The organism is Enterococcus sp. LJL99 (assembly GCF_054871725.1).
The window spans coordinates 288,358-403,166 of the sequence record NZ_JBTXLT010000003.1 but is presented as its reverse complement, the minus strand read 5'-3'; the positions used below and the strand labels follow the sequence as shown (position 1 = coordinate 403,166).

The 114,809-nt window shown below is 34.7% G+C and carries 99 protein-coding genes, 8 tRNA genes, 1 rRNA gene, 1 pseudogene and 1 other annotated feature (1 of these 110 running past the window's edge); of the genes and pseudogenes, 73 read left to right on the top strand and 36 right to left on the bottom strand.

Going from position 1 to position 114,809, the window contains the following annotated elements; all coding sequences use genetic code 11:
- Positions 1 to 8 precede the first annotated feature (8 nt).
- From rrf to ACYSNW_RS07175, 9 genes are all read left to right on the top strand, one after another.
- Positions 9 to 124, top strand: a 5S ribosomal RNA gene (gene rrf, locus ACYSNW_RS07215).
- 14 nt (positions 125 to 138) lie between these two features.
- Positions 139 to 211, top strand: a tRNA-Val gene (locus ACYSNW_RS07210).
- A 6-nt stretch (positions 212 to 217) separates the two neighbouring features.
- Positions 218 to 290 (top strand) — tRNA-Lys (locus ACYSNW_RS07205).
- 13 nt (positions 291 to 303) lie between these two features.
- Positions 304 to 385: transfer RNA gene (locus ACYSNW_RS07200), tRNA-Leu, on the top strand.
- A gap of 9 nt (positions 386 to 394) precedes the next feature.
- A tRNA-Thr gene (locus ACYSNW_RS07195) sits at positions 395 to 467 on the top strand.
- 10 nt (positions 468 to 477) lie between these two features.
- Positions 478 to 549, top strand: a tRNA-Gly gene (locus ACYSNW_RS07190).
- 12 nt (positions 550 to 561) lie between these two features.
- Positions 562 to 647 (top strand) — tRNA-Leu (locus ACYSNW_RS07185).
- Positions 648 to 723: 76 nt separating this feature from the next.
- Positions 724 to 797: transfer RNA gene (locus tag ACYSNW_RS07180), tRNA-Arg, on the top strand.
- Positions 798 to 887: 90 nt separating this feature from the next.
- Positions 888 to 961: transfer RNA gene (locus ACYSNW_RS07175), tRNA-Pro, on the top strand.
- A gap of 112 nt (positions 962 to 1,073) precedes the next feature.
- On the opposite strand, the pseudogene ACYSNW_RS07170 reads toward ACYSNW_RS07175, so the two are convergent.
- Positions 1,074 to 1,442, bottom strand: a pseudogene (locus tag ACYSNW_RS07170) (transposase); the annotation flags it as partial.
- 371 nt (positions 1,443 to 1,813) lie between these two features.
- Between ACYSNW_RS07170 and ACYSNW_RS07165 the strand changes: the two are divergent.
- The 5 genes from ACYSNW_RS07165 to gor all read left to right on the top strand — a co-directional run bounded on the left by ACYSNW_RS07165 (position 1,814) and on the right by gor (position 8,724).
- A complete protein-coding gene (locus ACYSNW_RS07165; protein WP_461743802.1) occupies positions 1,814 to 2,281 on the top strand; it encodes a CtsR family transcriptional regulator in 468 nt (155 codons plus the stop codon).
- Between the two features lie 4 nt (positions 2,282 to 2,285).
- The gene (locus tag ACYSNW_RS07160) at positions 2,286 to 4,778 is read left to right on the top strand and encodes an ATP-dependent Clp protease ATP-binding subunit (RefSeq protein WP_461743801.1); all 2,493 of its coding nucleotides are present in this window, start codon (positions 2,286 to 2,288) and stop codon (positions 4,776 to 4,778) included.
- A gap of 330 nt (positions 4,779 to 5,108) precedes the next feature.
- Positions 5,109 to 6,029, top strand: coding sequence for a peptidase U32 family protein (locus tag ACYSNW_RS07155; RefSeq protein ID WP_461743800.1), 921 nt, complete (start codon positions 5,109 to 5,111; stop codon positions 6,027 to 6,029).
- A gap of 12 nt (positions 6,030 to 6,041) precedes the next feature.
- Positions 6,042 to 7,283, top strand: coding sequence for a peptidase U32 family protein (locus ACYSNW_RS07150; protein WP_461743799.1), 1,242 nt, complete (start codon positions 6,042 to 6,044; stop codon positions 7,281 to 7,283).
- An 88-nt stretch (positions 7,284 to 7,371) separates the two neighbouring features.
- The gene (gene gor / locus ACYSNW_RS07145) at positions 7,372 to 8,724 is read left to right on the top strand and encodes a glutathione-disulfide reductase (protein ID WP_461743798.1); all 1,353 of its coding nucleotides are present in this window, start codon (positions 7,372 to 7,374) and stop codon (positions 8,722 to 8,724) included.
- 66 nt (positions 8,725 to 8,790) lie between these two features.
- On the opposite strand, the gene ACYSNW_RS07140 is transcribed toward gor, so the two are convergent.
- The 4 genes from ACYSNW_RS07140 to ACYSNW_RS07125 all read right to left on the bottom strand — a co-directional run bounded on the left by ACYSNW_RS07140 (position 8,791) and on the right by ACYSNW_RS07125 (position 12,916).
- Positions 8,791 to 9,777, bottom strand: a complete 987-nt coding sequence (locus tag ACYSNW_RS07140; RefSeq protein ID WP_461743797.1) for a polyprenyl synthetase family protein — start codon at positions 9,775 to 9,777, stop codon at positions 8,791 to 8,793.
- Between the two features lie 36 nt (positions 9,778 to 9,813).
- Positions 9,814 to 10,380, bottom strand: coding sequence for a Gx transporter family protein (locus ACYSNW_RS07135; protein ID WP_461743796.1), 567 nt, complete (start codon positions 10,378 to 10,380; stop codon positions 9,814 to 9,816).
- A gap of 13 nt (positions 10,381 to 10,393) precedes the next feature.
- Positions 10,394 to 10,819 carry a NusG domain II-containing protein gene (locus ACYSNW_RS07130; RefSeq protein WP_461743795.1) on the bottom strand — a complete coding sequence of 142 codons (426 nt, stop codon included), beginning with the start codon at positions 10,817 to 10,819 and terminating at the stop codon, positions 10,394 to 10,396.
- Between the two features lie 195 nt (positions 10,820 to 11,014).
- On the bottom strand, positions 11,015 to 12,916 hold the full coding sequence (locus ACYSNW_RS07125; RefSeq protein WP_461743794.1) for an FAD-dependent oxidoreductase: 1,902 nt from the start codon (positions 12,914 to 12,916) through the stop codon (positions 11,015 to 11,017).
- 270 nt (positions 12,917 to 13,186) lie between these two features.
- On the opposite strand from ACYSNW_RS07125, the gene pplA reads away from it, so the two are divergent.
- The 3 genes from pplA to menA all read left to right on the top strand — a co-directional run bounded on the left by pplA (position 13,187) and on the right by menA (position 16,416).
- On the top strand, positions 13,187 to 14,119 hold the full coding sequence (pplA, locus tag ACYSNW_RS07120) for an extracellular electron transfer flavoprotein PplA (RefSeq protein WP_461743793.1): 933 nt from the start codon (positions 13,187 to 13,189) through the stop codon (positions 14,117 to 14,119).
- 225 nt (positions 14,120 to 14,344) lie between these two features.
- Entirely contained in the window at positions 14,345 to 15,427 is a 1,083-nt protein-coding gene (locus tag ACYSNW_RS07115; protein ID WP_461743792.1) for an FAD:protein FMN transferase, read from the top strand.
- A gap of 44 nt (positions 15,428 to 15,471) precedes the next feature.
- A complete protein-coding gene (gene menA, locus ACYSNW_RS07110; protein ID WP_461743791.1) occupies positions 15,472 to 16,416 on the top strand; it encodes a 1,4-dihydroxy-2-naphthoate polyprenyltransferase in 945 nt (314 codons plus the stop codon).
- 72 nt (positions 16,417 to 16,488) lie between these two features.
- On the opposite strand, the gene ACYSNW_RS07105 is transcribed toward menA, so the two are convergent.
- The 5 genes from ACYSNW_RS07105 to ACYSNW_RS07085 all read right to left on the bottom strand — a co-directional run bounded on the left by ACYSNW_RS07105 (position 16,489) and on the right by ACYSNW_RS07085 (position 22,015).
- Entirely contained in the window at positions 16,489 to 17,460 is a 972-nt protein-coding gene (locus tag ACYSNW_RS07105) for an LPXTG cell wall anchor domain-containing protein (RefSeq protein ID WP_461743790.1), read from the bottom strand.
- Between the two features lie 273 nt (positions 17,461 to 17,733).
- Positions 17,734 to 18,723: a biotin--[acetyl-CoA-carboxylase] ligase gene (locus ACYSNW_RS07100; RefSeq protein WP_461743789.1), complete on the bottom strand. Its 990-nt coding sequence runs from the start codon at positions 18,721 to 18,723 to the stop codon at positions 17,734 to 17,736.
- Positions 18,724 to 19,124: 401 nt separating this feature from the next.
- On the bottom strand, positions 19,125 to 19,934 hold the full coding sequence (locus ACYSNW_RS07095; protein ID WP_461743788.1) for an ABC transporter ATP-binding protein: 810 nt from the start codon (positions 19,932 to 19,934) through the stop codon (positions 19,125 to 19,127).
- A complete protein-coding gene (locus ACYSNW_RS07090; protein WP_461743810.1) occupies positions 19,934 to 20,884 on the bottom strand; it encodes an ABC transporter permease in 951 nt (316 codons plus the stop codon). Before ACYSNW_RS07090 ends, ACYSNW_RS07095 begins: the two co-directional genes overlap by 1 nt.
- A gap of 153 nt (positions 20,885 to 21,037) precedes the next feature.
- On the bottom strand, positions 21,038 to 22,015 hold the full coding sequence (locus ACYSNW_RS07085) for an ABC transporter substrate-binding protein (protein WP_461743787.1): 978 nt from the start codon (positions 22,013 to 22,015) through the stop codon (positions 21,038 to 21,040).
- A 575-nt stretch (positions 22,016 to 22,590) separates the two neighbouring features.
- Here ACYSNW_RS07085 and ACYSNW_RS07080 point away from each other — a divergent pair.
- The 4 genes from ACYSNW_RS07080 to ACYSNW_RS07065 all read left to right on the top strand — a co-directional run bounded on the left by ACYSNW_RS07080 (position 22,591) and on the right by ACYSNW_RS07065 (position 31,937).
- Positions 22,591 to 23,169, top strand: a complete 579-nt coding sequence (locus ACYSNW_RS07080) for a polymer-forming cytoskeletal protein (RefSeq protein WP_461743786.1) — start codon at positions 22,591 to 22,593, stop codon at positions 23,167 to 23,169.
- Between the two features lie 390 nt (positions 23,170 to 23,559).
- Positions 23,560 to 27,177: a DNA-directed RNA polymerase subunit beta gene (rpoB, locus tag ACYSNW_RS07075; RefSeq protein ID WP_461743785.1), complete on the top strand. Its 3,618-nt coding sequence runs from the start codon at positions 23,560 to 23,562 to the stop codon at positions 27,175 to 27,177.
- Positions 27,178 to 27,509: 332 nt separating this feature from the next.
- A complete protein-coding gene (gene rpoC, locus ACYSNW_RS07070) occupies positions 27,510 to 31,163 on the top strand; it encodes a DNA-directed RNA polymerase subunit beta' (protein WP_461743784.1) in 3,654 nt (1,217 codons plus the stop codon).
- A 120-nt stretch (positions 31,164 to 31,283) separates the two neighbouring features.
- Entirely contained in the window at positions 31,284 to 31,937 is a 654-nt protein-coding gene (locus ACYSNW_RS07065) for a GNAT family N-acetyltransferase (protein ID WP_461743783.1), read from the top strand.
- Between the two features lie 150 nt (positions 31,938 to 32,087).
- Here the strand turns inward: ACYSNW_RS07065 and ACYSNW_RS07060 are convergent, their stop codons facing one another.
- Entirely contained in the window at positions 32,088 to 32,810 is a 723-nt protein-coding gene (locus tag ACYSNW_RS07060; protein ID WP_461743782.1) for a glucosamine-6-phosphate deaminase, read from the bottom strand.
- Between the two features lie 142 nt (positions 32,811 to 32,952).
- Here ACYSNW_RS07060 and msrA point away from each other — a divergent pair, with 142 nt between their 5' ends.
- The gene (msrA, locus tag ACYSNW_RS07055; protein ID WP_461743781.1) at positions 32,953 to 33,483 is read left to right on the top strand and encodes a peptide-methionine (S)-S-oxide reductase MsrA; all 531 of its coding nucleotides are present in this window, start codon (positions 32,953 to 32,955) and stop codon (positions 33,481 to 33,483) included.
- 255 nt (positions 33,484 to 33,738) lie between these two features.
- Positions 33,739 to 34,140 (top strand): hypothetical protein, encoded by a 402-nt coding sequence (locus tag ACYSNW_RS07050; RefSeq protein ID WP_461743780.1) that lies wholly within the window; start codon positions 33,739 to 33,741, stop codon positions 34,138 to 34,140.
- A 112-nt stretch (positions 34,141 to 34,252) separates the two neighbouring features.
- Here ACYSNW_RS07050 and ACYSNW_RS07045 read toward each other — a convergent pair whose 3' ends face one another.
- Positions 34,253 to 34,951, bottom strand: a complete 699-nt coding sequence (locus tag ACYSNW_RS07045; RefSeq protein WP_461743779.1) for a prepilin peptidase — start codon at positions 34,949 to 34,951, stop codon at positions 34,253 to 34,255.
- Between the two features lie 207 nt (positions 34,952 to 35,158).
- Between ACYSNW_RS07045 and ACYSNW_RS07040 the strand changes: the two genes are divergently transcribed.
- From ACYSNW_RS07040 to ACYSNW_RS07030, 3 genes are all read left to right on the top strand, one after another.
- Entirely contained in the window at positions 35,159 to 36,694 is a 1,536-nt protein-coding gene (locus tag ACYSNW_RS07040) for a gluconokinase (RefSeq protein WP_461743778.1), read from the top strand.
- 34 nt (positions 36,695 to 36,728) lie between these two features.
- Positions 36,729 to 37,475 (top strand): DUF5105 domain-containing protein, encoded by a 747-nt coding sequence (locus tag ACYSNW_RS07035; protein ID WP_461743777.1) that lies wholly within the window; start codon positions 36,729 to 36,731, stop codon positions 37,473 to 37,475.
- Positions 37,476 to 37,597: 122 nt separating this feature from the next.
- Entirely contained in the window at positions 37,598 to 38,086 is a 489-nt protein-coding gene (locus tag ACYSNW_RS07030) for a Dps family protein (RefSeq protein ID WP_461743776.1), read from the top strand.
- A 97-nt stretch (positions 38,087 to 38,183) separates the two neighbouring features.
- Here ACYSNW_RS07030 and argH read toward each other — a convergent pair whose 3' ends face one another.
- A complete protein-coding gene (gene argH, locus ACYSNW_RS07025) occupies positions 38,184 to 39,563 on the bottom strand; it encodes an argininosuccinate lyase (protein ID WP_461743775.1) in 1,380 nt (459 codons plus the stop codon).
- Positions 39,564 to 39,918: 355 nt separating this feature from the next.
- Complete coding sequence (locus ACYSNW_RS07020) at positions 39,919 to 41,133, bottom strand: argininosuccinate synthase (RefSeq protein WP_461743774.1); 1,215 nt, start codon at positions 41,131 to 41,133, stop codon at positions 39,919 to 39,921.
- A 553-nt stretch (positions 41,134 to 41,686) separates the two neighbouring features.
- Between ACYSNW_RS07020 and rplM the strand changes: the two genes are divergently transcribed.
- Positions 41,687 to 42,115, top strand: a complete 429-nt coding sequence (gene rplM, locus ACYSNW_RS07015; RefSeq protein ID WP_461743809.1) for a 50S ribosomal protein L13 — start codon at positions 41,687 to 41,689, stop codon at positions 42,113 to 42,115.
- Between the two features lie 13 nt (positions 42,116 to 42,128).
- Positions 42,129 to 42,521, top strand: a complete 393-nt coding sequence (gene rpsI / locus ACYSNW_RS07010) for a 30S ribosomal protein S9 (protein ID WP_069662643.1) — start codon at positions 42,129 to 42,131, stop codon at positions 42,519 to 42,521.
- Between the two features lie 107 nt (positions 42,522 to 42,628).
- On the opposite strand, the gene ACYSNW_RS07005 is transcribed toward rpsI, so the two are convergent.
- The 5 genes from ACYSNW_RS07005 to ACYSNW_RS06985 form a co-directional block, all read right to left on the bottom strand.
- The gene (locus tag ACYSNW_RS07005; protein ID WP_461743773.1) at positions 42,629 to 43,822 is read right to left on the bottom strand and encodes a tyrosine-type recombinase/integrase; all 1,194 of its coding nucleotides are present in this window, start codon (positions 43,820 to 43,822) and stop codon (positions 42,629 to 42,631) included.
- A 65-nt stretch (positions 43,823 to 43,887) separates the two neighbouring features.
- The gene (locus ACYSNW_RS07000) at positions 43,888 to 44,169 is read right to left on the bottom strand and encodes a DNA-binding protein (protein ID WP_461743772.1); all 282 of its coding nucleotides are present in this window, start codon (positions 44,167 to 44,169) and stop codon (positions 43,888 to 43,890) included.
- A complete protein-coding gene (locus tag ACYSNW_RS06995) occupies positions 44,166 to 44,999 on the bottom strand; it encodes a rolling circle replication-associated protein (protein WP_461743771.1) in 834 nt (277 codons plus the stop codon). The genes ACYSNW_RS07000 and ACYSNW_RS06995 overlap by 4 nt, the downstream gene beginning before the upstream one ends.
- A 203-nt stretch (positions 45,000 to 45,202) precedes the next feature.
- Entirely contained in the window at positions 45,203 to 45,514 is a 312-nt protein-coding gene (locus ACYSNW_RS06990; RefSeq protein ID WP_461743770.1) for a hypothetical protein, read from the bottom strand.
- A 188-nt stretch (positions 45,515 to 45,702) separates the two neighbouring features.
- Entirely contained in the window at positions 45,703 to 46,038 is a 336-nt protein-coding gene (locus ACYSNW_RS06985) for a hypothetical protein (protein WP_461743769.1), read from the bottom strand.
- Positions 46,039 to 46,253: 215 nt separating this feature from the next.
- Here ACYSNW_RS06985 and ACYSNW_RS06980 point away from each other — a divergent pair, with 215 nt between their 5' ends.
- Positions 46,254 to 47,108, top strand: a complete 855-nt coding sequence (locus tag ACYSNW_RS06980; RefSeq protein WP_461743768.1) for a helix-turn-helix domain-containing protein — start codon at positions 46,254 to 46,256, stop codon at positions 47,106 to 47,108.
- Positions 47,109 to 47,302: 194 nt separating this feature from the next.
- Here the strand turns inward: ACYSNW_RS06980 and ACYSNW_RS06975 are convergent, their stop codons facing one another.
- Positions 47,303 to 47,671 (bottom strand): hypothetical protein, encoded by a 369-nt coding sequence (locus ACYSNW_RS06975; protein ID WP_461743767.1) that lies wholly within the window; start codon positions 47,669 to 47,671, stop codon positions 47,303 to 47,305.
- 105 nt (positions 47,672 to 47,776) lie between these two features.
- On the opposite strand from ACYSNW_RS06975, the gene ACYSNW_RS06970 reads away from it, so the two are divergent.
- From ACYSNW_RS06970 to ACYSNW_RS06915, 12 genes are all read left to right on the top strand, one after another.
- The gene (locus ACYSNW_RS06970; protein ID WP_461743766.1) at positions 47,777 to 47,992 is read left to right on the top strand and encodes a helix-turn-helix domain-containing protein; all 216 of its coding nucleotides are present in this window, start codon (positions 47,777 to 47,779) and stop codon (positions 47,990 to 47,992) included.
- Between the two features lie 70 nt (positions 47,993 to 48,062).
- A complete protein-coding gene (locus ACYSNW_RS06965; protein WP_461743765.1) occupies positions 48,063 to 49,301 on the top strand; it encodes a DNA cytosine methyltransferase in 1,239 nt (412 codons plus the stop codon).
- A gap of 36 nt (positions 49,302 to 49,337) precedes the next feature.
- Positions 49,338 to 51,269 carry an ATP-binding protein gene (locus tag ACYSNW_RS06960; RefSeq protein WP_461743764.1) on the top strand — a complete coding sequence of 644 codons (1,932 nt, stop codon included), beginning with the start codon at positions 49,338 to 49,340 and terminating at the stop codon, positions 51,267 to 51,269.
- 111 nt (positions 51,270 to 51,380) lie between these two features.
- Positions 51,381 to 52,193: an HNH endonuclease gene (locus ACYSNW_RS06955; RefSeq protein ID WP_461743763.1), complete on the top strand. Its 813-nt coding sequence runs from the start codon at positions 51,381 to 51,383 to the stop codon at positions 52,191 to 52,193.
- A 230-nt stretch (positions 52,194 to 52,423) separates the two neighbouring features.
- Entirely contained in the window at positions 52,424 to 53,842 is a 1,419-nt protein-coding gene (locus tag ACYSNW_RS06950) for an FRG domain-containing protein (protein ID WP_461743762.1), read from the top strand.
- Between the two features lie 326 nt (positions 53,843 to 54,168).
- The gene (locus tag ACYSNW_RS06945; protein ID WP_461743761.1) at positions 54,169 to 54,300 is read left to right on the top strand and encodes a hypothetical protein; all 132 of its coding nucleotides are present in this window, start codon (positions 54,169 to 54,171) and stop codon (positions 54,298 to 54,300) included.
- Positions 54,301 to 54,699, top strand: a complete 399-nt coding sequence (locus ACYSNW_RS06940; RefSeq protein WP_461743760.1) for a VOC family protein — start codon at positions 54,301 to 54,303, stop codon at positions 54,697 to 54,699.
- Positions 54,700 to 54,946: 247 nt separating this feature from the next.
- Entirely contained in the window at positions 54,947 to 55,882 is a 936-nt protein-coding gene (locus ACYSNW_RS06935; RefSeq protein ID WP_461743759.1) for a bacteriophage abortive infection AbiH family protein, read from the top strand.
- Positions 55,883 to 55,899: 17 nt separating this feature from the next.
- Positions 55,900 to 56,274: a hypothetical protein gene (locus tag ACYSNW_RS06930; RefSeq protein ID WP_461743758.1), complete on the top strand. Its 375-nt coding sequence runs from the start codon at positions 55,900 to 55,902 to the stop codon at positions 56,272 to 56,274.
- Positions 56,275 to 56,403: 129 nt separating this feature from the next.
- Entirely contained in the window at positions 56,404 to 56,901 is a 498-nt protein-coding gene (locus tag ACYSNW_RS06925; protein WP_461743757.1) for a hypothetical protein, read from the top strand.
- A gap of 248 nt (positions 56,902 to 57,149) precedes the next feature.
- On the top strand, positions 57,150 to 58,637 hold the full coding sequence (locus ACYSNW_RS06920; protein WP_461743756.1) for a hypothetical protein: 1,488 nt from the start codon (positions 57,150 to 57,152) through the stop codon (positions 58,635 to 58,637).
- 215 nt (positions 58,638 to 58,852) lie between these two features.
- Positions 58,853 to 61,030: an ATP-binding protein gene (locus ACYSNW_RS06915; protein ID WP_461743755.1), complete on the top strand. Its 2,178-nt coding sequence runs from the start codon at positions 58,853 to 58,855 to the stop codon at positions 61,028 to 61,030.
- Between the two features lie 481 nt (positions 61,031 to 61,511).
- Here ACYSNW_RS06915 and ACYSNW_RS06910 read toward each other — a convergent pair whose 3' ends face one another.
- The gene (locus ACYSNW_RS06910) at positions 61,512 to 61,817 is read right to left on the bottom strand and encodes a hypothetical protein (protein WP_461743754.1); all 306 of its coding nucleotides are present in this window, start codon (positions 61,815 to 61,817) and stop codon (positions 61,512 to 61,514) included.
- A gap of 98 nt (positions 61,818 to 61,915) precedes the next feature.
- On the opposite strand from ACYSNW_RS06910, the gene ACYSNW_RS06905 reads away from it, so the two are divergent.
- Together ACYSNW_RS06905 and ACYSNW_RS06900 are read left to right on the top strand one after the other, a co-directional pair.
- Positions 61,916 to 62,137, top strand: coding sequence for a helix-turn-helix domain-containing protein (locus ACYSNW_RS06905; protein WP_461743753.1), 222 nt, complete (start codon positions 61,916 to 61,918; stop codon positions 62,135 to 62,137).
- 75 nt (positions 62,138 to 62,212) lie between these two features.
- Complete coding sequence (locus ACYSNW_RS06900; RefSeq protein WP_461743752.1) at positions 62,213 to 62,527, top strand: hypothetical protein; 315 nt, start codon at positions 62,213 to 62,215, stop codon at positions 62,525 to 62,527.
- Between the two features lie 171 nt (positions 62,528 to 62,698).
- On the opposite strand, the gene ACYSNW_RS06895 is transcribed toward ACYSNW_RS06900, so the two are convergent.
- Genes ACYSNW_RS06895 through rsxC form a run of 3 tightly spaced genes read right to left on the bottom strand, consistent with a single transcriptional unit; the run spans position 62,699 to position 65,707 of the window.
- A complete protein-coding gene (locus tag ACYSNW_RS06895) occupies positions 62,699 to 63,280 on the bottom strand; it encodes a hypothetical protein (RefSeq protein WP_461743751.1) in 582 nt (193 codons plus the stop codon).
- A 14-nt stretch (positions 63,281 to 63,294) separates the two neighbouring features.
- A complete protein-coding gene (locus ACYSNW_RS06890) occupies positions 63,295 to 64,359 on the bottom strand; it encodes an RnfABCDGE type electron transport complex subunit D (RefSeq protein WP_461743750.1) in 1,065 nt (354 codons plus the stop codon).
- Positions 64,352 to 65,707: an electron transport complex subunit RsxC gene (gene rsxC, locus ACYSNW_RS06885; protein ID WP_461743749.1), complete on the bottom strand. Its 1,356-nt coding sequence runs from the start codon at positions 65,705 to 65,707 to the stop codon at positions 64,352 to 64,354. Before rsxC ends, ACYSNW_RS06890 begins: the two co-directional genes overlap by 8 nt.
- Positions 65,708 to 66,081: 374 nt before the next feature.
- Between rsxC and ACYSNW_RS06880 the strand changes: the two genes are divergently transcribed.
- The 7 genes from ACYSNW_RS06880 to ACYSNW_RS06850 all read left to right on the top strand — a co-directional run bounded on the left by ACYSNW_RS06880 (position 66,082) and on the right by ACYSNW_RS06850 (position 72,071).
- Complete coding sequence (locus ACYSNW_RS06880) at positions 66,082 to 66,414, top strand: PadR family transcriptional regulator (protein ID WP_461743748.1); 333 nt, start codon at positions 66,082 to 66,084, stop codon at positions 66,412 to 66,414.
- 1 nt (position 66,415) lies between these two features.
- Positions 66,416 to 67,231 carry a DUF1129 domain-containing protein gene (locus ACYSNW_RS06875; protein WP_461743747.1) on the top strand — a complete coding sequence of 272 codons (816 nt, stop codon included), beginning with the start codon at positions 66,416 to 66,418 and terminating at the stop codon, positions 67,229 to 67,231.
- A 227-nt stretch (positions 67,232 to 67,458) separates the two neighbouring features.
- Positions 67,459 to 69,201 carry a hypothetical protein gene (locus ACYSNW_RS06870; RefSeq protein ID WP_461743746.1) on the top strand — a complete coding sequence of 581 codons (1,743 nt, stop codon included), beginning with the start codon at positions 67,459 to 67,461 and terminating at the stop codon, positions 69,199 to 69,201.
- A gap of 2 nt (positions 69,202 to 69,203) precedes the next feature.
- The gene (locus tag ACYSNW_RS06865) at positions 69,204 to 69,545 is read left to right on the top strand and encodes a zinc ribbon domain-containing protein (protein ID WP_461743745.1); all 342 of its coding nucleotides are present in this window, start codon (positions 69,204 to 69,206) and stop codon (positions 69,543 to 69,545) included.
- Entirely contained in the window at positions 69,542 to 69,997 is a 456-nt protein-coding gene (locus tag ACYSNW_RS06860; protein WP_461743744.1) for a hypothetical protein, read from the top strand. Before ACYSNW_RS06865 ends, ACYSNW_RS06860 begins: the two co-directional genes overlap by 4 nt.
- Positions 69,998 to 70,006: 9 nt before the next feature.
- Positions 70,007 to 71,581: an AAA family ATPase gene (locus ACYSNW_RS06855; RefSeq protein WP_461743743.1), complete on the top strand. Its 1,575-nt coding sequence runs from the start codon at positions 70,007 to 70,009 to the stop codon at positions 71,579 to 71,581.
- A gap of 10 nt (positions 71,582 to 71,591) precedes the next feature.
- Positions 71,592 to 72,071, top strand: coding sequence for a hypothetical protein (locus tag ACYSNW_RS06850; protein WP_461743742.1), 480 nt, complete (start codon positions 71,592 to 71,594; stop codon positions 72,069 to 72,071).
- A 354-nt stretch (positions 72,072 to 72,425) separates the two neighbouring features.
- Here the strand turns inward: ACYSNW_RS06850 and ACYSNW_RS06845 are convergent, their stop codons facing one another.
- The 4 genes from ACYSNW_RS06845 to ACYSNW_RS06830 all read right to left on the bottom strand — a co-directional run bounded on the left by ACYSNW_RS06845 (position 72,426) and on the right by ACYSNW_RS06830 (position 77,330).
- Entirely contained in the window at positions 72,426 to 73,451 is a 1,026-nt protein-coding gene (locus ACYSNW_RS06845) for an NAD(P)-binding domain-containing protein (protein WP_461743741.1), read from the bottom strand.
- Between the two features lie 49 nt (positions 73,452 to 73,500).
- A complete protein-coding gene (locus ACYSNW_RS06840; protein ID WP_461743740.1) occupies positions 73,501 to 74,316 on the bottom strand; it encodes a sulfite exporter TauE/SafE family protein in 816 nt (271 codons plus the stop codon).
- Positions 74,317 to 74,400: 84 nt separating this feature from the next.
- Positions 74,401 to 74,817 (bottom strand): Rrf2 family transcriptional regulator, encoded by a 417-nt coding sequence (locus tag ACYSNW_RS06835; protein ID WP_461743739.1) that lies wholly within the window; start codon positions 74,815 to 74,817, stop codon positions 74,401 to 74,403.
- 374 nt (positions 74,818 to 75,191) lie between these two features.
- On the bottom strand, positions 75,192 to 77,330 hold the full coding sequence (locus tag ACYSNW_RS06830) for a helix-turn-helix domain-containing protein (protein ID WP_461743738.1): 2,139 nt from the start codon (positions 77,328 to 77,330) through the stop codon (positions 75,192 to 75,194).
- Between the two features lie 301 nt (positions 77,331 to 77,631).
- Here ACYSNW_RS06830 and ACYSNW_RS06825 point away from each other — a divergent pair, with 301 nt between their 5' ends.
- From ACYSNW_RS06825 to ACYSNW_RS06770, 12 genes are all read left to right on the top strand, one after another.
- Positions 77,632 to 78,987, top strand: coding sequence for an extracellular solute-binding protein (locus ACYSNW_RS06825; protein ID WP_461743737.1), 1,356 nt, complete (start codon positions 77,632 to 77,634; stop codon positions 78,985 to 78,987).
- A 283-nt stretch (positions 78,988 to 79,270) separates the two neighbouring features.
- Positions 79,271 to 80,173 (top strand): carbohydrate ABC transporter permease, encoded by a 903-nt coding sequence (locus tag ACYSNW_RS06820; protein WP_461743736.1) that lies wholly within the window; start codon positions 79,271 to 79,273, stop codon positions 80,171 to 80,173.
- 9 nt (positions 80,174 to 80,182) lie between these two features.
- Positions 80,183 to 81,013 (top strand): carbohydrate ABC transporter permease, encoded by an 831-nt coding sequence (locus ACYSNW_RS06815; protein WP_461743735.1) that lies wholly within the window; start codon positions 80,183 to 80,185, stop codon positions 81,011 to 81,013.
- Positions 81,010 to 84,099, top strand: a complete 3,090-nt coding sequence (locus tag ACYSNW_RS06810) for an alpha-mannosidase (RefSeq protein WP_461743734.1) — start codon at positions 81,010 to 81,012, stop codon at positions 84,097 to 84,099. The genes ACYSNW_RS06815 and ACYSNW_RS06810 overlap by 4 nt, the downstream gene beginning before the upstream one ends.
- A 355-nt stretch (positions 84,100 to 84,454) precedes the next feature.
- Positions 84,455 to 84,684: a binding site (T-box leader), on the top strand.
- Between the two features lie 214 nt (positions 84,685 to 84,898).
- The gene (trpE, locus tag ACYSNW_RS06805) at positions 84,899 to 86,263 is read left to right on the top strand and encodes an anthranilate synthase component I (RefSeq protein ID WP_461743733.1); all 1,365 of its coding nucleotides are present in this window, start codon (positions 84,899 to 84,901) and stop codon (positions 86,261 to 86,263) included.
- The gene (locus tag ACYSNW_RS06800; RefSeq protein ID WP_461743732.1) at positions 86,260 to 86,850 is read left to right on the top strand and encodes an anthranilate synthase component II; all 591 of its coding nucleotides are present in this window, start codon (positions 86,260 to 86,262) and stop codon (positions 86,848 to 86,850) included. Before trpE ends, ACYSNW_RS06800 begins: the two co-directional genes overlap by 4 nt.
- The gene (gene trpD / locus ACYSNW_RS06795) at positions 86,834 to 87,847 is read left to right on the top strand and encodes an anthranilate phosphoribosyltransferase (protein WP_461743731.1); all 1,014 of its coding nucleotides are present in this window, start codon (positions 86,834 to 86,836) and stop codon (positions 87,845 to 87,847) included. Before ACYSNW_RS06800 ends, trpD begins: the two co-directional genes overlap by 17 nt.
- Positions 87,847 to 88,605: an indole-3-glycerol phosphate synthase TrpC gene (gene trpC / locus ACYSNW_RS06790; RefSeq protein WP_461743730.1), complete on the top strand. Its 759-nt coding sequence runs from the start codon at positions 87,847 to 87,849 to the stop codon at positions 88,603 to 88,605. Before trpD ends, trpC begins: the two co-directional genes overlap by 1 nt.
- The gene (locus ACYSNW_RS06785) at positions 88,602 to 89,201 is read left to right on the top strand and encodes a phosphoribosylanthranilate isomerase (protein ID WP_461743729.1); all 600 of its coding nucleotides are present in this window, start codon (positions 88,602 to 88,604) and stop codon (positions 89,199 to 89,201) included. The genes trpC and ACYSNW_RS06785 overlap by 4 nt, the downstream gene beginning before the upstream one ends.
- Positions 89,201 to 90,397, top strand: a complete 1,197-nt coding sequence (gene trpB, locus ACYSNW_RS06780; RefSeq protein WP_461743728.1) for a tryptophan synthase subunit beta — start codon at positions 89,201 to 89,203, stop codon at positions 90,395 to 90,397. Before ACYSNW_RS06785 ends, trpB begins: the two co-directional genes overlap by 1 nt.
- The gene (gene trpA / locus ACYSNW_RS06775; protein ID WP_461743727.1) at positions 90,394 to 91,158 is read left to right on the top strand and encodes a tryptophan synthase subunit alpha; all 765 of its coding nucleotides are present in this window, start codon (positions 90,394 to 90,396) and stop codon (positions 91,156 to 91,158) included. Before trpB ends, trpA begins: the two co-directional genes overlap by 4 nt.
- 157 nt (positions 91,159 to 91,315) lie before the next feature.
- Positions 91,316 to 91,930: a DUF1054 domain-containing protein gene (locus ACYSNW_RS06770; protein WP_461743726.1), complete on the top strand. Its 615-nt coding sequence runs from the start codon at positions 91,316 to 91,318 to the stop codon at positions 91,928 to 91,930.
- Positions 91,931 to 92,085: 155 nt separating this feature from the next.
- Here the strand turns inward: ACYSNW_RS06770 and lepB are convergent, their stop codons facing one another.
- Entirely contained in the window at positions 92,086 to 92,631 is a 546-nt protein-coding gene (lepB, locus tag ACYSNW_RS06765) for a signal peptidase I (protein ID WP_461743725.1), read from the bottom strand.
- 330 nt (positions 92,632 to 92,961) lie between these two features.
- Between lepB and ACYSNW_RS06760 the strand changes: the two genes are divergently transcribed.
- Together ACYSNW_RS06760 and ACYSNW_RS06755 are read left to right on the top strand one after the other, a co-directional pair.
- Positions 92,962 to 94,047 carry an ABC transporter permease gene (locus tag ACYSNW_RS06760; protein ID WP_461743724.1) on the top strand — a complete coding sequence of 362 codons (1,086 nt, stop codon included), beginning with the start codon at positions 92,962 to 92,964 and terminating at the stop codon, positions 94,045 to 94,047.
- Positions 94,048 to 94,059: 12 nt separating this feature from the next.
- Positions 94,060 to 94,731, top strand: a complete 672-nt coding sequence (locus ACYSNW_RS06755; protein ID WP_461743723.1) for an ABC transporter ATP-binding protein — start codon at positions 94,060 to 94,062, stop codon at positions 94,729 to 94,731.
- A gap of 635 nt (positions 94,732 to 95,366) precedes the next feature.
- Here ACYSNW_RS06755 and ACYSNW_RS06750 read toward each other — a convergent pair.
- The 5 genes from ACYSNW_RS06750 to ACYSNW_RS06730 form a co-directional block, all read right to left on the bottom strand.
- Positions 95,367 to 96,224 (bottom strand): PRD domain-containing protein, encoded by an 858-nt coding sequence (locus tag ACYSNW_RS06750; protein ID WP_461743722.1) that lies wholly within the window; start codon positions 96,222 to 96,224, stop codon positions 95,367 to 95,369.
- An 11-nt stretch (positions 96,225 to 96,235) separates the two neighbouring features.
- Positions 96,236 to 97,690, bottom strand: coding sequence for a glycoside hydrolase family 1 protein (locus tag ACYSNW_RS06745; protein ID WP_461743721.1), 1,455 nt, complete (start codon positions 97,688 to 97,690; stop codon positions 96,236 to 96,238).
- Complete coding sequence (locus ACYSNW_RS06740; RefSeq protein ID WP_461743720.1) at positions 97,690 to 99,534, bottom strand: beta-glucoside-specific PTS transporter subunit IIABC; 1,845 nt, start codon at positions 99,532 to 99,534, stop codon at positions 97,690 to 97,692. The genes ACYSNW_RS06745 and ACYSNW_RS06740 overlap by 1 nt, the downstream gene beginning before the upstream one ends.
- A gap of 326 nt (positions 99,535 to 99,860) precedes the next feature.
- Positions 99,861 to 100,472 (bottom strand): 30S ribosomal protein S4, encoded by a 612-nt coding sequence (rpsD, locus tag ACYSNW_RS06735; protein WP_461743719.1) that lies wholly within the window; start codon positions 100,470 to 100,472, stop codon positions 99,861 to 99,863.
- 249 nt (positions 100,473 to 100,721) lie between these two features.
- Complete coding sequence (locus ACYSNW_RS06730; RefSeq protein ID WP_461743718.1) at positions 100,722 to 102,032, bottom strand: TPM domain-containing protein; 1,311 nt, start codon at positions 102,030 to 102,032, stop codon at positions 100,722 to 100,724.
- 297 nt (positions 102,033 to 102,329) lie between these two features.
- Between ACYSNW_RS06730 and ACYSNW_RS06725 the strand changes: the two genes are divergently transcribed.
- The 3 genes from ACYSNW_RS06725 to ACYSNW_RS06715 all read left to right on the top strand — a co-directional run bounded on the left by ACYSNW_RS06725 (position 102,330) and on the right by ACYSNW_RS06715 (position 105,984).
- Positions 102,330 to 103,673, top strand: coding sequence for a DUF2142 domain-containing protein (locus ACYSNW_RS06725; protein WP_461743717.1), 1,344 nt, complete (start codon positions 102,330 to 102,332; stop codon positions 103,671 to 103,673).
- A 525-nt stretch (positions 103,674 to 104,198) separates the two neighbouring features.
- On the top strand, positions 104,199 to 104,996 hold the full coding sequence (locus tag ACYSNW_RS06720; RefSeq protein ID WP_461743716.1) for a formate/nitrite transporter family protein: 798 nt from the start codon (positions 104,199 to 104,201) through the stop codon (positions 104,994 to 104,996).
- Positions 104,997 to 105,207: 211 nt separating this feature from the next.
- The gene (locus ACYSNW_RS06715) at positions 105,208 to 105,984 is read left to right on the top strand and encodes an HAD family hydrolase (RefSeq protein ID WP_461743715.1); all 777 of its coding nucleotides are present in this window, start codon (positions 105,208 to 105,210) and stop codon (positions 105,982 to 105,984) included.
- 72 nt (positions 105,985 to 106,056) lie between these two features.
- On the opposite strand, the gene def is transcribed toward ACYSNW_RS06715, so the two are convergent.
- Positions 106,057 to 106,620, bottom strand: a complete 564-nt coding sequence (gene def / locus ACYSNW_RS06710) for a peptide deformylase (RefSeq protein WP_461743714.1) — start codon at positions 106,618 to 106,620, stop codon at positions 106,057 to 106,059.
- A 329-nt stretch (positions 106,621 to 106,949) separates the two neighbouring features.
- On the opposite strand from def, the gene rpsO reads away from it, so the two are divergent.
- The 6 genes from rpsO (at position 106,950) to ACYSNW_RS06680 (ending at position 114,438) form a co-directional block, all read left to right on the top strand.
- Positions 106,950 to 107,219 carry a 30S ribosomal protein S15 gene (gene rpsO, locus ACYSNW_RS06705; protein ID WP_069663025.1) on the top strand — a complete coding sequence of 90 codons (270 nt, stop codon included), beginning with the start codon at positions 106,950 to 106,952 and terminating at the stop codon, positions 107,217 to 107,219.
- A 331-nt stretch (positions 107,220 to 107,550) separates the two neighbouring features.
- Positions 107,551 to 109,665 carry a polyribonucleotide nucleotidyltransferase gene (pnp, locus tag ACYSNW_RS06700; protein ID WP_461743713.1) on the top strand — a complete coding sequence of 705 codons (2,115 nt, stop codon included), beginning with the start codon at positions 107,551 to 107,553 and terminating at the stop codon, positions 109,663 to 109,665.
- Positions 109,666 to 109,887: 222 nt separating this feature from the next.
- On the top strand, positions 109,888 to 110,748 hold the full coding sequence (gene mreC, locus ACYSNW_RS06695; RefSeq protein ID WP_461743712.1) for a rod shape-determining protein MreC: 861 nt from the start codon (positions 109,888 to 109,890) through the stop codon (positions 110,746 to 110,748).
- 6 nt (positions 110,749 to 110,754) lie between these two features.
- Positions 110,755 to 111,261, top strand: coding sequence for a rod shape-determining protein MreD (gene mreD, locus ACYSNW_RS06690; RefSeq protein ID WP_461743711.1), 507 nt, complete (start codon positions 110,755 to 110,757; stop codon positions 111,259 to 111,261).
- A gap of 227 nt (positions 111,262 to 111,488) precedes the next feature.
- Positions 111,489 to 112,781 (top strand): coiled-coil domain-containing protein, encoded by a 1,293-nt coding sequence (locus ACYSNW_RS06685; protein ID WP_461743710.1) that lies wholly within the window; start codon positions 111,489 to 111,491, stop codon positions 112,779 to 112,781.
- Between the two features lie 397 nt (positions 112,782 to 113,178).
- Positions 113,179 to 114,438: a C40 family peptidase gene (locus tag ACYSNW_RS06680; protein ID WP_461743709.1), complete on the top strand. Its 1,260-nt coding sequence runs from the start codon at positions 113,179 to 113,181 to the stop codon at positions 114,436 to 114,438.
- 130 nt (positions 114,439 to 114,568) lie between these two features.
- On the opposite strand, the gene ACYSNW_RS06675 is transcribed toward ACYSNW_RS06680, so the two are convergent.
- Positions 114,569 to 114,809 carry the 3' end of a M3 family oligoendopeptidase gene (locus tag ACYSNW_RS06675; protein WP_461743708.1) on the bottom strand. The gene runs 1,571 nt beyond the window's last position, so only the last 241 of its 1,812 coding nucleotides appear in the window; the start codon falls outside the window, past its right edge — the gene reads right to left on this strand; its stop codon occupies positions 114,569 to 114,571.

Here is a 114,809-nt window from a genome sequence, read left to right as displayed (position 1 = left end):
ACACCCAGTGTGGTGGCGATAGCGAGAAGGATACACCTGTTCCCATGCCGAACACAGAAGTTAAGCTTCTTAGCGCCGATTGTAGTGAAGGGTTTCCCTTTGTGAGAGTAGGACGTCGCCACGCTAAATGTGTTGTCTGGAGGTTTAGCTCAGCTGGGAGAGCACCTGCCTTACAAGCAGGGGGTCAGCGGTTCGAACCCGTTAACCTCCATTTTTTGAGCCGTTAGCTCAGTTGGTAGAGCATCTGACTTTTAATCAGAGGGTCGCAGGTTCGAACCCTGCACGGCTCATAGAAATATTTTTGCGGGTGTGGCGGAATTGGCAGACGCACTAGATTTAGGATCTAGCGCCTTACGGCGTGGGGGTTCAAGTCCCTTCACCCGCATTTTGATAAGCCGGCTTAGCTCAGTTGGTAGAGCATCTGATTTGTAATCAGAGGGTCGAGGGTTCAAGTCCTTTAGCCGGCATCTAAGCAACGCGGAAATAGCTCAGTGGTAGAGCACCACCTTGCCAAGGTGGGGGTCGCGGGTTCGAACCCCGTTTTCCGCTTAGCCATTCAACGCCGGGGTGGCGGAACTGGCAGACGCACAGGACTTAAAATCCTGCGGTGAGTGATCACCGTACCGGTTCGATTCCGGTCCTCGGCATAGCATGAAAACACAGCGAAAGTTGTTGTTGAAATGTTTCAATAATTGTTTTTCAATTGTTGTTTTTATATATGTAGCACCCATAGCTCAACTGGATAGAGTGTTTGACTACGAATCAAAAGGTTAGGGGTTCGACTCCCTTTGGGTGCATAGTTAGAGATATTGACTTCGACTAAAAGATGTTGTGGATGTTTTCTTTTGGCGATTGGTCTTTTTTTATTGTAAATGTAATGTTTATTACGGGAAGTAGCTCAGCTTGGTAGAGCACTTGGTTTGGGACCAAGGGGTCGCAGGTTCGAATCCTGTCTTCCCGATTTTGAAGAAGCAGTGATGCTTCTTTTTTTGGCTCTTTGTCAAATAGGACTGATAAGCAAGATTAATTAAAAATCAGAATGGAGGAGTGACTCTTTCATTCTGATTTTTTTGTTATGTTACCTTAATTAAACCGTTGATCAGAAAAATTCGTATTTTCATGTTCTCAAATGATTTAAATCCATAAGAAATGCGCTTAAGGGTTTTAATATGTGTATTTTTTGCTTCTATTTTACCGTTAGAGTACGGATAAATCATGGCATTTCGAATCCCTTCTTCAAACTTAAAAAGGGTCTGTAGTTTCTTTCGAAACTCCTCATCTAAAGTAGCTGGAAGCTCGTTAAGTAATGCAAAAAATTCATCAGGATTTTTCGTTCTAAACGCATCAGTCAAGTCGTGAAAGCTACCGTAGGCTTCTTTTAAAGGTTTAGAGTAGTCTACTAAGCGATCAATCATCATAGCTTCAGTTAAGTAAGGATATTTATCTGTAATTCTTAGCATTTTTTTGATATCATCTGACATAGACATATCGTCCTCTCTGTTTGTTTTTTTGTGGTAAATTAATCATACATGAGAACGATATGTTTTTTTATACTTAAAATGAAAAATGGGGCTGAAGAATCATTTCTGATTCATCAGTCCCATAAATTATAGAGCCATTTTTTAGAGAGCTACTATATACGCATAATTTTTAAAATGTAAGAGCTTTAGTTCATATCCTTGATACTTATTAAATGATATTTGATTAATTAACTCTTTTTTATTTTTTATATTTAATCAAGCATTCTTCTTTATTTACGCATCAAACTTCTGTATAATTATGGTCAGTAATAGTCAAGGAAAAGGTGAATATCATGAGTAATCAAAATACTTCAGACTTAATTGAAGCCTATCTAAAGAAAATTTTGGAAGAAAGTAACAAGATTGAAATTCGTAGAGCAGAAATGGCTAGTTTATTTAATTGTGTTCCTTCCCAAATCAATTATGTAATAAATACTCGTTTTACTATACAAAGAGGCTATTCTGTGGAAAGTAAACGTGGCGGTGGCGGTTATATTCGGATTGCTAAAGTACAAATTTCTGATAGCCATCATTTATTGAAACAAATTCAACAACTTATTGGAAATTCGTTGTCTGAAAAAGATGCTTTGATTTTTGTTCAAAAGTTATATGAAGAAGGTGTTGTTACAAAAAAAGAAGGAAATATTATTCTTTCTGCACTTGCTAAACAAACTTTAACTAAAATTGAAGCAAACGAAGAATATTTACGAGCGCAATTAATGCACTCGTTTCTAGAACGTTTGAGTTATGAGGAGGAATGAGAATATGGATGAATTATTTACAGAAAGTGCCAAAGCAGTTCTAGCTATTGCACAAGAAGAAGCGAAATATTTTAAACATCAATCTGTTGGTTCAGAACATTTACTGTTAGCATTAGTACTGGAACCCAATGGCATTGCTGGGAAAACATTACGTCAACTGAATACAGATAAAAATGATATTCGCGAAGAAATTGAGCATTTGACAGGATATGGAACCGTGAAAAGTTATCCTAAAGGTGCTTACTTGCCATATTCTCCTAGAGCGAAGCAAATATTTGCTTATGCAGGTGATGAAGCAAAACGTTTAGGTGCTTCAAAAATCGGAACGGAACATATTTTACTCGGTTTACTAAGAGACGAAGACATTTTGGCTTCTCGTATTTTGTTAAACCTTGGTTTAAGTTTATCTAAAATGCGCCAATTGTTAATGAAAAAAATGGGCGTCACAGATCCACAATTAGCTAGTGGGATGAATGGTCGTCGTAGAAATAATCAAACACAAAAAAATGCAGTCAAGGGAACTCCGACTCTCGATTCTTTAGCGCGTGATTTAACGAAGTTAGCAAGAGAAAACAATTTAGATCCGGTTGTTGGTCGTTCGAAAGAAGTCCGTCGCTTGATTCAAATTTTAAGTCGTCGTACGAAAAATAATCCTGTCTTAGTTGGAGAACCTGGTGTAGGTAAAACGGCTATAGCGGAAGGATTGGCACAAAAAATTGTTCATGGTGAAGTACCGGAAGATATGTTGGAGAAACGTTTGATGATGCTTGATATGGGCGCTTTAGTTGCTGGGACAAAATATCGCGGAGAATTTGAAGACCGATTGAAAAAGGTGATTGATGAAATCTATCAAGATGGACAAGTTATTTTATTTATAGATGAGCTTCATACCTTGATTGGTGCTGGGGGAGCAGAAGGTGCAATAGATGCTTCGAATATTTTAAAACCAGCTCTGGCTAGAGGAGAGTTACAAACAATCGGTGCTACTACTTTAGATGAGTATCAAAAATATATTGAAAAAGATTCAGCTTTAGAACGGCGCTTTGCTCGTGTACAAGTGGATGAACCAACACCAGAAGAAGCGGAAGAAATTCTGAAAGGCTTACGTTCTCGCTATGAAAAACACCATGGCGTAGAAATTACAGATGATGCATTGCATGCAGCCGTTCAATTATCTGTTCGGTATATCAATTCTCGTCAATTACCAGACAAAGCAATTGATTTAATGGATGAATCAGCCGCAAAAGTTCGTTTAGATTTAGCTGATGAACCATCTAAGATTAATGATTTACGTTTAGAAATTTCTGAATTAGTGGAAGAAAAGGAACAAGCGATTCAAGATCAATCGTTTGAAAGTGCCGCTCGTTTAAGACAAAAAGAAAAGAAATTGGTTAATAAGTTAGAAGCTATTTTATTAGTTGAAGAAAAAGAAGCTTCTGGTTATGCAAATAAAGTGACTGAAGAAGATGTGGCTGGCGTTGTTTCACAATGGACGGGGGTTCCTTTACAACAATTAGAGAAAAAGGAAAGTGATCGTTTACTAGAGTTAGAATCGATTCTTCATCAACGAGTTGTCGGACAAGATGATGCAGTCAAGGCTGTTTCTAGAGCAATCCGTCGAGCAAGAAGTGGTCTAAAGGATCCAAATAGACCAATTGGTTCATTTATGTTCTTAGGACCAACTGGTGTAGGGAAAACAGAATTGGCTAAAGCATTAGCTGAAACCATGTTTGGCAGTGAAGATGCGCTTGTACGTGTGGACATGTCTGAATTTATGGAGAAATATACTACAAGTCGATTGATTGGTTCACCTCCTGGCTATGTCGGTTATGATGAAGGCGGTCAATTAACAGAAAAAATTCGCCAAAAACCTTATTCAGTGATTTTACTAGATGAAGTTGAAAAAGCGCATCCTGATGTGTTCAACATTCTTTTACAAGTTTTGGATGATGGACATTTGACTGATTCTAAGGGGCGTAAAGTCGATTTCAGAAATACGATTTTGATTATGACGTCGAATATTGGTGCAACAGCTATTCGCGAAGAGAAAAATGTTGGTTTTAATGTGACGGATGTATCTAAGGATTATAATGCGATGCAAAAACGTATTTTGGAAGAATTGAAAAAAGCTTTCCGACCAGAATTTTTAAATCGCGTGGATGAGACAGTTGTCTTCCGTTCATTAGATCAAGAAGAAATTCAAGAGATTGTAAAAATTATGAGTAAGTCGATTATTGAACGTTTGAAAGAGCAAGATGTATTATTAAAAATCACTCCAGCTGCTAATGAAGTAATCGGTAAGGTTGGATTTGATCCAGAATATGGTGCTAGACCTATCCGTAGAGCGTTGCAAAAAGAAGTGGAAGATCGATTGAGTGAAGCTTTATTATCAGGACAAGTTCATTTAGGAGATAAGGTGACGATTGGTGCTAGTAAAGGAAAGATAACATTGACAGTCAAATCACCTGAAACAGAAAAATCGTTACAAATGGTTTAACTATTTTGAATTGTAAAAGATTTAAGTATTGATAATACTGACTATTTTATATTAAAGAACAAGCGTACATTCACAGAAATTGCTTTTCAAATTTTTGTGAATGTACGCTTGTTTAAAAGGAATCCATTTTTTACCTAAATTAAGTAAGAATTCACAAAAAACAAGCTAGTTATTTATTTGTGATAGTCTGTTTTAGAATGAGTAAAGTGTTGATAAAATCAGGAGAATAAGCGCAAAAAAGGGAAATTCCTATTGAAGAAACAGGAAATTCTATTGGAAACTTTGTGAAATTGTGTTACCATGAAACAGTTGTTAAGAGGGGGCAAAGAAATGATTGAACTAATTGCAACGGCAGAGTCTGTAGCACAAGCAGAAGCTTTGTTAGCAATCGGAGTAGATACATTATACATAGGAGAAGAAGAATTTGGGCTGCGTTTACCTAATTCATTCACAAGAGAAGAACAACGTGAAATTATCAATATGGCACATGCTGCAGGAAAAAAAGTGATTGTAGCCTTGAATGGTATTATGCATCCAAATAAAATGAAAAAGATACCTGAATATTTAGCTTTTCTACAGGAAATGGCTGTGGATCAATTAACAGTAGGTGATCCAGGAGTTGTTTTTGTGATGCAACGTGAAAAAATTACGATTCCTTATATTTATGATGGTGAAACGTTAGTGACCAGTTCCCGTCAAATTAATTTTTGGGCAAAACGTGGGGCTTCAGGTGCTGTTTTGGCTCGAGAGGTTCCGTTTAAGGAAATGGTTGCTATTGCTGAAAACTTAGTAGTCCCAGCAGAAGTATTAGTCTATGGCGCTACTTGTATTCACCAGTCCAAGCGACCTTTATTACAAAATTACTATAACTACACAAAAAATGAGGAATCTGTTTCTAAAGAGCGAGGATTATTTATTTCTGAACCTAAAAAGGAAGAGACACACTATTCCATCTATGAAGATAGTCATGGAACCCATATTTTTGCAGATAATGATGTATTATTGATCGAAGAGTTAAATGACTTATATGAGAATGAATATAAAAAATGGAAATTGGATGGAATCTATGCTCCAGGTAAAAATTTTGTATCTGTCGCACGACTTTTTGTTGAAGCGAAAGAACAAATAGTAACTGGCAGTTGGACACCAGAAAAAAGTAAAGAACTAGCAAACCAAATTGAACAATTACATCCAGCTAATCGAGGTTTGGATAAAGGCTTTTTTGATTTGGAACCAGATGATATAAAATAAGGAGTAATAGAAATGACAAACGAGCGAACATTGAAGCGTCCTGAGGTCTTAGCACCAGCAGGGACGCTAGAAAAATTAAAAACAGCCATCCATTATGGTGCAGATGCTGTTTATATTGGTGGAAATGCCTATGGATTACGTAGTCGTGCTGGAAATTTTACGAAAGACCAGATGATTGAAGGAATTGAGTTTGCAAGAGAACATGATGCAAAAGTTTATGTTGCAGCAAATATGGTCACTCATGAGGGAAATCAAGAAGGTGCAGGAGAATTTTTCCGTGAATTGCGTGATATCGGAATTTCAGCTGTAATCGTTTCTGACCCTGCTTTGATTGAGATTTGTGCGACAGAGGCACCAGGGTTACCAATCCATTTATCAACTCAAGCTTCTGCGACTAATTATGAAACGTTAGAATTCTGGAAAAATGAAGGATTAGAGCGTGTGGTATTAGCAAGGGAAGTTTCGATGGAAGAAGTGGCTGAAATTCGTAAAAATACGGATGTAGAAATTGAAGCTTTTATTCATGGTGCAATGTGTATTTCTTATTCGGGTAGATGTACATTGTCAAACCATATGTCAATGAGAGATGCGAATCGTGGTGGTTGTTCTCAATCTTGTCGTTGGAAATATGAACTTTATGATATGCCTTTTGGTGGCGAGCGAACCAGTTTGACAGATAAAGGGGAAGTCGAAGAAGAATTTTCAATGAGTGCAGTTGATATGGCGATGATTGAACATATTCCTGAGTTGATTGAAAATGGTGTCGATAGTTTTAAAATAGAGGGACGCATGAAATCAATCCACTATGTTTCGACTGTAGCAAATGTGTACAAAAAAGCGGTCGATACGTATATGGAAGATCCTGAAAATTATGAGTGTAAGCAAGAATGGATTGATGAATTATGGAAGGTAGCGCAACGAGAGTTATCTAGTGGTTTTTATTATGCGACGCCTTCTGATAAGGAACAATTATTTGGTGCTCGTCGTAAAATCCCTGAGTACAAATTTATCGGTGAAGTAATGGCTTATGATTCAGAAACAAAAGTAGCGACTATTCGTCAAAGAAACCATTTTAGTGTTGGCGATGAAATTGAATTTTATGGACCAGGATTCAATCATTTCTATCAAACAGTCGAAGTGATGTATAATGAAGAGGGTGAGTCAATCGACCGAGCACCGAATCCAATGATGATTTTAACTATGCCTGTTTTACAAGAGGTTCATGTCGGCGATATGATTCGTAAAAAGAAATAGAAAGAAAGCTAAAGTTTATCAGAAAAATGTACTGATTATTTTATTAGAATTAATAGTTAAACGTTGATTTTGATGAAGGAGGATGGATATGGTAGAGCAATATGATTATATTGTTATCGGTGGCGGTAGTGGTGGAATCGCATCCGCTAATCGTGCTGGAATGCATGGGGCGAAAGTTCTATTGTTAGAAGGTGGAGCAATCGGCGGAACGTGTGTAAATGTTGGTTGTGTACCGAAAAAAGTAATGTGGCAAGCGAGTGCTTTGATGGAAATGATGACGCGAGATGCTAAAGGATATGGTTTTGACGTAGAAATAAAATCTTTTGATTTCAAGAAATTAGTTCAAAATCGTGAAGCTTATATCGATTTTTTGCATGAAGCTTATCATCGAGGCTTAAGCAGTAATCGAGTAGATGTAGTCTCAGAGTATGCAACCTTTGTCGATAAACAAACAGTCAAAGCTGGTTCTAATACATATACGGCTCCTCATATCTTGATTGCAACAGGTGGGAGACCGAAAAAATTAGGTATTTCTGGTGAAGAGTATGCAATCGATTCTAATGGCTTTTTTGCTTTAGAAGAGCTACCAAAGCGTGTTGTTTTAGTTGGAGCAGGATATATTGCCGCTGAATTAGCTGGAACAGTTAATGGACTCGGAGCTGAAACACACTGGGCATTTAGAAAAGAGCGTCCTTTGCGTTCTTTTGATTCATTATTAGCTGAAAAAGTAATGGAACATTATCAACAAGATGGAATGCAGCTACATCCAAATTCAGTTCCACAATCCATTGAAAAACTGGCTTCAGATGAATTAGTCATTACGTTTGATAATGGAACTAAAATTACGGCTGATTGTATTATTTTTGGTGCTGGTCGTCAACCAAATACTGAGAAACTTGGCTTAGAAAATACTTCAGTAGAGTTAAGTGAGCATGGATACATCAAAGTAGATAAATTTCAAAATACAACGCAAAAAGGGATTTATTCTGTGGGTGATGTGATTGGTAAAATTGATTTAACACCAGTGGCTATCGAAGCGGGTAGAAGATTATCCGAACGCTTATTTAATGGAAAAAGCCAGGAGCATCTTGATTACGACACGATTCCAACGGTAGTTTTCACGCATCCTCCGATTGCCACAGTGGGCTTGTCTGAAGAAGAAGCAATTGAAAAATATGGCAAAGAAACACTTAAAATTTATCGTTCGACGTTTACTCCAATGTACTTTGCTTTAGATGAGTATCGCCAAAAATGTGATATGAAACTAGTTTGTGTAGGAGAAGAAGAAAAAATTGTCGGTTTGCATGCAATTGGTCTTGGCGTAGATGAAATGCTTCAAGGATTTGCAGTAGCGGTAAAAATGGGCGCGACAAAGAAAGATTTTGATCAAACGGTGGCAATTCATCCAACAGGTTCAGAAGAATTTGTGACAATGAGATAATTAGTTGAGATTTATAAAAAAATAAGCCTCCTCAAAAATGAGTAATCCATTTTTGAGGAGGCTTTTTTAAGTTGTTCGTAATAAAATCATTTCGGTTATTTCTTGCAGTGTTTCTCTCGCTTGAGTCGGTGTATCAGGTAATTTTTTGATTTCCTTTAAGGCCTTTCTGGTATAATCTGCTGCCAATTTTTGCGCTTGGGTAACGCCATCTAACTTGTGGATTAAGTGATAAAGTTCGTTAATTTCATCGGTAGAGATTAATTCTTTTTTCTTAAGATACGGCAAAACAGCTTTTCGATCTGTTTTTAAAGCATAAAGAAGTGGTAAGGAATAGATTCCTTGACGGACATCTTCTAAAACTGGTTTACCAATGTGCTCTGAACTTTGGGAATAATCCAAAATATCATCAATGATTTGAAACGCAATCCCGATATTTGTCCCGATATCACCACATTTTTTAGCAAAGCGCTCAGAGGTATTGCTTTCTAACGCACCAATAAAACAGCTTAAAGCAAATAATTCGGCTGTTTTTCCAGAAATATTTTCTAAGTATTGATTAATTGTCATATCCAAATTATAACGTTGATCCATTTGGCCAAGTTCGCCACTAAGTATTTTTTCCATACTACGAGAATTTAATTGAATGCTTTTCAATGAAGAAGAATAATCTGATAAGAGCTTAAAACAGCAGACAAATAAGTAGTCGCCTGCATAAACGGCAGTATTATTACCAAATTCTGAACGAATGGTCGGTAAGTTTCGGCGTATATCAGCTTCGTCAACAATATCGTCGTGAATTAAAGTTGCTGTATGCAATAACTCAATAGAAGCAGCCAATGCGACAACCTTCTTTTCTTCTTTTTCTTTTCCAAATTGCGCAAAGAGTAGTTGGTAAGCGGGTCGTAATAGTTTTCCGCCAGAGTGAATCATTGTTAAGATAGCCGTCTCTACATCTTTGTTTTTCAACTGTACGCTTTTTTCCATGATGGCAACAGTTTGGTTTAATTCTTTGGCTAATAGTGGATAGTTATTCCACATAGGGTGAATATTCATAAGATGACTCCTTTAATTATACTGGTTGAAACGAATTTAATGGCTACTGAAGTAATTGCTCCATTTTTGTTTTGATGTTTTTTCATAATCTAATTGAAATTGATGCATCGTTCGGACGTGTCTTAATAGATAATTTGCACTAATTCCAATCGCGATTCCAGAGAGAATACCAAAGATTGCTAGAAATGGTAAATAGAGCATCGTTGTCCAAGTACCATATAGAAACGAGGCAGTTAATAATTGGCCTACATTAAACATGAACCCACCTACCGCACTAATTCCAATAATACTGACACGTTTTGGTCCAAGTTGTTTAACTAGTAACATTCCAAAATAGCTTAATAAGGCTCCGCTAGCACTGAAGAGTAGTGTTGAAATGGTTCCACCAAGTAAGGTTGTAAGTAATAATCGTAAAATAACAAGTAAAAAACTTTCTCTTTTTTTCATCGTAAAAATAGCGATGATTGTGATTAAATTCGCGAGTCCAAGCTTAGCACCTGGCGCAAAAGCAAAGGGATAAGGAATCATATTTTCTAATAAACCAATAATTACACCTTGTGCAACAAGCATTGAGATATAAATTTGTTTTTGTAGTTTACTCATATAGGTTCACAGTTTAATAAATTAAACTGCCATCTTCACTCCCGTCAGAGGCTTGTATAGAAATCGATAATTTATGCGGTAGGTAAACAATGGGAGATTCTCCAGCTTTAGAAATCCAACCTCTTCGTACACATAATAAATCGCCACAATTAGTTTTAGTGATACGAATCCGATCACCATCTACTTCAATAAGATTATAATCTCCATCAGGATCTTCATATCTATAAGTATAATTTTGTCCGCCTTCTTTTAAATCAAAGACTTTGATGATTTCGCCGTCCACTTTTAAAACAGCTTGTTTGGTAACGGAACTGTCTTGATTTCCGTTTTGAACTGCAAAAACAACAAGGGGCAAAAAAGAACTGAGTATAAGTAAAATGATAATCGCAAAATCCCACGGACGCAAATAACTTTTTTTAATAAAATTTTTAATTTGCAACTCTTTTCTCTCCTTTGTTGTTTTCATTGAAATTAAGTGATTTAAATAGACGGCGAGACAGAAGCAGCTTTTTAAGGATAAGAAAAAATTTATCAAAAGGAAGTTTCCTCTTTTAAATTTTACTTATGTCTCAGTGCAAGTTACTTCTGTCTCGACCTTCTTATTATCTAATAGGATGAAATCAATAAAGCTAAATTACTTTTTGTCGCCGTATCTAGCTTTAGGTGTTCCATACCACCATTTTCCTAGTTTTTCTTGAATCCATGGCACTACCCAACGGTCTAAACCAATCGCACGTCCAGAACCATTCATCAAGGCGAATGCTACAAAGATAAACCAAATATTTACCCAATAGAACATTCCAGATAAGCAGAATGCAGCTGTTAATGCAATAGTAGAAGCACTAGCCAACCATGTAAATAATCCAGCGATCAATGCTAAAGCAATCAAGATTTCAACGATTGTCATGAATTTTTGGAAGAATAGAGCGACTTCTTGATTTGGCATCATGACTTTCATCACACTCTCAAACCATTTTGGCATATGTTCAAATACAAGCATTGGTTCTTCACCATAAGCATAGCTTAAGCCAAAGTGAGCCGCTTGTGTTGCTGTTTCAGTTGTACCTTCAGCAGCAGAAGCACCAGTTGTTACTTGTTCTTGCAACCAAGGGAATGGGAAGGCAACGTTATTGGTAAACCATGAGCCATCACCAAACCAAGTGCTAGGTTTTAAGTAATCGCCATTTCCGACTACTTTTTTCATTGCTTCTACTAGCCATACAGAACCATAGAAGACACGCAGAGGAACACTCCATAGAACATTACCATAACGAGAAGAATGTCCACGAGTCACATTACGATCATCTTTGATGTGGAAGAATTCGTGCATTAGGTATTGGAACATGTAATAGCCAGAACGGATATCAAAGAAATATTTCAAGTTAACGATATGTTTCATGATAATAGCTAAGAATCCACTAAGATGGATTTTGTCGAATAAGTTAGCTACGCCCCATTTTGAGCCAATAGAAACCATAAATCCTTGATAATTTCCTTTAAACTTATGTTTTTCGCCACCTTTGATCGAAGCAACTATATTTGCAGCAGCTGTATGCCCAGTTTGTTCTGCAGCTTGAACGATTTGAGGTGTTGGTGTTTCTGGAAACTCTTCATAGTAAACTAGGTCACCAATGATATAAATATCTTTGTCTTCGTAACCTTTAGCTTGCATATATTCATTTGCAACTAAGCGATTACCGCGTGCTGCTTCCAAACCAAAGTCAGCAGCATCAGAGGTTGCTTTAACACCAGCTGTCCAAATTAATGTATGAGTTGGTACTTGTGAACCATCCTTCAATTTAATATGGTCTTCCGCTACTTCAACGATTGGTGCATTTTTAAGCAATTTTACGTTTTTCTTTTCTAAGTAACGTTCAGCTTTCGCTGCATCATTACGAGTTAACATATTTAGAATCGTTGGCATTGCTTCAACGACCATCAAAGTAAATTCGTTTGGATCTAGTTTCGCATTTTTAGCTAAACGATCTTTCCAATCAATTAATTCTCCAATCATTTCGATTCCAGTAAAACCAGAACCACAAACAACAAAAGTAAGCATTGATTTACGAATTTCAGGATCGGGTTCAATTGCTGCCTTTGCAACAGTTTCTTCAATGTGCTCACGAATTTTTAAAGCATCATCGAATGACCAAAGAGTAAAACCATTTTCCTTAACACCAGGAGTACCAAAATCATTTGGTTCACCACCCATACCAATAATCAATTGATCGAAAGGATAAGAACCTAATTTTGTTTTAACGATTTTATTTTCTTTGTCAATACCAGTAACTGTATCGGTAACTAGGTTGACGTTTTTCTTGCGAGAGAATAAACGCTGTAAATCATACTGAATTGCTTCAGGTTCAACACGTCCTCCAGCTACTTCGTGTAATTCAGTCATCATGGTGTGATAGGAATGACGGTCAATTAAAGTAATTTCTACGTCACTATTTTTTTTCAGTTTTTTTGCTAAAAATTTCGTTGCTGAAACCCCAGCATAGCCTGCACCCACAACGACAATATTTTGCTTTGCCATTGATAATCCGCTCCTTAAAATATATAAATAAATGATAATAATACAATCCTTTATATTATAAAGGGTCAATTGCTTTTTGTCTAATAACAAAACTCCAAAAACAGATAAAATATTAGTTAGATTAAAAATACGTTAAAAACTGTTAATTTCAGGTAGGTTTCGCATGAGATTGATTGACATAAACCAAAAAATTGTTAGAATGTATATTGAATCACAAAGAATGATGATTTAAATAAAAAATTATATAAAGAAAAGGAACAGGTGAATAAAATGAAAGTTAATAAATTTGTTAAAGGGTTCACTACAATCGCTCTTGCAACTGTATTATTAGCCGCTTGTGGCGCGGATGACAAGAAAGAGACAGCTAAATCTTCTGACTCAAGTACAGCAACAAGTGAATCTTCAAAAACAGAAGAATCAACAGCTGCTGAAAAAGTTGCTGGCGGAGATTTAAAAGATGGTACGTATAAATTAGAAGAAAAAAATGAATCAAATGGTTACCGTGCAGTATTTGAAATGACTGTTAAAGATGGTAAAATTACAAAATCTGACTATGATTACATCAATGCAGATGGCAAATCTAAAAAAGATGATGCTGACTACAACAAGAGCATGAAAGAAAAATCTGGTACTAGCCCAGATATGTATATTCCTGAACTTAACGAAGCGTTCCTTAAATCTCAAACTGCTGATGGTGTAGAAGTTGTAACAGGTGCGACTCACTCAAGTCATGCATTCCAAAACTACGCACAACAATTGATTCAAGCTGCTCAAATGGGAGATACAGATACAATTGAAATCGATAATGGTGCTGCTTTGAAAGATGGCACATATACATTGAAAGAAAAAAATGATTCTAATGGTTACCATACACAATTCTCAATTGTTGTAAAAGATGGTAAAGTCACTGAATCAAACTATGATAGTGTTAATGCAGATGGCAAATCTAAAAAAGATGATGCTGACTACAACAAGAGCATGAAAGAAAAATCTGGTACAGATCCAGAAACTTATATTCCAGAATTAAATGCAGAATTAGTTAAAGTAATGAATGAAAAAGATGGTACAGCTGGCGATGTAGAAGTAGTGACTGGTGCAACACACAGTACACATTCATTTGTTATCTATGCAGAACAATTAATCAATGCTGCTCAAAAAGGTGATACAGCTGAAATCGTTGTAGACAATATTGTAACAAAATAATTTAGAACAAATGTAGATTGCTCTTAATGATAATTGATTCGCAAGGGTAATTTAATTATTCAAATCTAGGGTGGGTCTAAGGTATTGCGTTCGGTAAAAACCGATCATTATGCTAAAGACTCACTCTTTTTATGTGTTTCAAGTTAAAATTTCACTTAAAAGACTGTTCATTCTACACAAAACGCGCTACTATAGTTAAGTAATTTTCTTAGAAAGAGGGATAATATGAAAAAAAGAACAATAATGATTGTCGGATGTATGGTTCTATTTTTATTTATGATAGCGGGATGTAGTACTAAGAAAGCCGCAACAGACGTACCAAAAATCAATAAGGAGCCATATTCTGATCAACAAACATTGATTGGGACGTATGTTCAAATCCGAATTTATGATGATGGAAAAGAAGAAGTTTTGGAAAAAGCGTTTGATAAAGTAAAAGATTTGGGCGATCGAATTACAGTGAATGAAAAAGGCTCTGAAATCGATGAAATCAATGACCAAGCGGGAATTAAACCAGTAAAAGTATCGGATGATGTTTATGAATTGGTCAAACGAGCGTATGAGTATAGCGCTGATTCTGATGGTGGTTTTGATATGGCGATTGGACCAGTAACTCAACTGTGGCACATTGGGTTCCCAGATGCTAGAAAACCGTCGCAAGAGGAAATCGATGAAGCGTTAAAATTAGTGGATTATACAAAAGTAAAACTAGATGATAAAGAAAAAACGGTTTATTTAGAAGAAAAAGGAATGGCTCTTGATTTAGGTGCGATTGCTAAAGGCTTTATTACGGATGAGGTAGTAAAAGTTTTAGAAGAAAATGATGTGACCACGGCGATTGTGGATTTAGGTGGAAACATCTATGTGCTAGGAAATAGCCCTCGAGAAGAAGGGGCAGATTGGAATGTTGGGATTCAAGATCCTAATCAAGCGCGTAATACAGTAATTGGAAAAATCAAAGAAAGTAATAAAACATTAGTGACTTCTGGAATCTATGAACGTTATTTAGAAGTAGACGGACAAAAGTATCATCATTTATTTGATCCAGATACGGGCTATCCTTTTGATAATGATATTGCGGGAGTCACTGTAATTACGGATAAATCAATCGATGGTGATGGTTTATCAACGGCTGTCTTTTCAATGGGTGTTAAAAAAGGCTTAGAGTATGCGGAAAGCTTAGATAATGTTGATGTAATTTTTGTGACAAAAGACGACAAAGTTTATGTGAGCAAGGGAATCGAAAAAACATTTGAAATAGATAAAGATTCTGGTTACACGATGGGAAATCGTGACGAGTTAAAGTAAGGGAATAGGTTACAAGATTAATTCAAAACTAGAGGAGAATACGTATGTCGTGGAAAGTGTTTTTACAAGTGGTAGAAATTCAAACAAAATTGGCTAGTTTGTTTCCTTTTATCATGGGGTTCTTATTTTCAATCGCTTATTTTCATCAGTTCAATTTATTTTATACGATTGTCTTTTTTATTGGAATGGTCGTTTTTGATATGGCTACAACAGCGATTAATAACTATATGGATTTTAAAAAAGCTAAATCAGAAGTGTATAAATTTCAGGAAAATATTATCGGACAATCGGGTGTTTCGCCCGTTTTAGTCCGGAATATGATTTTTGGAATGGTCGCTTTCACTGCGTTGATTGGATTATTTTTAACGTTGAAGACAGGTTGGCTATTTCTGATCATGGGTGGAATCTGCTGTTTTATCGGAATTTTTTATACTTTTGGACCGATTCCGCTGTCTAGAATGCCTCTAGGAGAAGTTTTTAGTGGGTTTACGATGGGCTTGGGCATCTTCACGATGACAATTTATTTAAATGTTACTGAAAATCGTCCATTTTTCTTAGCAATCGATTTTTCTAAAGGAACGTTTGCTTTAACAGGTCATCTATGGAGCTTACTGGCGATTGTACTAGCTGCTATGCCATTGGTATTTACGATTGCAGATATTATGTTAGCGAATAATTTGCGAGATTTGGATACAGATATTGAAAATCATCGGTATACACTTGTTTATTATATTGGTCGTAAGCAAGGGATTGTTTTATTTCAATTATTAATGTTTGCTTGCTATCTTATAATTTTATTAGGCTTATTATTTGGTGTTTATCGTTGGCCAATCTTAATTGTTTTTCTATCATTACCTATTGTTTGGAAGAACCTGCAAACATTTAAACAAGAATTGCCTGCGCCAAAAAGTTTCCGTCATTCAATTAAAAATTTATTAGCGTTTAATAGCAGTTATATTTTGGGCCTGTTGTTAATGATTCTATTTTAGAATAAAAAAAGCAAACTAAATCACTGGAACGAAGATTATTTCGTCCTTGTGTGAGCTAGCTTGCTTTTTTTGTTACACTTTCTTCTTTTTATTTTTGATGAAAATTAGCAAAACAACGACTAAAATGATTCCGATGCCTAAAATTGAGAACCATACTTTTTGTTGTTCTCCTGTATTTGGGAAAATACCAGTTCCTTTTTTACTATCATCTTCTTTTTTGTCTACTCTTTTTGACGTATCGCTAGTTGTCGTTTTAATTGGTTCTTGACTTGAATTAACTGTTTCCTCTCCATAGAAGGATTGGTTTTTTAATGTATAAACAGGAGAATAAATGCCAAGTTCACTATTGAACGCACATAAATTAAAATCTTCTTGATTTGGAAGTGTAAAATAGCCGTCGCTGTCAGTTTGAGTAACAACTGTTGCAAATGGATAGATTTCTTGAATAGTTAATGGATTTCCTTCAGTAGAGTTAGCTGTATCTAGACCAAAAATAGAAACGCCGCTGACTGGAGAGTCGTCGGTAGATTGAACGCGTCCTTTTACTTCATTGGTCTTTGCGTCATATGAAATAAACGAAATAACGTATGTTGTTTTAGGATTTACCGCTGTATCTTCTATTTTTCGCTTTATTTCTTGGCGTGTTTTTTCATCAGCTGGAGCTGAAAAGTAAGATATAGAAACGGCATTTTTTCCTAATTTTTCTGTATTTGCTTTTTCTAAAAGTTTTAAATCGTAGAAGGTTACGCCGTGGTGGCTAGCATCCGTTTTAATCATCTCTAGGGTCAGTGTCTCCCCCTGTGAAACAAGTATTGTAGACGAGATAATACTTTCATCGACAGATTCGGTGGAGGTTGACGTTGGTTTTTGTGTATCGTTAGATTGAATTGCTTGCGACGTAGTACTTGTAGTTTCCTCGGTAGAACTAGTAGATAAAGAGTTGGTTTCTACTGTTGATTGAGAAATAGTTGGTGCTTCTTCTGCAAAGGCAGTTGTTGGAATTAAAAATAGCAGAGGGATCATAGAACAAACCAATTTTTTCATAAATAAGCTCCTTTTTGTTACTTTTTTATTTTTTGTAACTATATTGTAACATATATGAAATCAAAGAAATATTTTTTATGAAAAAGTTACAATCTTAAAGTTTTCTTAATAATACCTGATAAGATAAGAATACAAGCACTTATCATTTTGTTTTCTAAAATTGAACGTACAGAAATCCAGATGGAAATAAGCCGTAAATTACAAAAATTAAAAATAATTTTTGTAATTTACGGCTTATTTCTTAGATTTCGATGCGCGTGATACGCTTTTGTTTTAATTGTTAGTTTTATCTTCGATCTTACTTAAACTTATCTCGCCAGAAGAAAGTTTTTTTTCTGTGTTATCGGATAGTTTTACAATTAATTCACCGTAATCATCAATAGCTACAGCAATACCCTCATAATCTTTTCCTGCTTGAGTGAAAGCGACTGTTTTGCCTAAAACGAATGATTTTTCACGGTAGGCATCCAAATAGGTTTCAGATGGAGCATCAACTAATTGATAAAAATGATTCCAAATACTGGCAATTAACTGATTACGAGTGATTGTTGGCTTTCCAGTTGGGAATAAAGAAGAAGCTTTTTGTTGTAATTCTTTCGGGAAATCTTTTTGTTTTAACGAAAAATTAATCCCCATGCCAATGACAACGTTAGCAACCTGTCCAGATTCAAAACCTGCCATTGCTTCGGATAATATACCACAGACTTTTTTTCCGTTGATATAAATATCGTTGACCCATTTTATTTCTGTTGCGACATTTGCTAATTCATCCATGGCTTTAGATACCGCAACAGCCATAATCACAGTGTATTGAGCCATTTCTGCGAAATTTTTATTTGGTCTTAAAAGCATACTCATATAGATACCGCAGCCTGGTTTTGAGAAAAAAGGACGCCCAAATCTTCCGCGAGGAGCTTCTTGCATATCGGCAATAATCAAGCTATTGCTTGGCTGTCCATCAAGTGCAGCTATTTTTGCATCTTTCATTGTTGATTCAGATTGTTCTAAAACAGTGATTGAAAGCTCAGGTGTGGTCTCCGCTAAATCTAATTTAATTCCTTCCGCACATAGTACATCGCTCGCTTCATAGCAGTATCCTTTATGTTTCATACTAATGATTACATGTCCTTCTTTGCGTAATTCATTGATAGCTTTCCAGATTGCATTTCGAGAAAGTGAAAGTTGTTGCGCCATTTCCTCGCCAGAAATATAATGACCCATTTCTTGTATAAGTAATGTTAGAACTTGACTCTTTGTAGTCATTTTTTTCACTCCTTCGGTCGTAGACTTATTGTAGCTGAAAACGGATGAGATGGTCAACCGTTGGAAGGAAATATAACAAAAGCTTTATACTTATTTTTTTATACAAAATAAGTATAAAATAGTGAATAAAATAAAAGTAAAAAACAACTAAAATTTTGAAAAATAGAAGGAATGATTTTTACATCAGATTAGTGATTAGCTCTGAAAACCAATTAAATATGATGTATCTTATGAAGGAGGAATTTGCAAAATAACAAAAAAGGTGAAAGTTTGTTCTTAGAGGAAAAATGCATTTATTTTTAGAGGAGTTTTTTTATGAAAAAAATAAAAAGCTAAAGAACTGGGATGTAATAAAACATCTGTTCTTTAGTCTATTTATATTTTAAATTAAATGATCTATTTCAGACACTTCCTAAAAGCAATTGATCATCTTTCATTTCTGTTCCACTATTTTGATGGAACATTTCCATTAATTGATTAACGGTCAATTCTTTTTTCTTTTCAGCAGGAACGTCTACTACGACTTGCCCTTGATGAAGCATGATTAGGCGATTACCATAACGAATCGCATCTTCCATATCATGTGTGACCATAAAAGCTGTTAAATTTTGTTCTTTGATTAATTTATCTGTTAGCTCCATAACAGTCAGTGATGTTTTTGGATCTAGTGCAGCAGTATGTTCATCGAGCAAAATCAATTCAGGTCGAATGAGTGTTGCCATTAGTAAAGTGATGGCTTGACGTTGACCGCCAGAAAGTAACCCAATTTCAGCTGTTAAGCGATTTTCTAAGCCTAAATTTAAACTAGCTAATTGTTCTTTGAAAAAAGAGCGGTCATTTTTTTTCACACCATTACTTAAGCCGCGTTTTTTACCACGCTTCATTGCTAGAGCCATGTTTTCTTCGACTGTTAAACGAACGGCAGTCCCCATTTTTGGATCTTGGAAAACGCGACTGATTTGTTTTGAGCGAGCTACGACTTTTTGTTTAGTAATCTCTTTATCATTTAGAAAAATTTGTCCTTCTTCAATGGGTAACGTACCAGCAATGCTATTAAGAAGCGTTGATTTACCCGCTCCGTTCCCACCGATAATCGTGATGAATTCACCTTGATTGATTGTTAAATCGATTCCTTTTAGCACATGATTTTCATTAACAGTGCCACGTTCAAAATATTGGTGTAGATTTTTAATCGTTAATACAGGTTGCATTAGTTGGCTCCTCCTTTTTTCTTTTTGAGTTTAGAAAAGCCCAATTTTTTTTGAATTAATGGTGAAGACAAACAAATGACAAGAATAATAGCTGAGAATAATTTCAAATCTGCTGGATCGACGTTTAATTCTAGGACACAAGCTAAAATAAAACGGTAAAGGATTGCACCAATCACGATAGTAACAAGACGGATACCCAATGATTTATTTCTAAATAAAACTTCTGCAATAATGATTGAGGCTAAACCAATAACGATGGTTCCGATACCTGAATTTAAGTCGGCAAAGCTGTTGTTTTGTACTAACAATGCGCCAGCTAAAGCGATACAGCCATTTGAGAGCATATAGCCAATGATTTTCATATTATCTGTTTTGATACCATTTGCTTCACTCATATCAATATTGTCTCCAGTTGCACGAGTCGCTAAACCGATTTCGGTTCTGAAGAATAAAACCAATAAGACAATAACCAATAAAACAATCAGTAAACCGACGAAAATGACACTATTTGTTTTTGAAAGACCTAGTGCTTGAGCAGGACTAAAAATAGTCTTTGTTCCAGTTAATGAAATGTTTGGTGCCTTCATAATTCGGTTGTTGATACTGTATAATCCGGTCATAGTAATAATTCCGGCAAGTAAAGCAGGTATTTTTAACTTGGTATGTAATAATCCCGAAACTAGTCCAGCAATCATTCCCGCTAAAAATGCAATAATTAAAGCGAAAATTGGTGTCATGATTGGATGGAGACCTAAAATAGATTGAATCGGAGCTGGCCATGTACTTGGCTCTTTAACCAAAGTGACAGCTGCCACCGCCCCACCTAAAGGGAAACTTCCTTCTGTCGTCAAATCGGCAATGTCTAAAATGCGATAAGTTAAATAAACACCGATAGCTAAGAGAGACCATAATAGGCCCTGAGAAGTAGAAGAAAGTAAAATCGTAAATATGTCGGTCAAAAAAATCAACTTCTTTCAATAGAATTAGTTAGTAAGTAGACAGAATAAACGTAAGAAGTGAACTGAAATTTTAAAAAGATGATGTTGTCATTTCAGTTCAACTTCAAAGTTTTTTCGCTTCCGTTTACTTGTTAGATTACTAGATTATGGTGCTTTGATTGTATCAGGGTCGATTCCAATCGCTTCAGCCATTTCTTTATTTACAAATAATTCAAGATTTTTCGCTTTTTCTACAGGCATCGTTGCGGGTTCTGCTTCACCTTTAAGGATTTTAGCGGCCATTACACCTGTTTGTTTACCTAAATCTGTGTAGTTAATTCCAATAGTTGCTAAAGCACCGTTTTCTACTTGTTCAATAGAACCAGCTACAATCGGAATTTTTTTCTCTTTTGCTACATCCCCAATTACGGCAGCAGCGGAAGCGAAAGTATTATCTGTAGGAATGTAAATTCCATCGACATCTTTAGCTAAACTAGTTGTCACCTGTTGTACATCATTCGTTGAGTTTGCGGTTAAGACTTTTGTTTTTACGCCAGCATCTTTTAATGCTTTTTCTGCTAAGTCAGCTTGGATTTTTGAATTTGATTCGCCAGCGTTGTACATGATTCCAATGGTTTTAGCATCAGGAACGATATTTAAAAGTAGTTCGATTTGTTTGTCGATAGCGACCATATCAGTTGTACCAGTAACATTACCACCAGGTTTTTCGTCTGAGTCAACAAGTTTAGCATCGACTAAATCAGTGACGGCAGTTACTGTGATAGGAATTTCTGTTGTTTCGTTTAGTAAAGATTGAGCTGCTGGTGTACCGATTCCTAATAACAAATCGGGTTTATCTTTGACTAATTTTTCACTCATACTTTTTAATTGAGCTTGATCATTTTGAGCATTGCTGTATTCAATAGTTAGATTTTCGCCTTCTGTAAAACCATTTTCAGCAAGACCTTCTTTAAACCCTTTGAACGCAGCATCTAAAGAAGCATGCTCAACCGGTTGTAATACGCCGATTTTTTTGTTGTCCGAATTGTTCTCGCCATCTGCTTTTTTTTCGTTGCCGCAAGCGCTAATAGTTAATAGTGCTAAGGCAGATAAAATACTGAAACCTAATACTCTTTTCTTCATCTTTATTTCCTCCAAATTTTATAGTTGTGAAACAAAAAATCCATTTAGACAGCACGCCTAAATGGATGATAAAAGTCATAGTATACTTTGTCATAGGCCACTTAGAGGTCGTCTACGTGGCTGCTTGTTCAATGCAAAATGCCCTAGCCATCATAGATACAAAAACAGGTTTTTGTCATTTGCACCCATGAGTTCACGAATACAAATCTATCTAAAATAGCTAAAGTAAGTGGGATTCAATTGTACGTTTGTTGAGCATGTCATAAGAATCTCCTCCGCCAAATGAATTGTATCTATTATAAGGGAGAAAATAGATGCCTGTCAATCATTTAAACTAAATTTTCTGATAATTCTTATTATAACGTAGTTGCTAATTGATTTAAAAAAAATGAATAGATATATGTAAATGGAAAACTGCATGAAAAAAATACAAATAGTAGTTAAAATAAATAAAATGTAAAAATAAAATGGACTAAAAAATAAAAAAATGAGAAATAAAGGTTATGATTATGCAATTTATTCGTTTCATGATAAAATCCAATTGATTTTAAATAACTATTTTAGGAGGATGCATTATGCGTTCAAAAAAATTAATGACACTGATTGTAACAGGAGCAGCCGCAGTATTTCTACTAGCCGCATGTGGCAGTGATCAAGACAAGTCTAAAGATAGTTCTTCTGATAGTAAAACAGAAGAAACAGCATCTAGTTCTACTACAGATGTTGTCACCACAGCATCCATTAGTGATAAACCTGAAGTACTTGAAAAAGCTTTAGGAAAAGATGGAAATTGGATCGTTGCTGCAACAGCAGACGTTACTTTTGATAAAGATGTGACTGCTTCTGGAGAGTTCCACGATAAAGGAAAATCTTCTGAAGATATCTACAGAAAATTAGCATTGTACTCACAAGATGATGATCGTAAAGTAACTGCTGAATACACGATGACAGTACCTGAATTAGTGGTTGAATCTGAAAACTTCAACATCGTTCACGGAACAGTCAAAGGGGACATCTTGGTTAAAGCAAATGGCTTTGTTTTAGATGGAACTAAAGTTGATGGTAAAGTGACTTTTGAAAAAGAAGAGTACAAAACATCTGCTACTTTAGATAAAGATGGTGCTGAAGTAACTGGTGAAGTAACAGTTCAATAAGCAGTTTTTCATTTAAAAAAATAAATGTTCTAAGCAAACACATTTTGAGTGATTTTTACTCAGTTTGTGTTTGCTTTTTTGTCTAGTTTTTATGAAAATACCATCTGAAAATTGCTTGACTTTTACTATAGAAAGAAGTAAAATGTATAGATGCAAAAACTATCTGAAAAATGCTGAAGCAGGAGCGAAATATTGTCCGTTCCGGTTTTAAATAGGGAAACAAAAATAGAGACGCAGGAGAAAATTTTCAAGAGCATAGTCTATTTTTGGTTTTTTTTTGCCTAAAAAGCCGCAAAAAATGCTTGTTGTTACTGATATTTAATATTTGTAACAATAAAGAAATAATTCGGTTAGTGTTTTGAATAAACTTTATTTAGAGGGGTGAAGAGCTTGGCTGGACACGTAGTAAAATACGGAAAGCACCGCGAACGTAGAAGTTTCGCACGGATCAGTGAAGTGTTGGAATTACCAAACTTAATTGAAATTCAAACAGACTCTTATCAATGGTTTTTAGATGAGGGACTTAGAGAAATGTTTGAGGACATTTTACCAATTGACGATTTTCAAGGCAATTTATCGCTGGAATTTGTAGATTATGAATTGAAAGAACCAAAATACACGGTTGAAGAAGCGCGTTCACATGATGCAAACTACTCTGCACCATTACACGTAACGTTACGTTTAACAAATCGTGAGTCAGGTGAAATCAAATCACAAGAAGTATTCTTTGGCGATTTCCCACTAATGACTGAAATGGGAACATTCATTATCAATGGAGCAGAACGAGTAATCGTTTCTCAATTGGTTCGTTCGCCAGGTGTTTATTTCCATGGGAAAGTAGACAAAAACGGAAAAGAAGGCTTTGGTTCAACTGTGATTCCTAACCGTGGCGCATGGTTAGAAATGGAAACAGATGCAAAAGATATTTCTTATGTACGTATTGACCGTACTCGTAAAATTCCGTTGACTGTATTGGTTCGTGCGCTTGGTTTTGGTTCAGACGATACAATTTTTGAAATTTTCGGTGAATCTCTAAGTTTACGTAATACAATCGAAAAAGATTTACACAAGAATGCAAGTGATACTCGTACAGAGGAAGGCTTGAAAGATATTTATGAGCGTCTTCGCCCAGGCGAGCCTAAAACAGCAGATAGTTCTCGTAACTTATTAAATGCTCGTTTCTTTGATCCAAAACGTTATGACTTAGCAAATGTAGGTCGCTATAAAGTAAATAAAAAATTAGATTTAAAAACACGCTTATTGAACTTGACGTTAGGTGAAACATTAGTTGATCCTGAAACAGGTGAAATTTTAGTTGAAAAAGATACTGTTTTAACACACCAAGTGATGGAAACATTAGGTGAACATATTGATAATGGGTTAAATAGTGTGACATTCTATCCTTCAGAAGATGGCGTAGTCACAGAACCTATGACCGTTCAAGTGATCAAAGTGCTTTCACCAAAAGATCCAGAGCGTATTGTTAACGTAATCGGTAATGGTTACCCAGATACAAGTGTGAAAACAGTTCGTCCAGCGGATATTATTGCATCAATGAGTTATTTCTTTAATTTGATGGAAGATATCGGTAATGTGGATGACATCGATCACTTAGGAAATCGTCGTATCCGTTCAGTTGGTGAATTATTACAAAATCAATTCCGTATTGGTTTAGCCCGTATGGAACGTGTGGTTCGTGAAAGAATGTCAATCCAAGATACAGAAACATTGACACCACAACAATTAATTAATATTCGCCCAGTTGTTGCAAGTATCAAAGAATTCTTTGGTTCTTCTCAATTGTCTCAGTTCATGGATCAAACCAATCCATTAGGAGAATTGACACACAAACGTCGTCTTTCTGCTTTAGGACCTGGTGGTTTGACTCGTGACCGTGCCGGCTATGAAGTTCGAGACGTTCACTATTCCCACTATGGTCGTATGTGTCCAATCGAAACGCCTGAGGGTCCGAATATTGGATTGATCAATAGTTTATCTAGTTATGCGAAAGTGAATAAATTTGGGTTTATTGAAACGCCTTATCGTCGTGTTGATCGTGCAACTGGAAAAGTAACGGACCAAGTGGATTATTTGACTGCTGACACAGAAGACCATTACATCGTAGCGCAAGCGAACTCACGATTAAATGAAGATGGTACGTTTGCAGAAGATGTCGTTATGGCTCGTCTACAAAGTGAAAACTTGGAAGTTGATATCGATAAAGTCGATTACATGGATGTGTCACCAAAACAGGTAGTTGCAGTCGCAACAGCATGTATTCCTTTCTTGGAAAACGATGACTCCAACCGTGCCTTGATGGGTGCCAACATGCAACGTCAAGCCGTGCCATTGGTTCAACCTCGTTCGCCTCTAGTAGGAACTGGGATGGAATACAAATCAGCCCATGACTCGGGTGCTGCATTACTATGTAAACATGATGGAGTCGTTGAATATGTGGATGCTGCAGAAGTGCGTGTTCGTCGTGATAACGGTGCATTAGATAAATATATGGTCACAAAATTCCGTCGTTCAAATTCTGGAACAAGTTATAACCAACGTCCAATCGTTCTTTTAGGCGAAAAAGTGGAAAAAGGCGATACTTTAGCTGATGGTCCTTCAATGGAAGAAGGAGAAATGGCTTTAGGTCAAAACGTTTTAGTTGGATTCATGACTTGGGAAGGGTACAACTATGAAGATGCGATCATCATGAGCCGTCGCTTGGTGAAAGATGATGTTTATACATCTATTCATATTGAAGAGTATGAATCAGAAGCTCGTGATACAAAATTAGGACCTGAAGAAATCACTCGTGAAATTCCAAACGTTGGGGAAGATGCATTGAAAGACCTTGACGAAATGGGAATCATCCGAATTGGTGCTGAAGTAAAAGACAATGATTTATTAGTAGGTAAAGTCACTCCTAAAGGGGTAACTGAGTTATCTGCAGAAGAACGTCTATTACATGCAATTTTTGGTGAAAAAGCGCGTGAAGTACGTGATACTTCTTTACGTGTTCCTCATGGTGGTGGCGGAATCGTTCACGATGTGAAGATCTTTACCCGTGAAGCAGGCGATGAACTTTCTCCAGGCGTGAATATGTTGGTTCGTGTCTATATCGTTCAAAAACGTAAGATTAACGAAGGAGATAAGATGGCCGGTCGTCATGGTAATAAAGGGGTTGTATCCCGTATCATGCCGGAAGAAGATATGCCATTTTTACCGGATGGAACACCAATCGATATCATGTTAAACCCACTAGGGGTACCATCACGTATGAATATCGGACAAGTATTAGAGTTACACTTAGGGATGGCTGCTCGTCAATTAGGCATTCACATCGCTACACCAGTATTTGATGGTGCAAATGATGATGATGTTTGGGAAACTGTTCGTGAAGCTGGTATGGCTAGTGATGCGAAAACAGTTCTTTACGATGGACGTACAGGGGAACCATTTGATAACCGTATTTCTGTCGGTGTGATGTATATGATTAAATTGGCCCACATGGTTGATGATAAATTACATGCTCGTTCTATCGGACCTTACTCACTAGTTACGCAACAACCACTTGGTGGTAAAGCGCAATTTGGTGGACAACGTTTTGGTGAGATGGAAGTATGGGCACTGGAAGCTTACGGTGCTGCTTATACCTTACAAGAAATTTTAACATACAAATCTGATGACGTAGTTGGTCGTGTGAAAACATACGAAGCAATCGTCAAGGGTGAGCCAATTCCAAAACCAGGCGTACCAGAATCATTCCGCGTATTGGTAAAAGAATTACAATCACTTGGATTAGACATGCGTGTATTGGACATTGAAGAGCAAGAAATCGAATTACGTGATATGGATGACGATGATGATGACTTGATTACTGTTGATGCCCTAACAAAATTTGCAGAACAACAATCAGCGAAACAACTAGAAAAAGAAGCGGAAGCTGCTAAAGTTTCTGCAGAAGAAGATTTAACGCAAGAAATTGAAACAGCAGAAGATGTTCAAGACTAATTCTTTGTTGCCTGATTAAAGTTTGCTCGTTTAAAGTAAGTCCAAATGGAAGAGGTGGGACAAAAGCGATAAGCTTTGCGAACCGATTAGCTGCTTTTGTCTCACCTACATTATTGGATTTACAGAAATAGTGAGAGCAGAAAAGAGTTAGGAGGCGTTGGAATTCTTAAGTAATTCCACTGTATCCAACTGATTTCTACAAAAAATCTATCTTGCTGAAAAGTACAAGTCGTCTGGCAATAGTTGAACGGTCAAGAAGTGATTTTAGATTACGACATGCTGTTTAATCAATTGTGCTAGTTCTACCTATCAAGAAATGGAGGGAATCCCTTTTGATCGATGTAAATAAATTCGAAAGTATGCAAATTGGTTTGGCTTCTCCAGAGAAGATCAGAAGTTGGTCTTACGGTGAAGTAAAAAAACCAGAAACGATTAACTATCGTACATTAAAACCTGAACGTGAAGGGTTGTTCTGTGAGCGTATTTTTGGTCCTACTAAAGACTGGGAATGTGCTTGTGGAAAATATAAACGTATTCGTTATAAAGGTATTGTTTGTGACCGTTGTGGAGTGGAAGTGACTCGTTCTAAAGTTCGTCGTGAACGTATGGGACACATCGAGTTAGCAGCTCCAGTTTCACACATCTGGTACTTTAAAGGTATTCCGTCTCGTATGGGTCTTGTGTTAGACATGAGTCCTCGTGCCTTAGAAGAAATTATTTATTTTGCTTCTTATGTGGTAATCGATGCTGGTGATACGTCATTAGAGAAAAAACAATTATTAACAGAACGTGAATATCGTGATAAACGTGATCAATATGGTCAAGGTTTTTCTGCAGCAATGGGTGCGGAAGCTGTTAAACAATTATTAGATAACGTTGATTTAGATGGCGAAGTCGCTTCTTTGAAAGAAGAATTGAAAACGGCACAAGGTCAAAAAAGAACACGTGCAATTCGTCGCTTGGATATTTTAGAAGCTTTTCGTGCTTCTGGAAATGAACCAAGCTGGATGGTTATGGATGTTATTCCAGTTATTCCACCAGATTTACGTCCAATGGTTCAATTAGAAGGTGGTCGTTTTGCGACAAGTGATTTGAATGATTTGTATCGTCGTGTAATTAACCGTAACAATCGTTTGAAACGTTTGTTAGACTTAAATGCACCAAATATCATTGTTCAAAATGAAAAACGTATGTTACAAGAAGCGGTAGATGCGTTAATCGATAATGGTCGTCGTGGTCGTCCAGTAACAGGACCAGGAAATCGTCCGTTAAAATCTCTTTCACATATGCTAAAAGGGAAACAAGGTCGTTTCCGTCAAAACTTATTGGGTAAACGTGTCGATTACTCTGGCCGTTCAGTTATCGTAGTTGGACCGAACTTGAAGATGTATCAATGTGGTTTACCAAAAGAAATGGCGATCGAGTTGTTCAAACCATTCGTTATGCGTGAATTGGTTCAACGTGAAATCGCAACAAACATCAAAAACGCAAAGAGAAAAATCGAGCGTGGAGAAGATGAAGTTTGGGATATCTTGGAAGAAGTAATCCAAGAGCATCCAGTTTTACTAAACCGAGCACCTACGTTGCATAGATTGGGTATCCAAGCATTTGAACCTGTCTTAGTTGAAGGACGCGCAATCAGACTTCACCCATTAGTATGTGAAGCGTATAATGCCGATTTCGATGGAGACCAAATGGCGGTACACGTACCGTTGAATGAAGAAGCACAGGCAGAAGCACGTATGTTAATGCTTGCGGCTCAAAACATCTTGAATCCTAAAGATGGAAAACCAGTGGTTACACCTTCTCAGGATATGGTATTAGGAAACTATTACTTAACGATGGAAGAAGAAGGTCGTGAAGGTGAAGGAATGATCTTCCGTGACATGAATGAAGCAGTATTGGCATGGCGTAATGGCTATGTTCACTTGCATTCACGTATCGGTGTTCAAACAACTTTACTTGGAGACAAACCATTTACAGATTGGCAAAAGGAACGTATTTTAGTTACAACTGTAGGTAAAATCATCTTTAACGAAATTATGCCAATCGAGTTCCCTTACTTGAATGAACCAACAGATTATAACTTAACAGTTCAAACACCTGATAAGTATTTCGTTGAAGCAGGGACTGATATTCCAGCTCATATTAAAGAGCAAGAATTAGTGTTGCCATTCAAGAAGAAAAATCTAGGAAATATCATTGCAGAAGTCTTCAAACGATTCCATATCACTGAAACTTCTAAGATGTTAGATAGAATGAAAGACTTAGGTTATAAACATTCTACACATGCTGGGATGACTGTTGGTATTGCGGATATCATGGTTTTACATGAAAAACAAGCGATTATTGATGATGCCCACAAACAAGTAGAAAATATTACAAAACAATTCCGTCGTGGTTTGATTACTGATGACGAGCGTTATGAACGTGTTATTGGCGTGTGGAATGCAGCTAAAGATGAAATCCAACAAAAACTGATCGAAAGTATGGATGCAAAAAATCCAATCTTCATGATGTCAGATTCTGGAGCCCGTGGTAACATCTCCAACTTTACTCAGCTTGCTGGGATGCGTGGATTGATGGCCGCTCCAAATGGACGTATCATGGAATTGCCAATCATCTCAAACTTCCGTGAAGGACTTTCTGTCTTAGAGATGTTTATCTCAACTCATGGAGCGCGTAAAGGGATGACCGATACCGCCTTGAAGACAGCCGATTCTGGATACTTGACACGTCGTTTAGTTGACGTAGCGCAAGATGTAATTATTCGTGAAGATGATTGTGGAACGGATCGTGGTTTAGATATCGAAGCAATCCGTGAAGGAAATGAAATCATCGAACCATTAGAAGAACGTCTATTGGGTCGTTATACACGTAAATCAATTACAAATCCTGAAACAGGTAAGATGATTATTGATGAAAATCAACTGATTACAGAAGATATTTCAAAAGAAATCGTTGATGCTGGGATTGAAAAAGTAACCATCCGTTCAGTCTTTACATGTAATACGAAACATGGTGTATGTAAACATTGTTACGGCCGTAACTTAGCGACTGGTTCTGGTGTTGAAGTTGGGGAAGCAGTTGGAACAATTGCCGCTCAATCAATTGGAGAACCTGGTACTCAGTTGACGATGCGTACGTTCCATACAGGTGGGGTTGCCGGTGATGATATCACACAAGGTCTCCCTCGTGTCCAAGAAATCTTTGAAGCACGTAATCCTAAAGGACAAGCAGTTATCACTGAAGTTACTGGTGAAGTCATCGATATTTCTGAAGATCCTGCAACACGTCAAAAAGAAGTAACCATCAAAGGAAAAACAGATACACGTACGTATACAGTACCGTATACTGCACGTATGAAAGTAGTAGAAGGAGATATTATCCACCGTGGTGCACCACTGACAGAAGGTTCGATTGATCCAAAACAATTACTACAAGTACGTGATGTGCTTTCTGTTGAAAACTACCTATTGCGTGAAGTACAACGTGTTTACCGTATGCAAGGGGTAGAAATCGGCGATAAACATATCGAAGTAATGGTTCGTCAAATGCTTCGTAAAGTTCGTGTCATGGATCCAGGTGATACAGATATCTTGCCAGGAACATTACTTGATATTGCTGAATTTAAAGATCGTAACTACGATACATTGGTCGCTGGTGGCGTACCTGCAACAAGCCGTCCAGTTTTACTAGGAATCACAAAAGCATCATTAGAAACAAACAGTTTCTTATCTGCTGCGTCATTCCAAGAAACGACTCGTGTGTTAACAGATGCAGCGATTCGTGGCAAAAAAGATCCATTACTTGGATTGAAAGAAAATGTTATCATCGGTAAGATCATTCCAGCTGGTACTGGTATGGCTCGTTACCGTAACATGGAACCAAAAGAAGTCGGCGTAGCGAGCGAAAATGTGTACAGTATCTCTGATATTGAAGCACAAATGGCAGCTGAAGATGCGTTGAATGAATTAAATAGTTAATAAAATTAAGGTTGGAACACAGACGATGGTTTCGTTTTGTTCCAACCTATATTTTTATTATTATTCATTTAACAAAAAAATCATTTAAAAAATTTTTAATTATTAAATAGGAGGTATGTGATGAGCAATAATTTAAAGCGGCAAAAAGATACTATAGATTTTCGTTTAGCTCAAAAAGAAGAGCTACCATTCGTTATCAACTTGTTTGCGGAGTCTTTTAAAAATGATCCATTAATCAATTTTTTCAATCCAACAGGGAAAAACCAACCTAAATTTGTACATGATTTATTTTCGGTAAATACTATATCTTATTTTCGAAAACATCTTTGTTTTGTAGCGACGATTCAAAATCAAATCGTTGCAGCGGCATTAGTCAAAAAGAAAGCTGCTGGTGAGGTTGATTTTTTAGATTATACATTAGCTGGCGGATGGAAATTAATCAATGATTTAGGATTGCGTAGCTTCTTAAAATTTATGCAGATTTATGAGAAAGCGCAGGAAGCGTGTAAAAAGCTTGGTTCGGATGTATGGTATGTAGACACATTGGCTGTTAGTAAACAACGACAAGGGGAAGGGATTGGAGGACGCGTATTACAAGAGTGTGTGCTTTCTTATATAAAGAAACATGGTGGTGGAACAGTCGCATTAATGACCCAAAATAGAAATAATCTTAAGTTTTATAGCAGTAATGGTTTTGCTAATTTTTCAAATGATACATTAACTAATGAAGACGATACAATTGAAAATTTTAGCTTTAAGCAACAAATAAACTGATTAAAAAAAGTGAGTGGGACAAAAACGGTTAGCTTCGAGAAACAAGTAGGTACAATGCATCATCGACTCACTAAGTTCTTTGTGATTTATCACAATAAGAAGGAATTTCCGAAAGAACTGTTTTTGTTCTACTCACCACTTTCTTCGTTATTATTTTTTTATTTCAGAAGCTGCTTCTTGATCCAAAACGATAGTCAAATTTGGATGAAGTTGCAATAATGAAGCGGGAACGTCATTTGTGATTGGTCCGAAAAAGGCTTTTTTAATGATTTCAGCTTTTGATTTTCCTGTTGCAAACAAAACGATTTCTTTGGCGCGCATGACACTTTTTGGCCCCATAGTGACATAAAAGTCTGGACATTCCTCCTCATCACCGCCAACTTCATGTAGTAACACTTCTCTCATTCCTGGTACAGCACTTTCGTCGACACGAGTCGTTAAATCTTCAAAGGTAGTCGTTCCAGGTAAATTTCCGCAATAATGTCCATCAGATCCAATTCCCAATAAAATTAAATCTAGTCCACCATCTTGCTCGATCCTTGTATCCTGACTAGTATAATTTTTTTCGTCGAGTACATGAATTTTTGCAGGATCGATTTTAGCGGGTTCGAAAAAAAGTTTATTTAAATTCGACATCGTGATCCCATAACCTTTTTTCTTTTTAAAAGGAACTTCATCAAAGTTATAGTAATGAACATTGTCTAAGTAAGTTTTTTCTTTAACATCCTTGATCAAATATTCATACATTTTTACAGGAGTTGAACCAGCAGTGATTGATAAATTTACGCGCTTATTTTGATACATTTTTCCTAAAAGAATATTTGCTGTCACACGGCTCATTTCGTCATAATTTTTTTCAATAATAATTTTCATTTCATCCACCTCGTTTTAATTAGTTGACTAAACTGTAACATGTGGGAAGCATCCCATGTCAAGTGAAATTTGCAAAAAAGCAAATCAATGTCATTATTTGTCTTTCGGGTTTATGATAGATAAAAGAAGAGGTGAGGCATTGATGGAACAACGTATAGAAAAAGCTATTTTTGCGGGTGGCTGTTTTTGGTGTATGGTCAAACCATTTACTAGTCAGGCTGGTATTCTTTCGGTTGTGTCAGGATACACTGGTGGACATGTAGTTGATCCAACTTATGATTTAGTAACGACTGGAACAACAGGACATACAGAAGCAGTAGAAATTACTTATGATCCTGACATAATCTCTTATCAAGAATTAGTGGAAATCTATTGGCAACAAACGGATCCTACTGATGCATTAGGACAATTTGCAGACCGAGGGGATTCTTATAGACCCGTGATATTTTATGCAAATGAAGAACAAAAAGAGATTGCGGAAAAATCAAAAGCGGCGTTACAAGCAAGTGGTCGTTTTAGTCAGCCAATTGTAACTAAAATAGAACCAGCACAAATTTTTTACCCAGCAGAAGATTACCATCAAGATTATTATAAGAAAAATGCTGTTCATTATAATTTATATCGCGAAGGTTCAGGAAGAGCGGGTTTTATTCGTAAAAATTGGAAGAAATAGCCAAAATAAGTTTACGAAAATATAGTTAATGAAAGAAGCTGAGATACTTGTCAAACGTGATAATATTTCAGCTTCTTTTTTTCGTTGAAACAAAATCAATAGCGCGAATTTGTTAAATATAATTAAGGTCTTAATAAGCTAGATTGTCCTTACAAATTCAGTATTATATAATTTATTATAATAAGTTGTTTGATTGGGTTTCTTTTTAAGGATTAAATTTTCAAATCAATATAATGATAAAAAAGGAGTTTTTGTATGAAATCTATCAAGGTGTTTGTTGTGGTTCTTTTTTTGCTGGTTTTATCTTCTTGCTCTAGGAAGACAACGGAAAGTATCGGTCAAACAGATCAATATTCTGAACGTGAGATTCAGTCAGCGATGACGACAGTTGAAAATCAATATAAAGAATATGTTCCTGGAGTTTTCGGTGGCAAACTGAGTTCGTTAACGTTTGATGAAAAAGAGTCTGATGGAGTGCTTAAAAGTTTTCAAGGTGTTTTAGATAGTAAGGAAGACGCCGAGAAGATTGCTTTTAGCTCAGAAATCAGGACCGGTATAAGTGCAGGAACATTATCCGATTTTACTACGTATTCTTTTTATTGGATACTAGAAAAAAAGGAAGAATGGGAGATAGTTTATGGCGGTTTTTTAAATTAACACGTGCTTGAAAAATAGCTAGATGTTCGAATTTGGTGGAAATCAAGAATGGAAAGTCAAATACTGAGAGCGAGTTCCACCAAATTTTTAAAATTTTCAGATAATCGTAAAGCTAAATCAAGAAAAAATGGAAGACAATAAACAAACCAATACTTAAAAAAGGTACAAAAGGTAATTCAATAATGGAATTGCCTAATACATACTTAAAAATCAGAATAAACAGAAGCCCACTCACACTAGCAACTAATAGCAAAATAGTCAATGGAAAGCTACCTAAAAATAATCCCCAAATACTAATCAATAAAATATCTCCACCTCCAAGTTGTTCTTTTTTATTTAAATTAAAAAGAGAAAGTCCAATAAATAAAGCTCCTGCAGTGAAAAAGTGGATGGGGAAACTTAAATAAAGATGAAAGAAACATAAAAGAGCCGTTGAAATAAAGAGAATTTTTGGTTCCACAATCAAATAAAGAAGATCGGTCAATGAAAGAACATACGCCATCAGTAAAAATAGCAATCGATAGCAGGTATAAAAATTAAAACCACCTATAAAAGAATAACAAAAAAGTAATCCACAAAGAAACTCACTAAAAAAATAAAGAGTAGAGATTTTTCTTTTACAATAACGACAACGGAATTTTTGTAGTATGATAGAGAAGAGCGGAATCAGTTCAAAAAATTGTAATGGTTGTTTACAGTAAGTACAATGAGATCGTGGTGTAAGGATTGATTTTCCTAAGGGCAGTCGTTCTGCTACTAGAGAAAAAAAGGAACCCATTACACAACCCGTAATGAAAATAAAACTAAGCATAGTATTCTCCTTTCTACTAGAGGAAGCCCGAAAATGATTAAAGCCGGTAACCTCTGCTGGATTTTTTTGAAATAAAAAAGTAAGTAAGACACGTTTAAAGCGTTGTTTATGTGATTTTAGTTTTTAGTCAGGATATAATTATATACGCAAAAAAAGGCGTATATTATTTTTGAAAGCAGAAAATTTAGTATGAAATGAGGCAGAAAAATGACGCGATTATCAGTTGGGATTGATATGGGGACAACGCAAACAAAAGCAGTTGTTTTTGATGAGCAAGGAAAAGTGAAGACAACTTGCTATCAACGCTATCCGTTAATTCAAGAAACGGTAGGAATGGCAGAACAAGAGCCAGAAGCAATTTTTCAAGCGGTGATTTATTGTTTATCCAGTGTTGTAGAAGCTGTTTATCCGCAACAAATTGATATCGTTTCTTTTTCGACAGCAATGCATAGTTTGATTGTTATGAATCAAAAAAATGTGCCTCTAACACGTGTCATTACTTGGGCAGATCAACGAGCGGAGGATTATTCGGATGAACTGAAAGGAACAACCCTAGGACAAACGATATATGAAAATACCGGTGTTCCGATGCACCCAATGTCTCCGTTGCATAAGATTCGTTGGTTAAAGCATGAATTTCCAGATATTTTTCAAGAAGCTGCTGTTTTTATCGGTATCAAAGAATATATTTTTTATCGTCTTTTTGGCGAATATGTGATTGATTTTAGTACAGCCTCAGGAACTGGTTTATTTAATATCCATCAGTTAAGTTGGGATCAAGAAGCACTTATGTTGGCCGATATATCAGAACATGAACTTCCGCAGATAGCGGCACCTACCAAGCAATTTTCAAAATTATTACCTCCTTGGTCAGAAGAACTAGGATTAACTTCAGAGACTATTTTTGTTTTAGGTGGTGCAGATGGTCCGCTGTCTAATTTAGGGTTAGGTGCTATTGGAAAAAATTCGGCAACCTTAACAGTAGGCACTAGTGGCGCATTCCGCGTTATTGCAAACCAACCGTACCTACATCCTCAAGCCGAAACTTTTTGCTATGTCTTGGATGAGGAACATTGGGTAATTGGTGGCGCCACGAGTAATGGCGCTGGAATTTTTGATTGGGCTTGTGGAAATCTGATGAGAGAAATACAACAACGAGCGAAAGACCTTGGAAAAAATACTTATGCAGCAGTTTTAAAGAGAATAGCTGAAGTACCAGTTGGTGCTCAAGGCTTGCTTTTTCATCCGTATTTATTAGGAGAACGAGCGCCATTATGGGATGCGGAAGCAACAGGAGCCTTTATTGGGCTGAAACGATACCACACAGAAGAAACGATGATGCGCTCAGTGATTGAAGGGATTTGTTTAAACCTTAAACGAATCGTTGTAGATTTGGAAACAATTGCTGGTTCGATGGTAGAAGTGCGTGCGACGGGTGGTTTTGCGGATTCGAAGGAATTCAAACAAATTATGGCAGATGTTCTAGGACATTCATTGGCGTTTACTCAAAGTACTGAAGCTTCGGCATTTGGAGCGGTATTTATTGGTTGGAAAAGTATAGGGAAAATAAATAGACTTGAAGAAGTTACCAATTATACTCAGATTGTCGAAGTCGTTGAAGCAGAAAAAATGGCTCAAGAACGATATCAATTGATTTATCCTTTATATTTAGCTACACAACAACAATTATCAGCGAGCTACCATTCGTTAGCTAAACTGAGGACACAATTAGAATTTGAATAAACTAATGAATAAGTAGGAGTGTGAAGAAATAGATATGAAGAAAATAATCATGGTTTCCGTTGTAATGGTTGGATTTTTATTAACTGGTTGTGGAAGTAAAGGAATTTCTGCTGAAGACGCAGGAGAATTATTAGTCGATCGGTTGATTTATCAAAAAGATGAGGATAAATTTGCAAAAGATTTCAAAGATGGTGAAGCCGTTGGCGAAGAATTAGATAACAACCGCAAACAGTTTGAAGGCAATTTTAAAGCTGGATTGACAGGTACTGGAGCAGAAATCTCTCAAAAACAAGTGGATCAATTAACTGAGGAATTATTAAAACAAGTACAAGAAAAGACAACGTATCGGATTGCGGGACTTGATGAAAAGAAAAATAAAGTGACGATTACGTACTTTATTACCGGTTTAGATTTAGTTAGTGCCATGCAAGAAATGACGCGCCAATTAATTAAAGATGCACTAGAAGATCCGGAAGTGACGGAAGATGAAGAAAAAACATTGAATATGACGATTGATATTTTGGAAGAACGAGTGAAAGCAATCAAAATCATGACGGACCCAGTTGAGCTAGATATTGTGTTAGAAAAGGAAAAAGGTAAATGGGTTATTCCGAATAATCAAAAAGACCAAATATTTAACTTATTTATGGCCTTTTTATCAGGAACAAAAGATGAAAAAACGATGGAAGCAGATTTGGAAGAAGCCTTCAATGAAGTGGCCAAAGAAATTATTGAGAATTTGGATAATCAACCAATAGGAAATAAAAAAGAGGACGATTGATTTTTATTTATAATAATTATTATTTAATATAAATTTTAAAAATGAGTAGTTTTTGGTGTACATTTCAATTCGTTCGTATTACAATAGTTAATGTAGATAAAAACTTTAGGAGGTTTTGTATAATGAAATTTGAACAAACAAAAGAAGTATTGAATCAACTAGTTGCAGACTTAAGCCAATTCTCAGTCGTGATTCACCAAACACACTGGTATATGCGTGGACCAGAATTCTTAACGTTGCATCCAAAAATGGATGAGTTTATGGATCAAATCAACGATCAATTAGATGTAATTTCAGAACGTTTGATTACTTTAGATGGTGCGCCATATTCTACTTTACAAGAATTTGCTGATCATACTGGCATTGAAGATGAAATCGGTACGTATGAACGTACAATTCCTGAACGTATGGAAAAATTAGTTGAAGGTTACCGTTATCTAGCAGACCTTTACCAAAAAGGAATTGACGTTTCTGGTGATGAAGGCGATGACTCAACACAAGATATCTTTATCGCAAATAAAACTGATATCGAAAAAAATATCTGGATGTTACAAGCAAAACTTGGTAAAGCACCTGGTATCGATGCAGGTACACGTGCAAAAACTCGTTAATTATTCGCACTAATGTGCTTGATTAAGCCAAAATTTGAGTTAGTTAAAAGCCTAAGCAAAACGATTTATTCGTTTTGTCTAGGCTTTTTTTGCTGTTTTATTCTGCTACTAAAGCTTTTTTACTGCGTTCAATTGCAGCTTTGACTTGATCAAACCCAGTTCCTCCGTAAGAATGACGACGCTCAATTGCAGTTTTAGAAGCAAGTGTTTGATAAATATCTTCCTCAATCAAAGGCGTCATTGCTTGATACTCATCTAAAGGTACATCTTGTAGATAAATCCCTTTTTTTGTACAATCCAAGACTAGTTTACCGACGATTTCGTGCGCTTGTCTGAAAGGAATTCCTTTATTTGCTAAATAATCGGCTAACTCGGTAGCATTTGAGAAATCTTTTTCGGTTGATTTCTCCATAACTTCTTTATTGAGCTTCATCGTTTCAATCATTCCCGCCATAATATCCAAACTTGTCAAAATAGTATGAGCAGTATCAAACATGCCTTCTTTGTCTTCTTGTAAGTCTTTATTATACGCCAAAGGTAATCCTTTTAAGACTGTTAATAAGCCAAACAAATCGCCATATACTCGACCTGTTTTACCACGAATCAACTCAGCCATGTCTGGGTTTTTCTTCTGTGGCATTATTGAACTACCTGTCGAAAACGTATCAGTCAATTCCACAAATTGAAATTCATGACTACACCATAAAATCAATTCTTCACAAAAACGCGAAAGATGCATCATCATGATTGAACTATTGCTTAGAAATTCTAAAATAAAATCACGATCACTAACACCATCTAAGCTATTTTCATAAATCGCTGAAAAACCTAATAATTTGGCACTATACGCGCGATCAATCGGAAAGGTTGTTCCGGCTAAAGCCGCACAACCTAGTGGAGAGATATCAATACGCTTCAAACTTTCGCTAAAACGCTCCTGATCACGTGTTAACATGCCATAATAAGCCATCATATGGTGTGCAAACGAAATAGGCTGAGCATGCTGTAAATGCGTATAACCAGGCATAATTGTTTCGATATTTTCTTCTGCTTTATGGACAAGAACTTGGCGAAATAGTTGAATTTTTTCAATCACTTCTTGCACAATGTCTTTCAAGTACAGATGCATATCCGTTGCTACTTGGTCATTTCGACTTCTACCCGTATGTAATTTTCCTGCAACAGGACCAATTTCTTCGTGTAAGTATTTTTCAATGTTTAAATGAATATCTTCATTTTCAATGGTAAAAGTTAATTCGCCAGCCGCTAATTTTTTCTGTAATACTTGTAAACCATTTTTTATTTGAGTTGCTTCCTCAGTCGTCAAGATTCCTGTTTTTTCAAGCATACTAACATGAGCTAGGCTGCCTTGAATATCTTGTTTGGCTAATTTTTGATCAAAAGGAATTGATGCACCGAATTCGTCAATCCATGCTTCACTTTTTCCTTCAAAACGTCCGCCCCATAATTTTTTCATCGTGTTCACCTCGTTGATTTGCTTTTCAGTTCTAATGGAAAAACAGCTGAGTAGTTATTATCGTCTCAGCTGTCAGTTTTGTTGTTTACGTAAAAATTTAAATTTTAGATATTAGTAATAGATTTCGCTGACAGGGGTTAATTACTCTGCAAGTAATCTCCTGTTCACCACCGTAGTGAGCATACTATCAAAATAAAATTGTTGGTTTCTTTATTTCAATCTGCCGAGAGAAAAGAAACTCACCAAGAACAAACAAAGGGGAAGTCTATGCATTAGACGAAATCGAAATAAAATCAGCGTGATTTCACATTAAATTAATTGTTTTATGACGATTTCGTTTGATACCGAATAGTGTTTAAACTGTTTCAGGCTTTTTCGCTAATTCTGCTTGTACTTCAGCATTTACTTTTGTTGGTAAGCCCCACAATTTAATGAAACCAACAGCTGCTTCTTGATCGAAGGTATCTGCAGAAGTATACGTTGCTAGATTTTCATTGTATAAACTATTTGCTGATTTACGTCCTTCAACGATTGCGTGACCTTTGAATAATTTCACACGAACCACGCCATTGACATATTTTTGCGTTGATTTCAAGAAAGCAATCAATGCATCTGTCAGTGGGTTAAACCATAATCCATCATAGATTACTTGTGATAATTGATTTTCAATTGTTGGTTTAAAATGAGCCAATTCACGAACGAAGGTTAAATCTTCTAATTCTTTGTGAGCAGTCATCAAAGTGATGGCTGCAGGACATTCGTAAACCTCACGGGATTTAATTCCTACTAAACGATTTTCTACATGATCAATTCGACCGATTCCGTGTTTTCCAGCAACATCATTCAAATGTAAAATTAAATCAGAAAGCAACATTTCTTCACCGTTGATGGCTGTTGGGACACCTTCCACAAAAGTCAATTCAATGATATCTGCTTCATTTGGCGCATCTTCTAAGCTAGAAGTTAATTCGTAAGCACCTTCTGGTGGCGTTGCCCAAGGATCTTCTAAAATTCCACATTCATTGGCACGTCCCCATAAGTTTTGATCGACTGAATAAGGACTGTCCAAATCCGCTGGAATCGGAACACCTTTTTCTTTTGCATAGTTGATTTCTTCTTCACGCGACCACTTCCATTCACGAACGGGGGCGATAATCTTTAAGTTTGGATCTAAAGAATTAATTGCTACTTCAAAACGAACTTGATCATTCCCTTTTCCTGTACACCCATGTGCAATCGTCGTTGCTCCTGTTTGATGGGCTAATTCAACTAATTTCTTTGCAATCAACGGACGTGAAAGGGCTGAAACTAGCGGGTAAGACTGTTCGTAAAACGTGTGACCTTGTAAAGCAATCAAGGCAAAGTCGTGAGCAAATTCTTCTTTTGCATCAACAGTATATGATTCAATAGCGCCCATCTGTAATGCTTTATTTTTAATGAAGTCTAAGTCTTTACGTTCGCCTACGTCTAAACAGTAAGCAATCACGTCATATCCTTCATCTACTAACCATTTTACTGCAACTGATGTATCTAAACCGCCTGAGTAGGCTAAAACAACTTTTTCTTTCATTCAAAAACGCTCCTTATCCTGTGAATATCTTTCTTGAACCCATCATAGCACCCTGAAAATTAAAAAGCAAGCATTTTTTAAATAAATATGCAAAAATATGTTGTTTATTAGAATAATATGCATTAAATAGAACGAGATATTCAATTTTATAAGATGGATTTTATAAACTAGAATTGCTTTAAATCAATGATTTAGACATTTTTTTGTTTATCACTATGAGTAATAGATCATTTTATTGCTGACTAAAATATTCAATGAATAAAATCATTCAATTTTTGAAGTAGAAGTAATAGCTGATTAAGAAATATAGGCTGCGCTAGGTGAACATTCAAATAAAGAGCTATAACTTTTTTATCGTTAAATTAAGGTACGCATTTTTTTAGCGAATAAATGAAAAAATATTGTGAAAAGACTCAGAAATTCATTGACTTTACGAGGATAAGAAGGTATCATGTTAAATGGTATTGTTTGCCCCACAATGAGCCCCGGAAACTCAAGTGTATGTCAAACATCGAAACGAAAATTGGAGGAAGAAAACGTGCGTACAACATATATGGCCAAAACTGGCGAAGTAGAACGTAAATGGTATGTAGTCGATGCAACTGATGTCCCAATGGGTCGTCTATCAACAGTTGTTGCTTCTATCTTACGTGGTAAAAATAAACCAACATTCACACCACATGTGGATACTGGAGATTTCGTAATTGTAATTAATGCTGAAAAAGTTAAATTAACTGGAAACAAAGCTTCTGATAAAATTTATTACCGTCACAGCCAATATCCTGGTGGATTAAAATCTGTTACAGCTGGCGAATTACGTGATAAAAATTCTCGTCGCTTGATCGAAACTTCTGTAAAAGGCATGCTACCTAAAAACACTTTAGGTCGTAAGCAACTTACTAAGTTGAACGTATACGCTGGTGCTGAGCATCCACATGCGGCACAACAACCAGAAGTACTAGATATCACAAACTTAATCTAAGGAGGGAATTTCATTGGCTCAAGTACAATATAGCGGCACTGGCCGTCGTAAAAAATCTGTAGCTCGCGTACGTTTAGTACCAGGTACTGGTAAAATTACTGTAAATAAAAAAGACGTTGAAGAATATATTCCACACGCAGACTTGCGTGAAGTTATCAACCAACCATTTGGTGTAACTGAAACAAAAGGCGCTTACGATGTCATCGTAAACGTAAACGGTGGAGGCTACTCTGGTCAATCAGGTGCGATTCGTCACGGAATCGCTCGTGCATTATTAGAAGTAGATCCTGACTTCCGCGGAGCTTTAAAACGCGCTGGACTTCTTACTCGTGATGCCCGTATGGTTGAACGTAAAAAACCAGGTCTTAAAAAAGCTCGTAAAGCTTCACAATTTAGTAAACGTTAATCCTTGTTATACCAAGGGTTTCAGGACACTTTTCATTCATTTGGAAAGTGTCTTTTTTTGATTTGGTAACGAGTTTGGTGACGACTTTTTTCGTATCTCGTAACCAGCTATTCATTTTGATTGGCATTTCTGTATTCCTCTAAGAGTTTAAGTGTGTCTATTTTTTTCTGGTCGTTCGTGTGTCCGTAAACATCTCGAATCATGTTTGAAGTTTCTGCATGACCTACGAGAGATTTGATAATTAAGCCATCAATTCCTTGATTCAGTAAATCTGATACAAAGGTATGTCTTAAACCGTGAGGAATAATATGTGGAAGGCTATATTTTTTCTCTAACTGATTCAATTTGTTGTTTAACCAATCTGTATGAAGCGGTTGATTAACGTCACCTTTTTGATTTACATAAGTGAATAAAAATTGCTGTTGTGTTTGTTTGATATTTAATTGTTTCAACTCAACAGCTTGTTTTTGTTTCCATTCCTTCAATAAAGTCACAATGGTTTCGTTAATAGGAACGTCACGAAAACGATAGCCATTTTTCATACCTCTCACACGCTCATATCTCTTAGTTTCTGGATTCTTTACTAGCTTATGAGACAAAGAGACTAGCTGTTTCTTAAAGTCGATATCTGCCCAAACAAGAGGATAAATTTCACCTTTCGTTGCGCCAAGATAGTAAGTTAGTGCCAGAAGAACATAATTTTGGAAGCCATGTTCTTTTTTCATTAACTCTAGTGACTGCTGGACAGTCTCAACAGAATAGTATTTTTGCTGTCTCTTGTTTTCTTTTTTTCGTTTGAGGGTTTCATTTACTGGCATTTCAAGTAGTTCGTAAGGATTGTTAGAAATATAGCCTTTCAATAGTGCATACTTCATTACCTGCTTTGTGTAAGAAACACAAAATTTGAAATTGGTATAAGGCTTAATTTTCTTCTCTTTATCGCCAAAAGCCCACAAAATTTGAAGGCTTTCTAAAGTATCGAAAGATACAGCTTTAATTTTCTTGCTTCCTAAGTGTGGAAGGATATGAAGGCGAAAAATGCTTTCTGTTCGATCTAGTGTACTTTGTTCATGGTGTTTTGTTACAGTATATTTTTTCTTCCACCAAATCTTATAAACCTCTTCAAACGTGTAATCACCTTTTTTCTTTTTCACTTCTCCTTTCAATTTTTGAAGTTTGGCTTCCTGTTCCATAATTAAAGCTTCATTTTTAGTGTCTGCATAGGAGACAAACCTTGAAAAGCCTGCTCCCATGTAGACATTAACTTTATATTTTCCGTTATCCATTTCCTGTATAGCCATGTTATCTTCTCACTTTCTTTTGCACATCAGAATATGAGAACATTATTTTTTGAGTGTAGCATGGTTTAAGCTGATTGAACATAATTTTTTAACCAGCTATCAATTTCTAGTTTATCGTAAAGGACTACACCGCTAATATTAATTCTGGGAAGTCCTTCTGTGATTAATTTATCAAGGGTGTTGTTGGAGAGATTAAGATATTGACACAGCTGACATTTTTTGATGTAACGTTTGTTTAGTCCCAGCTCGTCTTCAAAGTGTGTAATTTCAGTCTTCAATAACTGATAAATCGTTTCCTGTAACCCTCGTTTTTGAGTATCAGATAATAAAATAGTGAGTTCGTTCATTTATGTGTTCCTCCATTTTTCTTGATTTTCGTGTAGCGAACATTTTGTTCTTCAAAGCCTATTTCTTTGCTGGGAGTACCTTGTTCATCCCATTCTTGAAAGAAGATAGGTCGTTTGCTTACATAGGTGTTGGTTAATAAAACTTCTTGGTCTGTTACATCATAAGGCTGGTTCGTCAGTCTCTTTATTTCGAGTGGTTGCTTTAGATTTTGTGATTTAAAGAAGGCTTTTTTCTTATGCTCCTTTAGCTCTAAATCCTTATCGAAATACTTACTGACATACCGCCCTCTATTTTCAGCGCTATCCACGTCAATCTTGTTGATTTTGATTAATCCATGCCTCCATATCGCTGTTAGTTCTGCATGGGGTAAATATGGAAAGCCGAATAAAATAACGTGATAATGAATAGCGCCACGTTTTTGTTTCTCCCACGTAGCTAGATATTTAATTTGGGATTTCTTTGTGTGATATAAATGGTAGTTTAGTCGTTTCATAAATTTTTTGAACTCACTATTTGTATAAGCTATATCTTCTATATTTTCTTTAAAGGTTAAGGTTAAAAATTTTGTCTGGTTATCAAAGTTCGTATCAATCAGTCGAGCAACGACAAAGCGTTGATTTTTATAATGTGTTTGTTTTCGTTTTAAGCTGTCATATTGACCTTGTGCATTTAGGTTATCAAATGTTTGTTTTGTACTTTTTAGCCAATCAGGTTTTTCTTTCTTTTCATCAGTATCCGTTTTTCTTTTTACTCGTATTGGTTGTTCGTAGTCCCAAATTTCAATGTACGCAGGAGTTTCAATGATTTTTTGATTGTATCCATATGGCAATCGTAATCACTCCTACTACAGAAATTGAGCGTTCTTACTGATTATTCAGTTGTCAAAGAACGAGGTTAAAAACATTTGGCTTTTCGCCAGTTAGTGTTCTATAAATCAAGTTAAGTAGGAAGAAAGTCTACGCCTTTCTTCCAGAGCAATCATCCATCGTGTGCTTGATTTTCGAGCGGAAAGCGGTGTGAGCTTTTAGGGCTCTACCGCTTCCGTCGAAACCACCCGCTGGAAGTTTGCTCTTGTGTGGCGAGTGTTTCTTCAAGTTGAATGAAGCGTTGTTCCAATGTCTGATTATGTCTTTCTAAGTGTTGAACCTTTTGTGTTAAGACTTGGAATGATTTTTCTCTAGTTTTCAACATTACTTCAACTTGCTTGATAATTTCAGTCATTAGGTCACTATGCTTCATAGTATCTAGATGATGTTTCTTGTCGAAAAACTTTCGCAAAGAAGCATCTCTGCCAAGTGTTGGAATCAGTTCAACTACTTTTTGAAACTTTTGGATTTCTTCCATTGAAAACATTCTGGTTTTGCGGTGGTTGATGGTTCTTTTAGTTCTGGTGTGACTGGCGAAACGGACATAATCATAGTGAAATTGGTAATCGCACTCTTTTTGGATAAAATTTGCCCACTTGTTTAAAGTAGAGAGGGAATTTAACCCCTCTACTTTTTCAAGCACTTCATGTGCAGTGAAGTAATCGGTCATTTGCTTTGGTTTTGAACAAGAGCTGCTTTGTTGGCAATCGCAGCTAAGCCATAGCTAACAAATTGACCGTTAACACGACCCCACGGCGTAATCACAAGATTGTCAAAGCGAATAATTGCCATTCCTTGTTCATCCAGTGTTTCTTTAGTGATTACAGGAGTGTCACTTTTCACTTTGACGCTGATTTTTTCAAATCGGAGCTTTGGAAGGACGCATTCATATGTCCAACCCAACACTTCACCATCTTTTTGCCACCGTGAGACTTGGACAACTTGATACTCTGTTTCTAGTTTTTCTTTTGGTAAGGTTAAATCATTAATTTTTACTGCCATGTTGGCTCCTTCTTTCTTTACACGTTTTTATATACGATTTGGTTAAAAAAATTTTGTAGGGTACCTCTACGAATTTATCATATACGACTTTATACACGAAGTCAACACTTTTTTAAGAAAAATATATACGAAAATATAAACGATGTGCTATAATCAATCATGAGCTACTACAAAATAGCGTTGGATACCATGATATGATATGGGAGGAACTGGAAATGTTTGGACTATTAAAACCGAATAAAGAACAAGTTGGAAGCCGTTTGAGAGAAGTGAAGGATGAACTAGGTCTTTCTTTTAGTGAATATGGCAATCGTTTGGGGTTAATTAAGACAACGATTAACTCCTATGTTAGAGGGTATTCTCTAGCGCCATTAGAAGTCGTTGAGAAGGTTTCAGCGCTTAGTGGTAAACCAGCTGGCTGGTTTTATTTTGGTGAAATAGAAGAGTATATTCAAGACTATTTATTGGTACGAGGACAAGAAGCCTTGTTAAAGGATTATCCCGATATACCAATAAAAATAAAAGAAGACTTTTTAACTGGAGACTTTAAAAATCCGGGATGGGAAACAGATTTTGGTTATCCAGTGGAAAGTTTTATTGATGATTGCTATGCGGAAATTCATGCTAAGTTATTGCGAGAACATATTCAAGAATTGGCATTAACTTATCTTAAAGAACATACTCCTTTAGAAGAGAATCAGAGAGAGGATGCGACTATTTTCCTTAGCTCAGAAGTAATGGGTTACTACGAAGCAACCAGAGATTTTGACTATGGCGATACAGAAAAGATTATGGCTGCTATAGAAAGTTATTATGAGGGAACATTAAAAGAGAAAGAACTTTCTTTTGATGATGGGTATCTTGTTGGGAAGTTAATTAATATTCTTGCAGATGATGATGAAACAGAACAACTTATTTCTGGTTTGTCTAAAGAATTGACAGGAAAACGTTTCTCGAATTTCTTTGGAGGAAATGAATTAATACAAGTGTTTCAGTCACTACGTCCAGAGTTATTGAAGCTGTATGCAGAAACAACCTTTGATGATTATTATGATTGGTTTGAAAAATAAGAAAAGAAGTCTAATCAAGTAACACTATAAAAGAAGTCAACAGCCACTACGTTCTCCCAACGTCGCTGTTGACTTCTTTTATTGGGTATGTATATTTTGTTTATGCCCCGAGGAACTCACAAAATAGCAAGCACCTAGACTTGTTCTCGGAGCGTTTTAGCGTAACATACCCACCGTTCGCAGAAACCAATGAACTAGTCGTTGTAAAAATACAATTCTCGCCCCTCAGAATCTAGCAAAATAGCAAAGGATTTTTCAACCTTAGCTTTAGGTCTGGTTTTTAAGTCTTCAATTTGTTTTTCTAAAGTGGTTGTGCTTTCTAAGAAATCCTGATAGAAGGCATTGAAAACATAGGAGCTAGCATGAAACTCTCGAATAATTTTTTTTTTGTTGAGCGGAACTCCTCTATTACCAAAAAAGTCATTTATCACAGATAAAGACTGTACCCATGATTGAATTAGGTCGAATGTATCATTTAAAAGATACATATCTTGATAACAGATTTCTTTAATTGGTTGATTGTTTTTTGTTAAGACGATTTCTTTCTTTTGTTCTTCTGCCATGTTCATCTCTCCTTTTTTATTTCTGAACACCTTTATTTTATCTGTATTACAGATAAAAAGCAATATCTTTATTACAGATATCTATAATAAGTATAGGTGATGAAGATGAGATATAAGAATATTCGTTCAATAAGAGAAGATAATGATGTGACACAACAGCAAATGGCGGAGTTATTAAACGTTTCACAAAATACTTATTCGCAGTATGAGACTGGAAAAATTGAGTGGACGGCTAGTACATTGATTAAGATAGCTGATTATTTTGATGTTAGTGTGGATTATTTGTTGGATAGGACAAAAGCGAAAAAGTGTGATAAGTAAAAAATTAATAGATAAGGCTGTATTTTAAGATTGATAAATTTATATATGACTATATTTAGGAGAGATAGAGATGAATATAATAGACCTCTTTTCAGGTTGTGGTGGCTTAACGGAAGGGTTTAGAACAAAGCAATTTAATATGGTATGTCATATAGAGATGGATAAAGATGCATGTAATTCTCTGCGTACACGTGAGGCTTATCAGTATATGAAAGAAAAAAAAGACTTATCTATGTACAATTCCTATTTATTAGGGGAAATAAAGCGCGATGAATTATATCAAAGCATACCAGTTAATTTGATGAATAAAATTATTAACTGCGAGATTTCATATAGTACAATTAATAATTTAATTGAACAAATAATTGATTTATCTGATGGGGAAACAATAGATGGTATTATTGGAGGGCCGCCATGCCAAGCGTACTCAACAATCGGTAGAGCTAGAAATGAAAAGAAAAAAACAGAAGATGAGCGAATATACTTATATAAATACTATTCTCAGTTTTTAGAACAGTTTAATCCGAAGTTTTTTATTTTTGAAAATGTAAAAGGGTTACTTTCTTATAAGGATCAATATAATGAAAAATTACTACCTAAAATTATTCAAGAATTTGAATCAACCGGCTATGATATATCTTACAAAATAATTAATTCTGCTGAGTACGAAGTTCCGCAAAAAAGAGAGAGGTTATTTATTTTTGGAATTAGAAAAGATCTGAAAATTTCTTCAGATAGTCTTTTTCAAAAACTAGAGACAGAAAAAGGTATAGGTATAGAGATAAAAGATTTATTTAATGATTTACCAGAAATGAAACATGGGGAGGAAAAAAATTATTATTCAAAAAATAGGGCACCTTCAAAATTTGTAAGAGAAAACTTGAAGAATACTGATACAGCTTTAACCTACAATGTATCTCGATTTAATAATGAAAGAGACAGAGAGATATATAGGTTAGTGGCAATAGCAAAGAAAAATGGTACGAACTTAAAATATAATGAATTGCCTAAACATCTAAAATCTCATAAAAATGAAACCAATTTTTTAGATAGATACAAAAGTCTGTCAGATAATGATGTATCACATACAATGGTAGCTCATATATCTAAAGATGGTCATTATTATATTCACCCAGATATAGAACAAAATAGATCTATAACAGTAAGAGAAGCCGCTAGAATACAAACATTTCCGGATGATTTCTATTTTGAAAGTAGTAGAACTGCAGCGTATAGACAAATTGGAAATGCGGTTCCTGTTGTATTGTCAAAAAAAATTGCTAAGTCTATCTGTAAAATATTTGAATAAAAAGGTTTATTTATATTGAAGGGAGTAATGTTGGAAATGAATGAACAAGTAGTGGTTGATGAAGGTAGATTTGGTATTAATCCTAGACTAATTCCAGGTATATTAGGAAGTGAAATAATAGAAAGTTACGGTATAGCTATTGCAGAACAAATAAAGAATTCTGCTGATGCAGGAAGTAAGTCAGCTAGAGTAGATTTATCTAAAATAAATGAAGATATTATTGTTATTACTGATAACGGAGAGGGGATGACAAAAAAAGCTATTCTGGAAGATTGGCTTATGATTGCTACTGAAAATAAGTCGGACGAATATTCTTTATCAGGTGGAAAAGGAATAGGAAGATTTAGTTTATTCAAGCTAGGGAAAGAATTAACTATTGAAACATTTTGTAGTGAAGGGAAGTATTCTTTTTCTATAACTGAGGATGAGATATTGAAATCTGATTTTAATGACTTAATCATACCGATTGTTAATAGAAGCTCTTTAAATGAGAAAGGGACAAAGATTACTATTAGTAAATTAGATGAACAAATTGATCTGAATGAAATTGAACTGGATTTGGAAAATTTAATAGAAGTTAACAATAACTTTGAACTGGAAGTTATATACCCTGAAAATTTTTCAACTAAGACTTTCCTGAAGCCGGAAGAGGTTATCCCATATGCACCATTTAAGGCTGAAATCACAATTAATTTTGATTCGATTGATTATAACTTTGAGACAAAAGTGGATAACTCAGTTATATATTCCAATGGTGAGATATCTTCCAATTTTTATAAAAAAATTCAAAGTTTGTTTGAGAGCAGTAAAGACTTTCTTAAATTAGGAACAATTAATTTTTACTTATATAACTTTTATTTTGAAAATAAAAAACCTATAAAAGACTATTTGTATGATAATGATATGGAGAGACGTATTCCAAAACTTTTCCTATCTGCTTATCAAGGAATAAATATATATAGAAATGGGTTTAAAATCTATGGTCATGGAATGAATGATTGGCTAAAATTAGCAGAGTTAAGGTTATCTCGTTCGTCAGAAAATATAGACAATAAACAATCATATGGTGTTATAATATTGGATAATGAAGAGAGTAACCAACTTGTCGAAAAGTCTAGTAGAGAAGGGTTTCTAAAGAAAGATAGTAGTAAGGCTTTTAGTCAATTGATTACTTTGTTAGTAAGGCAATTTGGACTTGATAGAAAAAATTCAGTTGGGATAATTAAGGATTATGTTGAAAAGGCAAACTCACCAGTTGTTATTCCAGAAGAAAATGTACCAGAAAATAATCATGTATCTGAGTCAGAACAAACATCTATTCCTTCTGAAAAGGCTCAAGATGATAACAGTGATAGGAATAATACTGGCATTAAAGAAGATGTTGAACCAGTCTCAACAGAAGAGAGCAAAAGTCCAGTTATTCCTGATTCCACACCAAAATCGGTCTCAACAGAAGAGGTGCCTAGGTACAGGATTACAAGAAAAAATAAACTCACTCAAATAGAACAAAGTGTATTCAATACACTACCTGTAGGGAAAATTAGAGATTTAATTTGTGAACTAACACAAATTGATATTTTGAAATATCCTTATTCAACAGCATATGTTTTTAGAGCATTGTTAGAAAATTTGATGAATGAATATATCATTGCTAATTTTTCTGAGATTAAAAATGATTTTAAAAATTATTCAATAACATCAAATAATAAAGTCGTTTTTTCATATACTAAGGGTGGAAAAGTTGAAACTAAAGATGTAACAAATAGGAAAAAAATCCTCGATTTCAAAAAATATTTACAGAATACAGTTGACGCGAGAGAGTTAAAAACACTAGACAGTTTAGCAACGTTTATTGATGATTTAAACTTAGCAATGCATTGGAACGATAAAATCGTAGCCTCTAGTGATTTATATGCGCAATGGAATAATTCTAAATTTTTTGTTGAGCTATTATGCCAAGGACTGTAACTATTTATTGTTAAATATATACAAATTTTAAAGCTTTGAATGAACATGTTTAAATATGCGATGAATGATTAGTAAAAGCGATTTTAAAAATTTGATGGCAGGGTGACATTGATGCGAGATTTAAAGCTTGAAATGAAAGACTATGGGGTATATTATTTTGCAAACATTATAGACGGAGTTTTGGAAGATAGTTTTCCTTATTTAAGGAATTTAAATGATATTTTTGGAGAAGGAAATATTCAATATTTTTTGAACCCATTTCCAAGAATATCAGCGTTTCATAGTTTTATTATTTTCATAGTTGATTCAGTTTTCAATGAAGAGAAAGATGAGTTTGAATATTTTAAAAAGTATGGAACTTTGTCAATCTCCCATTGGTTTGAACAATATTCTGTTGATATAGAACCATTCGATAAATGGCTATTGAATAACAATAGACTTGTCGAAAAAGTTACATTGGAGGATGTTGAAGAGTATTTGGAAGAAATTTTTTTAAGCCAGGCTTATGAGGAGGTACTTGAAAAAATTTCTGAAGAGGTATTTTTTCTAATGTTTTCAAATAGAAAAATATTACAAAGATTCAATATTTTAGTTTCAGACTATGTAGAGATGCTTGAATTATCAGAAGTAGAAGAAGAGAACACCTTATTTTTAAAAAGTAATGGGAAAGTCAAGCGAGTGAATATTCCTAAGTGGGTTAAGGATGCAGTGTTTTTTAGAGATAGAGGACGATGTGTCTTGTGTAATCGAGACCTATCAAATTTACTTTCTAGACAGAATAAGAATAACTATGATCATATAGTTCCGTTAAATTTGTTTGGATTAAATGATGTAACGAATATTCAATTGTTGTGTGAGGAATGCAACATGAAAAAACTTGATAAAAATTATTCAACTAGTCAATTCTATGAAAAGTGGTATTGAAATGTTTCATATTCTGATGTGCAATTAATTTATTTTGGTTACGAATGTTGGTAACGAGTATCTAAAATTTAATGAAATATAGTGAAACTATCTCTCTTAAAAGTTGCTGTAAATCCCGATAATACAGTGTTTTTCAACTCTACAAAGTTCAGGAACAGCCAACCAGGTCTTAAAAAAGCCCGTAAAGCTTCACAATCTTCATAAATTTGAAAAATAGAAAGGATGATTCGATGTTTTTTTTCTTTTTTGATCCATTAAAAACCGACTTAGAACTAAATAGTAACATACTAAAAAAGTGCTATTTAGATATTTTTTTTGAAAAGCTATATAGGGATAAATATGTCAATATTAAACAAGTTACTGACAACATGATAAAGAGCAGATTGAGAGGGAAATATCCTGATTTAACTTATGAGAACTCAAAAAGAGAATCTATTTCAATAATACTGCGAAAACTATTAAAGGCTAAAAGTGAAGATATTCCATCGTTATTGGTTTCACTGGATAATGATTTTGAGAAAAGTGAGATCAGTTTTGAAGATTTAAATGATGATGACAAAAAATCATTAATATTGACACATTTGTTATATGTTAATAAAGAAAAGGATCAGGAATCAAAGTCTAGATATGTTTTTTCAGTACTCAAGCATGAAGAGAATCACAGGATACTCATTGATGATTACATTAGGAAACAACGCAAAAAACATGGATGTTCTAATTTGAATTCAGAGAATCCACTAAAATTTTCTGATTTAGACAAAATAGAGTATAATGATGGCTATTTGTATTACCCAAAATATATTCAAATTCAAGAGTGCACCACAGTTAATGATATAGAAAATGTTTTAAATCAGTTAAAATTGAATGATAGTAATAAATTTTTTTTTAGAGGACATTCAGATATTAATTATCAACTAATTCCGTCTATTTATAGGACTGAAAAAGGTTATTCTAATGAGAATATTTTTTGTGAGGAGTCGTTAATCAGAAATCCCGAAGAATATCAACTATGTGGAAATGAACATTTGAATATTTTAAAAAAAATGCAACATTACGGATTACCAACAAGATTAATAGATATATCAGATAGTTTACTAGTTGCGCTTTATTTTGCTGTGGAAACAAATTTTGATTCTGATGGAGAATTAATAGTATTCAATACGGATTCTATCAAATACACCCGTAGTGATAGTATATCGGTCTTATGTTCGTTGGCTTTTTTTAGTTTATCTGATAAAGAAAAAATTATTGAGGCTGCAAATGATGAAACTAAGAGCATAGATGAATTCAACAATGTAAAAGAAGTAAAAAGGCTAAAACATGAAGTTTGTTTGGAAAAACCAGCATTTTTACCAGAAATTCAACAAGATACATTTAAATCAGATTATGTGGTGATCTCCACGAGAGATAACCGGCGGATTTCACAGCAATCTGGAGCCTTTATAGTACCATCCCTAAATATTCATCATAAGAATAGTGTTGATAATTTCAGAATTCTAAATAAAAACGAAAAAAAAATCGTGCTTAAAATTCCAAAAAAGAACAAGATTAAATTATTGAAAGAGTTAGAACTTTTTGGAATTACTAAAAGTTTTATATATCCAGAAATTGAAGAAGTTGCAAAATTTTTAAAAAGTAAATATTACTAAGTTGTTAATATTTTTACTTTTTGTTTGAAATTTTGATTTAAAGTGATTTGTGTTAAACTAAGAGATACTAGATACTTATGAATCACAGAATATGGTCTCAAAGAAATAAAAGGAATTTGAAATAACTCTCAAAAATAGACTGATAAACTAGTAAGAAAATTGTATTCAACTAACGTCTATTTTGGTTCAAGTATCATCAATAAACATCCAATTTTGTTCACTTCAATCTATACTATACGCGTTAATTTTCTTTATTAGGTATCACGTTAAAGGAATCGATAATCGTTTATTATGGAATCCTTAAACAGAAAAAAGAGCTGAATATAATGGAATATATTTACGATGATTCTACCAAGATTTTTGAGAAGAATGGACAATTAGACCAAACAATTGTCTATGATCCATTTATAAAGGAAACTGAAAAAATGCTTTTGTATCTAAAGTGGGGGGATAGGTAAATGGGACCGGTATTTCATCATATTTGTATCCAAACTAACGAGTACAATCAATCTTTATCCTTTTATCAAAAGCTGGGTTTTGTCCTGAAAAATGAAAGCAAATTCTTCCATGGTCGAAGCTATAATTCATGGTTACAGTTGGGAGAATTTTATATTGAATTACAAATAGGCAAAGAATATTTAGGTGACAGTATTGATACTGAAAAAAGTGTTGGGATTGTTCATTTTTGTTTATGGGTTGAAGATGCGCAAGAATTTATAAACGAGATTGAGATTGATGAAGACAGATTTAAACGCAAAAATGGTGCTATCATCTATCAAGTTGCTGGGGGAAATCTTTGTAAAATGTCAGCCCCAGAAGGAACAATCGTTGAAATACGTGACAAGAAGAGTTTTTAAAAGATGTGACAAAAAGCAAACTAAAGTGACACATAAAACATTGATACATTGGGTGGAATCGGGTATTTTTAACTTATTTCAGTTTATAGCTAGCCCCCTGTTAGAACTAGGGGCTTATCATGCATAGTGGCTACGCCACTATGCAACAGGCAAAATCACCACAAAGGGTTATTCGCTTGGGGCGAAACCCTTCATTGTGATTGCCTAAACATAACATTTTCATGGAAGGAAGAGGAGTCTTTTCAATATGGTTAAGTTATTCATTATTGGTAACGGTTTTGATATTAGTCATAATCTACCAACAAGATACAATGATTTTTTGAATTATCTTCTAAGTTTTCAAGATGGTATAAATTTTGTAGAGGCAATTGAAAAGTTTTCATACCACAATACTCTAGATCTCTGGAGCAATTTTGAGGAACATTTAGGTTATTTATCAGCCGATACTGTGATTGATGAAGCGGATCTTCGGAGAATCGAATTTAATGCAGAATTTGATTATGAAACATTAGATGATAGTCATATCACTCATTTTTTGCAGGAAGATTATTACAGCTCCTTAAACAATCTAGATAATTATGTAGGAAATTGGGTAAAGTCAGTTGAAATATTAGGAATAGAAAAAATCGAAGAGTATCAAAATATATTTGATTCGGAATCAATATTTGTTACGTTTAACTACACAAAAGTATTAGAGGAAATATATGAGATTGAGGACGATAAAATACTTCATATTCATGGGGACGCTGACAATGAACCAATAATGGGACATGGGAAAGATCAAATTCGTTATACTTCAAAAAGTGATAATAAGTCTTATGATATTTTTGAAGAGGAGTTTAGGAAGAATATGTTCTATGGATTTTCTGATTTTTATAACTCATCACAAAAAAACATATCGTTATTCAAGCGATATTTAAGTTCTTTCTTATCTCGATATGATAATGACATAAGTGAAATATTTGTGATAGGTCATTCGCTAGGAAGGGTGGATTCTCCATATTTTGAATTTCTTAGAGATCATTTTGAAAATATTAGTATTAAAGTTTCCTACTATGATAAGGTAGACTACGAAAGAAAAGAAAAGCACTTAGAAGAATTCCAATTAGATAATTTTGAGTTAGACAATAATTTTTTAGAAATCTTAAATGTAAATTCTAGAAAAGGTATAGATTTGGATTAAGTTTGAGAGGTGTAGATATGAGAGAACCGAGCGGAAAAATAAAAGTATTCATCAGTTCTAAAATGGGTGAAACTGCTGCTGATCAGAAATATATCCTTGCTAGGAAAGCAGTAAAAGAAATTCTGGAGTCAACAAAGTTATTTAAAATATATTCTTTTGAGGATGAACGGGCATCAACAAGATCGGCAAAAAATCATTACACTCAAGGACTCGAAAGTAGCAATGTTTGTATTTTTTTGATAGACAATAAGGACGGAGTACCTGACGGCGTTAAGTCTGAATTGAATACTGTTGATAAACACAAAATTCCTGCCCTATATTATTTTTGCAATAAGAACAAAAAAGGAAAAAACAAAAGTTCAATTAGATTTAGAACGTGCACATTTACCTAAACATATTACAGTGAATTCATTTGAAGATTTTATTGAAATATGTCCATCAGATTTAATAGAGAATGTTTTAGACGCTTTCAAATTATCTGGTAAAAACGAGTTGACTCCATTATCATCAAAAAAAATCCATTGCTAGACGAAGATGATTCAAATACTAAGCATACTGTAGTACCTGACAATACAGATATTTCTTTTTTGACAAAAAAAGTGTTACAAAATCAGGAGTGTCGAAATTATTTTTCAAGTCTCCTTTTGAATAATGAAAGGTATGATGCTTATGATGTCAATAAGAATTTAGACTATTACTGTACTAAATTTTTAGGTACCATGTTCCAGGAAATATCGATTGAAAACTTCAATATGAATTTATTATTAAATTCTTTGCATCAAATTTTGCCCACTACTTATTACGAGATTTTTGAAAAAAGGTGGATTGCAAATCAAAAATATTACTTACACGAATATGATGAATCTTTAGAATTATTAACAGAAGCCTATACCATAGCGAACAAAAGTAAAGATAGTATTTCCGAATGGTTAATTCAGGATATTTTGATAGATTTGAGAAATAGAGAGAATAAAATATTAGAAATAAAAAACCAACACAAAGAAAATAACTTCGGATAAAAAGAAATATATAAACGTTATATAAGATATTTTTATCCAATTATAGATAAAACGAAAAGGATCTTCTTAATTGGATTGAAATACAGAGACAAAAAAATGAAATAAGACCTTATTCTTCTTGGAGTTCTTATGGGGATTTATCCTATGTTACAGATTATATTGCTGATTTTTATTATCAAGCTATGTTGTTTGGATCGTTCACCCAATTATCAAGAGTATACTCATTAATTCAAAAGTTTTCTTATCAAATGAGCAGAGCTACGGGGTATTGGCCTTCAATATTGATGATGGTGAAAACTTCTATAATTAATTTGGATCATAAAAGTGTAAAAAATATCGCACGTGATTTTAGCGATGTGTTAAGGAAAATGAATGATCTGGATGCAAAGGAGATTTTTGATGTTACCACGAATTTGGTACCTGTTGAAGATCAATTAATAGCTAAACTGATTACAATGAGTGAAATTGGTTATTACCTGAGCGATAAGGATTTTAAAAGGAATTGGGATGAAATAGAAAAGTCCATTCATTCTTGGATAAAAGCAGAAAATAGTATGGTTGTATTAGAGACGTATATTTTTAATTGCATTAAAAGAATTAATGAACGTTTGGATGATAATTATATTGTTGAATTATCAACTGAAATTATAACCTCAAATAAGAAAAGGTATCATGATTCTGCACTAGATTTGTTATCACAACGATATGTTAATTGTCAAGAAGTAAGTCAAGATGAGAGCAATAAATTGGTTGACGTGATGGTCAAATATGCAGAAGGTATTACAGATAATAACAAAATGCTCAAAATTAAAGCGATCTTCATTCTTTTAAAAAATATAGATGAAAATCATCTAGTAAGGCTTGAGTCATTTATTCAGAGTGAATGGCACAATTTTTATCAAACTGAGTATCTTTTTGAGAAAAGTAGAGATAATACATCTAAAGTATTTATTCTTAAAGAATTTGCAAGAGATATAGAAGATCGTAATGTTTCCCAGGGTATAAACGGAGCTTACTCCTTATATGCCACAAATCCTTATATTGATGCTATTAATGTTATCGAATCCTCAACAAATAAAATAGATGATGATATTCTCAACGACTTGTTTAAAGCTGCTACAAATTCTATACTGGCTGATAATCAAATAATGATAGATAAGTTCAATGCTTATAGGCTTACAATCTATCTTATAAGAAGTTATCCTTCTTTGATTATTCAGAATAGAGATATTATCAAACAATTAACCAAAAACAGTAACTTTGTTCAAGCGAGAGAAATAATGTTTAATCACATGGATGTTTCAGTATTAGTTTTTGCAAATCTTTTGCTATTAGAGTGTCTAGGGAAAAACAAGTTTATTGATATCGTTGAAGTGGTTACATCTTTTAGTGAGCCAGGTTCTATCATTGGTGGATGTAGATTAATAAGAGATTTTTTGCAAAACTTCGAAAATAATCCGATAAGAGGAACTATAGAAACATTCTTTTTCCAGTGTTTGCTTTTGTGGCAGAATTCCGAAAACCTTGATGTAAGGTGGCATAATATTCGTTTTCAACTTAAACTCTATCAATCAAAGAAGTACCGAAAATCAATAGGAGATAGCCTTTACTTGACAATGAAGAACGATAATTCCATCATCAAAAGTCAATTATTGCATGAACTGAAATTAATTGATCAATATCATTCTTCATTGGGGGAGGATATTCGAGAATTTGCAAAAAATCATAGCAAATGAAATCAAGGAAGATAGTGTTAGAAAAACTTAGAAACCACTTTATTTCAACTATCATTTATCAGGTTCTATACTACTAGTATAAAGCAGAAAAATTGAAATTATTTTCTTTAGATTTTTTATAGTTCTGTTAATTGTGTATTGTTATCTAATGATTTAAATATTTATCTTTCTAAAAATGATAAAATTATGATTAGAAGCGACTAATGGAGGTTAGCATGAAAATTGAAATAAATTTGGACAATCTAAATTCAATTCCGGAAGAATTAAGCGAAATAGCTCAGTTAGAAAAAGTTGGTAACCAAATTTATAATCATGTCCGAAATGTATCTAATAGTAGCATATTAATTTCTGGATATAGGGGTGTAGGAAAAACCAGTCTAATTCAGATGATAGAAAATAAAATAAATAAAGAGGCTAAAAAAGAAAATGGAGATAAGATAACATTCGTATACCAAAATATAGATAAATATGATGACTACTCAATTTTATTAAGAAAACTAATTAGAGGGGTATGCTTATCAATTATGGATAACAAGAACCTTGTAAAAAAAAATGACGAATTATTCTTGGAAGTTGAATCTTTATACGAGCATACTTTTTTTGATGTAAATAGATTTGAAATGTTAAGTAATGAGAGAACAACTGAAAAAAATCTCAATACTTCTATAAATTTCAAGACTATAATTATGCGCTTGGCTCCACTATTACTTTTTATCGGATCATTTACCATATTAAAAGCTGAAAACATTTCGGCAATAGTTAGTTTTTTAATAAAAGTAGCGAGCTTGATTTGGGTCGTCTTTAGTGAAATAAATTGGAAATTTATGATATCGAAAAAAGCGATAGAGAGCTCTAAGCTAGAAAAGACTTCTCTGTATGATGATGAGATTGCTGAGTATCAACTGATTAGGATTTTGGATAAGTTGGAGAAAAAAAACATTAAGGTAATTCTAGTTTTTGATGAAATTGACAAAATTGATGATCCTAAAAAAATGAGAAAAGTACTATCAGATTTAAAACATATACTGCTACTTGATAATTCTAATTCAATTGTCATTGCTGGACAAAAGGTATACTATCAGCTGTTGGACTCAAATATTGAGGACGATGGATTATTAAGCAGTGTCTTTACAGCGAATTATCATATTCCTATGCTTGATAAAGAAATTTTAAGAAAAATCGTGAAAGGATATTTTATACTTGAAGAGCAAAACTTAGAGAAATATGAATCTTACATTGATTCGATAATTTTAAATTCTAATCAAGTATTGCGTAAAACTAAAAATTTAATTGTTAACAATATAACTTGGGAAAATGAGAAACCTTATATAATCATTGATGAAGATACCATCTTTTTATACGATTTGGATTCACAAATACTAGAATTGCTATACGAAATTGATTATCAACATCTTTTGTCCGATGATGATCAAAGTTTGACTGATTTATATAGAAATTATTTGTTTTTATGGATAAAAAAAATGAAACGATTTGGTGACACGTCCTTTATTAAACAAGATATCTTTGATTCTGAAAATATAGTTTTTGTAGAGTATCCTTCAAATAGTTTAGTTAGATTTGAATTTCTCATAACGGTTCTTTTAGAAAAAATGCTGAAGAAAAAGATGATTATATTTTCTGAAAATGATGATTTTGATGATGATAAGGTAAATAACATTAAGTATGCTTGGAATAAAGAACAATTAAAAAATGATTCAATCAGTACTTCCGAAACAAAGATGTATACTGACTTTTTTTACGCATTCACAGAGCTTGATGAATTACTTGGTGAAATGTCTAGAGACGTAGAATTCGATGTAGTTGAAAATTTTGATTTAGAATATTTGAACAATTATGAAAAAATTCAAGATTATCGAAATAGAATAGTACACGGTGAGATTTTGAGTGAAGAAAATAAAAACGAAATGCATAAATTTCAAAATAGCATTAGTAGAACAAAAGGATTTCTGTATGAGCACTATACATTTACTGTATTCAAATTATTTGCAGAAGAGAAAAATTTCAAAATTATAAAAAATCCTACAGTAATTAATCCTGATATTCATGCGGATATACAAATATTCAACGAATCACTTGATATAATAGTTGAGGTTAAGTCATACAAAATATTATCGGTAAATGATCAAGTTCTAAAGAACATGTTTAACTATTTGTACTTATCTGACGAATATAGCATGAAAAAAAGAGAAAGCATAGTGGTATTAGTTGTTTATATCCTGGAACAAAATAAGAAAGAAGGTACTGTAATTGAAGAGAGATTCAATAATATATATCCGGAATATAAAGGAAGATTTTTTGTTATAGTGATGCCATTCTTTCAAAAGGAGTTGCTATTAAATAGGTTTGGGAATATTTTAAATATGATTGAGTAATTTGGATACACTGGCGAGTATTTTTTGACCATATTTTTGACCTTCTCGAACAAGTTTTATTGACAACTATCAAGGTTTAATTTTTTGTCTGAAAGCTGATTTAAAGCGATTGGTGTTAAGTTAGATACAATTAGATTTTCAGGAAACACTCAATATGGTCTCAAAGAGGTAAACAGAATTTAAAATAATTACTCAAATATAGATTGATAAACTAGTAAATAAATTGTATTCAACTACCATCTACCATGGTTCAAATTGGTTCAAGAACTATCAGTAAAAGTCCAATTTCTTCTATTTACATCCACTTCAAAAGCTGTTAAACTTTGCTGTAAGTGAATTTGACAACATAGATGTGCGCATATAGTACTTAATTTCGTTCTCAAAACGTTAATATTATTGCCATATCAATTCTTAAAGACACTCTCCGGTTTTGGAAAGTGTCTTTTTATTCACTAAAAATTGTTTATAAACCGCCAATCAATTAACTTCGTAATTTCTCTGTTCTCCTAAGTTCACTAAGCTGTTGCTCCATCATCTTAGATAATTCCTGAAAATCGGTATAGAATGCTTCAAACAGTTTTGAATAAGCATAGTATTTTTTGATTACTTTCCTTTTATTTAACGGTCTTTCCAGTTCTCCAAAATAGTCACTTAGTAAATTTAAAGGCTCATTCCATGAACTCAATCGCTCCATTAAATCATATAAAGCGTAAATATCTTGATGAACGATTGTTTTTATAGGATGATTTTTCTTTGTGAGCAAACTCTCTTTTTTACTAATATCCATTAATCTAACCTCTTTTCTTTTTTTGCTTATATAAGCAAAGGTTTTTCATTCATTATATAATATCATGCCTATATAAGCAATGATTGGAGATGATTATTTTGAAAGAAAAACAGTTAGAGATCAAGATTCATAATTTATTGGATCAACACAACATATCTTTAAGTGAACTCTCTCGATTATCTGATATTGAAGTAGCCAGACTAAGTGAATTGGCAAATGGTAAAAGACAACGTATCCAAATCAATCACTTAATTAGGATTGCAGAAGCGCTTGATATAGAAGATATCGGTGAAATTATTCAGTTAAAAAATGTTGAATAGCCTGTTGAAATTTTTAGTGTACAGTAAAATTTAATTTATACTGAAGTTTTCTCCGCCAAATGATGTAAAATGGCGGTGAAAAAATTCAATTATGCAGTATTACAAAAATTGACACTTAGTCACAATCTATTAAATATGTTGACAAAAATTCATGAATATAAAGGGAATCAAGAACTATTTATTAAAACAAAACCAGAGATTTTAAATAAGTTGCTGGATCTTGTTTTGATTCAAAGTACGGAAGCTTCTAATAGAATCGAAGAAATTGCTACAACAGATGGGTGTTTGAAGCAAATTACTACAGAAAAAGTTCAGCCACGAAATCGTGATGAGGAGGAAATAGCTGGTTATAGGAATGTGCTAAAACTGATTCATGTTAGTTTTGAATAACCAGGGTAGTTACTCTTCATATTCAAAAATTCACTAGTATTTAAAACTTATTGTATTTTTATATGACTATTTTGATGTGGCGGTAGAATAGTTCCTTAAACTAAAATAGAGCAAGAAGATAATCAGTTTTTTCTGACGTTCTTCTGCTCTTTTCTTTTTATGTTTGTCTAATTAAAACAAATAGCCGAAAAAGACACCATTCAAAAAGGAAAAACTTAGGTAGAAAAGAAAAAGTGTGGTAATTGCTAAAGGTAAGCCTTTTAGAAAATTCGGAATATCTGCGATGGACATTCGATCTAGCGCACCACTGTATGCAATACAAAAAACAAAATACATCCCACCATACACGAGTAATTTTAAAAAGAAATCAGCAAAATCTAAGTTAAGATTTACTGGGAAAATTGTCAAACTCAATAAGAAAACGACACTCAACATCATTTTTTCTAAATCTGAGGTAAGTAATTTTTTTCTCAGTGGTATGACTATTGTTAACCCACTAAAGAGTATTCCCAGCAGACCAGCGAGTACGTTAGGAATAATAGTCTCAGTTTCTGACAATGAGATAGTTTGATTGAGCCAAAAAAAACTGATGCCAGCTAATAGAAATGCTAAGTAGTTTAAAAAACTACTATAAAATACACGAGCAATGGGGCTAGCTCCTTTGGCAGGGATGGTGGTTTTTTGATACTTTTCTGCAGCATAGCAAGTTAATAAAATACAGAGAAAAAAGACTAAACGACTAGCAAGAGTCATGGAGATTCCTCCTTTTATCTATTTAATTTAATGTTTAAAAACTTATTGCCAGGCTCGCCAAGAACACGATTTCTTAAAAGATAATCAATTAGTGGTGTCATACAGTTCATGATCAAGATGCTGTAACTAACGCCTTCGTTAGTCAAACCGTAGAAACGAAAAATCATGACTAACGCACCCGTGGCGGCCGCGAATAGATATTCACCTGCTCTGGTTGATGGTGTGGAGGAATAATCGGTTGCCATAAAAACTGCTGCAAACAAGGCACCACCACCAATCAGATGACCGATTACCACAGAGTAATTGGCTGTAAAAGGGCCATTTCCTCCAAAAATAAATGCAATAATGGCAATGGTCGATAGCATAATCATAGGAATTCGTAAATGGATAATTTTTTTCCAAAGTAAAATTGCCGCTCCAATCAAAATCAATAGACTACTTGTTTCGCCTAGTCGACCACCGATATTGCCAATGAACGTATCGACTAGCTGTTGATTTGTTAATACATCTCCATCTTTTAAAATTGCTAAAGGTGTTGCAGAGGTCACAACGTCTGGTGAAATTCGAGCAAAAGGGGGATTAGGCCAACTAATTTTAAACATCTCGTTGAAAAAAAGTGCGACTAAAAAAGCGCGGCCTCCTAATGCTGGATTGATAAAATTAAAACCAATTCCGCCAAAAAATTCTTTCACAATAATCACCGCAAAAGCTGAACCAATCACAGGAAAGTACCAAGGAGCTGAAGGTGGTAAATTCATTGTTAACAACATGGCTGTGACGATAACACTTAAATCCCACGTTTGTTTTTTCTTTCGGAGCTTAAACCATAAAATTTCACAAATTTGAGCGGTTACAATGGCTAATAGAAACAGTACCCATACGCGAAAACCAAAATAATAAGCGGCACCTATCGCACTAGGTAATAGGGCAATGATTACCCATAACATTATCTTTCGAGTCGTTTGATCTCCACGAATATGAGGAGAAGCTTCGACAATGATTTCGTTCAATTGCGCAAATTCTTGCGCGCTTTTACTAGGAATATACGTGTAGTCATCTCGTTGGGGTTTATCAGGCACTTTGTTCCGCCTCCTTTATTAATTTTTTGATTTCGTTGGAGGCTGCTGAAATATTACGAGCCAAATCGCGACGAGCTGGGCAAACATAGGAACAAGCGCCGCAGTTGATACAAGCATCCGCCTTTAAATCTTGACAGCGCTTAATATTTTCTTGACGATAAAATAAATCAATGTTTTGTGGCTCTAAACGCATGGGACACACTTCTGAACAGATATTACAACGTATGCAGGGACTTTCTTCAAAATGCGGATTACTTTTTTTCCCAATGACAATTAATCCGTTACTGGATTTTGTTAGTGGTACATCTAATGAATCCAATGCTCTTCCCATCATTGGACCGCCCATCAAGATTTTTTCTGGTAAGCCATCAAAGCCACCACAAAAATCAATTAAGTCTCCTGAGAGTGTGCCAATTGGGAAAATAACTGTTTGCTGTTTGTGGATATCGCCAGATACTGTACAGTATCGCCGGATTAAGGGTTGTTGCTTTTCAACCGCATCAGCAACAGCAGCCGAAGTTGAGACATTCATTAAATAAGCGCCAGATTCAACAGGTAAGCCACCATTGATTGTGACTTCGATATCCAATAAACTTTCTAAGAGTTGTTTTTCTCCACCTTGAGGATAATTAGTTGGAACGGTGATAATATCAACATCGGCAAATTCTTGCGCTGCCTTTTCCATCGCTGCTACAGATCTCGGTTTATCTGATTCAATTGCAATTAATATTTCTTGAGCGTTAAAAACTTTTTGAGCGATTTTGGCGCCTGTGATTACCTTATGTGCTTCTTTTTCCATCAACAAGGCATCTGCTTCTAAAAATAGTTCGCATTCTGCCCCATTTAAAACAATACTTTTGACTGTTATGTCATCATCAACGGTCAATTTTACATGAGTGGGAAAAGTTGCACCCCCCATACCGACAATACCCGCTTGAGAAATTCGCTCGATCAATTGCTTTTTAGTCAATGTTTGATAATCTTCTTTTTTGTTAAATGAAACCGGTACAGCATGCTTATCTCTTTGAATTACAACAGTTGAGACTTTATTGCCTGAAGCATCCGGCCAATCAACGATTTTTTTGACTGTGCCTGTTATGCTTGCATGGATGTTTGCGCCGACAAAACCGCCAGCTTTCCCAATCAAATCCCCTTCTGTTACTAAATCTCCTTCCGCCACGACGGCTTCACTTGGTGCGCCAATTTGTTGCTGCAACGGAATATACACTCGATCAGGGTGAAAATAAATGTTCTTTTCTTGGTTAACACCCCAACGTTCTTTTAAAGTGTTAGTGGAAGGGCTGAAAATGATTCCACCAGTAAACTTTCCAGATGCTGTTCGATTCATCGTTCTCCTCCTTAATAATGATTTTAAAATCATAGACAAAAAGACTTGTTAATTTTATGATAGCATAGGTGAGATTTACGACAAAATAATAGCTATAGTTCTCAATAAATTTTAGTAGATGAAGGACAAAAAATTATACAAGAAAGAAGCAACCTATAGAAAAAAGGAATGAGTGAAATAATACAGAGAATTTATTTTGCTAGTCTATATTAAAACGACACATTTAGAGCGGAAATCATTAAAAAATTTTGGGTGTATTCGTTTAATTTTTAAAATCAGATGCATTCAGTTTAATTTTCACTATTATGCTTTACATAGTAGTTATTCTAAGTTATAGTTGTCTTGTAAAGCAAGATAGTGATTGAGGTGTGAACATGTCGAATAAAATTGATTCTCAGATGCTCAAAGGAGTCTTGACTGGAAGTATGTTGATTTTGTTATCGTCTGAACAGTTATATGGCTACGGATTAAGTGAACGGCTAGCTAGTGTTGGGTTCACAGATATTTCTAATGGGACGATCTATCCGTTATTGTTATCGTTGGAAAAGAAAAAATTGATTAAAGGAACGATGCGTACGTCTGAGAGTGGGCCAAAAAGAAAATATTATGCTATAACTGAAGCGGGAATTGAGGAAAAAGAACGCTTTTTAGCACAGTGGCAGCATTTGAAAAGTAGTATGGATTGTCTTATTGAGGGGGCTGATTAGGATGGGGAAAGTAAGTATCGAAGAAGTTAATGCAACGTTACAGAAGGAATTAACGGTTGAAAATGAAAAATATTACGGGGATCTTTTGACGTATGTTCGAGTAAAATCAATCATTAGAGATAACAAAAAAGCGGAAGAATTACTTTTAGATATTTTACAAGATATTTTAGAAGCGCAGAAAGAAGGGATTTCGGCTGAAGACTATTTTGGTAAAAATCCTAAAAAAATTGCTGATGAGATCATTCGTAATTTACCGATTAATTTATGGGATACGATTAAACTAGCATTAACTGGGATAGGTGTCTATTTATTGTTTGCTTTTATCCCTGCTATTTTTTCGCCAGATAAAGGGCTGGATATTGGGAAATATTTGATTGCGGGAGTTTACTTTGTTATTTTAGCTATTTTTTTGCTGTGGTTGATGGGAGTCAACCTTTATAAATATAATTCCAAAAAGAAAGCACAAAAAATCTTTTTTTATAGTAATTGTGTGATTGGATTTATTGGTGGACTGTTGATTATGTTGTTTGTTTCTACACCACTCATTCTAAAAATTGGGAATAGGGTCGGGATAGTTTTGATTTTACTTGCGGCATTAGTTTTAGCGGGTTTATTTTTTAAGGAAAAGGATAAACAGCCTTGGATGAATTTTATTCCTATGACGCTATTTTTTGGAATTTGGGGAATTATTGTTAGACTTCCTTCGTTTACAGATATATTGAAGACTCAAAATGGACAGTTGATATTTGCTGTCAGTTTAGTGACTGTAGTGGTTATTCAATATCTTTTGATGTTTCTGATGAGAAAGAAAAAATAGGATGAAAGAGTAAAGAACTACATACAATTGTAGGTTTGAAATTATCGGTTATTGCAAAAAATTAACTAAATTCTGATTTAAACACTTTTTCTTGCCTAAATAATTATAATTATAGTTGCTTTTATATTAATTTTATATGAGAATTAAACTAGTAGAAATTATTTATTTTTAGTAATAAATTTTGTTAGGTAAGTGTTAATTGAAAAAGTGAAAAAAGGAGTGAGGAAATGGCTGATCGAGTGATTAGTACAGCAAATTTAAATGTAATTGAAGGGAGTTTAGCAACGTTAAATAATAGAATTAATACTGTAAGCTCGCAAATAGATGCAGTAAATTCTCAAGTAGGAGCAGTTGATCAAAATTTAAAAACAGTATATCAAGAGCTAGAAGGGCTAGCAAGAGAGTTTCATGATTATGTAAATCAAGCGAATATGCAGCATAATGTCTCTTTAGCTGAAACTAGATTAGTAAAAATTAGACAAGAATTAGAAACAAAGTATGGACATTATGCAGAAGTACGGAGAACGACTTTAGGTGTTTTACAAGCAGATGATTTAGAAGTTGTGCGTAAAGAAACAATTAAATCAATGAGTGAAGAATTGATGCTGAATTCACCGAATTATTGGTTAGCACCTTGTATCGTTGCTATTTCTGCGTGGATTAATGATGAAAAAGAACTTGCTGAGCGTGCAGTAAAAGAAGCTATTCGTCGCGATGATGAGAAAACATCGTTGCTATTTTCATTAGTGAATCGGAGAGCTGGTAAAAAACAAGCAAGTTTAAAATGGGTTTCCAGATATTTAGCAAATCAAAGTGAAGAAGAACTTGATCGCAAAACGATTATCATAATAGATGCGTTTACTAGTGGATTACTGGGAGTCGATTCTGAAGGAATTGTCTCTAGAAAACTAACAGAATGGTTAGACAAAATTTCTGAAAAACCTGGTTTTAGTGAACAACAAATCGATCAATGGTCGCAAGCAATTAATCTTTATCGTCCAGCGAATCCCGAGGTAGATTATCCGTACTTGGAAAAATATAGTTCAACTTATCCACAAATTGTGGATGTATTAAAAGGAGCGCTATTGCACGAACAGTTGCTGTCCTATTTTGTAAATATTTTCAAACAACCAAATTCAACTTTAAATTTAAAAGAACAGTTGGATGATATTTTGTTTAATTTGGTATCTAGTTTTGATGAAGAAGAAGTTCCTTTGCGAAAAAATGAGATGCTTAATGAATTGATTATTAGAAATGATGGAGATAAAACTGCAGCGAATAATGAAATGAAGATTGAAGAAACAGCGTTAGAACAAAAGAAAGATTATTCCCAATTATTAACAGATGCTGCGTTGAAACCTGAAAAATCAGCAGCTAGTTTTTCAACTCAAAAGTATGCGATTTCTGTTTCGAAAAATTGGATTTTAGATGCGTATAATGATGTTGTAGCTAAAAATAGAGCTAAAATACCACATAAAATTCAGTTAGAAGTAAATGGATTCGTTGCGACAACGGTAACTGGGGTAGATGAAGAAGAACTGCTGAATCAATATGATGAGTACATGGAGGAACAAAAACAAGAACGCTTGAAACAGTTAGTTCCAACAAAAGTAGGATTTTTTGTAGGTGGTGCAATTGGTTTGATTGGATTATTTATGCTCTTTGGAATGCCATTTTTAGGTTTGATTGCTTTAATTGCTGGTGGCTTTATTGCTTATACTACCAATAATAAAAATAAACAAATTGAATATTCAAAAGCTCAAATATCGCAAGAAATTGAAGATAATAAAAATAAAGGAAAACAAATTATTCGTGCATTTGTTGCTGAAACAGTCGATTTTAGAAATGATTTTGAAAAGTTAGATTCTAAAAGTAAACAAGTGATTTCTTTCTTAAATCAACTTTCACCAGAACATTATATTAGATCTTTAGCCGGTGAAAATCGTCGAGTAAAAGTAGGAGGTAATTAGTGATGAAATGTCCGAGTTGTGAAGTCGAAGTAAGCAAAGAGGCTGTTTTTTGTGCTAATTGTGGTTCGGAGCTGTTATTCCCAGAGCAAGAAGTGGTTGAAGGCGCGGATTTGAAGTCTTTAGATACAATCATTCAAAAAGCTGAAACTGTTGAGAACAGTTCAAATCAAATAATCGATTTAAAATCAATTCATGAGGAAGTTGAAAAAGAAGAGACTTTTACTTTTGAATTTAATAATGAGATTATTGAAGAAGAAGAGGTAGCTAATCCTTTGGCTCTAGGATTACCTGATTGGGATATTGTACCACCTGAAATGATTGTTAGAAAGAGAAATAGCTTATGATGAATACGCCTAAAACGTATAGCGAATGGATTTCCCTAATCGAAGAATTTAGAAACGGTAGCGGAGAAAAAGTACAACAAACAGTAGAAGTGATGAAAAATGGGTCACTTGAGTGGCAGTCAGGCGTAGCTGAGCGCTTTATGAAACATTTAAATGAAGCAATTGATGAAAGGTTACAGCAAGCGACGCAACAATTTCAGAGAAATTTTTCTCGTTCCAATGGTAGTGAAAGAGAAATTTTACAATCATTACTTACATTAAGAAAAGAATTGCAATTCCTACAAACAGCAGTCGATTTGCCAGTACTTCCCGAAGATGTTAGGCAACAACTGATAGGTATTATGAAAGAACAACGACAGCAGCTCCAACAATCGTTAGAAGAAACTGCAAAATCTGATCGAACAGGTAAGTTGGGAAGCCTTGTACGAAATAACCGAGTAGATGAAAAGTGAGGATGAAAGATGGCGACTGTAAATGAAGTGAAAGACTTAATGAGAAGGTATTCAATTGCTAGAATTCCTTTCATTACCATAAATACGGTTGAGCGAACAAGAGCTTTAGAATTTTTAAGTGAAGTAGCTCAAGATTTAACTTTGAATTATTATGTTCATACTTTATCAAAAGGAGTATATGACTTAACTACTAATCAAGTGTTAAGTGAAGATAAATCCTTTTATAGTGCGATTGATTTTATGAGTGATCAAATGAAGAAAAAAGAAAACATTACGATGGTTTTGACAGAAGTTCCTGATTTATCAGCAGATAATGGAGAATCTAAGCAAATATTAGACTTAGTAACTCTTGCAAATGAAACAGGTGGTCAGATTATTATTTTTACGAATAATTCAGTCTGGAACCAACTTCAGCGTCAAGGAATGTTGATAAAGGTTGATTCTCCAGATGAAAGTGAAATGTATGTGATTGTAAAAAATTATATTGATGACTATCGTAATGAAATTACAATTGAATGGGATAATTCTGATATTCTAGAGGTAGCCTCTTTATTGGCGGGTGTTACTAGAATAGAGGCTGAAAATATTATCGCGTCTTTAATTGCTAATCGAGAAATTAAAAAATCAGATATCGATGAGGTTCGTTTTTCAAAAGATCGCCTATTTTCAGATATTTCTGGATTAGAAAAAATTGATGTGGATGAAAATGTAAAAAATGTTGGTGGACTATCTGGGCTACAAAAATGGTTAAGAGTAAAAAAAGAATTATTGACACCTGAAAAAAGAGCTGAAATGCGTCAGCGCGGATTGCAATCACCTCGAGGAATTCTGTTAGTTGGTGTCCCTGGTTGTGGGAAATCATTATCTGCAAAATCTATTGCAGCTAATTGGAAGTTACCACTTTATCGATTAGATTTCGCTACTGTTCAAGGAAGTTATGTTGGGCAATCTGAACAGCAGTTAAAAGATGCGTTAATGACAGCCGAGCATGTTTCTCCGTGTGTTTTGTGGATTGATGAAATTGAAAAAGGATTAGCTGGAGCTGCTGGAGGAAATGATGGTGGTGTTTCAACACGGATGGTTGGTCAATTTTTATTTTGGCTTCAGGAAAGTAAGAAGCAAGTTTTTGTGGTTGCTACCGCAAATGATGTAAGCAAATTACCGTCTGAATTATTGCGTCGAGGTCGTTTTGATGAGTTGTTTTTTGTAGATTTGCCTACAGCGGATGAAAGAAAAGATATTCTGAATATCTACATGTCAAAATATTTAAATATTAAGTTTGAAGGCGAATTTGCTGAAAAAATTGTTGAAATATCAGACGGTTTTACAGGAGCTGATTTGGAATCGGCAGTTAGAGAAATAGCATACAATACAATTGCGTCAGATGCGTTTGAACTGAACTCAAATGTTATTATAGAGACTTTTCAAAATGTAGTCCCTCTTTCTCAGACATCACCAGAGAAAATTGAAGCAATTAGAGAATGGGGAAAAACAAGAGCGGTACCTGCTTCAGGACATCCAATAGGTAGTGAAGTTTTAGGACAAGAAAAATCAGTTTCTAAAACTAGAAAAGTTTTAGTTTAGGAGGAATAATATGCCTAAAATAAATTTTAATATTGGTCAAAAACAAGAGAGTAAGCAGCAGAATTTTTTTCAATCAGAAAAACAACAACAAACAACGAATCCAATTCTTTTAGAACGAACATTACGAAAAAAGCGTTCTACAGAATATTTAAATCTTATTGGGGAATTAGATGTTCAAGGAGTGACGGATAACAAACAGAAAATGGATCAAATAATTGATATTGTGCATCAAGAATTTCCTGAAATAGAATTAGGTGGAATGCTGTTGGGTTTTATTTCCAAATGTTATTTAGGAGAACCTTATGAAGTTCATACGATCTCTTATAATTTACAAATCATCAATCACTATAAATCGGGAGAACCATTGCCTGATGGGATGGAGAAGGCTCGTTCTTTAGCAGCGTTTGGGAACTATCGGTTTATTGAAGTATACACTGATTGTTGTCGAGCAGTAGCTGATGATGGTTCAGTATCAGTAATTAAAGATTAATAAAATGAAGAGCTATGAATAATTCAAATAAGTGCAATTTACTAAAAAACTTCCAAAAATTTTAGTGAATTGCGCCTTTTTAATTGGAGAGTGTCTGAAAACAATTGAGAAATTCGAATTTTATGGAAACTCAGCTAGAAATTGAGAAAAAATGTAGTGATTTAATAATGCATCTTACCTACTAGGTTCTCGAAGTCACAACCTCGAAATTTTATGCTTGTGAGTTCCAGCTGAATTACGAAAATATTAACCGCTATCGTTTTGAGACAATCTCTATCTAGTATGTTTTGAGAAATTATTAGCAAGAATAATCTGTTTATAAAAAACATTTAGCTAAAGTAACTATTGAAATTTTTACTCTTCCTGGATCCTCGGAATCGCTCCAACCACTTCTTCTAAAGTAGTCAGTTCGTCAATTAAATAAAATCCCGATTTAACAGGCTGACTAAGTAATTTATCAGCCAGAAACGCTGTCACTTCTCCTGTCATCGTCGCTTCTTCATCGCCATAAATAATTACTCGATTTTGGTCATCAGAAGAGCCATTTGAAATTTTTACCACAAATTTTTCACTTCCGACCATCCCTTTTTGCATAAAGCGTGTAAGAAATTCGAGGACTTGTTTGTTTTTTAATAGTGAGGTAAGTCCGATTTTTTTCATCACTGCTAAACTATTTGTGATCCAATTGATATCAAAGCCTAAAAAAGTGGTATATGTTCGGCTAGGATCTGCTAATGCTAATAAATGTTGATCAGCAAAATCAAAGTTATACGTACTTTTATGCCCAAATTTTGTCCCAAACTCATCTTTTTTCTTTTGCGTAAACGTAGCGATCGGATTTTTCCAACGTGGATGCCGATATGTTTGATTCAATTGAGAAAATGTCCATTCGACTGCAGCTTTTCCGTGTTGATCGCCCATTCCTAATAAGATATCAATATCGATCATTGTTGTTTGTGACACTTTTTTGAGATAGTTTGCGACGGCTAAATTAGTTATCCCAGGAGCTAATCCGATTCCGACTAATGTACGAGATTGGGTCGGGGCAGGTAATCGATACACTTTTTTTAGAAAAGTACTATTTGCTGTAATATCTAAATAATCGATCCCTAATTGCTGGCATTGCTCAATAAATAGTGTGTTTTCTTGATCTAAACAAACAATCACCATTTGTAGATCAGACAGTAGAGCTGGATCGATGGGTTTTGTTAAATCAATGACTCGTGTTTCAGCAGAAATTGGTAAAGAATCGGTAAATGACGCCATTTTTTCTTTATTTCTTCCCATGATCACGAGATTATTTTTACCTTGTTTGATTAGTTGTTGAACGATGATTTGACCGACTTGACCATGACCACCGATAATTGCGATTTTTTTCATAAGTTTCTCCTTGCTACGATGCTAAACATCGATTATTAGTATTAATGAATTATAAAATAGCGAGTAAACTGTTGATTAGAACATAAGCACTCAAAGTGAGTAGAAAATAAGCAAAATAGCGAGTAACTTTTTTATCTGGTAATTTTGACATCAGCTCGACTCCCTTTTTGGTCATCGGAATGGATACGATCGCGAGGATCAGCATTGTCGGTAAATGAATATATCCAAGTGAATAAGCGGGAAGTTCAGGCTGTTTTAATCCGCTAATGATAAAACCGATTGAGGCAAAAATCGTTAAGAAAACGCCACAAAAGGAAGCTGTTCCAATCGCTTTTTTTACATTCATGCCAGTAGATTTTAAGTAAGTAACAATCAATCCAGCTCCTGAAATGCTCCCTAAAGTTGAAATAACACCGATAGCGAACGCTGAAAAAACGTCTTTCCAATTACTTGGTGTTTTTTTTATTTCAGTAGTTTGGATAGTTCTTTTTAGTAACATTTTCAGCGCTAAGTAGATTAGAAATAGTGAAAAGGCAATTTTTAAGAAATTAGGATTTAGTGACGTTACTATTTGACTCGTTAGGATAACTGCAAGTAATAAGATAGGTAAAAAAAGCCGAATTCGATTAAATAAAATATTATGGTGTTTGTATTGATTATAGGCGGAGGCGCTGGTGCTAATAATCATCGTAGCAAAAGCTGTACCCATTGCCATAAACATGATTTGTGAAGGTGGAACGCCAATTAAGGGAAAAAGTGAAACTAGCGCAGGGACGATGATCCCACCTCCACCTAGACCAAACATTCCTGAAACTAACCCGACAAACGCACCAAGTATCAAGATACTTGCTATATAAACCAACATATTGATTGCCTCATTTCTATTTATAGTTATTAAAGATACTTTATATCTCTAATTAGCTTAAAAAAACCATTTGTTCGTTATTTTCTATTGCTGAAACGAACCAAAAGCGGCTTTTTTCTGTTGAACAGCTTCGTCCAAGTATTGATTTTTTAAAAATTGTTCCATGATTTCTTCAGCTTGAAACATTGTATTTTTGACCACACATTTTGGATTATCGTGAACGTAACATTCAAAAATCGATTGTTTACCTTCGATTGCTTGAATGATGTCAAAAAAAGAAATGGTTTTCCAATCATCTCGGATAGAATAACCGCCATGAGCACCAGAAATCGCTTTGACCAATCCTTCTTTGGCTAGTTTCGTTAAAATTTTAGACAAATAAGTTGGTGAGAGATTTTGTGTTTCTGCTAATTCGATCACACTGATCGGTGGTTCGGCGTTTCTTTCTCCTAATAAAACCATTGTGTGTAACGCATAATCTGTTGCTTTTGAGTATTTCATAGAAAAAACTCCTTTTTAATTCCAGACTCTATTTGTCTATGATAGTGATTATTAAGAAAATTGTCAAGAATATAAATTGCAAGTTGAAACTTGAAATAAGATTTACTCCAGTGATGTTCATGAATCATCACTGCATTTCTGATCTTCAAAAAAACTCGTAGTTTCTAATAAACTTAATTTCGGTGGTATTCTTACAAGTGTGTGGACATAATCAGACACTGCTTACCCTCCATCTCGTTTGTGTCAAGTTTTTTTGAGGCTAAAGCTTTTTCCTCCACATGCAGTAAGCGTATTTTTTTGTTCGATTCTCTTTAAAGACTGAAATTATCTACAGTCTTTAACTAAAAAAGAAGAAGGAGAGACATAAAAATCACTTACTGAGAGTTTTCACGATTCAATTTTTGGTACATTCCTGGCGTTATACCTTCGATTTGTTTAAAAACACGAATGAAGGAATTGACATTAGTAAATCCCACTTTTTTAGCACAATCTTGTATTTTTATATCTTTATATTTGATCATCATGCGTTTAGCTTTTTCGATCCTCAATCCATTGATATAGTTTTTAAACGGAACGTTCAAACGTTCTTTTATGATCTTGCTTATATAAGATTCTGTTAAATGAAATTTCTCAGCAATATCACCTAAAGAGATATCTTCTGTATAATGAGCATTTATATATAGGATGATCTCATCACTAGTAGATGTTTTGCTAACATCTTGTTTTTCGATCATATAATATAATTCATCAAATGATTGTTCGAGATTTGATGGATTTAACTGGTTCTCAGCTGATGGTTTCAATTCTTTGAACAATTTTTGATGGTTCTCGTAGAATTCCTTAGAAGAAATGTGTAGTTCAATTAAAATGCGATCAATCGTCAAATTTAAAGCGCTTAAAAGTTGGTTTATGTCATAGAAATTTCCAGAAGAATCCATATTGATAGATAAAATAAACTGAAAAATCTTTTTAGCGTTTTTGTGATCTTTGATTTTTACGAAATGAATTAGTTGACGTTCTGACTCAATAGGATAATCGATCTTTTTCTGAATCTGTGTATTATCTATTTTCTGATCATCACTCGTTACTTGATTAAGTAACGGTAAAGCCCACGAAGCATCCTTTTGAAGGATTTGAACAAAATCATCTTCATTTTTAAAAGGTTTAGATAAAATATAATAGACTTTTAAAGTAAATGTTTCTTCTACTGTATGTTTGATTCGATCAACAAGTGATAAAATTTCTTTTTGATTCTGATTATAGCAAATAAGCATAAACTTTTTTGAATCAAAAGCTAAAAAATCAACGTTTTGATCGGTAAATATTGTTTTTAAGAATTTTTTTCTAGCTTGCGTTATTTCATTATTAGAAAGATTTAATTCCAAAGTATCCCAACCAATAATAGACAAGAAAATCAAACTTCCACCCTGATGAATGTCTTGAATATCAAATAGTGATAAACGCTCTTTTATTTGATCCAGTGAATATTGTTGATTGATGATTTTTTTCATAAGATGATCTTTTAAAGTCTCGACAGATTCCTCATTGAAATTACTTATTTTAGATGGATTTTCAACAAGTACATTCATTGCTTCTTGAATAGAAAAATAGTTAGGTTCTTCTTGTTCTTTTACTTTAGCTATGATCAATCGGTAAGGCTTTAGAATTCGGGCGTTAATAATGGTGATCATAAGAGCAAACAATACAAAAATCAGTAGTAAAGGAATCAGGAATGATGAAATCAAAGGAATCGGTATATCATTTGAATATTGTTTTGTTAGAGAGTATGAAACAAACGGTAGGATGCTTGATTTTTTTTCTAATAATATATTACTTTTACTTGGAGATTGGATGATTTTTGTATAATTGAAATCATCGATCGAGCTCAATCGCTTGTTGGATTGATTATCCGTTATAACGATATTCTTGAGTAATTTATCGGAAATTTCTTCTTTTTTCCAGTATGCTACAAAATAAACTAATTGCTCATTTATTTTTTCTTGAGTGATCAATACTACGTCTTTATTATCTGTTTCAAAAAGCATATTGGAAAAATCAGAATTGATTCCTTGAGAAGCGTTTTTAGTTTGTGGCGATTGAACTTTTAAAAAATTCAAGAAGTCCAAATAAGTAAAATATCCATCTGAACTAATCACATAATTACTTTTAGGATTGATGATCCCAACTGAATATTGTGAATTATTCATAAATTGACTAGTTTTATGAAGATAATCATATGCCTCTGAAAAAATAGAAAAATCGGCTTCTTTCAAATCGATAAAATTTATGATATTTTGATCAGAAGCCAAAGCTCTAAAACTATTTAAAGCCGAGCGTAGTTGTTGATCGATTTGATTACTAATAGTATCCAAAAAAATATGTGCTTTAGCATTTTGTTCTATTTTTCTTTGAACTATTTCTCCTCTAATAACGACAACCATTAAAAATAATGTATATACAGCTATAATAATAAAAAAAGAAAAGAAAAGTTTTTTATAATTTTTAGTTTTCAATAAAGCTCATCCTTCTGAATTGGTAGCGTTTTCTAAATTATACTGTATGCCTATTGCTTGGTCAACACGAGATCGATCTATGCTGAAGACACGCGGTTTATCAGGGTCGACCATTGAATTTTCGCTTATTGATTCAAAAATTACAGTCTAGTGATCCTATCATCATTTTATGTACTGATCTACAAAATAGTGATTAAAAGGCATATTATGTAGATGAAATAGAAATATCTAGATATCATACTGGGAAATTAAACGATATTATAAAAGCGGTTACAAAAACAAAAAGAATGGGGGATACAAAATGTTTAAAAAGAAGTTGAGTATTTTATTTTCTATTTGTATAGGAACGTTTGTGTTGGGAGCTTGTAGTAGTAATGGAGCTAAAGATAATAGTGATGGAAAAACGGAAGTGAAGATCACGTGGCGCAACACTGGTGAGAATGATAAATTGAATAAATATTTAAAAGAAACCTTTGTTGAAGAATTCGAAAAGGAAAATAAAGATATAAAAATCGTTTTATCTCCGATCACAGCGAGTGAAGGCGACTACTTCTCAAAAGTAGCCTTGTCGATGCAATCTGAAAGTACAGCACCAGATGTTGTTGCAGAAGATTCTTTCATGTTGAATTCAGATGCTAACGCAGGGTATTTGACACCATTGGATGATTATATCGCTAAGTGGGATGAATGGTCAGATTATACAGAAAATTTGAAATCTGGAGTAACAGCACAAGATGGAAAAATATATGCTATTCCTGGAACGTCAGATTCACGAGGGATTTGGTACAACAAAAAAGTATTTAAAGATGCGGGATTACCAGAAGACTGGCAACCAAAAAATTGGGATGAAATTATCGATGCTGCTGAGAAAGTAAAACAATCAAATAGCGAAATTATTCCATTTGGTATGGGAGTTGCAAAGGCAAATGGTGAATCGGTATCGATGCAAACGTTTGAAATGCTTTTATATGGAACAAATGATACATTGTTTGATCAAGAAACAAGAAAATGGAATGTGAATTCTAAAGGGATAGATGATTCCTTAGCGTTTATTGATGAAGTTTTCAATAAAAAGAAATTAGGACCACCGCTATCCATTGCAATCAATAGTAATTATGGCTCTGTGATGTTTCAAGATAAGTTTCCTAATGACCAAGCAGCAATGGTTTTAGATGGTTTTTGGAGTTCGGGAAATTGGAACGAAACTGGAGCTGTTCCAATTGAAAATGTTACAGAACGTTTCGGTTTTGCTGCGATGCCAAAACAAGCTGGTGATGGTTTTACTACGATGTCAGGTGGATGGACCTGGGCGATTCCTGAGAAAGCAAAAGATAAGGAAGCTTCTTGGAAAGTCCTAAAAGCACTAGGTCAAAAAGAACAGCAAGCAGCACGAGCAATTGCAGAAGGGAATTTGACTGTGCGTGATGATTCAGCTCAAATAGAAGAATACAAAGAACAACCTTTCATTGAAGAAGCGACTAGTTATTTAAAAGATGCACACTTTAGACCAGCGGATGACAAATATCCAAATGTCTCTGTAGAGATCCAAACAATGGTAGAATCTGTTGCGACTGGAAGTAAGACCCCTGAGGAAGCAGCTAAAGAATATGAAAAAAATGTTACAAGAATTGTTGGAGAAGAAAATATAAAGAAATAAATAATGTGGAAATATAGATCGATTTACTTTCTAAATGTTTATAATTCGAACAAACGGTGAAACAACAGCAGTACTGTTTTTAAGATAGTATTGATCTTTAAGTAGATTAAGTGCTTGAAATAAAAATGTATGAGTACTAAAGAATATGTTGATTATGAGAGATGCTTTTTGACATTTTAAAGTTCTGATCATACTCAAAAAAATTCATTGCTCAGTAACTCTATGCTTGATTTCTAAATGTTTTAACATTACTGCTATTGTTTCGTTTGAAAGGTGGATAGTTATGGAAAATTTAACCGAACAAAAGAAGGATAAAATCAATTTTTCAAAAGAAAAAAAAGCAGCATTCTTTTTATTCCCTTCTTGGATATTGTTATTGATTTTTTTTGTAGGACCTGTTATTTTGACCTTTGTTTTTTCGTTTACCAATTTATCGTTAACTGGTGCAGATGCTAGTCAACTGAAATTTATCGGTTTTGAAAACTTCACGCGAATGTTTGGTGATCCAGATTTTCGTGTCAGTGTTTGGAAAACAATTGTTTTTGTTGTGTTCTCAGCAGTTATCGGGCAATGTTTTTTAGGGTTCATGATTGCTTTTATGATGAAAGAAAAAAACGCTACATTTAGAAGGATCGTTGGTTTGATCATCATTGCGTCGTGGGTCACACCGGAAGTAGTTGTTTCCTTTTGCTGGGTAGCTTTTTTAGGGGACCAAGGAACGGCTAATTGGTTACTATCGCTTTTTAGTATCAAACCTGTAGCATGGCTATTTTTATTCCCGATGACGAGTGTTGTTATTGCAAATATTTGGCGTGGAACAGCCTTTTCCATGATGATTTTTCAATCGGCATTAGATGATATTCCTAAAGAAGTGGAAGAAGCGGCCGTTATGGATGGTGCAAGCAGATGGCAAGTTATCCGAAAAATTACGATACCTATGGTGAAAGGAACTATTTCAACGAATTTAATGTTAGTGACTTTACAAACATTAGGCGTTTTCACACTGATCTATACGATGACTGGCGGAGGTCCGGGAAATCAAACATCAACATTACCAGTGTTTATGTATAAACAAGCATTTGTTAGTTATCAATTAGGGTATGGAACAGCTATCTCATTAGTCTTATTAGTTTTAGGTGCCGTTGCTAGTCTAATTTATATGAAAACATTAAAAGTGAAAGTATAGGTGATGATAATGATCAATAAAGGCCATAAAATCGAAACAACCATGCATTATATCATTCTCTCTTTACTTGCATTTCTTTTTCTATTACCACTTTTATGGATGATTTTTGCATCAGTAGATCCAGGCGCAATACAAACTTTAAAATTTCCAGAAAAACTCACAATGGATAATTTTTTCTCTATTGTAACAGATCCTACCATAGTACGTTCTTTTTGGGTAGGTTTACTAATTTCAGGCTGCCAATCTTTGTTAGTCGTAGGTGTTTGTATTTTAGCAGCCTATCCTCTATCCCGTTATCAATTACGTTATAAAAAGAGTTTCTTGATGACGATTTTATTTATGACGTCATTACCGATGACAGCTGTGATCGTTCCTGTTTATCAAATGTTTATTTTTCTTAAGTTTCAAAATTCATTGATCGCGCTGACCTTCTTTTTGACAGCGTCATCATTACCATATGGTATTTGGATGATGAAGAATTTTATGGATTCAGTGCCAATAGATTTAGAAGAGTCCGCTTGGGTAGATGGAGCTTCCACTTGGCAAGGAGTGAGAAAAGTGTTAGCTCCGTTGATGGTCCCGGGTATTTTTACAGTAGGCATCTTTACATTTACTGGTAGTTGGGGGAATTTTTTTGTTCCGTATATATTGATTCAATCACCAGAAAAAATGCCAGCTTCAGTAACTATTTTTCAATTTTTTGGAAATTTTGGAATGGTAAATTATGGAAGACTGGCAGCTTTTTCTGTTCTTTATACGATTCCAGTTGTCGTACTTTATGCATTGTCACAAACGTATATGTCAAAAGGATTTAGTATGGGAGGAGCAACAAAAGGATGACAGATAACTATTTAAAAGAAAAGAAGTTAGCGAAAAGAATAGTAGAATTAGATGAGTATAGATATACTCCACTCGTTGAAATGAATGATTGGCGAATGGAAGAAGATGTGTCTAAAGAAGAAGTCTATCCACCAGAAAAATGGTCAAATATGTTGAGGATCGGAGAGACTTGGCGAGGAAGAGATCGTTATCTTTGGATCAATCATGAAATAGAGTTACCGGTGAAAGAAAATCTTTGGTTCAAATTTGATTTTGGTCGTACAGGTGGTGGGTACAATTCAGGTTTTGAGTCACTATTGTTTCTTGACGGTAAACCGTATCAAGGGGTAGATTCAAACCATACTGAAGTATTTATTGATCCAAGTTATTATGGAAAACATGTTAGTGTAAGTTTGAAACTATGGTCTGGTTTAGAGGGTGGTGGTCAAGAAGTCATTCAAGTTCATCAACTTAAATGTGCGCAATTGACAACACAAAATATCATGGCTGATCAACTGTTTTATATGTCAAATATGATGAGTAAGACGATTTCAGAATTATCTGATAATGATCCAACTAAATATCTATTATTAAATCAATTAGATGCAGCGTTTAGAGTGATAGATTGGTCTTATCCAGGTAGTGACCAATTTTATGATACGATAGAACTTGCGAATGAAAAACTAAACAATACGTTAGAAGGTAACAAAAAAGAGTCGGAATTGAGTGTTACGGCTGTTGGACACACGCATATAGATGTAGCGTGGCTTTGGCGTTTAAAACATACGGCAGAAAAAACGGCAAGAAGTTTTTCAACTGTTTTAAGGTTGATGGAACAATACCCAGATTATTATTTTTTACAAACGCAGCCTCAGCTTTATAAATATATTAAAAATCTTTATCCTGAGATGTATGTGAAAATAAAAGAGAGAATAGCAGAGGGACGTTGGGAAGTCGATGGAGCTATGTGGCTTGAAGCGGATTGTAATATTCCATCTGGAGAATCGCTGACACGTCAAATTTTACATGGGAAAAAATTTGTTAAGGATGAATTTGGAAAACAAATGAATTATTTGTGGCTCCCTGATGTATTTGGTTATTCTTGGGCGTTGCCGCAGATTCTTAAAAAATCGGGGATCCACACATTTATGACCACTAAAATTAGTTGGAATCAGTATAATCGTATGCCGCACGATACTTTTTATTGGAAAGGAATCGACGGAACTGCTATTCTTACTCATTTTGTTACAACACCTCCTTTGGGAGATACACAAGGTTGGGAAAGTAAGTGGTTTTATACTTATAATGGTGAACTAGAACCTTCAACAGTTTTGGGTAGTTACCAAGCCTATCAAGATAAAGCATTGAATAATGAATTGCTGATTTCATATGGTTACGGTGATGGTGGTGGTGGCGTCAATAGAGAAATGCTAGAAAATAGAAGAGCCATGGATAAAATCCCAGGATTGCCAACAATAAAAACTGGTAAGGCTAAAGACTACTTTGAGCGGTTACATCAAACGATAGAACATGCGACTGCTCCAGTTTCTGAATGGGATGGAGAATTGTATTTAGAGTATCATCGGGGAACGTATACTTCACAAGCTTTTGTAAAAAAAATAAATAGAAAAATCGAGTTGAAGTTAAGGGAAACAGAGATCTTGTTCAGTTTATTTGAAATGGCTGGTGAAAAAAAGTATCCAAAAGAAAAAATCTACGATACTTGGGAAATCTTGTTAAGAAATCAGTTTCATGATATTATACCAGGCTCATCAATCAAGGAAGTTTATAAAGACCATAAAAAAGAAGCTAAGACGATGCTCCAGTCCATAGAATTTCTTAACGAGGAACTAAAAGGAAATCAGAAAGATATTTACACAGTTTATAATACAAATGGATTCAGTAGAACAAGCTTAGTGGATATAGAAGAGACACGCGAGGGTGTATTCAAAAATTTAGTTGGTGAAATCGTCCCGTCTGTTCAACTTGCTGATCGTCATGCAGTATTGATAGATACTATTCCACCATTCCAAGAAATTTCTTTAATATTTGAAGAAGGAACCTTGAATGGAAACATTCACCAAGTTGAAAGTAATCACGTCAATCGTATTGAAACGCCATTTTATGTGATCGAATGGGAAGCAAGTGGAGAAATAACTAAGTTATATGACAAAGAAAATCAAAGAAATGTTTTACTTGGTTCAGGTAATGTTTTTCAGTTGTTTGAAGATAAACCGTTAGACTATGACGCGTGGGATATTGATGTTTTCTATTCCGAGAAAGAGAAGCAATTGAGCGCTACGCGTAGCTACATCAATGAAAAAAATGACTTGTTCACGAGTATTATGTTCGAATATGATTTTGGGCGCTCCAAAATCATTCAAGAGATGATCGTTTATCAATTTTCTAGGCGTATTGATTTTAAAACAAACGTTCATTGGGAAGAAAGACAACAACTTTTAAAAGTTAAATTCGATGTAGATGTCCGGTCGAATGAAGCAACCTATGATATCCAATATGGAAATGTAAAAAGAGCTACGCACAATAATACAAGTTGGGATTTTGCTCAATTTGAAACAGTAGGTCATCAGTGGGCTGATTTATCAGAGGCCTTTTATGGAGTTAGTTTACTAAATGATTCAAAATATGGCTATGATATAAAAGGAAATAGTATGAGATTAACCTTATTGAAAGGCGCTATCTATCCAGATCCTACTGCTGATATAGGTGAGCATGAGTTTACGTACAGTCTACTTCCACACAGTGGGAATTTTATAGTAGGAAAAACAGTAGAAGAGGCCTGGGAAATAAATTCACCATTGAGCTTTATTCAAAAAAGTGATAGTGTCCTTCCTAAATTAGATATTTCTATAGAAGGAATTTTAATGATTGACGCAATAAAAAAGGCAGAATCTTCTGATGGCTGGATACTGAGATTTCATGACCATACAGGTGGTAGGAGAACTGTTAAGATATCGATGAAAGGAATGAAGTGGCAAGAAACTAATTTAATGGAGGAACCAATTTCTGAACCATATTTCGAAGAATTTGAAATCGAACTTGACCCATATGAAATCAAAACATTTAAATTAGTAAGTAAAGATTGATTTTGGATGAAACTGATCAATCAGAGAACAGTGAATCAGTTAGCAAAGTTTGAATCGACCTTCACTTCCTAAAATAGCTCGATCTATTAGTTATATTTTTAGAATATAAGGAATAAAACTGGGATAAAAGTGATTTACCATTGTCCAAGGGTTTTATTGACAGAAAAAAATAAAGTAGCAATGAAAAACCGATCACCTAGCTTTAATATTCTTAAAACTAAATATTTAGTAGGTAAATCGTTGGTTTGATTTTGAAGTTATTGAAGCTATTTAATCACTTTTATTGATCATCTTAAAAAAAATCTCACAAAAGTTCTTGACATTCAGCAAAAAGTCCGTTAATATTAACAACAATAACAAAGCTTTGAGAAAGAGGAGTAACAACACTGACACTTTTCAGAGAGCTGATGGTGGTGAGAATCAGTAAGGGATTTGTTGTGAATGGACTTTCGAGCAAAATGTTGAAAGATAAAGTAGGCATTTTCGGGAACTCCCGTTATAGAGTAAGGTCATTGTTAGATGACTGATAAGAGGAAAGAGTTTCTTTCAAACTTGAGGTGGCACCGTGAATAGTTCGCCCTCAAACCATACGTTTTTGTGTGGTTTGGGGGCTTTTTTGTATTCTAATTTGGAAATACAATAAAAAAATGGTGTGATGGTTAGAAAAAATTCTTTTCATAGAGGTGGTACCGTGGATAATTCTATTCGCCCTCAAAAAACAGATACTTGTTTTTTGAGGGCTTTTTGTTTTGGATCGAGAAGAAAAACTTAGCTAGTGTATAAAAAAGGAGCGATAATCATGCAAATCATTAAAAAAATTCAAGCGGACTATTTAACCGCGATTTCAGCCTTTTTACGAATTAAAGGTAAAAATAAATGTTTATTAGAAAGTATTCCTCGTGATAAAAGTAAAGGTCGTTATTCCATCATGGCTTGGGATGCAGCGGCTGAAATTATTTATCAAGGAAATCAGTTAACGGTAAACGGTATGACTGAAAGCGTTGAAGACCCGTTAAAAGCAATTGAACGTTATGTGTTAAAAACAGAGGAACATTCAGAAGAATTACCGTTTCAAGGTGGGGCAATCGGTTATGTTGGTTATGATGTGATTGCTAGTTATGAAGCGTTAGGAGAGATTCCTTTCGATGAATTGGGGATCCCGGATAGTCAGTTTTACTTATTTGATTCTTATCTGATTTTTGATCATGTAGGTGAAACAATTAGTTTAGTGGAAGCAAACACTTATGCACCAAGAACAAGAGAGCAATTAGAAGCTGCGATTCAGCAAAAAATCGTTGAATTACAACAACCGAGTCCAGAAGAGCAAAAAAAGATTCAGCTTGAAAAACTAAATTATACGAGTAATTTCTCTAAAGAAAGCTATGAAGCAGCAGTCATAAAAGCGAAAGACTATATTCAAAAAGGGGATATGTTCCAAATGGTTCCCTCGCAACGTTTGACCGCTGATTTTACAGGTGATCCGTTTGATTATTATCGTCGTTTGCGCGTGACGAATCCTTCGACCTATTTATATTTTCTTGATTTTGGCGAAACGAAAGTGATCGGCTCTTCACCGGAAAGCTTAGTTAGTGTGAAAGATCAGGTGGTGACGACAAACCCGATCGCTGGTACAAGAAAACGTGGACAAACGGTTGAAGAAGATGCAGCGTTGGAATTAGAACTAAGTCAAGATGAAAAAGAACGTGCAGAACATTTGATGTTGATCGATCTTGGCCGAAATGATGTCGGGAAAGTAAGTGTCAACGGTTCAGTTGAAGTACCAGTTTATATGACGATCGAAAAGTACCGTTTTGTTATGCATATCGTATCGGTGGTCACCGGAAAATTGAAATCTGGCTGTACAGCGATGGATGCATTGAAAGCAACATTACCAGCAGGAACTGTTAGTGGTGCACCGAAAATTCGAGCAATGCAACGTATTTATGAAATAGAAACTGTGAAGCGTAATATTTATGCTGGCGCTGTGGGGTATCTATCTAAAGATGATCAAGCAGATTTTGCGATTGCCATTCGAACGATGGTGCTTCATAAAAATAAAGCGTATGTACAAGCTGGCGCGGGAATTGTTTATGATTCTGATCCTGAAAAAGAATATGAGGAAACATTACACAAAGCCAAAGCCCTATTGGAGGTAGCAGAATGATTTTACTGATCGATAATTATGATTCATTTACGCATAATTTAGCACAATCGATTTCGGATGAACAGGAGATGTTGATTCTTCGAAATGATGATCCACAAATAATAGCAGAGGCTGAAAAAGCAGCAGCGATTATTATTTCTCCAGGACCGGGAACGCCAGCGGAGACAGGTTTTACCAAAAAAATTATTCAACGTTTTTACAAAGAAAAGCCGATTTTGGGTATTTGTTTAGGCCATCAAACGATTGGCGAATTATTTGGGGGAACAGTAACTTCAGCAAGTGAAATCCGTCATGGAAAGGCCTCAATGATTCAGCAAAAAAATAGTCGTTTATTTGAAGATTTACCGTTAGAATTCCCAGTGATGCGGTATCACTCGTTAGTCGTCGACAAAACAACGATTCCAGATGATTTTAATATTACAGCTACTGCATTGGATGATGGCGAAGTGATGGCGATCGAGCATCAAGAATATCCACTTTTTGGGATTCAATTTCATCCAGAATCGATCGGCACGCCAGATGGTTTAGCCATGATGCAGAAATTTATTCAAGTAATGGAGGAAAAAGCATATGAACACTCTTTTTAATAAAGTCTTTACACAACAACAATTGACTCGAGGAGAAGTACACCAATTAGCAGAACAAATTTTTGAAGGTCAATTAACCGATAGTCAAATTGCAGGAATTTTAATTGCTTTAAAATTAAAAGGTGAGACAGCAGAGGAAATGACTGGACTTGCTGAAGTTATTCAACAAAAAGCCACGAAGATTAGTTCTAGAAAAGAAAATATCATGGATAATTGTGGGACAGGTGGTGACCAGTCAGGGAGTTTCAACATTAGCACAACGGCAGCCTTTGTTTTAGCAGCTGGGGGTGTGACGGTAGCCAAACATGGAAATCGTAGTATTTCTAGTAAATCGGGTAGTGCCGATATTTTCGAACATTTAGGTGTTGATATTGCGTTATCACCTGAAAAACTTAGTTATTTGTTAGATGAAGTTGGTTTAGCTTTCTTATATGCGCCACATATGCATCCGAATATGAAATATGTGATGAAAGTACGGAAGGAATTAGCGACTCCGACGATTTTAAATTTAATCGGTCCATTAACAAATCCTGTACAACTAGATTCACAGTTAATGGGTACTTATCGTCGCGATTTGTTGGAAGAAACCGCTAAAACACTTGGCGATCTTGGGCGTAAACGTGCGATTGTAGTTAACGGAGAAGGCGGTTTAGATGAAGCATCATTAGCTGGGACGACGCATTATGCTTTGCTAGAAAATGGTCAAGTAACCATGCATACAATTGATCCAGAAGAGTTAGGGTTTAAACGAATTCCCTTAGCTGCGATTCGTGGTGGAGAAGCCAAACAAAATACAGAAATTTTACTTTCGATTTTAAAAAATCAAGCGAGTCCATACTTAGATACAGTCGTTTTAAATGCGGGATTAGGTTTTTATAGCAATGGTAAAGCGACAACGATTCAAGAAGGAATCTTGCAAGCGAAAGATTGTTTAGCTAGTGGCGCTGCTTTTTCTAAGTTACAACAATTAATTCAAGCACAAAAGGAGGTTGCCTGATGGATTTTTTAGAAACGATTTTACTCGAAAAACGAAAAGAAGTTGCACAAATGCCTTTAGAAACGGTACAACCTTTAAGAGAAACGACTTCTTTTTATGATCGTGTCAAAGCGAATCCAACTAAAATGCAAATCATTGGTGAGGTTAAACGAGCATCTCCTTCGAAAGGAGCCATCAATTTAGACGTTGATGTGATTCAGCAAGCGAAAAGCTATGAAGCAGCGGACGTACAAGCGATTTCTGTTTTGACTGATCCAGTTTTCTTTAAGGGAACGATTGAAGATTTACGTCAAGTGACAGAACAAGTAAGCGTTCCTGTGTTGTGTAAAGATTTCATTATTGATGAAAAACAGTTGATTCGTGCTAGAAATGCAGGAGCAACGATTGTTTTACTGATTGTTGCGGCGTTATCATTGGAAGAGTTGACTGATTTGTATAAAAAAGCTGAAGCATTAGGATTAGAAATTTTGGTAGAGGTACATGATGCAGAAGAATTAGCGATTGCTGAACAACTTTCGGCAAAATTGATCGGCGTCAATAATCGCAATTTAAAAACATTTGAAGTAACCATTGCGGTCAGTCAAGCATTAGGTGAAAAACAAACGACAGAGGCTGTGTATATTAGTGAATCGGGCTTTTCTACGGCGGAACAAGTTGCTCAAGTGACTGAAAATTATCAAGCTGTTTTAGTTGGTGAAGGCTTGATGCGAGAAAAGACACCGCAAGAAAAGGTCAAAGAGTTACAGGTGGCAAGATGAAAGTCAAAATTTGTGGATTAAAAAACAAACTAGCAGTCGATCATGCGGTGGCGAATGGCGCTGATTTTTTAGGATTTGTTTTTGCCGCTAGTAAGCGCGAAGTTGACCCTAAAACAGTAAGAGAAATAACAGTAGATGTACCAAATTCAGTAAAAAAAGTCGGCGTATTTGTTTCTCCAACGCTCGACGAAGTAGAAGCGATCATTGAAGCTGCGGGCTTAGATTTGGTTCAAGTCCATGGGGAGCAATTAAAAGAAAAAGCTTCTGTTCCTATGATCTCAGCTTTACCAGTAGATGGAACAGACTACGTGTTGACTCTTCAAGATGCAACGCCAGATTATTTATTGTTTGATGCACCGCCACAAGAATTTATTGGTGGAAATGGAGTCGTTTTTGATTGGGATCGCTTAGATTTATCAGCATTGAACGAACAAAAAATTATTATTGCAGGAGGATTGACTCCTGAAAATGTACAAGCAGCGGTAAAGCATTTTAGGCCGTATGCACTAGATGTATCAAGTGGTGTTGAAACCAACGGAGAAAAAGATTTAACTAAAATCACAAATTTTATTCGAAATGCCAAGGAGGAAATTTAATGTATAAACAACCAAATGAAGGGTTTTATGGAAATTATGGTGGTCAATTTGTCCCTGAAACATTAATGTATGCAGTCAAAGAATTAGAAGAAGTGTATGAAGCATCAAAAACAGACGAAGAATTTCAAAAGGAATTGAATTATTACTTAAAACAGTATGTCGGTCGGGAAAACCCCCTTTATTTTGCGGAGCGTCTAACGAATCATGTGGGCGGCGCAAAAATTTATTTAAAACGGGAAGATTTAAATCATACTGGTGCTCATAAAATCAATAATACGATCGGTCAAATTTTATTGGCTAAAAAAATGGGTAAAAAGAAAATTGTTGCTGAAACAGGAGCCGGTCAACATGGGGTAGCAACAGCAACCGTTGCGGCATTGTTTGATATGGAATGTACGATTTTTATGGGTGAAATCGATGTGAAGCGCCAAGCGTTAAATGTTTTCCGTATGGAATTGTTGGGTGCGAAAGTAGAGAGTGTGACTTCGGGGAGTAAAACCTTGAAGGATGCTGTCAATGAAGCGTTACGATTCTGGGTTGCAAATGTTGAAGATACTCATTATGTGATGGGTTCTGTTTTAGGACCGCATCCATTCCCAGAAATCGTGCGTGATTACCAAAGTATTATTGGGATCGAAGCAAGACGTCAATTTTTAGAAGTTGAAAACAAATTGCCAGATGCAGTCGTTGCATGTGTGGGTGGCGGAAGTAATGCGATGGGTATTTTCTATCCATTTATTAATGATGAAGAGGTTGCGTTGATTGGTGTAGAAGCAGCTGGTTTAGGGTTGGATACAGAAGAGCATTCGGCAACGATTGCTAAAGGAACGACAGGTGTTTTACATGGAGCAATGATGAAATTATTGCAAGATGAAGCGGGGCAGATTGATGAAGTTTACTCGATTTCCGCAGGTTTAGATTATCCAGGATTAGGGCCAGAACATTGTCACTTGGATGAAACCAGTCGAGCAACCTATGATTCAGTGACTGATCAAGAAGCGTTGGATGCATTCACGCTATTATGCCAAACAGAAGGAATCATTCCGGCGTTAGAAAGTGCACATGCGGTTAGTCATGCGGTAAAAGTAGCGAAAGAGTTGGGACCAGATAAACAGTTGATTATATGTCTTTCTGGTCGTGGAGATAAAGATGTACAACAAATTAAAGAATTGTTTGAAAAGGAGAAAGCGGAATGAAAACATTAACCAAACATTTAAACGAAATAAAAGAACAAGATCAAACGATTTTTGTTCCCTATATCATGGCTGGCGCACAAGGATTAGAAAATTTAGCGGAAGAAATTCAGTTACTTTCTAATGCGGGTGCAAGTGCAATCGAGTTGGGTATTCCTTTTTCTGATCCTGTAGCGGATGGTCCTGTAATTCAAGCAGCTGGCTTAAAAGCACTAGAAAATAAAGTGACCCTTCAAAAAATTCTAGCGGTATTAAAAACAGTAAAAACAGATACGCCGTTAGTAATCATGACCTATTTCAATCCTATTTTTGTTTACAGTTTGGAGCGATTTGTTAGCGAATTAGCAGAGACACCAGTCAAGGGATTGATTATTCCAGATTTGCCTTATGAACATCAAAATTTATTGATGCCACTACTAAAAGAGAGTGATATTGCATTGGTTCCATTGGTTGCGTTGACGACTCCAAGAGAGCGGATCAAAGAATTAGTAGATGCTGGAGATGGTTTTGTCTATGCGGTAGCTGTCAATGGCGTAACGGGAATCGATAATAACTACCAAGAAACGTTAGATGAACATTTAGCTTATATTCAAGGAATTAGTGATAAACCTGTCCTGGCAGGATTTGGCGTTTCTTCTGCCGAGCATGTGACTCGCTTTAGAAAAAGTTGTGCAGGGGTTGTGGTCGGAACGAAAATTGTGCAATTGCTTGGAGAGGGTAAACAGGCTGAAGTGACGGCATTTATTAAAAAAAGTATTGCTTAAGTCAAAAAACTTTTGTGGAGAGATTCGTTTCTTCATGAAAGTTTTTTTATTTGGGTACAATAATCTTGCTTACAGACCTGTCTTTCGGTAAAGTTAAATGAAAAGTGAGCGGGAAAATTAAAGCACATACTGAAAAAGTCAAAGGAGAATGAATTAGATGCAAATGTTTACTAAAAAAGATTTTGATGTTTTTGAAATAGCAGGTTTGGAACCGAGGATGAGTGAGGTTCGCTTAGTGATTCAGCCAAAGTTTCAATCGTTAGATGATTATTTTGCAGAAGAACTGGGAACAGAGTTAGATACAGAACTATTTGTGCATATTGCGCAACATCGACGTCGTACCGTTTATCCGCCAGAAAATACGTGGTCAGCGTTGAGTCAGAAAAAAAGAGGCTATAAAATGAATGCGCATTTCCAATTGGGCATTTGGCCAGATTACCTTTTTATGTGGTTATCATTGATTGATAATCCAAAAAATGAAAAAGAAATTGCACAGGCATTTTTGGATCAACCGTCGTTATTTCAAGCATTGAGTGATGATTTTTATGTCTCAATTGACCATACTCAACCTGAAGTAACGAAATTGAATGAAACAGATTTAGATAAAGTACTATGCCGTTTTAAAGAGGTCAAAAAAGGTGAATTTCAAATTGGTCGCATCATAAAAAAAGAAGATTCACTTTTAGAAAACCCAGAAAAAGCACGCGAATATATGTTAAATACATATCAGCAATTACTTCCACTTTATCGTTTAACAATGGAATTTCAGTAAACAAGTAGGTAGTAGATAAAGGTCAATCTATGGTTAGTTAACGACCGAATAGCTAGAGAGTACGCATCCTTGCGGCTAACTATTCGGTAAGGACTGATTATTGACTTTTAGCTACTATTTTTTCTAGAAAGTTTAAGTAGGAAAACGTTCCAAGGTCATTGTTTGCCCATTTTATTAAACGGGTAATAACGGAAATAAATGACTCCTGAAACTGTTTTCTTGTCAACAAAACCAAAATACCGACTATCGTCAGCTTTTTGTCTATTATCTCCTAAAACAAAATATTTATTTTTAGGAACTTTTGTTGTATGTGTAACGAGTAGACTTTCTAAAGAAAAATTGTCCGTCAATAAACTATCATCAGAAAGTTCTGCTTTTAAATCGGTCAAATAAGGCTCTTCAAAAGGAACGCCATTAATCAATAATTGATCATTTTGGTAGTGAATCGTATCGCCTGGCAACCCAATAATTCGTTTGACGACCCTGTTTCCATTTCTAGGGCTCGAGAAAGTAACGGTGTCGAAACGTTTGGGTTTTATGAAAGAATTTTGCCATAAGCGATCGTTTTCATGATATGTCGGCTCCATTGAAACTCCAGTAACAGTAATCGGTGTTAAAATAAAGCTCCTTAAAATAGCCACGATAACCACTAAACTTCCGTATTTAACTATGATGCGAAAAAAATTTTTTTTCTGTTCCATTGTTTGCCTCCTCTTTCTGTTGCGCGTACTCTGGGTTTAGTATAGCAAAGTCACGGTTAGAAGAAATGCACATTATAAAAAATAATTAGAGCATGTCAAAAAATGATAGAAAAATTCTAAATTCCAAAAAAATTGGTAGCAATCAAGCAAGTAAATGTGGTTTCTGTAATTTATAAAATAGTCTTCATATCGATGATTATAAATGAAAAAGTAAAAATTTTCGCTACTAAGGTTTTCGTATCTATTTTTATTCGTTGAGCAATATTTTTGTTGCGTTAGTTATCTTTTGTTATACTCAAGTTATCGAGTGATAAGTTAGGAGTGAAAATAATGTTTTTAGCATGGAATGAAATCAAACATTCAAAATTACGTTATGCGTTGATTATTAGTGTGATGTTCTTAATTTCGTATTTAGTCTTTTTCTTAACAGGTCTATCTTATGGATTGGCACAAGACAATCGAACAGCTGTTGATAAATGGGATGCTGATGGAATTGTCTTATCAGATGAATCAAATGCCAATATCAATATGTCGATGATTCCTTTAAAAACAAAGGAAAAGGTTGAAGCGAAGAAAACAGCTGTTTTGGGTCAAACGGCTGGTGTGATTCAAGCGGATAAAAAGGATTCTGAGAAAATAAATGTGAGTTTTTTTGGAATTAATAAAGACGAATTTTTAATGCCCAATATTGTAGAAGGGCGTGCATTTGAAGCAGAAGATGAAGCTGTAGTGGATAATAGTTTGAAAGAAGAAAATGATTTTCAACTGAACGATACTATTAAATTGTCTGGAACGGAAAAGAAATTAAAAATTGTTGGTTTTACTGAGAATGCGAAATTTAATGTAGCGCCTGTATTTTATATTTCTGTTGCTGATTTCCAACAAATTCGTTTTGAAACCGATGATGTGAATGAAAATTCTCGTATTAATGCGATTGTTTTTCGAGCACAGGATCATGAGTTGAAAAATGTTAAACTTACAGATAGTAGTCTAGAAAAATATGGTATCAAAACATTCATCAATGAATTACCTGGTTATAGCGCGCAAGTGCTGACCTTTGGCTTTATGATTGGCTTTTTAATTGTGATTGCGGCGATTGTGATTGGGATCTTCATTTACGTTTTAACGATGCAAAAAGCGAATATTTTTGGTGTGATGAAAGCGCAAGGGATATCCAATAAATATATTTCTTGGTCGGTGATTGTCCAAACTTTTATTTTAGCTTTTGTCGGCATCGCTGCTGGGCTTTTAGGGACAGTCGGCACGGCATTGGTTTTACCGACTGCGGTTCCTTTTCAAACTAATTGGGCATTCTATTCAGTAGTTGGCGTAGTGATGTTATTGATTGCCGTGTTAGGTGCATTGTTCTCAGTACGTACAGTTGTAAAAGTTGATCCATTAAAAACCATAGGATAAGGAGGGAATACGATGAGTGCAATTGAATTTCAAGAAGTCGATAAGAAATTTTTAGATGGTGATATGGAGATTGAAGCATTAAAACCAACAAATTTTTCAGTAGATAAAGGTGAATTTGTCGCGGTTATTGGACCTAGTGGTTCAGGGAAAAGTACCTTTTTGACAATCGCTGGTGGTCTCCAAACTCCTTCTGCAGGAGAAGTGGAAATAAACGGGAAAGCTTTCAGTAAAGAAAATGAGAAAAAACGATCAATCATTCGTTTTGCCGAAATTGGTTTTATTTTACAAGCCTCTAATTTAGTCCCTTTTTTGTCGGTTGAAAATCAACTTCGCTTAGTCGATAAAGTAAAAAAAGAAAAAGCGGATAAAGGTTATGCGGATGGGTTATTGGAACAGTTGGGAATTTCTAAATTAAAGAAGAAATATCCAAGTGAGATTTCTGGTGGGGAACGTCAACGTGTAGCGATTGCTCGAGCTTTGTATAATGATCCTTCGATTATATTAGCTGATGAACCGACGGCTAGTTTGGATTCTGATCGAGCATTTGAAGTTGTTAAAATATTAGCTAAAGAAACGAAAGAAAAAAATAAAGCAACGATTATGGTAACACATGATCAACGCTTGATTGATTTTTGTGATAAGGTTTATAAAATGCAAGATGGCGTATTGACGTTAGAAAAATAAAGGATTAACTAATTATTTCTATATTGAACGAGGAAAGAGTTGATTCTCTCAGACTCATAATTTCTGAGGCTGAATAAAAATTTTTATAAAGGGAGAATATTTTTAAAAGATTTTGAATGATTTTCCATTTTTAAGGATGGAGGTTGGGACAAAAGTGTTTAGCTCAGAGGACCGAATAGGTATTGTGCAACATCAGCTTATTTCATTCACTGTGTTTTACAACAATTTCGGTTTATTTTATAAGAAAGTGAGCTACTCACTTTCTTAGTTGGGATTGCCAATTGTATAACTGGCTGATTGTTTCCGAAGGTGCTGCTTTTGTACCACGCTCTATCCTTTTTTATGTTTAGATATTAAAAATAGAGTTTCTTCATATAACTAACCTGTAAAAACGGAACAATTTATTCAACGATAACTAATCATCAGATATGCTAAGAAATATAAATGAGACTACTTAGTCAATGCATTCAGAATATAAAATAATAAGTGAGTGGATTAGGTTGTGACTTAAAAAACTCCCTTAAACTTCATTGACAATTAGTTTAAGGGAGTTTAAGAGTATAAAAATAATAATAAATTTACTGTACTTTTTAATGATTATCATATATATGCATTCGAAAGATTCACCTATAAAATTAGTTGTTTTTCGCTTCTTCAATTTCTTGTGCACTAATCATTCTATTGATATGAACAGCTAAATAGGTTACTTCTTCTTTTGGAATTTTTTTTTCGTAAATCGATTCTATATGATCTTTTACCATGAAAGCGATTTCTGTTGCTTTAGGATATAAAATAGCTATTTGCTCAAATAATAAATCGTTTTTTTCGAATAACAAATTGTCTGAAAAAAATCGTTCAGCAAAAAACTTTAGGTGTGTGATAAATCTTTGATAATGTACGCTCTTATTATCAATATTTTTACCTACACTATAGCGAACAATATTTGTGGCAGCCGAAATTAATTTTGCGTAGTTCATTCCATCGCCTTTAGCCCCTTGCGCAGCTTGAGCATTAATAAGGTGAAAAGCAATATTTGCAGCCTCTTCTTCCGGTAAAACAATTCCTAGTTCTTTTTTAATCAATCTCAATGCAAAGTTTCCTAGTTCAAATTCAGCAGAGTAATAGTTTTTAATTTCCCAAAACACACGATTAGTAATCGTAATTCCACTTTTTTGTCGTTCTATTGCAAAATTTAAGTGATCACTTAGCATAAAGTATATGCTGGGATTTAAAGAATATTCTAACTTTTCTTCTGCGTGTTGTACAATTTCACGAGTAATTTCTAAGATTGAAGACGGAATCGATTCTAAGAGATTGACGTACTCTTTTATTTCTGAGTTAGCTAATGGAATAAATGTTTGGTTTACTGCTTCTTCAGCTACTATTTCACCATTTTTTTTACCATAGCCTATTCCTTTACCAAATAAAATATATTCACGAGCATTATCTTCTGCTAAAATAGCATTTGCATTTAACACCTTTTTAATAATCATAAGATTTACTCCTATTCTAAATCTTCCCCATTTGTTTCGATTACTTTTTTATACCAGAAAAAGGAATTCTTTTTTACTCTTTTAAGTGTACCATTGCCATAATCGTCTTGATCGACATAAATATAGCCATAACGTTTCGTCATTTGAGAGGTAGAGACACTAATTAAATCAATTGGTGCCCAACTAGTATACCCCATTAAATCTACTCCCATATCCACGGCCTGTTTCATTGCTTCAATATGCGATTTCAAGTAAGCGATACGATAGGTATCATTGATTACATTATTTTCATCTATTGTATCAGAAGCTCCCATCCCGTTTTCGACAATAATCAACGGTACTTTGTATCGGTCATACAATTCTAATAATGAAATTTCTAAACCGATTGGATCGATTTGCCAGCCCCATTCCGTTGAATTCAAATAGGGATTTTTAACACTCATAATCGTATTGCCAGCAGCTTTTTCTTTTGATGGATCAGCAGATTCTGTTCTTGACATATAATAGCTAAAAGCAAGATAGTCTGCTGTTCCTTCTTTTAAATTAGTTTCATCACTTTCAGCCATGATTATCTCAATGCCTTTATTTTTAAGGTACTGCTTGTAAAGAACAGGGTATTCCCCAAAAATTTGAATATCTGCATGCGAGTAATTATCAAGATTTCTTTCTAGAGAAAGTAATACATCTTCTGGGTTACATGTGTTAGGATAGGTTGTCAACTTCGTTAACATACAACCCATTTTACTACCAGGAATGATATCATGACAGAGCTTAGTTGCTTTGGCTGCAGCCACATATTGATGATGTAAAGATTGGTAAATAGCTTTTTCTAAACTGTATTCTTTACATTTATCTGGAACGATTCCTGCTGTAATGAATGGATGTCTGCCCACACTATCAATTTCATTGAAAGTCAACCAATACTTGACATATTCACCGAATGACTCAAAACATACTTTTGCATACTTTGTAAATAAATCAATCAAACGACGATCTACCCATCCATTATATTTCAAACTTAACTCTAGTGGCATTTCATAATGTGATAAGGTAACAATAGGTTCAATTTTGTGTTTTTTCAATTCTTCAAAAACAGCTTTATAAAAATTGAGCCCTTTTTCATTGGGTTGTTCTTCTTCACCAGTCGGAAAAATTCGTGTCCAAGCAATAGAGATTCGTAACGTTTTAAACCCCATCTCGGCAAATAATTGGATATCTTCTTTATAGTGGTGATAAAAGTCGATACCTCGTCTTTTAGGATAAAATTCAGATGACGTTGTATCAATTGCTTCTTTAATCATCTCAGAAGTAACCTTATTGTGTTCAGAATAATCACTCACATCAAGTGCTGGTTTAAACATAGCTACATCTGCGACAGACATTCCTTTTCCATCAATGTTCCAAGCTCCTTCAATTTGATTTGCGGCTACTGCGCCACCCCATAAGAAATCTTTTTTAAAACTCATTATACTTCTAACCCCAATCTTTCTATAGTTAATAAATCATCGGAAAGGTTTACCACAGAATCTTCTTTTATATCTAATTTTGCATTTTTAGGATTTGTGATAATAATCATCGTCGTTGGATCAAAACCTGCTGCTTTGATTTTTTCAATATCGAAATTTATCAAAAGATCTCCTTTAGAAACCTTTTGTTTTTCTTTTACTAATACTTCAAAACCTTCACCTTTCATATTCACTGTATCAATACCAATGTGAAAAAGAATCTCTATTCCATCGGTTGTTTTCATTCCTAAAGCGTGTTTCGTATTATAAACCATTTCGATGGTTCCATTGACTGGTGCATAGAGTTTTCCTGCTAATGGTTCTATAGCGATTCCATTTCCTAGCATTTTCTTTGAAAAAACATCATCTTTTACTTCTTCTAGAGGGATTAATTTACCTTCCAGAGGCGCACTAAATATAATGTTATTTTCGTTTACTTCTGTTGTCTTTTGTTCTGTCGTTTGAGGTTCTTTCCATAAAATGAATACCGCGATAAATGAAGCGATAAATGAAATAATCAAACCAATAACGGCAAACATAAGATTTTTCGGCAATGTCTCTGAAATAAACATCGACAGACTAGCAAGTCCTGGCCCCACAGCAACATAGGCTTCTACTCCCATGATCCCTAACGAGCCACCACCAACAAAACTACCAATCATAACGCCATACAATACTCGTTTATGCAAAATTGTGACGCCATAAATAGCTGGTTCCGTAATTCCAAATAATGCTGAAATTCCTGCAGAAATTGCTGTAGAGCGAAGACCTTTATCTTTTGTTCTGATAGTTACAGCAAAACATGCACCAGCTTCAGCAATATTATGTGCAAGAGAAGCAGCATTGTAAATAACTTCTTTTCCAGTTTGACCTAATGAAGTAATGACGTAAGGAATCATTGCTTTGTGCATTCCGGTAACAACTAAAAATGGTAGTACTGATGCAAGGATCGCAACGGCGATCCAGCCAAATTTTTCAAAAATAAATAGAATTACGGCCGCAAATCCTTGCCCAAAATTATAGCCTAGAGGTCCTAAGACCAATAAAGTGAACGGAACAACAATTACTAAACTCATCATCGGAACAAAGAATGTACGGATAACTTTTGGAGAAATTTTAGTAAAGAATTTTTCTAATTGCGAATAACATAACACACAAAGAATTGCTGGAAACACTTGATAAGCATAATTAATGCTTTGAACATTGATGGTAAATAATTGCGCACCATCTGCTACCATTGTAGATAAGTTAGGAGTCATTAGAGCAGCGACTGCAGATACAGAAACTAACTGATTAACACCTAATTTTTTTGCTGTTGTAATAGCTACTAAAATCGGTAAAAAATAAAGAGGTGCATCTCCAACAAAATTCAAAATCTGATAAGTCTGTGTTGTATTACTTAATATTCCTAGCATATTTGCTAGCATTAGAAATGATTTTAAAATCCCACCACCAGCGATTGCTGGAATCAATGGTTGGAAGATGCTAACTACAAAATCAAGTAAAACAGTGGTTATTTTCCTTTTTCCTTTTCCAGTTGTATTTGGTTGGCTAGGCACTGTATCAAGTAACAATTTCTTGATTTCATTGTAAATTTCCACAACATCATTCCCAATGATAATCTGCGTTTGCGCTGTTTGATTGACACCTAGAACTTCAGGGAATTTTTTCAATGTCTCCTTATCTACTTTGCTATCATCTATTAATGAAAATCTCAATCGTGTCGAACAATGTTCCAAATGGGAAACATTTTTGCTTCCGCCTACTGCATTTAAAATTTTCTTAGCCACTTCTTTTCTATCCATCTTAATCCTCCTAAAATTGGCATATTATTCAATTTGATCAAGATTAAATAAAAAACCGAACTGATTCAATGACTAAATAAATTTTAATCATTGAATCAATTCGGTTATGCCTGCTTTACCAGTTACATGCCTGATATTAATTTAAAAACAATATAACACTTATTAATGTAACCGTCAACATTTTTATTCGAACTTATCTTTTTTTGTGACAAGCTTTGTAAGAATTTTTTCGTGTTATTCTCTTAAAATAAGTAAAAATCAAAACGAGAAGCAAAACTCCAAGAGTTTTTGCTTCTCGTTTTTTATACGATTTAAGAAAATAAATCTTAAAGTTTTTGGTTGTAGTATTCAACGACTAATGATTCGTCAATTTCAGGATACAACTCATCACGTTCTGGTAAACGAGAGAAGCTTCCTTCTAATTTTTCAGCATCGAAACTTACGAATGCTGGACGACCAAGAGTTGATTCAACAGCGTCTTTAACTGTTACGATATTTTGAGATTTTTCACGGATAGAAATCACTTGACCAACTTCAACGTGGTAAGAAGGGATATCTACGCGTTTGCCATCTACAGTTACGTGACCGTGGTTTACTAATTGACGTGCTTGACGACGAGTAGTAGCAAGGCCTAAACGGTAAACAACATTATCTAAACGTTGTTCTAGTAAAATCATGAAGTTAACCCCATGTTTACCTTCTTTGATTTTGCTTGCCTTAACGAACAAGTTAACGAATTGACGTTCGTTCATGCCATACATATGACGTAATTTTTGTTTTTCAGTTAATTGCAAACCATATTCAGATTGTTTGCCACGGCTGTTTGGTCCGTGTTGTCCTGGTTTGTAAGGGCGACGTGCTAGTTCTTTACCAGTTCCTGATAGAGAGATACCTAGACGACGAGAGATTTTCCATGATGGTCCTGTATAACGAGACATTAAAAATTCCTCCAATAAAATAAGTTTTTTGGAGTAAAATAATCTTCTGAAAAATTCATAATTGTTCAGTTCATTCTTCAACCTTCACCTTTGCAGCCGCGGTTACGCAGTTGAACCTGAAAACAAAAGTTATCGAGGCAATGAACTGTTGACAAAGCTATTATTTTTCTGCTGCATTATTTTACACAAAGAATAGTATACCTTGAAATGATAGATAACTCAAGCTTTTTTTCCGTTTTCAGTTCATTTTTACCAACCACCAGAAGCACCACCACCGCCAGAAGAACCACCGCCAAATGAATCCCAAGAAGAATTTCCACTATCAGAATGATCGTTCGACCAATTGCTAGAATTATAGTTAGAAGTCAGATAAGCAGTGGTTAAAATGCTTCCATTACTTGAATAGAGAGTATCACCAACTAGAACACGTCCAAACCCTTTCTTTTCAGATAGTGGGTTTTTTAGCAATTTTCCTCTTGTAATAGCGCGCTGAATACTTGCCTTGGATAAAAATAAGCTTGCAGCGCTCAATACAATATAATAAAAATCAGTTGATTTGATTTGTTTCAAACGTATTTGTTCATCTGTATTTGTTGTTGATCGATTTAATAACTCGCAATAGTTCTCATAATGCTGCTTTAAGGATTTGCTTGCTCTAATGATGCCAATCATTAATAATGAAGTGGTTATTAAACTAATGGCCAATAGAATTCCTGTGGTCCAATAGAAAAAATTAGTGGAGCTTTTTTGTTTTTCGATTTGGGCAATTTTAGAATCAACTAATGCTGTTTTGGTATTCATTAGAGAAAATACTTGCTCGATTACGAGAGTCACTGCTGCATCAAAATTACTTGCTTTAAATTCATCAACCACTTGATCTGCATTGATGATATCATCAGCAGTACCGTCAGGAATCAATCCTTCTAAGCCGTAGCCAACTTCTAAACGGAATTTCCGGTCCTCTAAGGCGATTAAATATAGCACGCCATTGTTTTCTTGTTTATCGCCGATTCCTAGTTGATTAAATAGTTTATTTGCGTAGGATTCGATATCTGCATCTTTCGGTAATTTGTTGATAGTGATAACTGCTAATTGTGACCCGCTAGTGCTGGCAGCTAGCTGTTTATTAAAATCATAGATTTTTTGCTTAGTTTTCTTAGACAATAGATTCGCGTTATCTGAAACGAAGATGTTATTTTTATTGATTTTCAAACTACCTTCCGTTCCTTGAATAGAAACGTCATAATTATCTTCTTTTTGTGGATAATCCTTCAAATTGTCCATATTTTCTTGTAGCAGCGTTTCAAATGATTTCGACTCCAATTTAGTAGCACCGGACTCGATAGTTTTTTTCTCTTGGATTAGCTTTTGTAAGTGTACATCATAACCATTCATCTTACTTTTGTATGTTGAATCGATAAAAAAAAGTTTACTGAAAAAGATTCCACTTAGTAAAAAAATTAGAAGTAAACTAATAATCAATATTTGATTCCTAGTTTTTAAACCAGTATACTGTGATGTGATTCGTTTTGTTAGTTTGTTTAATTTTGTAGTTTTCATTTTTTTCCTCCTTATCTTTTAAACATCCCGTTGATTAAATGTTTAATAGCTTCCCCTATTTGCTATTAAAGGATTTTTTTAATTTATTTTAGCAAGTCATGATAAAAAAATCCTCCTTCTTTAGGTGTATTTTGCTCTTTTTTTCATTTTTTTATTATTGCGGTCATTTTTTACAGAATTAAATAGAATATCTATTGTGTGTAGGGCTTTTGAAACTTTTGTGATAAAATCTTTATGTATTGTGTCGTAGATACTAAGAACGTTTTATAATTAGAAAAAACAAAGGGGAGATAATTTGTGGCTAGTTTAGCTGAAGATAGAGTCAAAAATCTTAATGTAGAGAAAACCTATTTTTTTACAATAGTGATTTTTGGTCTATTATCGATTTTTTTGACCTTCCCCCTAGCTAATGGGGATGAAGGTTATCATTTAAGTAAGGTTTACAATATGTTTTCTAGTTCACAGCCACTATCTATGGAAAAAGATACGGTTAGAGGATTAGAACTACAAGCCGTCGGTATTGCAGGAGATAGAAAAGACTTTAATGTGAGTAAATTTAATGCTACTAAGTTAAAAGATGTGGAAGATGATGGTATTAAATTCAATTTATTAAAAGATGATAATTCGACAGCTAAAATTGCTGTAGCGTATATACCCTCAGCAATCGGTGTACTTTTTGGTCGATTAATCTATCCTAGTTATGGTATGATGCTTTTCTGCGCTCGCCTCTTTAATCTGCTATTTTTTGCTATATGTATGTATTTTATTGTTAAATCAAGCCGGATTGGAAAATGGTCTCTTTATATGTTATTTACCGTTCCATTTTTGCAAAAAATTGCTAGTCCAAGTTATGATGTTTTTGCTTATATAGCGGTAGCTGCGTTTTTTGTCAATATCCTGGATCTAGCGAAACTAAAATCAGTGAAAGAAGTAAGTGCGAAGCGTGCGTTATATACATTGTTTACGATATCCTTACTTTTTTTATCGAAAAAAAATTATATTTTTTCATTATTTATTTTACCATTCTTACCGATGGTCACTAATTCCATTAGTCATTTCTTGAAACGTGTTGATAAACGCTTTAAATTAGCTTTATATGTATTAGCAGTTGTAGGAATATTCGTTGTTGTGAAAAAATTAGATGATGTTTTTCATTTAGTCCAGTTCTCAAAAACATTTTTTCATAGTTATTTGAATGTGGAAACAGCTGGTAGGCGAGGGCGGACGCTATTTACCATCACACCATCAATTTTACCTGAATTGGTTAACATCATATGGATTTTAGGTTTATTCATTGTAGCGGTTGGTGAACAAGGATTTAATTGGGATAAAAAATTAAAATACGGTGCTGTTTTAACTTTCTTTTTAAACTGGATTGGAATTTATGCTGGCTTTTATCTAGGATTTAATCGACCATCAACACCTTTTGACGAAGTAAGCGGCAGATATTTAAGTCCTTTTCTTATTTGTTTTTTACCATTAGCTCAATCTTGGCATTGGCTGTATAAGATTAAGTTAACTCAAAAGGTTGTCTCTAGAATAGCTATTGTGGTTACTGTGAGCATTTTAGTGTTTTATTTACTGATTTGTTATTATCGAGGATATGTTATTTATGTGAGTCCAACATGGGGAACAAGGTAATCAAAAAAATTAAATTAGAACGACGCTTTTTTAGGACGGATGGCTCATTCAATAATTTGCGTTAATAAATAACGATTCACTTCCTACTAGTTGTGAGTCGTTATTTATTTTTTTTTTTATATTAAGAAACAATTTGGGAATAGTATAGAAAATGAGGAAGACAAAAGTAAAAAGTACATTTATGTTATTAAGAACGAATAAACTGTATAGTCTAAGTGATTTTTGTAGAAATAAGTGACAAATTCCCTGAATTTGAAAGATATTTTCCCTGAATCGCTACTTATTTCTTTGTAGTAAGCATTTTTGTCATCTTTGTTTTATTTTATATTTGTAGTGAAAAGTATGTAACGCAAGAAACCGGAACTATCGTAAAAGAACCAAAAATTCCAGTTATCATTTGTTATACATAAAAAAAAGTGGTATTTTTGTATGAAAAAGGACTAGACAAATTATGTAAAGGTCTTTAAAATGGAAAGGACTGTTTTGAAAACGGACCTTGAAAACAAATTGAAAAGGAGCAAAATAATGAAACCAGTATCACCATTGTTTGAACTAATTGACAAATCCATTAATAAAAAAATGAACTTATTTCAAAATAGCTTTTCCCGCTATGCTTTTCGTGCCGTATTGGCATGTATGTTTCTAACCCTAGGAACAGCAGTTGCGTTTGGCGTTGCTATCAAAGGAGAAGGTATGGTTCATGGCTTAGGAAAAATTCTCTATGCCTTTATGTTTAGTTGGTCATTGGTTATGATTTTATACATGAACGCTGAACTAGGAACTTCTAACATGCTTTATATGACGGTCGGTGTTTATAGAAAGAAAATTAACTTTTCTTTTGCGGCTAAAATCTTAGTAACTTGTATTCTTTTTAACTTGATTGGTGGACTTGTTTTTGGGTATCTTGTTTCGCTGACTGTTCCCTTTCAAGATTTACCAAAAGACAGCTTCTTTTTCACGTCAATTGCTGGTAAATTAGAAAAATCAACTACCCAGATTCTTGTTGAAGGAATGTTTGCTAATATCGTTGTAAATACCGCTGTATTAGTAAGTATGCGTATGAAAGATGATGCTGGCCGAGTAGCTGCAATTATTTTTATCATTTTCATCTTTGCCTTTTTAGGTTATGAGCACGTTATCGCTAATTTCCCTGCATTTACGTTAGCTTATTTTGCTTCTCATGGAACATTGGCTGCGATGACAGCAGGTAGTGTTGCGCACAATCTGATTTGTGCATTGATTGGTAACTTTGTCGGTGGTGGGTTAGTCATGGGATTAGGTTATGCATGGCTAAATAATTCAGATACAACTTATGTAGATTAATTGATTGGAATAAATATTTCTTGTTTTATAAGAGGAATATTTATTCTTTTTTTAATGCTTTTTGGTAATAGTTAAAATGAATGATGCAAGATGTCTGATTGATTAATACTGATTTTTATGTTAAAACTGAGAATGAAGACAAACGTGTTTAGTGATTGTCTTGATTTTTATCTGAGATTCAAGTTAAGAAAGCGAGCGGAAGTAAAAATTGATGAACAGAAAACTTTTTGCATTTGATATTGATGGGACACTTTTAGGTTCTGATAAAATGCCATTAGACAGTACCAGAGAGGCATTAGCGAAACTAAGAGCGCAAGGACATTTAGTTACGATTGCAACAGGACGCAGCCGTTTTATGGCTCAAAATATAATTACTGATTTAGATTTTACAAATTATGTTCTTTGTAATGGGGCAGCGGCCTTTTTAGATCATGAACAATATTATCAAAATTTGTTAGATTTGGAAGAATTACATCGCTTTTCGGCGTTAGTTGAGCAGCAAGAGATTGGGTTAGCTTATGTTGGTTTGGATGATGTGAAAAAAACGAATCATCATGGATTAGAACAAATGACTGAAGCAATGAGAACAATCAATTATGAGGCACCAATATTAGACTTGGATTTTCATCAAACAAATGATGTCTACCAAGCATTAGCTTTTTATGATGTTGAAGATGAAGGCCGATTTGATGCGGATTTTCCAGCGTTTCGTTTTGTTCGTTGGCATCCACAAGGTGTTGATATTGTGCCTAAAAATGGTTCGAAAGCAGCCACGCTGTTAAATTTAGCGGAACGTGTTGGAATCGACCACGCCGATATTATTGCTTTTGGTGATGGAGAAAATGATAAAGAGATGCTGAGTGAAGTTGGAGTCGGTGTTGCGATGGGAAATGCAGAACAGTCAATCAAGGATGTTGCTAAGCTTGTGACGGATACAAATGATAATGATGGTATTTGGAAAGCGTTAAAACAAATGGATGTTTTATAATTAATTTACATAAACAAGCGGTCATCACTCGCGAAACATGTTGTTTCTGATTGATGACCGCTTGTTTTACGTTTAGTTAATAACTAAGACACCATCTTGTAAAGCGAATGGGTTTTCTTGATTAATGTGGTCATAGAACATAACCCCATTTAAATGATCGATTTCGTGTTGAACAACGATTGCTTCATAATTTTTTAAGCGTTTTTTATGTTTTTCACCAGCGGCATCAAAATAAGTCACAGTGATTTTATTGTGACGAACGACATACCCTGGAACTTCTCGGTCAACAGATAAACACCCTTCACCATCTGCAAGGCAAGCATCTTGAACGGAATGACTGATGATTTTTGGGTTGTACATAACTGCACTCAGTGTGGGTTCAGGATTCTCTAAATCATTGCTAGGTACATGGACTGCAATGATTCTTTTTAAAATGTCTAGCTGAGGTGCCGCTAAACCGACGCCTCCTCTTAAAGATAATTCTTCAGCTTTTTCAGGATCTTGACTGTTTTTTAAAAACTCAATCATGTCTTCACCTAATTTACTATTTTCCTCTGATAATGGAAGTGCTACTTCTCTAGCTACTTCTCTTAATGTAGGGTTTCCTTCACGGATAATATCCTTCATCGTAATCACGGATGGTTCCTCCTTTAGCTACATGGATATCTTTTCCTTCTCAATAGGAGTAAGGAATCTATCGCTGTTGATTGCTTTCCTAAGTTTATCATAATTTTAAAAAAAATGGCGAAAAATAATTGTTGTAGCAAGACAAAAGTAGCTTTTACGTTTGTTTCATTAAAAAAATAGGGAAAAACGGTTGAAATCGTTGACTAGCTCTTGCATTTCCAAAGAGTTTCCTGTAGAGTGTATCTGTATGGAAACGTACCGTCTTTTACTTGGTTGTGCGAATCACCAACGTATTACTCAGTAATAAGATGACCATTAAAATAGAAGAGGTGAAAAACATGGCAATGTCAAAAGAAAAGAAAAACGAAATCATTAAAGAGTACGCTCGTCATGAAGGAGATACTGGTTCACCAGAAGTACAAATTGCTGTATTGACTGCTGATATCAATCACTTGAATGAACACGCTCGCGTTCACAAAAAAGATCATCATTCTTACCGTGGACTAATGAAAAAAATCGGACATCGTCGTAACTTGTTAGCTTACTTACGTAAAACTGACATCCAACGTTACCGCGAATTAATCCAACGTTTAGGATTACGTCGTTAATCACAAAAAGGCTGAGGCAGAAGCGACTCGCTCTAAGAAATAGACAGTAATTTACCAAGATTATTTAAATAATCTCGGTGGATTTTAAGTCGTTTCAAATTAGAGCGGCTTCTGTCTCGCCGTGTTTACGGAAGAAAGCGACCATTTATTTGTCAGTGATTTTGTTGTTTTTAATTTAGACAAAGCAATACAAAATATGATTTCTTTGGAAAGGTTACTTTTACCTACTAACCAAATGAAAGGATGCTAAGGAGTGAGTCAAAAGCCTTAATTTCTTTTGATTTGTTTAGTAGTCGATTTCCTTTTCCGAAGAGCAAAGGAGAATGAAGTTATGTCAGAAAAACAAGTATTTAAAACAACTTGGGGCGGACGTCCTTTACAAGTTGAGATTGGTCAATTGGCCAAACAAGCGAATGGAGCTGTCTTAGTCCGTTATGGAGACACTGTTGTTTTAACTGCAGCAGTTGCTTCAAAAGATGCAAGGGATTTTGATTTTTTCCCATTGACAGTGAATTACGAAGAAAAAATGTACGCAGTAGGTAAAATTCCAGGTGGATTTATCAAACGTGAAGGTCGTCCTAGTGAACGCGCAACATTGACTGCTCGCTTAATCGACCGTCCGATTCGTCCGATGTTTGCAGAAGGTTTCCGTAATGAAGTTCAAATCACAAATACCGTGATGAGCGTGGAACAAGATTGTACACCAGAAATGGCTGCAATGTTTGGTTCATCATTAGCATTAGCGATTTCAGATATTCCATTTGATGGCCCAATTGCTGGGGTTGATGTCGGTCGTGTGGATGGAGAATATGTCTTAAATCCAACTGTTGAACAAGCTGAAAAAACAGATATCGAATTAACTGTTGCTGGAACAAAAAAAGCAATCAACATGGTTGAAAGTGGTGCGAAAGAAGTATCAGAAGAAGACATGTTAGGTGCTTTATTATTCGGTTTTGAAGCGATTAAAGAACTAGTTGCTTTCCAAGAAGAAATTGTTGCAGCAGTCGGTAAAGAAAAAATGGAAGTTAAATTATTACAAGTTGATCCAGACTTGAAAAAAGAAGTTTTTGCGGCTCATTATGCTTCAATGAAAGAAGCTGTAATGACCGAAGAAAAATTAGCTCGTGAAGTCAACATTGATGCGGTAAAAGATCATGTGAAAGAAACGTATGCTGAAAAATTTGCTGGCCATGAAGATGAAGAGCAGTTAACAAAAGAAATTAAACAAATTGCGGAAGATTTAGAAAAAGATGTTGTTCGCGAATTGATTACAATTGATAAAATTCGTCCAGATGGTCGTAAATTAGATGAAATTCGTCCACTTGCTTCAGAAGTTGGTATTTTACCGCGTGTTCATGGTTCAGGTCTATTTACTCGTGGACAAACACAAGCATTGTCTATTTGTACATTAGCTCCTCTTGGGGAGCATCAAATTATCGATGGATTAGGCGTTGAAGATAGCAAACGATTTATTCATCATTATAACTTCCCGCAATTTTCTGTAGGATCTACAGGACGTGCAGGTTCTCCAGGTCGTCGTGAAATTGGACATGGTGCATTAGGTGAGCGTGCAATGGCACAAGTGATTCCAAATGAAGTTGACTTCCCATACATGATTCGCGTAGTATCAGAAGTTTTAGAATCAAATGGTTCTTCTTCTCAAGCAAGTATTTGTGCAGGAATCCTAGCTTTGATGGATGCTGGTGTACCAATTAAAGCGCCAGTTGCAGGAATTGCGATGGGACTTGTTAGTGATGGTGAAAATTATACGATTCTAACCGATATTCAAGGATTAGAAGACCATTTAGGCGATATGGACTTTAAAGTTGCTGGAACAAAAGATGGTATTACTGCTCTACAAATGGATATTAAAATCCAAGGAATTACAGAGCAAATTCTAACAGAAGCATTAACACAAGCGAAAAAAGCTCGTATGGAAATTCTAGAAGAATTAACGTCTACATTAGCTGAACCACGTGCTGAATTAAGTCAATATGCACCTAAGATTGAAATGATTCAAATTGCTCCTGCTAAGATTAAAGATGTAATCGGTAAAGGTGGCGAAACGATTAACGGAATCATTGAAGAAACAGGTGTTAAAATCGATATTGATCAAGATGGAAATGTAAGCATTGCTTCAGCTGATGCCGAAATGATCAAAAAAGCAATCAAGATTATTGAAGAGTTAACTAAAGAAGTAGAAGTTGGCCAAGTTTACTTAGCTAAAGTTGTTCGTGTTGAAAAATTTGGTGCTTTTGTTAACCTAATCAAAGGAAAAGATGGATTGATCCATATTTCTCAATTGGCGAATGAACGAGTAAATAATGTCGAGGATGTTGTGAAATTAGGCGATGAAGTGCTTGTTAAAGTCATGGAAATCGACAAACAAGGTCGTGTCAATGTTTCTCGTAAAGCGATGTTGAATGAAGAGAATCAAGGGAAATAAGTTTGATTTTTACAGTTTAGCGTAAAGAAAATTAGTGTTTTTGATAAATAGAAAGAATAAGGACAAATGGTTATCGTTTGCCTTGTTCTTTTATTTATTATGGAAACAAATTGAAATAATAAAAAATCATAAAGACGCACCACAGCTCTTTTGTTTCCTAATAATTAATGGTAAAATTGACTCTACATGCTATTAGTCTAAAAGATTATCTGAGGTGTCCACGTGAAAAAGTTTAATCCTAATAAAAATATAATTATAGCCCTAATCACAATTATTGTTGTTGTAACGATTGTTAGTGTCACAGTTGCCCAAAGAACGAATAAAGGAAAAACGAACGTAGCACAATCCGCTTTAAATGATGGTGTTGGTTTTGTTGATAAAATTATTTCGTTTCCTGGTAAAGCAATTACTAATGGTGTTTCTGCAGTTAGTAGTTTATTTGGAACGTATGACGAAAATCAACAGCTCAAAGCAAAAATCGATGATTATGGTGAGTTAGCGCTCCAAAATGATGATTACAAAAAAGAAATAGAAGCTTTAAAACAAGAATTACAATTAAATGATACATTATCAAACTATGAAAAAGTAGCTGCAAATGTGATTACACGTTCACCAGATACTTGGCAAGATTTATTAATTGTTGATAAAGGATCTGCAGATGGTGTTCAAGTGAATATGGCAGTGATGTCACAAGCTGGGATTATTGGTCGTGTGATTGAAGTCAATACAAAATCATCTAAAGTAGAACTTTTGACCTCTAAAAACCAAAGCGCCAATCATTTTCCTGTGCGTATTAGTTCATCCAATGGCGATGCGTATGGCTTGATAAAAACATATGATGAAAAGGAACAAGCATTGATTGCTACGCAATTGACAGGTGATACGGATATTAAGGAAGGCGACGTGGTTCAAACTTCTGGATTAGGTGGAAATTCTCCAGCTTATTTACCAATTGGAACTGTACAAAAAGTGAAGCCTGATAGTTTTGGCTTAGATAGAGAAGTCTATGTTAAACCGTATGCTAAAATGGATGGTAGCATCAAATTTGTGACGATTGTAAAACGAATGGCTGAGGAAGGGTAGACAAAAATGTTAAAGAAAAATAGGATTTATTTTGCGCCTGTGCTGTTTTTTTTACTGATGCTGATTGATGGCCAGCTTACATGGGCATCAGAAGCTTTGACTGATGGCGCTTATTTAGCAAGTGCACATCTGATGCTGCTTGCTTTTATGATGGCGACACAAAGTTTTTCGAAACGTTATTTGTTGATTACTGCAATCATTATAGGGATGATTTGTGATAGCTATTATTTAGGCGTTATAGGCATATATACCGTAGCATTGACGGGAACTGTTATGCTGATGTTTACCTTTATTCGGGTAATCCATATGAATTTGTTGACAGGTTTTTTTGGAATGATTATTTTTGTGACAGTATATGAGTTGATTGCAGTAGGACTACAAGTGATTTTTCAACTATCTAATGTGATGCCAACATTATTCATTACAAAAGTACTTGGACCTACATTGTTATTTAATATGCTGATTTATGTTGTTTTTTCATATCCATTCAAAAGACTATTCTCTAATGATTAGTCTTTTTTTAGATTGAAATTGCGTGAGGTAGGCAGAGTTTAAGTTCCGTAGGATTCCATTTTTGTCAAGTTCTTTTAAATCGTAAGGAATAAAAACGACTACTGAAATATTTTTGTAATGTAGGTATTATCTCAATGACATACAGCTATGTTACACTAATTTTATCTAAGTTTATAAATAATTGACAGTGAATATAAATGATTAATAGCTTTTGGAGGATATGAAAAGTGAAAAAAAAGATGTTGTCAACATTAATGGTAGGGACTGTTTTTTTTAGTGGGATAGCCCTAGAAACAGTTGCTCAAGCAGATGAATACGATACGAAGATTGAACAACAAAATCAAAAAATAAATGATTTGAAAGCAAAAGAAGAAGAAGCAGAAAATGCTTTAGCAAAAGTAGAAGCAGATATTTTTGAAACGAATACTAAAATCGAAGAATTGACGCAAAAGAAAGATACATTGACTGAAGAAGTAAAGAAAATGTACGATGAAATCTCAGATTTGAATGTACGAATTCAAAAAAGAGAAGATCAAATGCAAAAGCAAGCGCGGGATGTCCAAGTGAGTGGAAGTACCGGCTATTTAGAAGTATTAATCAATTCAGAATCACTTCCCGATGCCTTAAATCGAATTCAAGGAATTAATAAATTAGTGAGTGCAAACAATGATTTGTTGACACAGCAGACGGATGATAAAAAAGAAGTAGAAGAAAAATCGAAGCAAACAGAAATCCAAGTGGCTGATTTAGAAAAAGCAACAACGGACTTAAATGAAAAAAAAGATACATTGAGTACCTTAAAAATTGAACAAGAAGTAGCTAAAAACGAATTGGAGATTCAACGTTCCAACGAAGAAGGTAAAAAATCAGAGTATGTTTCACAAAAAGAAGCAGCTGAGAAAAAATTGGTTGAAGAACAAGAACGACAAAAGGCTGAAATCGAAAAAGCGAAGCAAGAAGCAGAAGAAGCAGCTAGAAACGCAGCCCTTTTTAACCATACGACGAATGTTATTGAAACAGATGGAACTACTTCGAAACAAACGGTTCCTAGTACTGGCGGTAATAAAAGCAATGAAACAAGTATTGGTGGAGACGGTCAAGTTTCCGAAGCCAAGAAAACAGCAGCAAAGGCAGCTCTAGCAGATGTGGGTAACACATATCCAACCGGCTGGGGTGCCCAAGGTGAATGTTTAGTATCGGTTAGAAGATGGTTGAATGCTGGTGGGATCAGTTTTGCTGTCGGTGGACCGCATAGTGGCTATACTGCATCAGGTGCCGTAGAAGTACCTTGGTCAAGTGTTCAAGTTGGTGATGTTGTTCAATATGAAAATGCAATAAGTCCAGATGCATGGTTAACAGGCGTTCATACAGTTTTGGTTGTCGGTGTCAACAATGGATCAGTTCAAATTGTTGAAGCAAATAATCCTGGTGGTAGTGGCTATGTGTCAACCACAACAGGTTGGGTTCCAAGTCCTTATATGGCGAATTTCAGAGCAGTTGTTTGGCGTTTTCCTGGTTAAATCCGAGAAACAAAGGACAATGGTTGTTTAAAACGATTAGCTAAATGAAAATGTTGTTTAAAGTCGAGCAACTTTCTTAGTATATACACTGAGAAGCTGCTCGACTTTTTTAGATATAGTGTTAGCTATTAAAAATGAAATTACTTGGAAAAAGAAAGAATATTAATTGAGCTATAGCGTTATTTTAATAACTATATTATCAGAAATAATTCACTTTATTAAATGGATTATTGATTGTCAGTATTTGAGAGGAAATGAAACATTCCTGTAACACTATCTTTATCTCAGTGACATGTGACTATGATACAATGATTTCGTTGTTAATAAAAGAATGAAAATTTACGTAAAAATACATAAAAAAAAGAGAAACAAACTAGTTAAGTCGGAGGAATGAATAGTGAAGAAAAGTGTATTACCAGTATTGATGATTTGTTCTATGGTCCTTACTTCAGTAGGCGCACCAATTGCAGCATTAGCAGATGACGTAGACTCGAAAATCCAGCAAAAAGATCAAAAAATCAGTGGCTTGAAATCTCAGGAAGCAGATGCAGAAAGTCAAATCTCATCTTTACAAAACCAAGTTGCAGATATCAATGATAAAGCAGCAACTTTATTATCAGATCAAGGTAAATTAAGAGAGAAAACAGATCAATTAGCTAAAGATATCGATCAACTAAACAAACGTATCGACAAACGTCAAGAAGCTATCCAAAACCAAGCTCGTGATGTACAAGTAAATGGTAATAGTACTAGCTATATGGATGCAGTCTTAAATGCAACATCTATTTCTGATGCAATCACTCGTGTTCAAGCAATGTCAACAATTGTTAAAGCAAATAACGACTTAGTTAAACAACAACAATCTGACAAACAAGAAGTAGAAACTAAAAAAGTTGAAAATGAAGATAAATTACAAGAACTTCAAGAAAATCAAGTGGCTTTAGAAACACAAAAGGCCGACTTGGTAAAAGCGGAAGCTGACTTAAACGTTTTACAAGCAAGCTTAGCAGCAGAAAGATCAACTACTGAAGGCGAAAAAGCTAATTTAGTGAAACAAAAAGAAGAAGCGGAAGCAGAACGTGCTCGTATTGCTGAACAAGAAAAAGCAGCAGCAGAACGTGCGAAACAAGCAGAAGAAGCAGCGGCTGCGACAGCAGCAGCTAATGAAGTTGAAGCAACAAATACACAACAAACAACAACAGGTACTGGAGATACACCTCAACAAGGTGGTACTGGTGGTGGAGAAGTCGTAAGACCAGAACCAGAAAAACCTAAAACTCCAGATCCAGATCCAGTTCCAGAACCGACAGGTCAAGGAGCAGTTGCCACTGCTTTAGCACAAGTTGGTAAACCATATGTTTGGGGAGCTACAGGTCCAAGTAGTTTTGACTGTTCTGGTTTAGTTTATTATTCATTCTTAAACGGTGCTGGACGTCAATTAGGTCGTGTAACAACAGCTCAAGAAACTGCTGGAACACAAATTCCAGTTAGCCAAGCACAAGCTGGCGATTTATATTTCTGGGGTTCTCCAGGTGCTAGCTACCATGTAGCAATTGCTACTGGTGGAGGCGGATATGTACATGCTGGTAACCCAAGTACAGGTGTTGAAGTAAGTAGTGTAAGTGCATTTGCTCCAAGCTTTGCTGTACGTATGTAATCCAAATTCATTTTAGATATTATAAAACTAGAGGACATTCAGCCCTCTAGTTTTTTTGTACAAAAAAATAAGAGGATGATGAAATAAAGTAAACATCACTTAAATTTTATCGTCCTCTTAAACTATTCAATTATTTAGCAAGATAAGGTTCAGTCAATGTAATAAAGTCATCAACATCTTTTACCACTTGATCAATAGCAGCTTGCCAAAAATCTGGTTTAGTTAAGTCTACACCCAAATGTTTTTCAGCTAATTCTTCAGAAGTCATTGCTGCTGTATCTTGTAATAAAGCAATATACTCATCTTCAAATGCTTTTCCTTGTTTATTTGCATAAGCATAGATTCCCATGCTAAATAAATAGCCAAATGTA

What these genes read in the sequence shown, in the direction of transcription:
- ACYSNW_RS07165 (WP_461743802.1), top strand. Translation starts at nt 1,814, where the DNA reads ATGAGTAATCAAAATACTTCAGACTTAATTGAAGCCTATCTAAAGAAA.
- ACYSNW_RS07160 (WP_461743801.1), top strand. Translation starts at nt 2,286, where the DNA reads ATGGATGAATTATTTACAGAAAGTGCCAAAGCAGTTCTAGCTATTGCA.
- ACYSNW_RS07155 (WP_461743800.1), top strand. Translation starts at nt 5,109, where the DNA reads ATGATTGAACTAATTGCAACGGCAGAGTCTGTAGCACAAGCAGAAGCT.
- ACYSNW_RS07150 (WP_461743799.1), top strand. Translation starts at nt 6,042, where the DNA reads ATGACAAACGAGCGAACATTGAAGCGTCCTGAGGTCTTAGCACCAGCA.
- gor (WP_461743798.1), top strand. Translation starts at nt 7,372, where the DNA reads ATGGTAGAGCAATATGATTATATTGTTATCGGTGGCGGTAGTGGTGGA.
- ACYSNW_RS07140 (WP_461743797.1), bottom strand. Translation starts at nt 9,777, where the DNA reads ATGAATATTCACCCTATGTGGAATAACTATCCACTATTAGCCAAAGAA.
- ACYSNW_RS07135 (WP_461743796.1), bottom strand. Translation starts at nt 10,380, where the DNA reads ATGAGTAAACTACAAAAACAAATTTATATCTCAATGCTTGTTGCACAA.
- ACYSNW_RS07125 (WP_461743794.1), bottom strand. Translation starts at nt 12,916, where the DNA reads ATGGCAAAGCAAAATATTGTCGTTGTGGGTGCAGGCTATGCTGGGGTT.
- pplA (WP_461743793.1), top strand. Translation starts at nt 13,187, where the DNA reads ATGAAAGTTAATAAATTTGTTAAAGGGTTCACTACAATCGCTCTTGCA.
- ACYSNW_RS07115 (WP_461743792.1), top strand. Translation starts at nt 14,345, where the DNA reads ATGAAAAAAAGAACAATAATGATTGTCGGATGTATGGTTCTATTTTTA.
- menA (WP_461743791.1), top strand. Translation starts at nt 15,472, where the DNA reads ATGTCGTGGAAAGTGTTTTTACAAGTGGTAGAAATTCAAACAAAATTG.
- ACYSNW_RS07105 (WP_461743790.1), bottom strand. Translation starts at nt 17,460, where the DNA reads ATGAAAAAATTGGTTTGTTCTATGATCCCTCTGCTATTTTTAATTCCA.
- ACYSNW_RS07100 (WP_461743789.1), bottom strand. Translation starts at nt 18,723, where the DNA reads ATGACTACAAAGAGTCAAGTTCTAACATTACTTATACAAGAAATGGGT.
- ACYSNW_RS07095 (WP_461743788.1), bottom strand. Translation starts at nt 19,934, where the DNA reads ATGCAACCTGTATTAACGATTAAAAATCTACACCAATATTTTGAACGT.
- ACYSNW_RS07085 (WP_461743787.1), bottom strand. Translation starts at nt 22,015, where the DNA reads ATGAAGAAAAGAGTATTAGGTTTCAGTATTTTATCTGCCTTAGCACTA.
- ACYSNW_RS07080 (WP_461743786.1), top strand. Translation starts at nt 22,591, where the DNA reads ATGCGTTCAAAAAAATTAATGACACTGATTGTAACAGGAGCAGCCGCA.
- ACYSNW_RS07065 (WP_461743783.1), top strand. Translation starts at nt 31,284, where the DNA reads ATGAGCAATAATTTAAAGCGGCAAAAAGATACTATAGATTTTCGTTTA.
- ACYSNW_RS07060 (WP_461743782.1), bottom strand. Translation starts at nt 32,810, where the DNA reads ATGAAAATTATTATTGAAAAAAATTATGACGAAATGAGCCGTGTGACA.
- msrA (WP_461743781.1), top strand. Translation starts at nt 32,953, where the DNA reads ATGGAACAACGTATAGAAAAAGCTATTTTTGCGGGTGGCTGTTTTTGG.
- ACYSNW_RS07050 (WP_461743780.1), top strand. Translation starts at nt 33,739, where the DNA reads ATGAAATCTATCAAGGTGTTTGTTGTGGTTCTTTTTTTGCTGGTTTTA.
- ACYSNW_RS07045 (WP_461743779.1), bottom strand. Translation starts at nt 34,951, where the DNA reads ATGCTTAGTTTTATTTTCATTACGGGTTGTGTAATGGGTTCCTTTTTT.
- ACYSNW_RS07040 (WP_461743778.1), top strand. Translation starts at nt 35,159, where the DNA reads ATGACGCGATTATCAGTTGGGATTGATATGGGGACAACGCAAACAAAA.
- ACYSNW_RS07035 (WP_461743777.1), top strand. Translation starts at nt 36,729, where the DNA reads ATGAAGAAAATAATCATGGTTTCCGTTGTAATGGTTGGATTTTTATTA.
- ACYSNW_RS07030 (WP_461743776.1), top strand. Translation starts at nt 37,598, where the DNA reads ATGAAATTTGAACAAACAAAAGAAGTATTGAATCAACTAGTTGCAGAC.
- argH (WP_461743775.1), bottom strand. Translation starts at nt 39,563, where the DNA reads ATGAAAAAATTATGGGGCGGACGTTTTGAAGGAAAAAGTGAAGCATGG.
- ACYSNW_RS07020 (WP_461743774.1), bottom strand. Translation starts at nt 41,133, where the DNA reads ATGAAAGAAAAAGTTGTTTTAGCCTACTCAGGCGGTTTAGATACATCA.
- rplM (WP_461743809.1), top strand. Translation starts at nt 41,687, where the DNA reads ATGGCCAAAACTGGCGAAGTAGAACGTAAATGGTATGTAGTCGATGCA.
- ACYSNW_RS07005 (WP_461743773.1), bottom strand. Translation starts at nt 43,822, where the DNA reads ATGGCTATACAGGAAATGGATAACGGAAAATATAAAGTTAATGTCTAC.
- ACYSNW_RS07000 (WP_461743772.1), bottom strand. Translation starts at nt 44,169, where the DNA reads ATGAACGAACTCACTATTTTATTATCTGATACTCAAAAACGAGGGTTA.
- ACYSNW_RS06990 (WP_461743770.1), bottom strand. Translation starts at nt 45,514, where the DNA reads ATGGAAGAAATCCAAAAGTTTCAAAAAGTAGTTGAACTGATTCCAACA.
- ACYSNW_RS06985 (WP_461743769.1), bottom strand. Translation starts at nt 46,038, where the DNA reads ATGGCAGTAAAAATTAATGATTTAACCTTACCAAAAGAAAAACTAGAA.
- ACYSNW_RS06980 (WP_461743768.1), top strand. Translation starts at nt 46,254, where the DNA reads ATGTTTGGACTATTAAAACCGAATAAAGAACAAGTTGGAAGCCGTTTG.
- ACYSNW_RS06975 (WP_461743767.1), bottom strand. Translation starts at nt 47,671, where the DNA reads ATGGCAGAAGAACAAAAGAAAGAAATCGTCTTAACAAAAAACAATCAA.
- ACYSNW_RS06970 (WP_461743766.1), top strand. Translation starts at nt 47,777, where the DNA reads ATGAGATATAAGAATATTCGTTCAATAAGAGAAGATAATGATGTGACA.
- ACYSNW_RS06965 (WP_461743765.1), top strand. Translation starts at nt 48,063, where the DNA reads ATGAATATAATAGACCTCTTTTCAGGTTGTGGTGGCTTAACGGAAGGG.
- ACYSNW_RS06960 (WP_461743764.1), top strand. Translation starts at nt 49,338, where the DNA reads ATGAATGAACAAGTAGTGGTTGATGAAGGTAGATTTGGTATTAATCCT.
- ACYSNW_RS06955 (WP_461743763.1), top strand. Translation starts at nt 51,381, where the DNA reads ATGCGAGATTTAAAGCTTGAAATGAAAGACTATGGGGTATATTATTTT.
- ACYSNW_RS06950 (WP_461743762.1), top strand. Translation starts at nt 52,424, where the DNA reads ATGTTTTTTTTCTTTTTTGATCCATTAAAAACCGACTTAGAACTAAAT.
- ACYSNW_RS06945 (WP_461743761.1), top strand. Translation starts at nt 54,169, where the DNA reads ATGGAATATATTTACGATGATTCTACCAAGATTTTTGAGAAGAATGGA.
- ACYSNW_RS06940 (WP_461743760.1), top strand. Translation starts at nt 54,301, where the DNA reads ATGGGACCGGTATTTCATCATATTTGTATCCAAACTAACGAGTACAAT.
- ACYSNW_RS06935 (WP_461743759.1), top strand. Translation starts at nt 54,947, where the DNA reads ATGGTTAAGTTATTCATTATTGGTAACGGTTTTGATATTAGTCATAAT.
- ACYSNW_RS06930 (WP_461743758.1), top strand. Translation starts at nt 55,900, where the DNA reads ATGAGAGAACCGAGCGGAAAAATAAAAGTATTCATCAGTTCTAAAATG.
- ACYSNW_RS06920 (WP_461743756.1), top strand. Translation starts at nt 57,150, where the DNA reads ATGAGCAGAGCTACGGGGTATTGGCCTTCAATATTGATGATGGTGAAA.
- ACYSNW_RS06915 (WP_461743755.1), top strand. Translation starts at nt 58,853, where the DNA reads ATGAAAATTGAAATAAATTTGGACAATCTAAATTCAATTCCGGAAGAA.
- ACYSNW_RS06910 (WP_461743754.1), bottom strand. Translation starts at nt 61,817, where the DNA reads ATGGATATTAGTAAAAAAGAGAGTTTGCTCACAAAGAAAAATCATCCT.
- ACYSNW_RS06895 (WP_461743751.1), bottom strand. Translation starts at nt 63,280, where the DNA reads ATGACTCTTGCTAGTCGTTTAGTCTTTTTTCTCTGTATTTTATTAACT.
- rsxC (WP_461743749.1), bottom strand. Translation starts at nt 65,707, where the DNA reads ATGAATCGAACAGCATCTGGAAAGTTTACTGGTGGAATCATTTTCAGC.
- ACYSNW_RS06880 (WP_461743748.1), top strand. Translation starts at nt 66,082, where the DNA reads ATGTCGAATAAAATTGATTCTCAGATGCTCAAAGGAGTCTTGACTGGA.
- ACYSNW_RS06875 (WP_461743747.1), top strand. Translation starts at nt 66,416, where the DNA reads ATGGGGAAAGTAAGTATCGAAGAAGTTAATGCAACGTTACAGAAGGAA.
- ACYSNW_RS06870 (WP_461743746.1), top strand. Translation starts at nt 67,459, where the DNA reads ATGGCTGATCGAGTGATTAGTACAGCAAATTTAAATGTAATTGAAGGG.
- ACYSNW_RS06865 (WP_461743745.1), top strand. Translation starts at nt 69,204, where the DNA reads ATGAAATGTCCGAGTTGTGAAGTCGAAGTAAGCAAAGAGGCTGTTTTT.
- ACYSNW_RS06860 (WP_461743744.1), top strand. Translation starts at nt 69,542, where the DNA reads ATGATGAATACGCCTAAAACGTATAGCGAATGGATTTCCCTAATCGAA.
- ACYSNW_RS06855 (WP_461743743.1), top strand. Translation starts at nt 70,007, where the DNA reads ATGGCGACTGTAAATGAAGTGAAAGACTTAATGAGAAGGTATTCAATT.
- ACYSNW_RS06850 (WP_461743742.1), top strand. Translation starts at nt 71,592, where the DNA reads ATGCCTAAAATAAATTTTAATATTGGTCAAAAACAAGAGAGTAAGCAG.
- ACYSNW_RS06845 (WP_461743741.1), bottom strand. Translation starts at nt 73,451, where the DNA reads ATGAAAAAAATCGCAATTATCGGTGGTCATGGTCAAGTCGGTCAAATC.
- ACYSNW_RS06840 (WP_461743740.1), bottom strand. Translation starts at nt 74,316, where the DNA reads ATGTTGGTTTATATAGCAAGTATCTTGATACTTGGTGCGTTTGTCGGG.
- ACYSNW_RS06835 (WP_461743739.1), bottom strand. Translation starts at nt 74,817, where the DNA reads ATGAAATACTCAAAAGCAACAGATTATGCGTTACACACAATGGTTTTA.
- ACYSNW_RS06825 (WP_461743737.1), top strand. Translation starts at nt 77,632, where the DNA reads ATGTTTAAAAAGAAGTTGAGTATTTTATTTTCTATTTGTATAGGAACG.
- ACYSNW_RS06820 (WP_461743736.1), top strand. Translation starts at nt 79,271, where the DNA reads ATGGAAAATTTAACCGAACAAAAGAAGGATAAAATCAATTTTTCAAAA.
- ACYSNW_RS06815 (WP_461743735.1), top strand. Translation starts at nt 80,183, where the DNA reads ATGATCAATAAAGGCCATAAAATCGAAACAACCATGCATTATATCATT.
- ACYSNW_RS06810 (WP_461743734.1), top strand. Translation starts at nt 81,010, where the DNA reads ATGACAGATAACTATTTAAAAGAAAAGAAGTTAGCGAAAAGAATAGTA.
- trpE (WP_461743733.1), top strand. Translation starts at nt 84,899, where the DNA reads ATGCAAATCATTAAAAAAATTCAAGCGGACTATTTAACCGCGATTTCA.
- ACYSNW_RS06800 (WP_461743732.1), top strand. Translation starts at nt 86,260, where the DNA reads ATGATTTTACTGATCGATAATTATGATTCATTTACGCATAATTTAGCA.
- trpD (WP_461743731.1), top strand. Translation starts at nt 86,834, where the DNA reads ATGAACACTCTTTTTAATAAAGTCTTTACACAACAACAATTGACTCGA.
- trpC (WP_461743730.1), top strand. Translation starts at nt 87,847, where the DNA reads ATGGATTTTTTAGAAACGATTTTACTCGAAAAACGAAAAGAAGTTGCA.
- ACYSNW_RS06785 (WP_461743729.1), top strand. Translation starts at nt 88,602, where the DNA reads ATGAAAGTCAAAATTTGTGGATTAAAAAACAAACTAGCAGTCGATCAT.
- trpB (WP_461743728.1), top strand. Translation starts at nt 89,201, where the DNA reads ATGTATAAACAACCAAATGAAGGGTTTTATGGAAATTATGGTGGTCAA.
- trpA (WP_461743727.1), top strand. Translation starts at nt 90,394, where the DNA reads ATGAAAACATTAACCAAACATTTAAACGAAATAAAAGAACAAGATCAA.
- ACYSNW_RS06770 (WP_461743726.1), top strand. Translation starts at nt 91,316, where the DNA reads ATGCAAATGTTTACTAAAAAAGATTTTGATGTTTTTGAAATAGCAGGT.
- lepB (WP_461743725.1), bottom strand. Translation starts at nt 92,631, where the DNA reads ATGGAACAGAAAAAAAATTTTTTTCGCATCATAGTTAAATACGGAAGT.
- ACYSNW_RS06760 (WP_461743724.1), top strand. Translation starts at nt 92,962, where the DNA reads ATGTTTTTAGCATGGAATGAAATCAAACATTCAAAATTACGTTATGCG.
- ACYSNW_RS06755 (WP_461743723.1), top strand. Translation starts at nt 94,060, where the DNA reads ATGAGTGCAATTGAATTTCAAGAAGTCGATAAGAAATTTTTAGATGGT.
- ACYSNW_RS06750 (WP_461743722.1), bottom strand. Translation starts at nt 96,224, where the DNA reads ATGATTATTAAAAAGGTGTTAAATGCAAATGCTATTTTAGCAGAAGAT.
- ACYSNW_RS06745 (WP_461743721.1), bottom strand. Translation starts at nt 97,690, where the DNA reads ATGAGTTTTAAAAAAGATTTCTTATGGGGTGGCGCAGTAGCCGCAAAT.
- ACYSNW_RS06740 (WP_461743720.1), bottom strand. Translation starts at nt 99,534, where the DNA reads ATGGATAGAAAAGAAGTGGCTAAGAAAATTTTAAATGCAGTAGGCGGA.
- rpsD (WP_461743719.1), bottom strand. Translation starts at nt 100,472, where the DNA reads ATGTCTCGTTATACAGGACCATCATGGAAAATCTCTCGTCGTCTAGGT.
- ACYSNW_RS06730 (WP_461743718.1), bottom strand. Translation starts at nt 102,032, where the DNA reads ATGAAAACTACAAAATTAAACAAACTAACAAAACGAATCACATCACAG.
- ACYSNW_RS06720 (WP_461743716.1), top strand. Translation starts at nt 104,199, where the DNA reads ATGAAACCAGTATCACCATTGTTTGAACTAATTGACAAATCCATTAAT.
- ACYSNW_RS06715 (WP_461743715.1), top strand. Translation starts at nt 105,208, where the DNA reads ATGAACAGAAAACTTTTTGCATTTGATATTGATGGGACACTTTTAGGT.
- rpsO (WP_069663025.1), top strand. Translation starts at nt 106,950, where the DNA reads ATGGCAATGTCAAAAGAAAAGAAAAACGAAATCATTAAAGAGTACGCT.
- pnp (WP_461743713.1), top strand. Translation starts at nt 107,551, where the DNA reads ATGTCAGAAAAACAAGTATTTAAAACAACTTGGGGCGGACGTCCTTTA.
- mreD (WP_461743711.1), top strand. Translation starts at nt 110,755, where the DNA reads ATGTTAAAGAAAAATAGGATTTATTTTGCGCCTGTGCTGTTTTTTTTA.